Below are 101,079 nucleotides of genomic sequence, written 5' to 3'. Positions count from 1 at the left end.
ATCGGGCGTACCTTCTCCGGGTCGCCGTTGTACGGCACGTCCTCGACCAGCGTGCCGTCGCGGTCCAGCAGCACCGCATCGTACAGGACCGGCCCGGCGGCGACCCGGTCATTCGCCGGTTCCACCCGGCCTGACCTGCGCTGATCCGGCTCCCTCTGGTCCCGTCGCACGGGCGGCGGGTTCCCTGCGCCCCGGGGAGTAAACATCATCAACCCGGCGGTACGCCGCATCGCCGCCCGGGACCCGGAGCGACGTTACCCGTCGCCCCGGAGAAGCTAACGCGTCGTTAGCGCACGCACCGGCCGGGGTACTGAACGGCGGTGGCGATTGTGGAGAGAGTGATAGACGCGCCCCCGCAGCAGGTCTTCGACGTGCTCGCGGACGGGTGGACGTACAGCGACTGGGTGGTCGGCACGGTGCACGTGCGCGACGTGGACGAGCACTGGCCCGCCGTCGGCGCCCAACTGCACCACCGGGCCGGGCCGTGGCCGTTGTCGTTGCAGGACGCCTCGACCGTGCTGGCCTGCGAGCCGCCCCGCAAGCTGGTGCTGCGGGCCGGGCTCTGGCCGGCCGGCGAGGCGACCGTCGTGTTCACCCTGGAACCGGTGGGCGACGGCGCCACCCGGGTGCGGATCGGTGAGGACTTCGCCGCCGGCCCGCTGCGCTGGATCCGCAACAAGCTCAACGATCTGGTGCTGCACCAGCGCAACAAGGAGACGCTGAGCCGGCTCTCCGACATCGCCACCCGGCAGAAGGCGGCGGAGCGTACCGACGGGTGACGCTCCGGTTGCGGGGAGCCTCGGCAGGTCGCCGAGGGCCGCTGGCTACCCTTTGGGGGAACGCTGTCGGCAAACTAAGGATGACCGTCATGATCGAACCCGTGGAGCTGCCCTCGCCGTGGCGCGACGCGAACCTGACCGTCGTGGTCCCCACCTACAACGAGGCGGGCAACCTCCCGGTGCTGGTCGACCGGCTCCTCGCGCTGCCGCTGCCCGGCCTGAAGGTGCTGGTCGCCGACGACAACTCCCCCGACGGCACCGGTGACGTGGCGGACAAGCTCGCCATCGAGCACCCCGACCGGATCCAGGTCGTGCACCGCGCCGGCAAGGAGGGCCTGGGCCGGGCGTACGTCGACGGCATCAGCCGGGCGCTCGACGGCGGCGCCGACTACGTGGCGCAGATGGACGCCGACCTCTCCCACCCGCCGGAGGCGCTGCCCGGCATGCTCGGCGCGCTGCTCTCCACCCAGGCCGGCGTGGTGATCGGCTCCCGCTACGTGCCCGGCGGCCAGCTCGACGAGAACTGGCCGCTGTACCGCCGCGCGCTCAGCGGCTGGGCCAACCTCTACGTGCACACCCTGCTGCGGGTGCGGATCCGCGACCTCACCGCCGGCTTCAAGATCTGGCGGGCCGACGCGCTGCGTGACATCGGGTTGCAGCGGGTGCAGTCCAACGGCTACAGCTTCCAGGTCGAGATGCACTACCTCGCCACCAAGCTGGGGCACACCATCCTCGAGGTGCCGATCCGCTTCGAGGAGCGGCGCGACGGCACGTCGAAGATGACCACCGCCACCAAGGTGGAGAGCGCGCTGATGCCGTTCAAGCTGCGTACCCGGCACCGCAACCTGGAGCGCTGACCGCTCAGCGGTACACCGCCCGGTGGGCGAGGCCGATCGCCCGCGCGTACAGGGCGCCGGTCAGGGCCCGGTCGCGGCCCAGCGCGGCCTGCGCCGCGTTCGCGCCGGGCGCCCCGTGCACGCCGCCCCCCGGGTTGGCCGAGGCGCTGGCCAGGTAGAGCCGGTCGACCGGGGTGTCCGGCCGGCCCAGCCCCGGCACCGGACGCAGGAAGAGCTGCTGGTACGCGGCGGCGGTGCCACCGCCGACCGCCCCGCCGACGAGGCTGGGATTGCGCTCCTCCAGGTCGACCGGGCCGGCCACGAACCGGCCCCGGACGAGGCTCTTGAAGCCGGGGGCGTACCGCTCCAGCACCGCCTCGATCCGGTCCACGTGCGCGGCCACGTCGTCGGCGCGCCAGTCCCGGCGGAACGGCAGGTGGGTGTACGACCAGAGCGACTCGGTGCCGGCCGGTGACCGGGTCGAGTCGGCGGTGGTCATCTGCCCGACCAGCAGGAACGGGTCCTGCGGCACCTGCCCGCAGGCCAGGTCGGCGGCGTAGCGGGTCAGCCCGTCGACGTCGGTGGCCAGGTGCACGGTGCCGGCGCCGGCCACCTGCGGGTTGGTCCACGGCACCGGCCCGTCCAGCGCCCAGTCCACCTTGACCGTCGAGCCGTCCCAGCGGAAGTGGTCGAGGTCCTCGACCAGCCGGGGCGGCAGCCGGTCCGCGCCGACCAGGTCCAGGTAGAGCGTGGGCGCGGGCACGTCGGCCAGCACCGCCCGGCGGGCCCGCCACAGCGTGCCGCCGACGGTCCGCACCCCCACCGCCCGGCCCCGGGCGACCAGCACCCGGTCCACCGCGGCGCCGTAGTTGATCCGGCCGCCCTTGGCGGTGAGTCGGGCGACCAGCGCGTCGGTGATCCGCTGCGCCCCGCCGACCGGCACCGGCCAGCCGACCTCCTGGCCGAGCATCGCCAGCAGCCAGCCGTAGACGCCGGAGCCGGCGTCGTCCGGGGACAGGTCGGTGTGCAGGGCGCAGCTGGCCATCAGCGCCGGCGCGCCCTCGCCCCGGAACAGCTCCCGCCCGAGCTGCCGGCTCGGCAGCACCAGCCGGCGGGCCAGCCGCAGCGCGCCCGCGGTGCGCAGCCGGCGCAGCAGCTCCAGCCCGTTGCGCACCGGCGGGAAGGGGGTGAAGAGGGCGTCGACCAGCGGCCGGGAGATGGTCCGCCAGTCGTCGTACGTGTCGAGCCAGCGCTGCCCGTCGCCGGACGCGAACGCCTCCATCGACGCCGCGCTGCGGTCCGGGTCGCGGTGCAGCACCGCCGCCCGGCCGTCGGGCATGACGTGCGCCAGCACCTGCGGCGCGTGGGTCCAGTCCAGGCCGTACCGGTCGAGCCGGAGCCGGCGCAGCACCGGCGAGGCGTACCCGAGCGGGTAGAACGAGCTGTAGAGGTCGCTGAGGTAGCCGGGGGCGGTCACCTCGGCGGAGCGCACCGCCCCGCCGGGGGCGCCGGTGGCCTCCAGGACCAGCACGTCCCAGCCGGCGTCGGCGAGGAGGTTGGCGGCCACCAGTCCGTTGTGCCCGGCGCCGATGACTACGGCGTCCGCGGCTTCCGCGCCGGTCGGGATCACCCGATCCGCCTACCCCGCCAGCAACCGGGCGAAACGAGTTTGCCCCGGCGGGACCGGGGCATCCCCGTCCGCATGTACAGGGTTGAACAGCTCATCGGTGGAGTGTGGGGCGCGGGCGGCGCGGGCGGGGAGTTGACGGTGCACGACCCGGCCGACGGCTCGAAGGTCAGCGTGGTCCCGGTGGCCACGGCGGACGAGGTGGCCAAGGCGGTCGAGGCGGCGCGGGGCGTGGCCGCCGAGTGGGCGGCGACGCCCGCGGCGGAACGGGCGGCGGCGCTGCACCGGGCCGCGGACGCGCTCGCGGCGGCGGCCGACGAACTGGCCGCGGCGACGACCGCGGAGATGGGCAAGCCGCTCGCGGACGCGCGGGGCGGCGTGGAGGCGGGGATCGGCACGTTGCGACAGTACGCCGAGCTGGCTCCGGTCCGGGGTGGCCGGACGTTGCACGGCGGGGCGGCGGCGATCGACTTCATGGCGCCGGAGCCGCGCGGCGTGGTCGCCGCGATCACCCCGTGGAACGACCCGGTGGCGGTCTCCTGCGGCCTGCTCGGCGCGGCGCTGGTCACCGGCAACGTGGTGCTCTACAAGCCGAGTGAGCGGACCCCGGCCACCGGCTGGCTGCTGGCGAAGGTCCTCGACGGCGCGCTGCCGCCGGGGGTGCTGTCGCTGGTTACCGGCGGCGCCGAGGTGGGCGCGGCGCTGGCCGCGCAGCAGGTGGACGTGGTCGCCCACGTGGGCTCGACCGCGACCGGCCGAGCCATCGCGGCGGCCTGCGCCGGGACCGGCGCGAAGGCGCTGCTGGAGAACGGCGGCAGCGATCCGCTGATCGTCGACGCCGGGCTGGACCCGGTCTGGGCGGCCGGTCAGGCGGCCGTCGGCTCGTTCGCCAACGCGGGGCAGATCTGCGTCGCGGTGGAGCGGATCTACGTGCACCGGGACCTCGCCGAGGACTTCGTCGACGCGCTGGTGGAGCGGGCCGAGGCGCTGCGGGTGGGGCCCGGGCGGGACCCGGGGACGGAGCTGGGTCCGCTGGTGGACCGACGGCACCGGGACCACGTGCACGGGCAGGTGACCGCGGCGGTCGCCGAGGGGGCGACGCTGCGCGCCGGGGGGACGCTGCCGGAGGGGCCGGGCGCCTTCTACCCGGCGACCGTGGTCACCGATTGCCGCCAGGAGATGGCGTTGGTGCGGGAGGAGACCTTCGGGCCGGTCGCGGCGGTGGTCGTGGTGGACTCGTTCAGCGAGGCGCTGCGCTGCGCGGCCGACTCGCCGTACGGGCTGGCCGGCACGGTGCTCACCCCGTCGATGAGTCACGCGCAGCGGGCCTGGCGGGAGCTGCCGGTCGGCACGGTCAAGGTCAACGCGGTCTTCGGGGGCGCGCCGGGCGGTGCCGCACAGCCGCGCCGCGGCAGCGGCCAGGGCTTCGGGTACGGCCCGGAGCTGCTGGACGAGTTCAGCACGGTCAAGGCGGTGCACATCGAGGCCCCGGGCGGCGGCCACTGGTGACCGTACGCCGAGCCCGGGACCGTGCGGTCCCGGGCTCTCCGGCACGTCGTACCCCCGGCTCAGCGACCGCGGCGGGCCTTGGACTCCTCGCGGGTCTTCGTGGTCTGCCGGGTGTTCGCCTTCTCGATCGCCTTGACCAGTTCCGGCTTGGTCATCCGGGACCGGCCGGGGACGTCCAGTTTGCGGGCCACCTCCAGCAGGTGGTCCTTCTTGGCGTTGGCGTCCACCCCGCTGGCGGTGGGAGCGCGGCGCTCGGGACCGCCACCGGCGGCCTGCCGGTCGCTGGGGCCTTTGCGTCCCTTGGGCTCCCAGTGGTCGCCCACCTTCTCGAACTCGTGCTTGACGGCGGCGAACGCGGTGCGGTGCGCCCGCTCGCCCTCGCCGTAGGTGTCCACCGCCGAGTCGTGCGTCTTCTCCCAGGTGCGCTGCGCCTTGTCCGGAGAGCGTCGCAGCGTGCTGGGCAACACCTCGCGCCCGGGCATCTCGTCCTCCTCCGCGTCGGCTGCCTCTGCGTCGACGGTTCCCCGGACCGGTACCGGCAAACTCCGGCCTCGGGTTTGTCGATTTCCGGCAACGGGTACCGGCGGGGCCAGGCGAGAGCCGGCTGGTGCGGCCGGCGGCCGGGGCGACAGGAGCGGGCATGGCAGCGACGACGGAGTCGACCACGGCTGCGGGCGGACGGACGGAGCTGCCGATGCCCCGCCGGGTCCGCCAGCTGAGCTGGTCGACCTGGCGCGGCGCGCTGGTACGGAGCGGGCGGAACTTCATCAACGACAACTGCGCGGACTGGGCGGCGGCGCTGACCTACTACGGGGTGCTGGCCCTGTTCCCCTCGACCGTGGTGGTGGTCGCCCTGGTCGGCCTCGTCTCCGACGGGGAGCGGACCGTCGACACGGTGCTGGATCTGGCCCGCGACGTCGGCGCCGGCTCGGTGGTCGGCAACGAGGGCTTCGTCGACGTGGTGCGCACCGTGGTCGACCAGCAGAGCTCGGCGAAGGTGCTGCTCAGCTTCGGTCTGCTCGGCGCGCTCTGGTCGGCCTCCGGGTTCATCGGCGCGTTCACCCGGGCCTCGAACGCCGTCTACGGGGTGGTGGAGGGCCGGCCGTTCTACCGGCTGCGCCCGTTGCAGATCGGTCTGGCCGGGCTCTCGTTGATCCTGCTCGCCGTGGTGGCCACCGGCCTGATCGTGAGCGGCCCGGTCACCGACGCGGTGGGCGACCTGATCGGCGCCGGCGGGCTGGCCCGCACGGTGTGGGCGGTGGCGAAGTGGCCGGTGCTCGCGCTGGTGATGATGGTCCTGCTCTCCCTGCTGTTCTGGATCGCCCCCAACGTCCAGCAGCCGCGGTTCCGCTGGCTGACCCCGGGCGGGGCGGTGGCGCTGCTCTCCTGGATCGTCGCCTCCTTTGGCTTCGGCCTGTACGTCGCCAACTTCGGCTCGTACGACGTGACCTACGGCAGCCTGGGCGCGGTCATCGCCTTCCTGGTCTGGCTCTACCTGTCCAACTGCGCCCTGTTGTTCGGCGTGCAGATCAACGCCGAGCTGCAGCGGGGCCGGGTGCTCCAGGCCGGCGCGGCGGACCCGGGCGAGCCGGTGCTGCCGCCGAAGGCCCCCGCCGATTCGTGACCGGGTGCCGGGTTCGGCGTTTCCTCGGGGCCACCACGGGTAGCACAGAGGGCATGGAGCGTGGCAACAGCAAGCACGGACCGAGGCTCGACGAGCAGATGAGCCAGGAGGTGAGCGGCCTGTTGCAGGGGCCGGGCACCGGGGGCTCGCGCGTCGACGAGTTCCGCGAGGCCGAGCCGGCCGGCGAGGACCAGCCGGGCGCCACCACGGTCGCGGGCGGTGAAACGCGCAGCGGCGCCCCGAAGGGGATGAGCTCGCAGGACGTGGAGCAGCGCAGCCGGCTGGGCCGGTACCTCACGCTGTCGGCCCTGCCCGGCGACCGGGAGGGCCTGATCGCGAACGCCCGCGACAACGACGCGCCCGCCGACATCGTCGCGGAGCTGGAGCGGCTGCCCGACGGCACGCGCTACCAGACGGTTTCCGAGGTGTGGGCCGCGCTCGGGCACAAGAACGAGACGACGCGCTGGTGACCGGATCGGCCCGTGATCCGCAGCAGTGCCGGCGCGCAGAGGAGGAACCTTCATGAGCGGCGTGATTCAGCACGTGGACGTCAGCGTCCCGATCCGGACGGCGTACGACCAGTGGACCCAGTTCGAGGAGTTCCCCCACTTCATGGAAGGGGTGGAGGAGGTCCGCCAGGTGACGGACACGATGACCCACTGGACGGTGGAGATCGCCGGGGTCAAGCGTGAGTTCGACGCCGAGATCACCGAGCAGCTCCCCGACGAGCGGGTGGCCTGGAAGTCGACCGGCGGCAGCCACCACGCCGGCGTGGTCACCTTCCACCGGCTCGACGAGGGCCAGACCCGGGTCACCCTGCAGATGGACTTCGAGCCGCAGGGTGTGGTCGAGAAGGCCGGCGACAAGCTGGGCGTGGTCGACCGCCGGACCAAGGGGGACCTGGAGCGGTTCAAGCAGTTCATCGAGCGGCGCGGCCAGGAGACCGGGGCCTGGCGCGGCAAGGTGGACCGGCCCCAGCCCTGATCCCTCTCCCCCGGACCACACGTCCGTCGACGGCCGCCGGCTCCTGCCGGCGGCCGTCGCCGTCGCGGGCCGGATCGCCGCCGGCGGATGGCCGTTTGCGATCACCGGCCGGGGGTACCGCGATGGGATGACGGACAACGACGACAGGGTGTGGCGCGACGACCAGAAGACGCCGTTGGAGGAGCTGGACCGGGCGGTCGCCCGCTCGACCATCGACGGGCAGGCCGACGACGTCACGGGCAACGACGCCGGGCAGGAGGCCGCCTTCGGGCACGGCCCCGAGGCGGCCGACCGGGGCGCCGGGACGGCCGCGCGGCGCGAGATGACCGACCCGGATCGGGCTTACCGCCCGTCCACCACCGGGCGGACCGGCCCCGACAACATGTGATCGACCGCGCCCCGGGGCGGCCGTCCGGCCGTCCCGGGGCGACCACCGCCCGATGAGGCGGGCGGCGACGTCTGCGCCGATGCGCTGATCGCACCGCACCGTGAGCCCCTTTGCATTGCAGTCGCATTGTGAAGGGGCTACGGTGGGACGCGATGCGGACGTATTGCGAAGACGGGAGCCGCGGATGCGGGTGATCGCGCTGTCGGAGACGACCGCCGACCTGGTCGACCTGGTGGGCGGCAAGGCGGCCGGCCTGGGCGAGCTGATCCGGCGGGGGGAACGGGTTCCGGCGGGATTCTGCGTCACCACCGAGGCGTACCGGCTCGGCGTGCTCCCGCGCGAGGAGATCCTCGACGCGTACCAGCGGCTCGGCGCGGGGCCGGTGGCGGTGCGCTCCAGCGCCACCGCGGAGGACCTGCCGGACGCGAGCTTCGCCGGGCAGCAGGAGACCGTCCTCGACGTCACCGGCGCCGCCGACCTGCTCGCCGCGGTCACGAAGTGCTGGGACTCGCTGCACAACACCCGCGCGACCGCCTACCGCGACGCCCGGGGCGTCGACCACGCGGCGGTACGGATGGCCGTCGTCGTGCAACGGATGATCGCCCCCGACGTGGCGGGGGTGCTGTTCACCGCGAACCCGGTCACCGGCTGCCGTACCGAGATGCTGGTCGACGCCGCTCCCGGCCCCGGCACGACCGTGGTGGACGGCGCCGCCACCGTGGACCACTACCTCCTCGACGGTTCGCCGCGCGACGAGGCGGGCTGCGTGCCGCCGGCGCGGCTGGCCGAGCTACGGGCCGTGGGTGAGCGCCTCCAGCGCCACTTCGGCCGCCCGCAGGACGTGGAGTGGGCGATCGACCGGCAGGGCACCCTGTGGCTGCTCCAGTCCCGGCCGATCACCACGCTGTTCCCGGCCCCGCCGGCCACCGACAAGCCCCTCCCCCGGGTCTACCTCGAATTCGGCCACGTGCAGGGCATGCTCCAGCCGGTCACCCCGATGGGGATGTCCAGCCTGAAGTCACTGGTCTCGGCGATGCTCGCCCCGCTCGGGATCAGGGCGGAGATCGTGGACATCGGGGGGCGGCTCTACGGTGACCTGACCGACATGGCGCGCAGCCGGTCCGGCCGGCAGCAACTGGTCAGGCTGTTGGCGGTCGACTTCGGACCGCGGGCCCAGGCGGTCATGCGGCACGTCCTGGCCGACCCGCGGTTCGCCCCGACGCGCGACGCGGGCGGGGGCCGGGCGGGTGGACCGTCGGCGCGGACGGCCGGCCGGGCGGTGGCCGGCGTCGTACGGGCGCTGGCCCGGCCCGACGAGGCGCGGGGCCGGATGTTCGCCGCGATCGAGCGGCTGCGGCTCGACGCCGCCGCGCCCGAGCAGGTGCGGACGGCCGCCGACCGGCTGCGCTTCGTGCGGGCGCAGGACCCGGACGAGAGTCCCGACGATCTCATCTGGCCGATCGTGGCCGGCATGCTCGCCGCCGCGCTCCCCGCCCAGCTCCTCAAGGGCATCGCCGGCCCGGACGAGATCCACACCGTCCTGGGTGGAATGCCGCACAACGTCACCATCGAGATGAACCTGGCGCTCTGGCGGCTCGCCCGGGACGCCGGGGAACACCGCCGGTTGCTGCTCGACACACCACCGCAGGAGCTGGCCGCCCGCTACCGGCACGGCACGCTCCCCGACATCGGGTTGGCGGCGTTCCTCGCCGCGTACGGTCACCGCGGGGCGGCCGAGGTCGACCTGGGGGTGCCACGCTGGGACGAGGACCCGGCACCGGTCTTCGCCGTGCTCGCCAACTACCTGCGGGTCACCGACCCGCGGCAGGCGCCCGACCGGCGCTTCGCGCAGGCCGCCGCCACGGCCGAGGCCACCCTGCGCGAACTCGTCGCACGGGCCCGCCGCCGCCGGCCGGTACGCGGCCGGCTCGCCGGGTTCCTCCTGCGCCGGGCGCGGTCGCTGGCCGGCCTGCGGGAGGCGGGCAAGTTCGCCGGCCTGTACCAGCTCCGGGAGATGCGCCGACAACTGCTGCTCATCGGCGTCGAACTCGCCGGAGCCGGGCTGCTCGACCAGCCCGACGACATCATGTTCCTCACCCTCGACGAGGTGCACACCGCCGTGCACGAGGGCGCCGACCACCGGGACACGGTGGCCGAGCGGCGGGCAACGCACCGGCGGGAGCTGCGCCGTCGGGCCGTGCCGGTGGCGCTGCTGTCCGACGGGACCGACGTCGAGGCCGTCCTGCCGGCGACGACCGCCGCGGACGGCACCCTGACCGGTGTCGGCGCGGCGGCGGGCCGGGTGACCGGGCCCGCCCGGGTCGTCCACGACCCCGGCACCGCCCACCTCGAACCCGGGGAGATCCTGGTCGCCCCGACCACGGATCCCGGTTGGACCCCGCTGTTCCTCACCGCCGGCGCGCTGGTCACCGAGACGGGCGCGATCATGGCGCACGGTCCTACCGTGGCCCGTGAGTACGGCATCCCCGCCGTCATCTGCGTGCCCGACGCCACCCGGCGGATCTCCACCGGGCAGATCGTCACGGTGGACGGCGCGGCCGGGACCGTCACCGTCACCGATGCGATCGCACTGTGAAAGCATCGGTGCCATGCCCAAGAAGGTCGACCGCCAGGAGCGCCGCACGCTCATCGCCGACGCGTTGATGCGGGTGGCGGCGGCGCAGGGCCTCGAGGCGGTCAGCCTGCGCCACGTCGCGGCCGAGGCCGGCGTCTCGGCAGGGATGGTGCAGCACTACTTCCGCACCAAGGACGAGATGATGGCGTTCGCGCTGGACGTGGTACGCGAACGCGGTCAGGCGCGGGTCACCGCCGCGGTCTCCCGGCTGGGCGACGACCCGGCCCCCCGGCTGCTGCTGCGGACGATGATCGCGGCCCTGCTGCCGCTGGACGAGCAGACGCGCGCCGACGGACGGGTGGCCCTGGCCTTCCTCGCCTACACCGCGGTACGACCGGCCGCCGCCACCGGCCTGCGTGCGGAGACCGCGCAGCTGAGCGCCTTCGTCTCCGGCGTCCTGCCGGTCCCGGACCCGGACGACGCCGCCGCCGGCCTGCTGGCGCTCATGGAGGGGCTCGGTCTCTACCTGCTCGGCGGGCAGTACACCGCCGAGCAGGCGCTGCGCGCGCTGGACACCCACCTCGACCTGCTCTTCGGCCCGCCGACGCCCGCCTGAGGCGGCCGCACCGTCCGCGCCGCTCAGGCGGCGGGCGACCGCCGCGACAGGGCGTGCAGGGCCAGCAGCACCACCGCGAGGACGGTCAGCGCCGCACCGAGCAGGTTCAGCGAGGTGTTGCCGAGCAGCACGCCGAGCCCGGCCGGGATCAGCGCGCCGCCGATCGCGGAGGCCCCGATCTGGAGACCGATGGCCCGGTCGGCGTGCGCCGCCCCGACCCGCTCCGCCGTGGTCAGGGTGAGCAGCGGGAAGACCGGTGCCGCGGCGAAGCCCAGCAGGAACAGGCCGGCGACGGCCAGCCAGCCCGAGGCGGGCAACGCGATGAGCAGGGCGCCGGCCGCCATCCCGAGCAGACTGGCGGTCAGCACCCGCCCGGTCCCCAGCCGCTCGGCCACCAGCCCCTGCACCACCCGGCCGACGAAGAGGCTGCCCCAGTAGCCGGAGACGCAGAGGCCGGCGGTCGCGGCCGGCAACCCGCGCCCCTCGGTGAGCAGCAGGAACGCCCAGAGCCCGGCGCTGATCTCGATGGCGACGTAGACGGCGAAGGCGAGGGCGCCGAGCCAGACGGCCGGCAGCCGCAGCGTCTCGCGTACCCGCACGGGCTGGTCCGCCAGCGCCACCGCCGCTCCGGTGACCGGCCCGCCCGCCGCCAGCGCGGCCGACGCCGGGCCACCGGCCGGCGGCCCGGCGGTGACCGGCGCGGCAGTCGCCGCCGACCGGTCCCGCCAGGCGCGGACGGTGAGCGCGAAGGCACCGGCCAGCACCAGCTGGGCCGCCGCGGTGACGCCGTACCCCCAGCGCCAGCTGAGCCCGGCGCCGATCGTGGCGGTCATGATCAGCGGGCCGATCGCCACGCCGAGGCCGAAGAAGGCGTGCATCCAGTTCATGTGGCGCGGGCCGAAGGCGCCCGCCGCGTACGCGTTGAGCCCGGAGTCGATCGCGCCGGAGCCGAGCCCGAGGACCAGCGCGCAGCCGACCAGCACGGTCAGGGCGGGCGCCGAGGCGTACCCGGTGAGCGCCAGGCTGGCCAGCAGGGTGCTGCCGGCGAGCAGCCAGCCCACCCCGAGCCGGGCCAGGGTGAAGCCGGCCAGGACGCTGGAGGTGAGGTAGCCGACGGTGCCGGCGGTGATCAGCAGCCCGACCGCCTCGGTCGGTACGCCGAGGTCGACGCGGATCGACGGCCAGCCGACCCCGAGCAGCCCGTCGGGCAGGCCGAGGCTGACGAAGGCGAGGTAGGCCAGCAGGAGCAGCGAGGCGCGGGGTGGTGCGGAGGACATGGTCGCCCATCCTGCCGCATCCGCCGAGAACGACTCCCGTCGGTGGCCGCCTCCCCCGAACCGGCAAGATGGAACGCCCGGACGGGCAGCAATCCGGACAGGCCATCCAGAATCCGCCGTTCGGCTGACGGCAAGCCGGGGTCGTCGCGCGAGACTTTCGGGATGCAACAGGGCTCCGGCTTTCTCACCCCTCGTCAGCGTCGCCTCGCCTGGCTCGGCTTCCTGCTCGCCGCGCTCCAGGCTCCGGTCTCCGCCCGGTTCGCCTCGGACGACTCGTGGCTGTTCAGCCTCTGCGTCGCGCTCATGGTGGCGACCGTGATCATCGCCGACGACGCCAGCCGGCGCCGGCCGGCCGACGCGCCGACCGTCGACTAGCCGCCGCTGCCGGGGCGGGCCTCGTGCCCCGGCCGGCCCCGGGTCCGCCGCCGCTCCTTCATCTCCGCCTCGTACAGGTGGCGGCGTCCGCCGACCAGCCCGTCCCGGGCGTCACGGTCCAGTTCGCGGAAGACTGCGTGGTAGTTGTCGTCGAAGTCCTCGACGATCTGGAAGGTCCAGCGCCCGGCGATCACGTTGCGGCCGAGCAGCTCGGTGGAGATCCGTTCCGCGATCGCGTCGTGGCCGGCGGACCGGAACAGCTCCACCGCGTCGTCGAGCATCAGGTCGGCGTGCCCGATCAGCTGGTGCAGGGAGTACAGGTGCCCACGGGCCCGCTCGACCGTCTCCAGCGCCTCGCTCAGCTTGCCCAGCGCGGCCACCGTCTCGTCGCTCACCCCGTCGGGTCGGCGGTGTCGCTGGTCCGGGCCGTCCTCGTGCTGTCCCATCCGTCCCTCCACGGTGCCGGCTACGCCCGATCGCGCGCCGTACTCCCTCTGCCCCGGCTACGCCGGGTCAATCCCCGCGGGGGAGGCCGGGCGACCGGAAGAGGGACCGGTACCGCCCGAGCGGCCGAGGCCGCCGGGCTGACCGGTGACTAGCCTCGGGTCCCATGCGTGTGCCGTACTCCCAGGTCGCGACCCGGACCGCCGCCGCCTCGGCGCGGACCGCCCTCGCCCTGCTCTCCGCCTCGGTCGGGGCCGCCGGCCTCGCCGCGGCAGCCACCCGCCCGGGCCTGCTCGCGCTGGTCGACCAGCACGCCGCCGCGATCCGCGACAGCCTGGACGGCGACCGTCGCCCGCTGACCCCGGCCGCCCTCGCCGGGTACGCCGAGGGCGTGCGCGCGGCGGCAGTGGAGCACGGCTGGACCCCTCCGGTCGGGTCGACCGACTGGACGGAGCCGGACTGGCTGCTCACCCGCCTGCTGGCGGTCTGCGCCCTGGCCCGCACGCTCGACCCCCGGCACCTCGAAGCGGCGTAGCCGCCCCGGGAGGGCGCCCGCGTCCGCGCGGACACCCTCCCCCGGTACGGTCCCCTCAGCTGCCCGGACGGCGGAACTGCTGGGTCTGCTCGCCCGCGGCGCCGGCCATCGGCCGGACCTCCTCGACGGGCGCCGTGGCGCGGGTCTTGGCGGCCCGGTCGGCCATCTGCCGGTCGACGTCGCCCCGCCCGGCGTTCTGCGCCCGACGGTGCTCCTGGATCGCCCGCGACTCCTCGGCCAGCCGGTCCAGCCAGCCGTCCAGGCGCCTCTGCATCGGCCGCACCAGACCACCACCGACGCCGACGATCAGGATGCCGGCGACCGTGGCCAGGACGGCGACCAGCACCGGCGTGGTCACCGCGGTGGCGATGCCCACCTGGTTGAGCGCGGCGATGACGCCGAGCCCCAGGATGAAGACGGCGACCACGTCGGCCAGGATCCTGCCGTACGGGAGCCCGCCCAGCGCGCCGGTGACCAGATCGCGGACCGCGTTGGCGATGGCGGCCGCGATGACCACGATGATGATCGCCACGAAGGCGCGGGGCAGCCACGCCACCACGCCGCGGATCAGGTCACTGATCGCGTTGGGACCCCACACCCCGAAGGCGAACTGCAGGGTGAACAGCAGGACCGCGTAGTACGCGAGCTTCGCCAGGATGTCACTGGCGTCGTACTTGGTGCGTTCCAGCGCCCGTTTGACGCCGCCCCGTTCGACCGCCTTGTCGAAGCCCACCCGTTCCAGCACCGCGTCCACGATCTTGAGGACCGCTCGGGCGATGAGCCAACCCACCACGAGGATGGCGATGAACGCGATGGCCCTCGGGATGAAGAGCAGCACTGACCGCCACGTGTCGGTCAGGGCGTCACCGATGTCGGCCTGCCCGGCCGCGAGGGTTTTCGTCATGATGTCCCTCCTGTCCTATGGACTGCGCCGCCCGCTTACCCCCTCGCCCCCGCAGCACGCCGCGAAGGTGGCCCCCAATTTCCCGACACGACCGGGTAAAGCGCCCTTGAGCTGCCCTAACGTCCCACCGGGCGGGCCCGCGGGGGCATGATCGGGCCTCTTCCGCCGCCGTTGGCTAGGCTGCGGACATGCCAGGCACGGTCGGGCGGGTTCCCCCCACGCCACCAGCCGCCACCCCGGAACCCACCGCGGTCTCCCCGGTGGCGGCCGCTGTGCTCGCCCACCCGTGGGTGGACACCCCGCTCGGCGCGCCGCAGGAGTGGGACCCGGCGGTCCGCGCCCTGGTGGACGTGCTCCTCGCCACGCCGGTGCCGATGGCGCTCTACCACGGCGACGAGTTCGTGATGCTCTACAACCAGGGCTACTCCGAGCTGATTGGCGACCGGCACCCCGCCGCCCTCGGCCGTCCCGCCGCCGAGGTCTTCGCCGACGTCTGGCACCACCCGGGCGTCGGCGACGTCGTCGAGCGCGCCTACCGGCACGGCGAGTCCTACCTGCAGAAGGAGTCGGTGCTGCCGTTCGAGCAGCACCTGGGGGCGGCCGGGGACCATCCGGTGTTCACCCGTGGCCACTCGCCGGTGCGCGACAGCACCGGCCGGATCGTCGGCGTGCTCACCGTCGCCGCGCAGACCACCCAGCTGACCCAGCAGCTGCAGAGCCTCAGCGACTTCGCCGCGGCCCTGTCCGGCACGCTCACCCTGGACGACGTGGCCCGGGTCACCCTGCGGTACGCGCTGCACGCCTTCGACGCCGACCGGGTCAGCTTCGCCGTGGACGACGGCCCGGCCTGGCGGCTCGTCCGTCGCCTGCGGGGCGAGCTGCTGGACGAGGCCGACGAGCGGCTCCCGCCGCTGTGGCGGCCCACCCCGGCCGACTCCCCGGCGCCGGTGGTGACGACCGCCCGCAGCGGCGTGCCCTTCTTCGTCGGTGACGGCCAGCCGCTGCGGAACAGCGCGGTGGACCGGCACGACCAGAAGATCCGCGCGCTGGCCGCGCTGCCGCTGCGCTCGGCGGTGATCCGGGGCGGGTTGGCCGTCGGCCACCAGGCGCCGCACGGCTGGACCGCGGCGGAGCGCGCCCTGCTGGCCGCCTCGGCGGAGCTGGTCGGCCAGGCGGCCGAGCGGGCCCGTCGGTTCGAGACCCAGCACGGCACCGCCCAGCTGTTGCAGCGCAGCATGCTGCCGGAGCGGCTGCCGGCCCTGCCCCGGCTGCGCATCGCCGCCCGCTACGACCCGGGAGTCGACGGCAACGCCGCCGGCGGCGACTTCTACGACGCGTTCCTGCTGCCCACCGGCGGACTGGGCGTGGTGCTCGGCGACGTGGCCGGGCACGACGTGCAGGCCGCCGCCCGGATGGGACAGGTCCGCGCGGCGCTGCGCGCCCTCGCGCTGGCCGACTCGCGCCCCGACGCCGTGCTGACCGGGCTGGACCGGCTGGTGGCCAGCCTGGGCACCGAGACCGGGACGCAGGAGCTCTTCGTGACCGTGGTCTTCGGGGTGGTCGACGCCGACCGGGGTGAGGTCACCCTGGCCAGCGCCGGGCACCCGCCGCCGCTGATCCGTCGCGGCCGTCCCGACGGCACGGCCACCGCCGGGTACGTCGACGTGCCCACGGGCGCGCCGCTGGGCCTGGGCTGCCGGCCGCGGACCGTCACGGTGCCCTTCGCGCCGGGGGACACCCTGCTGCTGTACAGCGACGGGGTGGTGGAGCGCCGCTGGCAGGACCTCTCCGCCGGGTTGGACGGGCTCGCCGAGGCGGTCGCCGGGGCGGCCAGCGGGGACCCGCGGGCGCTCTGCGCGGTCGCCACCGGTGCGGTCGCCGGCGCCACCGAGGACGACGTGGCGGTGCTGGCGGTGGAGCACGCGCTGAAGCCGAGCCGCTCGGCCAGCATGGAGATGCCGGCCGAGCCGACCGCGCCGAGCCGGGTGCGACACTGGCTGACCGCGCAGCTCACCGAGTGGCGGGTGCCGGAGGCGGTGATCGGCGCGGCGGTGCTCTGCACCAGCGAGCTGACCACCAACGCGCTGCTGCACGCCGGCACCGCGGCCCGGGTGGAGATCGACCTGAGCGCGGAGCGGCTGCTGGTCTCGGTGGCCGACTCGGGCACCCGGGGGACGGTGACCCGTGCCCAGACCGACACGCTGAGCAGCCGGGGCCGGGGGCTCGGGCTGATCGAGCAGCTCAGCGACGCGTGGGGCACCGACCCGACGGTGCGCGGTTCGACGGTCTGGTTCGAGATCCTGGTGCCGAACGGGTGAGCCGGGGGGTCAGCGCGCCCCGATCCGGGTAGGAGACCCCCATGAGCGGCGAGAATCCCACCGGTGTCCTCTTCGACGTCGACGGCACCCTGGTCGACACCACCTATCTGCACACGGTCAGCTGGTGGGAGGCGCTACGCCAGGCCGACCACCCGGTGTCGATGGCGCTGATCCACCGGTCCATCGGGATGGGATCGGACAAGCTCCTCGACCACCTGCTCGGCCCGGAGCGGGATCGGGGCGGGGACGGCAAGCTCCGCGACGCCCACGACAGCCTCTTCGCCGAGTACTGGGAGCGGCTCACGCCGCTGCCCGGCGCGGCCGACCTGCTGCGCGCCTGCGCGGCCCGGGGGCTGCGGGTGGTCCTGGCCACCTCCGCCGCCGAGCACGAGGTGACCGCACTGCGGGCCGCCCTGGACGCGGACGACGTGATCGACACGGTCACCTCGTCCGCCGACGCCGAGGAGAGCAAGCCGGCACCGGACATCCTCGTCGCCGCCCTGGAGCAGTCCGGCCTGGACCCCCGGCGGGTGGTCTTCGTCGGCGACTCGGTCTGGGACGTCGCCGCCGCCGGCAAGCTCGACATCCCCTGCGTGGGGCTGACCTGCGGCGGCACCAGCCGGGGCGAGCTGGCCGGGGCGGGCGCGGTCGCCGTGTACGACGACCCGGCCGCCCTGCTCGCCGCGCTGGCCGACTCCCCGCTCGCCGCTCCGCGCCCGGCGTCAGGGCAGGACAAGCCGGACAGCGAGGCTTAGGCGCCCGGAGCACGGGGCACAGTCCCCCCATCTCGCCCCGACTGGTGGGCGAGATGGGAGGGGTGGTGCCGTGGAGCCGGTCGATGTCGCGTTCGCGCTGGTGGGTGTGGGGGCCCTGCTGGCCGGGATCCTCCCCCGCGTGCTGGAGCGCCGGCCGCTGTCCATGCCGATCGCGTTCCTCGGCCTCGGGATGCTGGTCTTCCTGCTGCCCATCGGGCTGCCGTCGCCGGATCCGCTGGCCCACCGCGAACTCACCACCCACCTCACCGAGATCGGCGTGATCGTCGCCCTGATGGGTGCCGGCCTCAAGATCGACCGCCCGCTGAGCTGGCGGCGCTGGTCGTCCACCTGGCGGCTGCTGGCGATCACCATGCCGCTGTGCATCGCGGCGGTGGCGCTGCTGGGCTGGTGGTGGGCGGGCCTGGTGCCGGCCGCCGCGCTGCTGCTGGGCGCGGCGCTCGCCCCGACCGACCCGGTGCTCGCCGCCGACGTGCAGGTGGGCGAGCCGACCGACGCGGAGGACTCCGAGGACGAGGTGCGGTTCGCGCTTACCTCCGAGGCGGGCCTGAACGACGGGTTGGCGTTCCCGTTCGTCTACGCCGCCATCGCGATCGCCGGCACCAGCCTCGCCCCGGCGCAGTGGTTCGCCGACTGGTTCGCCATCGACGTGCTGTGGAAGATCGCGGCGGGCGTCGGCGGGGGCCTGCTGGTCGGCTGGCTGCTCGGCAAGCTCTTCTTCCGCGCCCCCAGCGACCTGCGGCTGGCCCGGCACGCCGAGGGTTTCCTCGCGCTGGCCGCGACCTTCCTGGCGTACGGGCTGGTCGAGGTGATCGGCGGGTACGGCTTCCTGGCCGTCTTCGTCGCCGCGCGGGCGATCCGGGCCGCGGAGCGGACCCACGAGTTCCACTCGGTGCTGCACGACTTCGCCGAGCAGATCGAGCGGCTGCTGACCGTGCTGCTGCTGCTGCTCTTCGGCGGCGCGGTCATCGGCGGCCTGCTGGCCCCGCTGACCTGGCCGGCGGCGGCGGTCGGGCTGGCGCTGGTCTTCGTGCTCCGGCCGCTGTTCGGCTGGCTGTCGCTGCGGGGCGCGCCCGGCCGGCCGGCGGAGCACTGGGTGATCTCGGCGTTCGGCATCCGCGGCGTGGGCTCGTTCTACTACCTGGCGTACGCCACCACCGCGACGGACTTCCCGCAGGCGGAGCTGCTCTGGGCCACCGTCGGCCTGGTGGTGGTCGTCTCGGTGGTGGTGCACGGGGTTGCCGCCACCCCGGTCATGCAGCTGCTGGACCGGGCGGGCGAGCGCACCTCCGACCCCTCAGAGCGGGAAGCCGCCCGGGGCGAACCCGCGCTCGGTGGCGCCCGCGGGTGACCGGGGCGCGGGTATCGCCACCGGCGGCAGCGCCAGGTGGACCCGGACGGTGGTGGTCCCGCCGGCGCTGCCGACGTCGACCAGGTCGCAGAGCTGGTGCACCAGCAGCAGCCCCCGGCCGCGCTCGGCGGTGGCCGCTGCGGGGATCCGGCCGGCGAGTGGATCGGCCGGCCCACCGGCCGCGCTGACCTCGCAGGCCAGCGCACCGGCGGTCACCCACCACCGGGCGGTCGCCGGCTCGCCGGCGTGGCTGATCGCGTTGGTCGCCAACTCGGTGACCACGATCCGCAGGTCGTCGGTGCGGTCGGCGGGCAGCCCGGCGGCGTGGGCGTCGGCGGCGACGGCCGCCCGCAGCGCGCCGAGCCCGGCCGCCGTGACCGGCATGGTGGCGGCGTGGCCCGGTGGCGGCGACAGCGGGGCGGCGCGCCCGGCGAGCACCAGCTCCGGGGGCTGGTAGTCGACGCTCGGACGGCTCCCCCCGCCGCCGCGTACGACGGGGTGGGTGCGTCGGGCGTCGGCGAGGGCCTCGGCCGGCAGGCGGTCCCGGTCGAAGAGGCAGAGCACGGTGAGCGGGTACGACCCCAACGCCAGATTGATCATGGCCTCGTGCTCGACGCAGTGCCGGTACGTCACGGCGGGCCGGCCGGGCCAGAGCGACTCCCCCACGATCCACAACCGCCGGCCGGCATGCCGGTGCACGAAGTCGCGCAGCACCGCCGGGATGATCGCCGCCGGGTTACGCCCGAGGGCACTCATGTCGGCCAGGGTGACCCCGTCGGCGGCGCCGAGCGTCGGGCCGACCCGGGCCAGTCGGTCGGCGGGCACCGCGACCAGCACCGGCTCACCCGCGGCCCGCCCCTGCGCCACGAAACCGGTGATCGCGTCGAGGTAGCCGCGGTCGTCGTCGTAGAACAACGCGTCGTGCCGCAGGCCGTCAGGAACGGTCATGCCGTCCTTCGCCCCCGTCCGGCAGCTTCCACTCGCGCACCTCCCGCAGGGAACGGTACGCCCCGCCTGCGCCGGCCGGCACGCGGACCGGCAGCGGTCAAGCACCGACCGTGAGCAGCCGCTCGGCCAGGGCCCGGCCGAGGTCCCGCCCGGACCGCCACGCGCTCTGCACCCGGGGCTTGCCGAACGCGTCCCCGGCCAGCCCGACTCCCTCGTCGTCGAGGTGGTACGTCCCGACCCCGCCGGCCGCCGGCTTGGCGTACGTCCACCGGTGCACGTGCACCAGCTCGGCCGGCTCGGGCAGGCCGAGCAGGTCGCGGACCGCCTGCTCGACGGGCGGGCCGGCCGCGCCGGGCTGGGCCAGGTGCCCGGCGGCGAACTCCGGCGTGGTGTGCGCGACCAGCACCGGGGCGTCGTCCCCCCGGCGGTCGCCGTCGTCGCAGACCAGCGCGAGCACGGGGTGGTCGTTGACGAAGGCTCCCCGGAAGTCCGCCCACCGGCGGCTCGGGAAGCGCAGCACCGTGGCGAGCGAGGGCGACCAGCGCTGCTCCCCGACGGCCCGGGTGGCCGCGGTGAGCGCCGGGTCGAGCAGCGGCGCCGCCTGCGGGCCGGGCACGCAGAGCGCCACCGCCGCGCACGACCGACCGTCCACCACCGGACCCGGTCGCACCGACGTGACCGGGCGGTCGACCGTCACGGGCAGCTCCCGGGCCAGCTCCTCGACCAGCGAGCGCAGGCCGCGCGGGGCCGCCCAGCGTCGCGGCCCGGGCACCTCCCGGTGACCGTCGGCGCCGTACGCGACGAAGGTGTCGGTCCACTCCCGGACCAACCCGGCGGCGCGCCACCCCTCGACGACCTCGGCGAAGTCGGGATCGTCGGCGGTGAGGTACGCCGCGCCCGTGTCGGTGGGGCGCCCGTCGAACCGTTTGCTGGCCATCCGTCCGCCGGGCACCCGGCCGCGCTCCCGGACCTCCACCGGAACGCCGGCCCGCACGAGCTCGCCGGCGCAGGCCACCCCGGCGATGCCGGCGCCCACCACGATCACACCCGAGTCCACCCGATGATCGTATGTGCCGGGATCGACGTCGGCATGAAGGACGGGATTCGGGGGTAGTGGTACACCTGTTCGAGGAAAGGGTGACCATCATGACGGACCGCAACAGTCAGCAGCCCGATCCGCGGGGCGCGATCAAGGACCCGGACGAGTGGGTGACCGGCGCGGAGCCGCCGACCGCCGCGCAGGAGTCGTACCTGCACACGCTGGCCCGGGAGGCCGGCGAGGAGGTGCCGGACGACCTGACCAAGGCCGAGGCGTCCCGCCGGATCGACGAGCTCCAGGAGGAGACCGGCCGGGGCCGGTAGGTCTTCAGCGCGGGGGCAGGCGGTGCAGTTCGACCTCGTCGAGCCGCCCCGCCGCCACCCGCGCGGTGAGGTAGGTGGCGTACGGCTGGGCCCGCCGGTCGGTGGGGGAACCCGGGTTGAGCAGCCGCAGCCCGTTCGGGGCGACGCTGTCCCACGGGATGTGCGAGTGGCCGAAGACGAGCAGGTCGCACTCCGGGAAGCGGGCGGCGCAGCGCTCCTCCCGCCGGGTCTTCGGCCCGGTCTCGTGCACCATCGCCACCCGCAGGCCGTCCAGCTCGACCCGGGCCACCTCGGGCAGGCGGGCCCGCAGCTCGGGGCCGTCGTTGTTGCCGTACACCCCGATCGACCGGCGCGCGCGGGCCTCGATCGCGTCCAGCAGCGCCACGTCCACCCAGTCCCCCGCGTGCAGCACCACGTCGGCGGCGTCGATCGCCGCCCAGAGCGGCGCCGGCAGGTCCCGGGCCCGCTTCGGGACGTGGGTGTCGGCCGTGATCACCAGACGCATGCCCTCATTCTCGGGCAACCCGCCTTGGACCGCAGGGGCCCCCGGCACCGGAATCCCGATGCCGGGAGCCCCGCCTACCCGGTGGTCAGGGCAGGGTCCAGCGCTGCGCGCCGCTGCCGTTGCAGTCGTAGAGCTGCAACTGGTTGCCGTCGGCGGCGTTCGAGCCGGGGATGTCCAGGCAGCGCCCGGACTGCGGGTTCTTCAGGCTCCCGTCGGGTTGGGCGGCCCACTGCTGGGCACCGGTGCCGTTGCAGTCGTACAGCTGGATCGGGGTGCCGTTGGTGGTGCCGCTGCTCTTGACGTCCAGGCACTTGCCGAGCCCGCGGACCGTCCCGTCGCCGGGCAGCGTCCAGCGCTGGGCGCCGGTGCCGTTGCAGGTCCAGATCTGCACCCGGGTGCCGTTGGCGGTGTTGCTGGAGGCGATGTCGACGCACTTGCCGAGGCCCTTGATCTCACCGGTGCGCGCCCCGGTGCCGACCCCGGGGCCGGTGAAGGTGTAGCTGTCCACGTCGAGCAGCGCACCGCTGCCACCGGTGAAGACCAGGTACAGGTCGTGGGTGCCGTCGTCGGGTCGGGTCACCGGCGCGCTGAGCTCGGTGTAGTTGTCCCAGCCACCGGTGTTCGGCACCGCGATCCGGGCGACCTCCGGGCCGGTGGGCGAGTCGTACCGGAAGGAGACGGTGCCGCCCGGCCCGCCGGAGGAGACCCGGGCCTTGACCCCGGTGATGCCCTTCAGGCTCACCGCGTGGTGTCGGACGTTCTCCCCGTTCTGGATGTCGCCGAGCCGCTTGCCGCCCTCGGCGGCGGACTGGTCGATCACCTTCGGCCCGTTGAGCGTGACGTGGTGCTCGGCCTGCCACTGCTTGGGGTAGAGGCTGATCTCCTTCTCCCCGGTCAGCGCCACCGAGCCGGTCGCGCCCTTGTCGGTGTAGCTGCCCCGCAGGACGAAGAAGAGCACCGAGTCCGGGCCGGCGTGCACGGGTCCGGTGTTGAAGGTGGCCCCGCAGCCGGTCCCCTGCCCCTCCTCGTGGGCGTGCTCCTGGTGCCCGAGCGCGGCCCGGACCACCACCGCCGAGCAGGCCGGGGCGCCGTCCTGCGGGTCGCTGGCCGAGGCGGAGACCGTCAGGTCCTGACCCCAGTCGAAGAGGCCGCCGGCCGGCAGCCCGCTCAGGGTGACCGTCGGCCGGTTGTTGCCGACCACGATCGGCACCGTGGTGGTGCCGCTGCGTCCGGTGCCGTCGCTGACCGTCAGCCGGGCGTTGAAGCTGCCGTTGGAGGGGTACGTGAACGACGGGTTGGCCGAGGTCGAGTCGACGCTGCCGTTGTCGGTGAAGTCCCAGGCGTACGTCAGCGGGTTGCCGTCGGGGTCGGAGCTGCCGGCGCTGGAGAAGGTGACGGCCAGCGGCGCCAGCCCGTTGTCCTTGTCCACCGTGGCCCTGGCCACCGGCGACCGGCCGCCCTGCACGTAGTTGATTTTGTAGAGCCCGGCGTCGGCGGCGCCGGAGAACCAGCCGCTGCCGTACTCCAGCAGGTAGAGCGCGCCGTCCGGGCCGAACTCCGCGTCGATCGGATGCACGAAGGACATCCCCGACAGCACCGGCTCGATCACGGTCGGCGCGCCGGTGGCCGGGTTGCCGTTGTCGAACTGGACCTCCTTGATCCAGTTACGGCAGTACTCGGTGATCAGCCACTTGTTGTCGTAGTACGCCGGCCACTTGACCTCGGAGTTCAGGTTCGGGTCGTAGTGGTAGACCTCGGTGTGGGCCGGCGAGCCGCAGCCGCCCGGGTTGTCCAGCGCCGGCCAGTCCTCGCTGCCGCCGTGCTGCTCCCAGACCAGCGCCGGCTTGGTCGGCGGGAGCTGGTTCAGGCCGGTGTTGCGGGGCGAGTCGTTGACCGGGCCGGTCGAGCCGCCACAGGGGAACCAGCCGCGCGGCGCGTTGGCGGCGAAGTCCCAGTCGTTGTAGGCCACGTTCGGCCCACCGCAGTACGGCCAGCCGTAGTTGCCGGGGCCGGTGGCCCGGTTGAACTCGTCGTACGCGGCCGGGCCCCGGTTGGCGACGTCGGCGCCGGCGTCGGGGCCGACCTCGCCCCAGTAGAGGGTGTTGCCGGCCTTGCGGTCGACCCAGATCCGGTACGGGTTGCGTACCCCCATCACGTAGATCTCGGGCCGGGTCTTCGCGGTGCCGACGGCGAAGAGGTTGCCCGACGGGATGGTGTAGCTGCCGTCGTTCTCCGGGTGGATCCGGTTGATCTTGCCGCGCAGGTCGTTGGTGTTACCGGAGGTGCGCTGCGCGTCGTACTGCGGGTTGCGGCTGGTGCGTTCGTCGATCGGCGCCATCCCGGCGGAGTCGCCACCGGAGTTGGTGTTGTCGCCCACGGCGAAGTAGAGGTTGCCGGCGGAGTCCCAGCTCATCGAGCCGGCGGAGTGGCAGCAGAGGTCCCGTTCGGTGGGCCACTCGATGAGCGGGTCCTCGCTGGCCGGGTCGAGCACCAGCGTGGTCGCGTTGAAGGTGAACCGGGAGATCCGGTTGACCAGCGGGGTGACCTTGGGCGAGTAGAACAGGTACACCCAGCGGTTGGTGGCGAAGCCGGGGTGCAGGGTGATGCCGATCAGGCCGTCCTCGTACCGGGCGTCGAGGGCGAGGGTGAGCGCCACGGTGGTGGACTTCGTCGCCGGGTTGTAGAGCCGGACCTGGCCGCCGCCGTTGCTGGTGCCGCGGTTGATGTAGAGAACCTTGCCGTCGGGCAGCACGGCGAGTTCGATCGGCTCGCCCATGGTGAGTCCGCCGTCGAGGGCGACCTTCTCGAAGCCGCTGGTCGCCGGGGGCGCCAGCGCCGCGGCTGCCCGACCGGCGACCGGCGCCACCGCGGCCCGGTCGGCGGGATGGCCACCGGGGTGGCCGGGGTGGGCGAGAGCGGCGGGGGGCCGGACGGCGACGGTGGTCAGGAGGGTGAGCAGGGCGGTGACGACGAGGAGTCGTCGGCGGGTGCGTGGCACGGGTCCTCCAGGGGGTGAGGCGACTCGTTGCCCCTCCCGCCGACAGGGGCACGCGTTGCGAAGACATTAACGTCTTTAACTCCCGTTGAACAGAAGTCCGCACACTGGTGACGAAAGTTGTCGATGACTCGTGGAAAGTCCCGGCCACGACGCCGCCCGGCCCCCCGCGAACCGCGGGGGGCCGGGCCGCCGGGCGCAACGCCCGGCTCAGGCGCCCTGACCCTGGTTCTGCATCAGGCCACCGTCCATGAAGTACGTCGAACCGGTCACGTAGTCGGCGTCGTCGCTGGCCAGGAAGACCGCCAGCTTCGCGATCTCGACCGGCTCGGCGGCCCGCTTCCACGGGATGCTCTGCACCTGCTCCTCCAGGTACGCCGGGTCGTCGATGGCCCGCTGGTTGAACGGGGTGAGCACCATCCCGGGCCCGATGTTGTTGACGTTCATGCGCATCGGGGCCACCTCCAGGGCGAGGCTGTTGGCGAACTCCAGCATGCCCCCCTTGCTGGTGTCGTAGTCCGCGCCGCCGGCCCGCGCGACCTCCTGGTGGATCGAGGTGATGTTGATGATCCTCCCGCGTCCACCCTGGTCGCGACGGTGCCGCACGAACCGCCGGGAGCAGAAGAACGTGCCGTAGAGGTTGGTCCGGATCGCCCGGTCCCAGGTCTCGGTGTCCAGGTCGGCGACCGGAATGCCGGCGGCGTCCACACCCGCGTTGTTCATCAGGATGTCCAGCGTGCCGAACGCGCCGATGGCCTCGTCGAACATCGCCTCCACCTGGTGCTCGACGCTGATGTCGCCCTGCACCACCACGGCCCGCCGACCGGCGCGCTCCACCTCCGCCTTTGTGTGCTTCGCCCCCGCGTGGTCGTGCAGGTAGTGCACCACCACGTCGGCGCCCTCCCGGCCGAACTCGATCGCGGTGGCCTGCCCGATCCCCGAGTCCGAGCCGGTGATCAGGGCGGTCATGCCCTCCAGGCGTCCGGTCATCAGCGTGCTCCCTCCGTGGATCCCGTGCCGACCGGCACGGGCTGTCGGTCGCTGGCCCGCCGCATCCGCTCGGCGGCGTCGGTGATCCGGCCGGCAGTGGTGATCAGGCCGATGTGCGAGAAGGCCTGCGGGAAGTTGCCCAGCTGCTCCCCGGTGGCCTGGTCGATCTGCTCGGCATAGAGCCCGAGGTCGTTGACCCGGGCGGCGAGCTGCTCGAAGAGTTGGTCGGCCCGATCCAGCTCGCCGGCCTCGGCCAGGCAGGCCGCCAACCAGAACGAACAGATGACGAAGCCCGCCGGGTCCTCGTCCCACCGACGCAGCAGGCCATCGTGGGAGAGCTCGCGCTCCACCACCCGGATGGTGGAGCGCATCCTCGCATCGTCGGCGGGCAGGAAGCCCACCAGCGGCATGAGCAGCACCGAGGCGTCGAGCCGGTCGGAGTCGAAGGCCCCGGTGTACGCCCCGAGCCGCTCGTTCCAGCCCCGGCTCAGTACCGCCGCCCGGACCTCGTCCCGGGCCCTCGCCCAGCGGGCGATCTCGGCCCGGTCGCCGATCCGCGGGCCGAAGCGCACCGCCCGGTCCAGCGCCGTCCAGCACTGCACCTTGGACGAGACGTAGTGCCGCTCGGCGTCCCGGGCCTCCCACATCCCGGCGTCGGGCCGGCGCCAGTCCAGCACCGCCTTCTCGGCCAGGGCGTGCAGCAGGTGCCGGACGTCCGGCGTCATCGGATCCAGGTAGTGCCGCATCAGCCAGGCCGCGTCGAGGATCTCGCCGAGCACGTCTGTCTGCCGCTGGTTCCAGGCGTCGTTGCCGACGAGGACCGGCCGGCTGTCGGCGTAGCCGGCGAGGTGTTCGAGGGCGTGTTCGGTGAGGTCCCGCTCGCCCTCGACGCCGTACATGATCGGCACCGGGGCGTCGCCGATCCGGCCCATCGCCCGCGACACCCAGGTGAACTGCCGGTTCGCCTCGTCGGGACAGGCGGCCAGCCAGAGCGCCTGGAGGGTGAGGCTGAAGTCGCGGACCCAGACGAAGCGGTAGTCGTAGTTGCGGTCGCCGCCCAACTGCTCCGGCAGCGAGGTGGTCGCCGCCGCGACGACCGCCCCGCTGGGCTGGTACGTCATGCCCTGCACCACCATCGCACTGCGCCGCACCTGCTCCCGGTAGCGGCCCCGGTAGTCGTGCAGGTTGGCCCAGGAGCGCCAACCGGCGACCGCGTCGGCGACCACCTGGTCGGCGTCGGGCAGCGCCGGCTCGTCCTCCTCGTGGTAGGCGGGGGCGTAGCCGAGGGTGAAGCGGTAGGTCTCGCCGGCCCGCACGGTGACCCGGCCGGTGGCGTCGCCGTCCCCGAGCGTCAACGGCACCTCGGAGCGCAGGCTGAGCCGGCAGGCCCCGGCGTTCGCCTCGATCACCCCACCGGTGTCCATGAGGTACGCGGTGACCAGGCCGTACGCGAACCGGGGCCGGTACTCCACCCGCATGGGCACCTCGCCGGAGAGACCCTCGACCACCCGGCAGAGCACCCCGGGTGAGCGCCGTCCGATGTCGTGCCCCCGCGCCCCCGGCTCCAGCGCCAGCGCGTCGGTGACCGCCACCGTTCCGCGCGCGCCGGTGAAGACGGTCCGCAGCACCAGCGTGTCCTCCAGGTAGGACCGTTCGGTGGTGAAGTCCCCCTCGGGCCGGATCGACCAGTGGCCTGCGCGGTCGTCGAGCAGCCGCCCGAAGACCGAGGGACCGTCGAACCGGGCCGGGCACCACCAGTTGACCGAGCCGTTCCGGTCCACCAGCACGGCGCTGCGTCCGTCCGCGAGGAAGCCGTGATCGCTGATCCGTCCGCTGTCCACGCGGGTGGCTACCCGGGCCGGCGTGGTGGCATTCCTCGCCACCCGCGGCGTTACCGCGCGCACTGGGCGGGAACCCGGACCGTTGACGAAGGAGGAGCCATGAGCAGACCCTCGACCCCGACCGCCGGCTGGCGACCCGGGATGCCGGGCGGCGAGAACCTCCCGTCCGGTCCGGCCGGCCGGCCGGCGACGCCCGGCGGGGACGGGCACGGTCCCGAGACCGGCCCGCCCACCGTGACGATCGGCTCGTACCCGGATTATCCGTCCGCGCAGCGGGTGGTGGACTATCTGGCGGACAACCGGTTCCCGGTGGAGCACACCGCCATCGTGGGGACCAACCTGACTCTGGTGGAGACGGTGCTCGGCCGGCTCACCACGGCGCGCGCCGCCCTGCTCGGCGCGGGCACCGGTGCCTGGTTCGGCCTCTTCATCGGCCTGCTGTTCGGCATCTTCACCGTCGGCAACTGGGTCGCGGTGATCCTGGTCGGCCTGGTCATCGGCGCGATCTGGGGTGCGGTCTTCGGCGCGGTGGCGCACGCCATGTCCGGCGGCCAGCGCGACTTCACCTCGGCGAGCTCGCTGCGCGCCGGCCAGTACGCGGTCATCGTGGACGCGGACCTGGCCGACCAGGCGCGGCAACTGCTCGGTCGGATGCACCTGACCCCGACCGGCGCGACCGCCCGCTGAGCCACCGGCGGACGCCCCGGCACGCTACGCGCCGGGGCGTCAGCCCGTGTCGACGCCCGGTCAGTGCCGGTACGTCAGCTCTCCGGCGCGCAGCGGGACCTCCACCCGGTTCTCCGGCGGGGCGAGGGGGCAGGCCCACCGGTCGTCGTACGCGCAGCTGGGGTTGTAGAGGTAGTTGGCGTCCAGGCGTACCCGCCGGTCGGGCAGCACGGTCAGGCCACGGCCGAAGCTGCCCTTGACCGTGTCGGTCAGGTACCGGCCGCCGCCGTAGGTCTCCGCCCCGCAGGTGCCGTCGCGCAGCGGCACGAAGAGCCCGCCCCCGTACGCCTCGATCCACCACAGGGTGAGCGGGCCCCACGGGGTCTCCGCGACCGCGACCCGCCGGTAGTCGACCACGCCGTCGGGCCCACCGGTGTCGATGCTCATCGTCCCGGAGGCGGGCCGCAGCGGCGCCTCCACGACGGCGTCCGGGTTCGGCGGGAACCAGCCCAGCCCGGTGAAGGCGGCCCGGTCCGCCGCTGGCAGGGGGCTCTGCGGATGCCGGGCGAACAACTCGTCGCGGGCCGCCCGGAACCCGCCGAGGTCCAGGTCGGAGAGGTAGAGCCGGGCCACGCGCTCGCGCCAGTCGAGCAGTTCGAGGTCGTCCACCCTCCGACCCTAAGCCAGTGCCCGCCTCAGGCGTCGGTGACCAACCGGGCGTGCAGGTGCTCGTCGTAGCGTCGACCGTCGCCGTAGCGGTACGACTCACGCAGCGTCCCCTCGACGGGATACCCGGCCCGAACGGCGACCCGACAGGACGCCGGGTTGGCGACGGCGTGGCAGAGCTCGATCCGGTGCAGCGCGAGCCGGCCGAACGCGAAGGCGGTCAGCGCGGTGACGGCGGTGGAGGCCACGCCCCTCCCCCGGGCCGCGGGAACCGTCCAGTAGCCGATCGAGGCGTCACCGTCGTGGATCCGGTTCAGCGAGACCGAGCCCAGCAGGTCGTCGTCGTCCGGCCCGACCACGGCCAGGCTGACGTGGTCGCCGGCGGAGGTGTCGGCGCGACGCCGGAGCCACTCCCGGGCCCCGTCCAGGTCGGTACCGCTCGGCGACGGGTTCCACTGGGCCACGGCCGGGTCCCGGAGGGCGGCGAGGACGGCCGGGGCGTCCTCCTGCCGCCAGGGGCGCAACCGCAGGCCGGGGGCGGGGATCTCGATGTGCTTCACGAGGCGGCAGTGTGGCACCGCCGGCCCGCCAGGCGCACGGAATTTTCGAACCCGATAGTTGTTTCAAAGTGCAAGTACCGGCGCAGCCGATCCCCGGCGTTACCGTGCTCACATGGGGTTCCGAGGCTTTGTTGAAATTTGAAATAGTGGTACCGTCGGCGTCATGACGGAGGGCCTGGACAGCGAGCGGATGGCCTGCTGGCGCGCGTACATCGAGGCGAGCCAGCGGTTCTTCACCAGGCTGGAGGACGACCTGCGTACGGAGAGCGAGCTGAGCCTCGCCGACTACCACGTGCTGGTCCTGCTCTCCGAGGCGCCCGGGCAGCGACTACGGATGGGGGAGTTGGCCGGCCGACTGGTCTTCTCACCCAGCCGGCTGACCTACCAGATCTCCGCCATGCAGAAGCGGGGCCTGGTCGCCAAGGAGTCCTGTCCGCAGGACCGCCGGGGCAGCGAGGCGGTGCTCACCGCCGCCGGGCTGCTCGCCCTGCGCGAGGCCGCGCCGCACCACCTGACCTCGGCGCGCCGGCACCTGATGGACGACCTCGACGACGCCGAGGTCGCCTGCCTCACCCGGGTCTTCGAACGGCTCGGCCGGCGCCTTCGCGCCGACCGCGACGTTGCGTCCCCCCCCAGCGACTAAGGAGTTCGCGATGCCCGCCATCACCGTCGACGACGTCCTCGTCCTGCCGCGCCTGCCGCGGCTCGACGAGACCACCCGCTACCGCCTGGTCCGCCGCGTGATCACCGCGCCGCGGGGCTTCGAGGGCGAGGGTTTCCCGGTGCGCCGGGCCTTCGCCGGGGTCCCGATGACCGAGCTGGACCCGTTCATCCACCTGGACCAGATGGGCGAGGTCGACTACGCGCCGGGTGAGCCCAAGGGCACCTCGTGGCACCCGCACCGCGGCTTCGAGACGGTGACCTACATGATCGACGGGATCATGGACCACCAGGACTCGCACGGCGGTGGCGGCACCATCACCAACGGCGACACGCAGTGGATGACGGCCGGTCGTGGCCTGTTGCACATCGAGGCGCCGCCGGAGAAGCTGGTGCGCAGCGGTGGGCTCTTCCACGGCCTGCAGCTCTGGGTCAACCTGCCCGCCGCGGACAAGATGATGACGCCGCGCTACCAGGACATCCGCGGCCGGCAGGCCGCGCTGCTCACCACGCCCGACGGCGGTGCGCTGATCCGGGTGATCGCCGGCGAGGTCGCCGGGCACCAGGGGCCGGGGTCGACCCACACCCCGATCACCATCGCGCACGTCACGCTCCAGCCCGGCGCCGAACTGAGCCTGCCCTGGCGGTCGGACTTCAACGCGCTGGTCTACGTGCTGGGCGGGCGGGGCACGGTCGGCACCGACCGCCGGCCGTTCGGCAGCGGGCAGCTGGCCGTGCACGGGCAGGGCGACGCGTTGCGGGTCACCGCCGACGCCCGGCAGGACGCCAACACCCCGGCGATGGACCTCTACATCATGGGCGGCCAGCCGATCCGGGAGCCGGTGGCGCACTACGGGCCGTTCGTGATGAACACCCGCGCCGAGCTGGTGCAGGCGTTCGAGGACTACCAGGCCGGCAAGCTCGGCGTCATCCCGGCCAAGCGGTTGCCGCACACCGGGGGTCAGGGCAAGCGCCCGCAGACCGGGGGTCAGGGCAAGCGCCCGCAGAACCGCGGTCGGAGCAAGCGGCGCTGACGTCGGATCGACCTGACCGGGCGCCCCGCTGAGCGGGGCGCCCGGTCGGCGTTCAGGAGACGGCGAAGATCCCGGCCACGCCGAGGATGACCATGAGCAACACCGCCAGGACCGCGCCCCGTTCGCTCTCCACCGCCTGCGGGCGGTACTCGGACACGGAGTCGGTGGTCTCGGCGGGCATGGTGGGGCCTCCTCGGTGTTCGCTGCGTCTGGGGTGCGGTGGCCCCCCACCGGGGCATGTCCGGCTCACCCGACATGCGAGCCCTGAGCTGGGGGCCTACCGTGAGGACGTTGTCGATCGACCTCGGGGGGCTGGAACGTGGCAGTGCAGGACTGGTTCCTGACCGCTGAGGAACGTGCCAACCCGGTCTCGGAATTACCCGTCTGGGCGACCGGAAACCTCGCCGAGCCACTAATTCACGGCGCCGCGTATTTCGACCGACTGGTCACCGAGGTGGAGGCGCTGAAGGCCGGCGACCACCTCTTCTTCACCGACTGGCGGGGCGACCCGGACGAGCGGATGCGCCCGGACGGCCCCACCGTGGTCCAGCTCTTCGCCCGGGCCGCGCAGCGCGGGGTGGTCGTCAAGGGTCTGCTCTGGCGCTCCCACCTCGACGCGCTCTCCTACAGCGAGGAGGAGAACCGCGACCTCAGCGAGGCGATCTGCGCCGCCGGCGGCGAGGTGCTGCTCGACCAGCGGGTCCGCCGCGGCGGGTCGCACCACCAGAAGCTGGTGGTGCTGCGGCACCCGGACGCGCCGGACCGCGACATCGCCTTCGCCGGCGGGATCGACCTGTGCCACAGCCGCCGGGACGACGCCGGGCACGCCGGCGACCCGCAGGCGGTGGCCATGTCACCGCGGTACGGCCCGCGCCCGCCCTGGCACGACGTGCAGCTCGCGCTCCGCGGGCCGGTGGTCGGCGCGCTGGACACCACGTTCCGCGAGCGGTGGACCGACCCGATGCCGCTGGACTCGGAGAACCCGATGGCCTACCTGCGGGACCGGCTGCGCGGCTCCGACCTGCGCCCCGACCCGTTGCCGGAGCAGCCGGCCGACCCGCCGCCGTGCGGTCCGCACGCGGTTCAGGTGCTGCGTACCTATCCGGCGGTCCGTCCCCGGTACTCCTTCGCCCCCGACGGCGAGCGCACCGTGGCCCGTGGGTACACCAAGGCGGTCCGGCGGGCCCGCCGGCTGATCTACCTGGAGGACCAGTACCTCTGGTCGACCGAGGTGGCCGAGCTCTTCGCCCAGGCGCTGCGGGACAACCCGGACCTGCACCTGGTGGCGGTGGTCCCCCGGTACCCGGACGTCGACGGCCGGCTCGCCCTGCCGCCGAACATGGTGGGCCGGGAGCAGGCGCTCTCGCTCTGCCAGCGGGCGGCGGCCGACCGGGTGCACGTCTTCGACGTGGAGAACCAGCGGTCGGAACCGGTCTACGTGCACGCGAAGGTCTGCGTGGTCGACGACGTCTGGGCGAGCGTGGGCAGCGACAACTTCAACCGCCGGTCCTGGACGCACGACAGCGAGCTCTCCTGCGCGGTGCTCGACGAGACCCGGGACGAGCGCGCCCCGGCGGACCCGGCCGGGCAGGGTGACGGGGCCCGGGCCTTCGCCCGGGAGCTGCGGCTGCGCCTGTGGCGTGAGCACCTCGACCGCGACCCGGACGGCGGCGAGGACGCCGACCTGCTCGACCCGGCCACCGCGGTGCGGGCGATCGTCTCGGCGGCCGACGCGCTTCAGCGGTGGCACGACTCGGGTCGCCGGGGCCCTCGGCCACCGGGGCGGTTGCGCCCGCACCGCGCGGAGCGCCTGCGCTGGCACACCCGGCTCTGGGCGGTACCGGCGTACCGGCTGGTCTACGACCCGGATGGCAGGCCGCTGCGGGACCGGCGCGCCGGCACCTGGTGAGTCTGCCGTCCCGGCTCCGGGCTGCCCGGGTACCGGGTCAACCCGCCCGGGTACGCGAAGGACGTGCGCGGCGCGTAGAAGCCCCACGCGATCATCAGCGGGTTCTCCGGCCGGAGCGCGTAGGTCGGGTGGCCCGGCTCCAGGAACTCCACCGACTCGATCTCGAACGGGGTGACCGGCTCGGCGACGAACGGGTAGACGGCGCTGAAGAGCTGGCCGTCGCTCAGGGTGAAGTACCGGTTGTGCCCCGTCCGCACGGTGCGCCCGGTGTCACCGATCCGGGCCCGGGCGCGGATCAGCGGGACGCCGTCCGCCTCGGTCTCGGCGACCAGGAGGTCGCCGCGGACGTCGATGGTGGTCCGGCCGAGCACCGCCGGCGCGCCCCGGGCGGCCGCGTACCCCCGCACCAGGGGACTCGAGGTGACGTAGTGGGTCCACCATCCCCCCGGCGTGACACCGTCCGGCGCGTCCGCGCCGGTGAGCGCGACCCCCAGGTACGTCAGTGAGTAGGCGCCGAACCCGGAGGTCTGGGTGTCGTCGTCCACCACGTACTGGTTCATGAAGACCTGACGGTCCGGGCGGGCCCGCAGGCCGGCGGGGACCAGGGCGGCGACCGCGTCGGGGTCCGCCGGCAGCCAGCTGAAGTGCAGGGTGCGGCTGTCGACGACGATGTGCGGGTCCGCGGGGTCGAGCACGACGCCTCCGGGTCAGGGGGATGTACACGCGACGCTACGGCCAGTCCCGTCGGCGGGACAACGACGGAAAGCCGACACTGCCGGCCTCCTGTCGGGTTTCTCGTTGACCGCTCAGGGTCACCCACGGGCCGCCCGGTCGGACACCGGTGGCCGCCCGAGGATCGGCGTCAGCCGATCGGACCGGTAACAGTGATCACAAAACGCCGGAGGATACGGACACAAAGTCCGCTTCGCACCAGTAAGTAACGTAAGTACATCGTCCTTTCGGCTAGATTTCGTCGGACCGATCAGGCTAAGGTGACTCTCGAACGGCCTATCTGAAGCTAAACCGAAGCGTCACCACTTTTTTGTCCGCGGACGAGGTGCAGGGAGGACCACCAATGACCGCGTCAACGATCAGTGAGCAGGCGGCCACAACGCCGTCCACCACCGAGAAGCTGGACCCGCGCGCCCTCACCGACAGCGCCGCCGACCTGCTCAACGCGATGGCCGCGCTGCCCGCCAACCACCCTTCCCGCGCCGCCATGCGCGACCGGGCGATCGAGGCCTGGCTCCCCCTGGCCAACCACCTCGCCCACCGCTACAGCGGCCGCGGCGAGCCGACCGACGACCTGGCCCAGACCGCCGCCGTCGGCCTGATCAAGGCGATCGACAAGTTCGACCCGTCGCGCGGCGTCGACTTCGCCGGCTACGCCATCCCCACCATCATCGGCGAGCTCAAGCGGCACTTCCGCGACCGCACCTGGGACATCCGGGTGCCGCGTCGCCTCCAGGAGCTGCGGCTGGCCATCTCCGACGCCAACAGCTCGCTGCTGCAGACCCTCGGCCGCTCGCCGACGGTCGCCGACATCGCCGCCCACCTCAAGCTCACCGAGGAGGAGGTGCTGGAGGGCCTGGAGGGCGCCCGCGCGTACAACGCGGTGTCGCTGTCCACCCCGACCGGCGACGGCGACCGGGCGACCGAGCTGGGCGACATGCTCGGCGGCGAGGACAACGAGTTCGAGCTCGCCGAGCTGCGGGTCGCTCTCGGCCCGGCGCTGGCCACCCTGGACGAGCGCGAGCAGAAGATCCTCACCCTGCGCTTCTACGGCAACCTGACCCAGTCGCAGATCGCCGAGCAGATCGGCGTGTCGCAGATGCACGTCTCGCGGCTGCTGGCCCGGGCGCTGACCAAGCTGCGGGGTCAACTGGACGGCACGTACTGAGGGACGACGACGGTGGCCGGGGTCGGCGGGCCCGGCCACCTCGCGTCCCCGGGGCCCGGTCGGCGGTTCGCCGGCCGGGCCTCCTCGTGCCCGCCGCCGAACCGGCGCCGACGGCGGGTGGTCGGTCAGCGACGCGAGACGGGACCCCGGCGAGTTCGCCGGGGTCCCGTCCGTACGGCTCAGACCGTGGGGTTGCGCCACATCGGCCAGAAGGGGGTGCCGTCGGGCAGCCGGAACGGCTCCCGCACCTGGTAGCCGTGCCGCGCGTAGAGGTCGCGGCTGCCCTCGCTGCTGGCCTCCAGGTAGCCCGGCATGCCGTTGGCGTCCAGCCAGGCGTGGTGGTGCCGCAGCAGCGCGGTGCCGATGCCCTGTCCCTGACGGTCCGGGGCGATCGCCAGGAACGCCAGGTGGTGGTGCTCGGCGTGCGGGTGGTTCGCCTCGAACAGCTCGTCGAGGTGCTGGAACCGGGGGGTCCACTCGCCGCAGGCCGCCGCGAGCCGGGCGTCGTACTCCGGCGGCGCCGGGGCCGGCTCGCCGACCTGCGGGAACCAGACCGCCACCCCGGAGGCGTCCGCGGTGCCGTGGACCAGGCCGTGGCGCATGGCGTGGTCCACCAGGATCTCGAAGTTGTCGGCCAGCACGGCCTCCCGCTTCGCCTCGTCGGGCACCAGCCAGGCGGTCACCGCCAACGGCGTGAACGCGGTGGCGATCAGCTCGGCGACGGCCCGGGTCCGGTCCGCGCCGAGCCGCTCGATCGCACCGGTCACCGCAGCGCCTCGGCGCCGCTCCGCGGGGACGTGGGCGCGGAGAGGACACCGGCAGCGGCGCTCTCCGCGCCGAGTCCGATCCGGGCATACACGTCGGGACGGCTGCCGCGCAGCATCAGGCCCCAGAGGACGCCGAGCAGCGCGGCGACCGGGTAGACGGCCGGGATGATCCAGCGCAGCGGGTCGTCCGGCGCCACCCCGAGCAGGGTGGCGAAGTTCGCCACCGCCACCGCGACGATGGAGAGCAGCGCGACCGCCGCGACGCCCGGTGCGACGGCGCGCCGCCAGAGGGTCTCCGTCGCGCCGGTACGGGCGAAGTAGACGATCACCGCGATCGAGGTGGCGGCGATCAGCAGCAGTACGCCGAAGCCGCCCCCGGTGCCGCCCCAGAAGAAGAGCTGCACCAGCGGGTCCCAGCCGGCCAGGGCGTACAGGACGATCACCACCAGACCGAGGGCGCTCTGCGCCAGCGACGCCACCCGGGGCGAGCCGGTGCGCGGGGAGGTCTGCCCGAACGCGGCCGGCAGCACCCGCTCCCGCCCGAGCGCGAAGGCGTACCGGGCGGTGGTGTTGTGGAAGGAGATCATCGCGGCGAGCAGCGAGGTGAGGAAGAGCGCCTGGCCGATGCTGACCGCGGTGTCCCCGAGGTGCTCGCCGGCCAGGTTGAAGATGAGTCCGGTGCTCTGCTCCCGGGACGCTTCGACGATCTTGTCCGGTCCGGTCGCCACCGTCATCGTCCAGGCCGAGAAGGCGTAGAGCCCGGCGATGATGGCCACGGAGAGATAGGTGGCCATCGGCACGGTCCGCTTCGGGTCCTTGCTCTCCTCGCTGAACACCACGGCGGACTCGAACCCGGTGAACCCGGTGGTGGCGAGCACCAGAATGGCGCCGACGCCCGGCACGAACAGGTTCTCCGGCGAGAGCGTCGTGAAGCTGACCGAGTCGCCCGCGGGGTGGGTCACCTGCGCCAGGTCGAAGACGACGATGACCGCGATCTCGGCGAGCAGCAGCACCGCGAGGACCAACCCGTTGATGTCCACCCGGAGCAGCCCCAGCACGGCGACCAGCGCCCAGGCGACCAGGGCGATCACCCACCACGCCGGACTTTCGCCGACCAACTGGACCAGCACCGGCTCGGCCGCCGCGCCGACCGCGCCGTAGAGCCCGATCTGAAGGGCGTTGTACGCGATCAGCGCCACCCAGGCCGCGCCCACGCCGGCCGGGCGGCCCAGCCCGCGGGAGATGTAGGCGTAGAACGCCCCCGCGTTGGCGACCCGCCGGGCCATCGCGACGTAGCCGACCGAGAAGAGCGCGAGTACCGCCGCCACCACCAGGAAGGCCAGCGGGATGCCGGTCACGCCGGTGACCGCGTACCCGGTGGTGACCACGCCGGCCACCACCGTCAGCGGTGCGGCAGCGGAGAGGACGAAGAAGATCACCGAGGGGACGCCGAGCCGGCCACGGGCCAGGGCGTCGGAGACGTTGCTGGGTCGTTCCAGCGTCGAGGTCGGGGGCATGGGGGTGCTCCGGTTCGTCAGGGAGGGGTTGTGGGGGGCGGGATCAGGGGGCGCCGCGCAGCACGGCGGCGCCGACGGCCGCCTCGGTGTGCGAGACGAGTTCCTTCAGGGGGGCGGGCAGCGACTGGAGCAGCAGGCCGAGGCGGTGGTGGGCGCGGGGGCCGGCGCTCCAGAGCACCTCGCGGGTCAGGCCGGCGGCGGCGACCAGCCCGAGCAGGGTGGCGTCCGGCACCGACGGCGGTTCGGCCCGTTCCAGCAGGGCGGCCAGCCGGGTGGCCGGCCAGGCGACGGCGTTGAGGTCGATCGGCACGTAGTTGACGCTCGACCGCAGCAACGACCGCTTCTCCTGCCGGCGCAGCACCCCGGCCCGGGCCAACCGCTCCCCCACCGACGTGGTCGCGGACTGGGCGAGGAAGGCCAGCCAGGTGCGCAGCTCCCGGTGCTGCGACTCACCGATCAGCTGGTCCAGCACGGTGTGCGACAGCGCGTCGGCCGGTGGGCGCCGGTCCACGACGGTCAGTTGGCCGGAGGCGACGGTGATCTGACCGAAGAGGATCAACTCCCCGAGGAGGCCGCCGGCGAGGCCGAGCCCGGTCGCGGTCGGGTGGAGCTTCGCCTTGCCCCGGCTGTCGTTGTGGGCGATCAGGAAGAACTCGTCGGCGATGAGCAAACGAGCCTCCAACGCGGGTTGTCCACAAGTGATCGACGCCGGGTGACAGGATGCATGCACCGTCCCACCAATGCAACTCCCAGATTTGGTAGTTGCACTCCGTGCTCGCGCGACCTGCGGATCTTGTCGTGACAGACTCGGAGGGTGACCGCCAGTCCCACCGTTCGCCGCCGTCGTATCGCCCGGGAACTGCGCCACCTGCGCGAGCGCGCCGGCATGACGCTCGACGTGGCGGCCCGCCAGCTCGACATGTCCAAGAGCAACCTGTCCCGGATCGAGAACGCCCAGATCGGCGTCAAGCCCCGGGACGTACGGGCCGCGCTGGCGCTCTACGCGGTCACCGGCGCCGACGCCGAGGCGCTGATCGAGATCGCCCGCAGCGCCCAGCAGCGCGGCTGGTGGCAGAACTACAGCGACGTGCTGCCCGAGTGGTTCGAGTTCTACGTCGGGTTGGAGGCGGAGGCGGCGACGCTGCGCACGTACGAGGCGGAGGCGGTGCCCGGGCTGCTCCAGACCGAGGCGTACGCCCGGGAGATCTACCGGCGTACCGCCGGGGAAGAGGGCCTCGAACGCAAGGTCGCCGCCCGGCTGCGCCGCCAGGAGGTGCTGCACCGGGAGTCTCCGGTGCAGTTGTCGGTGGTCCTGAACGAGGCGGTGCTGCGGCGACCGGTGGGTGGCCCCGCCGTGATGGCCGGTCAGCTCGCCCACATGGCCCGGGCCGCTCAGTCACCCAACGTGACAATCCATGTGCTCCCGTTCAGCGCCGGCGCCCACCCGGCGATGAGCACCCCGTACGTCATCCTCAACTTCGCCGACGCGGCCGACGCGGCCGTGGTCTACCTGGACAATCTCACGATGGGACTGGCTCTGGAGGAGGCCGCGCACGTGCGCGGGTATAGCCTGGTGCACGAGGAGCTGTGCCGGATGGCACTGGATCCGGCGGACTCCGTGGCCCGCCTGGAGGCGGCTGCTCGTGACTTAGCGTGACCGCCTCGCGGCACGCCACAGGGGACGTGAGGTACCGGATGACCGCGCTCGACCTGTCCGGGACGGACTGGCGCACCAGCACCCGCAGCAGCGGCAACGGCAACTGCGTCGAGGTCGCCGTCGGCGCGGGTCGGGTCGCCGTCCGGGACAGCAAGGACCGCGGCGGGCCGGTGCTGCTCTTCCCGGCGGGGACCTGGGCCGCCTTCGTCGCCGGCGTCGACGCGGTACGCCCCGGCTGACCGCCGGGTGCCAGAGTGGGAGCCGTGCTCTCCGACGTCTCCCTCGACCTGCCGGTCCGCCCGGCGCTGCCGGCGGTGCTGGCGGCGCTGACCGGGAGCGGCAGCGCCGTCCTGGTGGCCCCGCCGGGCACCGGCAAGACCACCCTCGCTCCCCTGGCGGTGGCCGACGCGGTCGACGGCCGGGTGGTGATCGCCCAGCCTCGGCGGGTCGCCGCCCGCGCCGCGGCCCGCCGGATGGCCGCGCTCCTCGGCGAGCCGGTCGGCGGGCGCGTCGGGTACGCCGTGCGCGGCGAACGCCGCAGCGGTCCGCGGACCCGGGTCGAGGTGGTCACCACCGGCCTGCTGCTGCGCCGCCTGCACCACGACCCGGAGCTGCCCGGCGTCGGCGCGGTGCTGCTCGACGAGTGCCACGAGCGGCAGCTCGACGCCGACCTGGCGCTCGCCTTCGCGGTGGAGGCCCGGGCCACGCTCCGCCCGGACCTGTGGTTGCTGGCGATGTCCGCGACGCCGGAGGCGGACCGGTTCGCCGCGCTGCTGGCCGGCGACGGGGAGCCGGCGCCGATCGTCCGGGCCGAGGCGGCGCTGCACCCGGTCACCCGGATCTGGGCGCCGCCGCCCCGGCCGGTGGCGCCGCCGGGCGCCGGCCGGGTCGACCCCGCCCTGCTCGACCACGTCGCGGCCACCGTGCGGCGGGCGTTGCGCGAGCGCGAGGGCGACCTGTTGGTCTTCCTGCCCGGCGCGGGGGAGATCGGCGCGGTGGCGCGGCGGCTGGCCGACCTCGACCGGGAGGTCGCCCTCCTGCCGCTGCACGGACGCCTGCCCGGGGCCGCGCAGGACGCCGCGCTACGCCCCGCCGACCGGCGCCGGGTGGTGCTCGCCACCGCGGTCGCGGAGAGCAGCCTGACCGTGCCCGGGGTGCGGGTGGTGGTGGACGCCGGGCTGAGCCGGGTCGCCCGCACCGACCTGTCCCGGGGACTGGGGGCGCTGGTCACCGTCCCGGTCTCCCGCGCCGCGGCGACCCAGCGGGCCGGCCGGGCCGGCCGGGAGGCCCCCGGGTACGTCTACCGGTGCTGGTCCGAGGCCACCCACGAGCGGCTCGCCGCCCAGCCGCAGCCGGAGATCGCCACCGCCGACCTGACCGGGTTCGCGCTGGACCTGGCGGCCTGGGGCAGCCCGGACGGCGCCGGCCTGGCGCTGCCCGACCCGCCGCCGCCCGCCGCGCTGACCGTCGCCCGGGAGACGCTGGCCACCCTCGGCGCGGTGGACGCCGACGGCCGGATCACCGCCCGGGGGCGGGCGATCACGGCGGCCGGCGCGCACCCCCGGCTGGCCCGGGCGCTGCTCGACGGCGCCGAGCGGGTCGGCGCGCAGCGGGCCGCCGAGGTGGTCGCGCTGCTCGCCGAGGAGAGCCTGACCGGACGGGACCACGACCTCACCGCGGCGTGGCGACGGCTGCGCGGCAACGTCGACCCGGGCGCCACGGCACGCTGGCGCACCGAGGTACGCCGGCTGCGCGCCGCCCTGCCCGCCGACGCCGGCGGCGGCGAGCGACTCCCCGACGACCTGGCCGCCGGGCTGCTGGCCGGCCTGGCGTACCCGGAGCGGCTGGCCCGGGTGCGCCGGGCCGGCGGGACGTCGTACCTGATGGCGGGCGGGACCGCGGCGGAGCTGGCGCCCGGGTCGGCGCTGGCGGGCGTCGACTGGCTGGCGGTCGCCGTGGCGGACCGCTCCCCCGGCGCGCCGACGGCGCGGATCCGGCTCGCCGCCGCCCTGGACGAGGCGACCGCGCGGGAGGCCGGCGGGCCGCTGCTGCGCACCGAGCGCGAGGTGCGCTGGGCCGACGGGGACGTGGTGGCCCGGGAGGCGGTCCGGCTCGGCGCGATCGACCTGGTGGTCCGGCCGCTGGCCCGGCCGGCGCCGGAGCTGCTGGCGGGGGCGCTGCGCGAGGGCCTGCGCCAGGAGGGGTTGGCGCTGCTGAGCTGGTCGCCGGCGGCCCGGTCGCTGCGGGACCGGATGGCCTTCTGCCGGCACGCCCTCGGCGAGAGCTGGCCGGACGTCACGGACGAGGCGCTGCTCGCCACCGCGCCGGGCTGGCTCGGCCCGGAGCTGGGCGGCGCCCGCCGCCGCGCCGACCTGGCCCGCATCGACGTCGCCACCGCCCTGCGCCGGCTGCTGCCCTGGCCGCTGGCGGCCCGCCTGGACGAGCTGGCCCCGGAGCGGATCGAGGTGCCCAGCGGTTCGAAGATCCGCCTGGACTACGCCGACCCGGCGGCGCCGGTGCTGGCGGTGAAGCTCCAGGAGACCTTCGGTTGGCGGGACGCGCCACGGATCGCCGACGGCCGGGTGCCGGTGCTGCTGCACCTGCTCTCCCCGGCCGGTCGCCCGGTGGCGGTCACCGCCGACCTGGCGTCCTTCTGGCGCACCGGGTACGCCCAGGTACGCGGGGAGCTGCGCGGCCGCTACCCGCGTCATCCCTGGCCGGAGGACCCGACCACCGCGGCGCCCACCCGGCGGGCCGCTCCCCGGCGGCGCTGACTACTCGTCGACGACGTCGGCGATGAGCACGGTGACGTTGTCCGGGCCGCCCGCCCGCAGCGCCAGGTCGATCAGGCGCCGGGCGCACAGCTCCCGGTCGGGGGTCTCGCCGAGCACCTCGGCAAGGGTGTCCGGCCGGACGACGTTGGAGAGGCCGTCGCTGCAGAGCAGCCAGCGGTCGCCGGCCCAGGGCACCATCGTCGCGTACGACGGGGAGACCTCGTCGCCCTGGAGGGCCTGGGTCACCACGGCCCGGCGGGGGTGGCTGGCCGCCTCCTCCGGGCGGATCACGCCCTGGTCGACGAGCATCTGCACGAAGGTGTCGTCCCGGGTGACCTGCTTGAGGGTGCCCTCCCGGAACAGGTAGGCGCGGGAGTCGCCGACGTGGGCCAGGGCGAGGCAGCTACCGGTCCGGGCGAAGAGCAGGGCGGTCAGTGTGGTGCCCATGCCCTGCCGTTCCGGGTCCTCGTCGACCGCCTGCCGGATCCGTGCGGTGGCCAGCTCGATGCCGCTCTGGAGCGCGGCCACCAGGGCGTCCTCGGGGGTCTCGACGTCCAGGGGAGCGACCGCGTCGATGGCGATCCGGCTGGCCAGGTCGCCGGCCGCCATCCCGCCCATGCCGTCGGCGACGGCGACGAGCCAGGCACCGGCGTGCAGGGCGTCCTGGTTTCCGCTGCGGATCAGCCCACGGTCGCTCGTCCCGACGGAACGAAGCTTCAGGGTCATGGGTGGCAGCCTGCCAGGCGAAGGGCGCTGTTGTCTTCATGAGATCAGCACGACGGCGCGTCGCGCGGCGAATCTCACTGTCGGTAGGGCGCCGGAAGCAGATTTTCCGGGTGGCGGGTCATCGGGATGGATCGATTGACAGCGGCGTGTCGCGCTGGAAACATCGACTCACATTGGGAGCGCTCCCAATACGTCCGCTCCCCACCACCCCCGTCCGGAAGGAATCCCCCGTGATCCTGAACCGACGCCGTCGACCCCAGCTGGCGCTGCTGGCGGCGACCACCCTGGTCCTCACCGGCGCCGGCGCCGGCGTGGCCCACGCCGAGGTACCGCCGGACGCCCCCGAGCAGCTCAGCAACGGCGACTTCAGCGAGGGCGTCTCCCCCTGGTTCTCCTACGGCACGGGCGCACCGGACGCCGCCGACGGCCGGCTCTGCGCCACCGTCCCGGGCGGCCTGGCCAACCCGTGGGACGCCGGCATCGGCCAGGACGGCGTCCGGCTCACCGCGGGCGCGGAGTACCGGCTCGGCTTCGACGTCTCCGCCACACCGGGCACCGCCGTCAAGGCCGTCCTCCAGCTCGGCAGCGCCCCCTACACCACGTACGCCAGCGTCGACGCCACCGCCGGGACGCAGACCCAACGGGTCGAGCGGACCTTCACCGTGCCGGACGACAACAGCAACGCCCAACTGGTCTTCCAGGTCGGCGGGGCCCCCGCCGAGCAGCGACTCTGCCTGGACGACGTCTCCCTGCGCGGCGGCGAGGCCGCCCCGCCGTACGTGCCGGACACCGGCCCGCGGGTGCGGGTCAACCAGGTCGGCTACCTGCCCGGCGGGCCGAAGAACGCCACCGTGGTGACCGAGGCGGCCGACCCGCTGGCCTGGCAGTTGAGATCGGCCGGCGGCGCGGTGGTGGCCAGCGGCGAGAGCACGCCGCGCGGGGTGGACGCCGCCTCCGGGCAGCGGGTGCAGAGCATCGACTTCTCCTCCCACCGCACCCCCGGCACCGGGTACACCCTGGTCGCCGACGGCGAGACCAGCCACCCGTTCGACATCTCCGGCGCCCTCTACGACCGGCTGCGCGCCGACTCGCTCCAGTTCTTCTACGCCCAGCGCAGCGGCATCGCCATCGACGGCGACCTGATCGGCGCGGAGTACGCGCGCCCGGCCGGCCACCTCGGCGTGGCGCCCAACCAGGGCGACACCGAGGTGCCCTGCGTCCCCGGGACGTGCGACTACTCCCTCGACGTGCGCGGCGGCTGGTACGACGCCGGCGACCACGGCAAGTACGTGGTCAACGGCGGCATCGCCGCGTACCAGTTGTTGAGCACCTTCGAGCGGACGAAGACCGCGGAGAGCGCCGACGGCGGCGCGGCCCTCGGCGACGCCACGCTGCGGCTGCCCGAACGGGGCAACCGGGTGCCCGACGTGCTCGACGAGGCCCGGTGGGAGATCGAGTTCCTGCTCCGCATGCAGGTCCCCGCCGGCAGACCGCTCGCCGGGATGGTCCACCACAAGATCCACGACCGGGCCTGGACCGGCCTGCCGCTCGCCCCGCAGGACGACCCCCAGCCGCGCGAGCTGCACCCGCCCTCGACCGCGGCCACCCTCAACCTGGCCGCCGTCGCCGCCCAGTGCGCCCGCCTCTTCGCCCCCTACGACGCGGCGTTCGCGGCCCGCTGCGGCAGCGCCGCGAAGACCGCCTACGCGGCCGCCCGGGCCCATCCCGCGGTGTACGCCCCGGCCGGCGGCGCCGGCGGCGGCCCGTACGACGACACCGACGTCACCGACGAGTTCTACTGGGCGGCGGTCGAGCTGTACCTGACCTTCGGCGAGCAGCGCCACCGGGACGACCTGACCGCCTCGCCGCACCACACCGGCGACGTCTTCGCCCCCGGCGGCGCCTTCGGCTGGCAGGCCGTGGCCGCGCTCGGCCGGCTCGACCTGGCCACCGTGCCGAACGGCCTGCCCGCCGCCGACCGGGCCCGGGTCCGCGCCTCGGTGACCGCCGCCGCGGACGCGTACCTGGCGGCGCTGCGCGCCCAGGCGTACGGGCTGCCCTTCCCCGGTGACGCCGCCAGCTACGTCTGGGGCAGCAACAGCAACGTCGTCAACAACGCCATCGTGCTGGCCACCGCGTTCGACCTGACCCGGGACGCGAGGTACCGGGACGGGGCGGTGCAGGCGATGGACTACCTGTTCGGCCGCAACGCGCTGAACATGTCGTACGTGACCGGCTGGGGCGAGCGGCACGCCCGCAACCAGCACAGCCGGATCTTCGCCCACCAGCTCGACCCGGCGTCGCCGAACCCGCCGGCCGGATCGCTGGCCGGCGGCCCGAACGCCGCCCTCCAGGACCCGTACGCCGCGCAGCTGCTCAAGGGCTGCCGGCCGATGTTCTGCTACGTCGACGACATCAACTCGTACGCGACCAACGAGGTGGCGATCAACTGGAACTCGGCGCTGGCGTGGATGGCCTCGTTCCTCGCCGACCAGGGTGCGGCCGGGGCGGTGCCGGCGCGCGGCTGCGCCGCCACGTACGACGTCCACGGCAGCTGGCCGGGCGGCTTCAACACCCAGGTCACCGTCCGCAACACCAGCAGCTCGGCGGTGAACGGCTGGGAAGTGCGGTTCGCCTTCACCGGCGACCAGCGGGTCACCCGGTCGTGGTCGGCGCAGCTGGGCCAGTCCGGCGCCACGGTGACCGCCCGCAACCCGTCGTACGAGGCGAGGATCGCGCCGGGCGGGAGCGTGACCTTCGGCCTGATCGGGGCGGCCGGCGCGCTCGCCAACCCGTCCCCCGACCTGATCACCCTCAACGGCGCCGCCTGCACCGTGTCCTGACCGACACCCGCGCCCCGGGCGGCCACCGCCCGGGGCCCCCTGGGCACCGCCCCGGGCCCGGGCGTCCGGGTCCCGGGCGGCAGCGCAAGATCGCACTACTTCCCGGAAGTTGTGGTCTCCCCCCGCCGGGAGGCCACTACTTCCGGGAAGTTGTCGCCAGAGTCGGCGGCATCGTCGGCGGCGGCGGGCGGGCTCGTGGGAGCGGTCGCCGAGCCGGCAGTCACCGCCGGGGCATGCCGCCGTGCGGGCTGTTGAGGATCACCGGCACCGACCCCTCGGCCAGGTACCAGTGGTCCGGGTGGTACTCGACGTGCAGGTGACCACCGTCGTCGAGGTCGGCCACGTCGCGCACGATCTCCGCCAGCCTCGCGAGCTTCGCCGGGCCGCCGGTGATCCGGAGCCGCCCGGCGTCCACCTCGATCAGCACGGCTCGCCCCGGCACGGTCGTCACCTCCACCCCGGCCAACGCCACGTCCCCGGCGACGCACGGTGCCGACGGGTCGGCCGGGCACCCCCCTGCGCCGGCGGCGACGACCGAGGCGAGCAGCTCGTACTCCACCCTGGAGGCGGAGAGGTCGACCTCCCCGGACACCGGGTCGTGAAGGATCTCCATCTGCCCCCCATGGCGCGTACGGGTCACGATCGCACAGGCGACGACCGTACGGCAGCGGGGTCAGACCGGGCGGCGCAGGGCGACCCGGTCGGCGGGGTCCAGCCCCATCGCCGCCTCGGCCGCCAGCACCTGCGCCAGGGCCGGGCCGACCTGCGCCGGGGACAGCGGCACGAACCCGCAGCGGGCGTAGTAGGGCGCGTTCCACGGCACGCCGCGAAAGGTGGTCAGCGTCAACGCCGGTACTCCCCGCTCAGCGGCCCAGTCCGCGACGTGGTCGAGCAGCCGCCGGCCGACGCCCCGACGGGCGTGGTCGGGGTGCACGCTGACCTGTTGGACGTGGGCGCAGCCGTCGACGAGACCCACCGCGGCGAAGGCGATCGGACGGTCGGCGGCGTCCACCGCCACCCAGACCCGTCCGGCCCGCTGGCAGTCCGTCAGCACGTCGAGGCCCAACGGTGGGGCGTCGGCGATGGCGGCCATGCCGACCTCCCGGAAGGGCGCCCCGGAGGCCACCTCGATCCGTTGCAGGTCACCGAGTTCGTCCGCCGTCGCCGTCCTGATCCGCTCCATGGTCCCGGAGCCAACCACCCGGCGCGGGCCGCCGCCCACTGGTTTTCGCCGGCTTCCCCGGCTCCGGGACCGCCGTGACGTCGGCGGGGCCGGGGCCGGACACCGGGTGGGGCGCCCGCGCCTTGTTGCGGGAGGGACGGACGCCCCGGTGTGCGGGTGAGGCTCAGGCGGGCAGGCCACCCACCTGGGTGTTGATCCAGGAGCGGATCGAGGGCAGGTCACCGTAGATGGACGGGCCGGTGGCGCAGGTGGAGTTGTTGTTGCCGGCCCGGCTGGTGGCGCCGATGAGGTGCCACACCCCGTTGATCTGGCGCACCTGCGGGCCGCCGGAGTCGCCGTAGCAGGCGCCCGAGTTGCCGTTGGTGTTGTTGGTGCAGATCTCGTACGTCGCGTTGATGCCGGAGCACCGGGTGTCCGAGACGATCGAGGTGTCGAGTTCGTGCGCGACCGTGGGCGCCGGGCCGCAGCCCCGCCGCGGGCAGGTCTGCCCCCAGCCGATGATCCGGGTCGCCGTGCCCACGGCGCCCGAGGCGGTGGGGATCGGCGCGGGGGCGTGACCGACCGAGCTGGCCAGTTGCAGCAGCTTGACGTCGATGGTGGGGTGGCTGACCGCCCTGGTCACCCGGACCACCGTCCCGCCGCTGGTGCGGTCGTTGCTGCCCACCCGCACCGAGGTCGGGGTGGAGCAGTGCCGGGCGGTGACCGCCCAGTTCGCCTTGATCAGGGTGCCGGTGCAGCCGGAGACGTAGACCATCCACGGGTAGTTCTCCGTGGCCGGTCGGCCGCCGACCACCGTCGGGCCGACGTCGTCGCCGGTCCAGGTGTGGCTGGTACCGGCGGCGGACGCGGCGAGGCTGCCGCCGAAGAGCGAGTTGACCCGGGACGCCTCGGCCGCGCTCGGGTAGGCGTTGCGGCAGGAGACCGGCGCGCTGCTGCCGGACATCAGGTCCGAGCAGAGCCCGGTGCGCCGGTCCGGCAGGCCGAGGATGTGGCCCAGTTCGTGGCTGGCGATGCGGGTCCGGTCGTACCCCTGGTTGACGGCCTGCCGTCCCATCCAGATCCGGCCGGAGCCCAGCCCGGTCACCTGCGCCCGGGGCCAGCCGTCGTCGACGTAGATGGTGACGTTGCCGGGGGTACGGGGCGCCAGCCGGACGTTGCTGACCGAGTTGTTCCAGATGGTGGCCGCCTGGTCGAAGTTGGTGCGGAACTCCCCGGCCCGGCTGGCGTCGTAGTAGACGGTCCGCGCGGCGGCCGAGACGGCCGTGCCCGAACCGGCCACCACGCCCGCCGCGGCCAGCACCAGCACGACCAGGATTCCGGCCGTACGCGAGAGCTGTCGTCGTAGGGTCATCCACCCTCCCTCATCGAAGTTCATAGATGTTAAACATATCGACCTTCATCAGTCGAATATCGGATTCGTCATACGGCGGACCGATCGACGTGACGCGGCTCGCGCCGGACGGGGCCACCGCGCCGCGCGACCGGGCCGGGACCCCCGGATGGATCGGGCCGGCCGTCCTCTTCGGCGCCGTCGGGCCGCTCGTGCCCCCGCCGGCCCGCCGGGCCGCCGCCACCGCGGACCACTCGACCGCACCGGCCGGCGGCGGACGACGCGCGCCGCTGTAGCAGCATGTCGGCCATGACCGGTCCGCAGACCCTCACCATCCGGCCCGGCGGCCCGGCCGACGCCGCCGCCGTGCTCCGGCTGCTCGACACCGCCACCGCCTGGCTGGTCGCCCAGGGCCGCACCGGGCAGTGGGGCACCGAGCCGGCCTCGAGCGATCCGCGGCGGATCGCCCAGGCAGACCGCTGGGCGGCCGGCGGCGGACTCCATCTGGCCCTGCTCGGCGACGTCGCGGTGGGCGCGCTGGTGGTCGGCACGGCGACCGAGCACGTCCCCGCGCCCACCGAGCCGGAGCTGTACGTCAACCTGCTGGTCACCGACCGGGCGCACGCCGGTCGGGGGATCGGGGCGCGGCTGCTGGAGCACGCGGCGCGGCTGGCCCGCGAACGCGGCCTGGGCCTGCTGCGGGTGGACTGCTACGCCGGCGGCGACGGGGCGCTGGTCCGCTTCTACGAGAGCTGCGGCTTCACCGCCACCGACCCGTTCACGGCGCCGCGCCCCGGCCGTGAGCCGTGGCCCGGCCAGGTGCTCGCCCGCCGGCTGCCCTGAGCCCGGCGGTCAGCCGATTCCCCGGCTCAGCCGATCTCCTCGTCGACGAAGCACCAGCGCCAGGTCTCCCCCGGCTGGATGGAGCGCATCACCGGATGCCCCGTCGACTCGAAGTGCCTCGTCGCGTGCTGGTACGGCGAGGAGTCGCAGCAGCCGACGTGCCCGCAGGTCAGGCAGGCGCGCAGGTGCACCCAGTCGTCGTCGCCGATGGCGACGCAGTCCGGGCACTCCCGCGTGGTCAGCGGCTCGGCGTCGCCCGCCTCACTCAGGTGCTGGCAACTCACTCGTCGGCCTCCCGTCGCAACAACGACTCCTCCAGGTCCAGGTCACGATAGGCCCGCACCAGCACTTCCTCGGGGATCCGGCCGGCGTCCCGCGCCGCCCGGAACACCTCCCGCTCGGCGTCGATCATTTCCTGCCGCAGCCGACCGTACGCCTGGGAGGGGGTTTCCCGCGCGGCGCCGCCCAACCGTTCCCAGGCGAGGTTGGTGCGGTTCTCCAACACCTGGCGGGCCCGCTCGACGACCGTGGCGGGGACGGTGTCGGCCAGCGCGTCGAGCCGCTCCCGCGCCGCCCTGCTGGCCTGCTGCTGCACGGCCGCGGCGGTGAGGGCGTCCTGCACCGGGTCGTCGGCCGGCAGCTTCAGCCGGCGGGCCACCGCCGGCAGGGTGGCACCCTGCACCACCAGGGTCGCCACGATCACCGCGAACGCCAGCCAGATGAAGAGGGCCCGCGGGTAGGTCCGGTCCCCGGCGAGGGTCAGCGGCAGGGCCAGCGCGGCGGCGAGGGTGACCACCCCGCGCATCCCGGCCCAGCCGATGACGAGCGGGACCTGCACCGGCGGGGCGGGGTCCCGGCGCCGGACCCGGGGCACCAGCCGGGCCAGGTAGGTGGCGGGGAAGAGCCAGACGAAGCGGGTCAGGAAGACCGCCAGCAGCACCGCCGCGGTGATCCCGACCAGCCGGCCGAGCGGCTCGTCCAGGTCGCGCAGCACCTCGGGCAGTTGGAGGCCGACCAGCAGGAAGACCAGCCCCTCCAGCAGGAACCGGGCCAGCCGCCAGAACGCGCCGACCTGGAGCCGGGAGGCGGCCGACATCAGCAGCGGCATCCGGTGGCCGATGCCCAGGCCGGTCACCACCACCGCGACCACCCCGGATGCGTGGATCTCCTCGGCGGCGAAGACCACCGCGAACGGCACGATCAGCGACAACGCGTTGTCCAGCAGCGGATCCCTGGTCCGCTGGTGCAGGAAACCGAAGACGAGCACGCCGAGCAGCCCGACCAGTACCCCACCGCCGGTGGCGACGACCACCTCCCCGGCGACGTACCCGAAGCCGACGGTGCCGCCGGCCGCGCCCGCCGCGGCGATCGCCACCCGCAGCAGCACCAGCGCCGTCGCGTCGTTGACCAGGCTCTCCCCCTCCAGGATGGTCACGATCCGGCGGGGCAGCCCGACCTTGCGGGCCACCGCGGTGGCGGCGACCGCGTCGGGCGGCGCCACCACCGCGCCGAGCGCCAGGCAGATCGCGTACGGCACGTCGGGCATGAGCAGGTGCACGACCGTGCCCACCACGAAGGCGGTGAAGAGCACCAGCCCCACCGCGAGCAGCAGGATCGGCCGCAGGTTGAGCCGGAACGCCGGCACCGAGGTCTCCAGGGCCGCCACGTAGAGCAGTGGCGGCAGGATGCCCACCAGCACCAGGTTCGGGTCCAGCCGCACGTCGGGGAAGAAGGGCAGGTAGGACAGCCCGAGGCCGAGCACCACCAGCAGGATCGGCGCGAGCAGACCGAGACGCCGGGCCAGCGCCGCGCCGAAGGTGGCGATGGCGAGGAAGACCACCACCTCGAACAGGGTCTCCATGGGATCCGAGCCTAGGCCCCCCGGCCGCCCGGCGAGATCACTCCGCCGGGCGCAGTTTCGGCAGGACCTCCGCGCCGAACGCGTCGAGGAAGGCCCGCTGCTCCTGCCCGACGTGGTGCAGGGCGATCTGGTCGAAGCCCAGCTCGACGTACTCCTCGAGCCAGCCGACGTGCCGGCCCAGGTCGGCGGAGACGTTGACGACCCCGGTCACCTTCGCCAGCGGCACGTCCTCGGAGACCACGTCGAAGTGCTCGGCGGTCTCCAGGTCCCAGCAGATCGGCGGGGCGAAGACGTTGCTGCGCCACTGGTCGTACGCGACCGCCTCGGCCTCGGCCTGCTCGGGCGCCCAACTGACGTGCACCTGGAGGTGCAGCGGTCCGCGACCGCCGGCGTCCCGGTACGCGTCGATCATCTGCCGCAGGTGGTCCGCCGGGGCGTTGACGGTGATCAGGCCGTCGGCCCACTCGGCGCACCAGCGCGCGGTGGCCACGCTGACCGCCGCGCCGACCAGCGCCGGGGGCTCCTCGGGCCGGGTCCACAACCGGGCCCGGTCCACCCGGACCAGACCGTCGTGGCTGACCTCCTCGCCGGCCAGCAGGGCCCGGATGACGTCGACGCACTCGCGCAGCCGGGCGCTGCGGAGGTCCTTGCGCGGCCACCCGTCCCCGGTGATGTGCTCGTTGCTCGCCTCGCCGGTGCCGAGCGCCGCCCAGAACCGGCCCGGGTACATGGCGCCGAGGGTGCCGATGGCCTGCGCGATGATCGCCGGGTGGTAGCGCTGCCCGGGCGCGTTGACCACGCCGAAGGGCAGGTTGGTGGCCTGGAGGGCGGCGCCGAGCCAGGACCAGGCGAAGCCGGACTGCCCCTGCCGGGCGCTCCACGGCGAGAAGTGGTCCGAGCACATGGCGGCGCCGAAGCCGACCCGCTCGGCGTGGACCACCGCCTCCAGCAGCTTGCGGGGATGGATCTGCTCGTGGGAGGCGTGAAAGCCGAACACCGTCATGGGCACGACTCCTACCCATGACGGCCCGGATGTAAGCAGGGCCCCCGCGCCATGCCGGCGGTCAGGCAGGGGCCCCGGCGACGCGGCGGGCTACTCAGCGTGCGCCCCGGCGCCGGCCGAGGCGGCGCCCTGACCCACCCAGACGGTCTTGATGTTGCAGAACTCGCGCATGCCCAGCGCGGAGAGCTCGCGGCCGTAGCCGGAGTTCTTCACCCCGCCGAAGGGCAGCTCCGGGTGGGACGTGGTCATCCCGTTGATGAAGACGCTGCCGGCGTCCAGGTCGGCGGCGAAGCGCTCCTGCTCCTGCGGGTCCCGGGTCCAGGCGTTGGAGCCGAGGCCGAAGGTGGTGCCGTTGGCCACCTCGATGGCCTCGGCGTACGACGAGACCCGGTAGAGCCCGGCGACCGGTCCGAACACCTCCTCGGCCCACATCCGCATCTCCGGCGTCAGGTCGGTGACCACGGTCGGCGGATAGAACCAGCCGTCGCCCTCCGGCAGCTCGCCGCCGCAGAGCACGGTGGCGCCCTTGTCCACCGCGTCGCGCACCTGGGCGTGCACCTCCGCGCGGCCACGCTCGCTGGCCAGGGGCCCGACGTCGGTGCCGGAGTCCATCGGGTCACCGACCCGCAGCGCCGCCATGTTCGCCGCGAACTTCCCGGCGAACTCGTCGAAGACGTCGGTGTGCACGATGAACCGCTTCGCGGCGATGCAGGACTGGCCGTTGTTCTGGCACCGGGCGGTGGTGGCGACCTCGGCGGCCCGGTCCAGGTCCGCGGAGGGCATCACCACGAACGGGTCGCTGCCCCCGAGCTCCAGCACGGTCTTCTTCAACTCCCGGCCGGCGATCTGGCCGATGGAGCGGCCCGCCGGCTCGCTGCCGGTCAGGGTGGCCGCGCGGACCCGCGGGTCGCTGAGGATCCGGTCCACGGCCTCGGAACCGACCAGCAGGGTGGTGAACGCGCCCTCCGGGAAGCCGGCCCGGCGGAACAGGTCCGCGAGGTAGAGGGCGGTCTGGGGCACGTTGGAGGCGTGCTTGAGCAGGCCGGTGTTGCCGGCCGCCAGCGCCGGCGCGGCGAACCGCATCACCTGCCAGAGCGGGAAGTTCCACGGCATCACCGCGAGCACCGGGCCGATCGGCTGGTAGCGGACGAACGCCCGGGTGGCCTTGACCGCGCCGGCGTCGGCGGGTTCGTCGGCGAGCATCCGCTCGGCGTTGGTGGCGTAGAAGCGGCAGGCGGTGGCGCTCTTGCCGACCTCGGCCTGCGCCGCGGCGTACGTCTTGCCCATCTCGGTGGTCATCAGCCGGGCGGTCTCGTCGCGCTCGGCGTCGAGCAGGTCGGCCGCGGCGGTGAGCCAGCCCGCCCGCTGGGCGACCGTGGTGTCGTGCAGTTGGCGGAACGCCAGGTGGGCCCGCCCGATCGCCGCGTCGACCTGCTCGTCCGACATCGGGTCGTACGACTTGAGCACCTGTCCGGTGGCGGGGTTGGTGGTGGCGATGGACATCTCGTACTCCTGTCACTCGAAGAGTGAGTGCCGCACGCCGGGTTCCTCACGACGGCGGGCGGCGCGGCGCCGCTGGATGACGACCAGGTCGATGACGGCGACCACGGCGAGGAGCGCGCAGGCGACGCCCAGCAGCACCAGGTCGTCGCGGAACGCCAGGATCGCGAAGACGGTCATGGTGACCAGCCCGAACAGGGCCAGCGCGAGCCGGAGGTTCAACGCGCTGTACGCGTGTCCCACCGTGCCACGGGCACGCCGGGGCTGCGATCTCGTCATTCTCTCGGGCTACCCCCCAGACACCCCCGCTAACCGACGGCCGGCCCGGGCGGCCGCCGCCCCCCGTCCCGAAGCCCGCAGGGCCGGTCCGGTGATCCCGACCACCCAGCGGGTACGCCACGGATTCGACCCCCGGTGGGTTGCGTTACACCGGTGCGTCACGACCGGGCCGACACCGGTCGCGGCGGGGAGGATGAGGACATGACCACCACCCACGCGGTACCGGTGACCGTCGCCATCGCCCGGCGGGCCGACCCGTCCCGGGCCAGCGAGATGGTCGCCTGGATGCGGGCCGGCACGGCGCTGGCCGAGGCGTTCCCCGGCTTCCTCGGCGCCGGGTGGGTGCAGAGCGCGCCCGGTTCCCCGGAGTGGCACATGCTCTACCGGTTCGCCGACGCCGAGACGCTGCGCCGGTGGGAGGAGTCCCCGCAGCGGCACTGGTGGTTGACCTCGGCGCAGGGCATCGTCGAGCACACCCGCGTCGAGCGGCGCACCGGCATCGAGGGCTGGTTCGACCCACCGGTCGACCAGGTCGTCGAGTTGGCCGCGCCGGCCGGCGAACCGGCCGTGCCCGGGTCCCCGCCCCGGTGGAAGCAGGCGGTGACGATCTGGCTGGCGTTCTTCCCGTTGAGCCTCACCGCCACCCTGCTCACCGCCCGGTTCATCGGCGGGGTGCCGCTGGCGGCGCGCACGCTGATCATCACGCTGGTGCTGACGCCGCTGATGACGTACCTGGTGCTGCCCCGGATCACCCGCGCGTTGCACTGGTGGCTGCACGGGCAGCGGGCGCCGTGGCGGCTGTTCCGCTGAGCCCGCCTAGCAGATCCGTGTTTCTCGATGTCAGCTCCGCCGGAAAGCCGACACGAACCGCTCCGGACACCCCACCGCGCGCGTAAGGTTACCGCGCTGTCGCTCTGCGCCGCCGGACCGGGGGAAGACATGCCTCGACGCTGGGTCGCCGCCGTCGCCTGCCTGGCCGCCCTGGCCGCCCTGGCCTGCGAGCAGGGCGACGGGCCCGCACCCCGCCCGTCGGGCGGCCAGACCCCGCCCGGCCTGCCCGACACCATGGCCGCCCTCGGCGACTCGATCACCACCGGCTTCGGCTCCTGCCTGGTGCTGACCTCGTGCGCGCGCAACTCCTGGTCCACCGGGGACGGCATCCGGGTGGACAGCCACTACCGCCGGCTGCTCGACCGGGGCGCGGCGCTGCGCGGCCGGGGCCACAACCACGCCGCGCCGGGCGCCCGCGCGGCCGCGCTCGCCGGGCAGGCCCGGGCCGCGGTCCGCGACCGGGCCGACTACGTCACGATCCTGATCGGCGCGAACGACGCCTGCCGCGAGGACGTCGACCGGATGACCCCGGTGGCGACGTTCCGCGGCCAGGTCGACCGCGCGCTGCGGGTGCTGCGGGAGGGGCGGCCGGCGGCGCGGGTGCTCGTGGTCAGCGTGCCGGACCTGTACCGGCTCTGGGAGGTGGGCCACACCGACTCCCGGGCCGTCCGGGCCTGGCGGGCCGGGATCTGCCCCGCGCTGCTGGCCGCCCCCACCTCCACCGCGCCGGCGGACCGGGCCCGGCGCGCCGCGTTCCGGCAGCGGGTGCGGGCCTACAACGCCGAACTCGTGGCGGCCTGCCGGGCGTACGGGTCGCGGTGCCGGCACGACGGCGGGGCGGTGCACCGGGCGCGCTTCACGCTGGACGACCTGAACCGGCTGGACTGGTTCCATCCGAACGTCGCCGGGCAGAACCGGATCGCCGACGCCACCTTCTCCGCCGCCGGCTGGAAGCTCTGAACCACCGCCCGGACGCGCTTCCGCCGCGCCCGGCGACCGGACGCGGCGGAAGGGAGTGGCGGGTGGGGTCAGGCGCCGCGCTGCTGCGGGAGACCACCCCGGTTGGCGCGGTACAGCGCCCGGGCCCGTTCGGCGAGGTCCTTGGTGGCCGACGAGTTGGCCCAGGTGCCGAGGACGATCGCCGCGCCCGGCACGACCTTGGCGACCATCCGTTTCGCCGCGCGGACCCCGGCCATCTGGGCCAGCCGTACGCCCAACCGGAGCATCACCCGGCCGAGGGGCTGCTGCGCGCCGTGGCCGAAGAGCGCGCCGGCGCGTTCCCGACCGGCGGCCACCCCGAGGGCGAGCCGGGCGGTCTCGGTGACCTTGTGCACCTTCTGCAGCACCAGCAGGTCGGTGGCCCGGTCCGGGTGCACGGGGTCGACCCCGTACGCGGCGGCGACGTGCAGCACCAGGCGCGCCTGGGTCCAGGCCAGCACGCCCACGTCGATCACCGCACCGGGCAGCCCGGCCGCGCCGGAGACCGCCCCGGAGAGGCGGGCCCGGTTGACGAACCGGCGTACCGCCTGTTCGGCGAGGTCCTCGGCGGAGAGGTCGGGCCGCTCGGCGCGGGCCCGGACGACCCACTGGGCCGCCTCCGGCCCGAGCCGGCGGACGGCCTCCAGGGCGAGATGCTCCGGGGCGTACTGCGGGTCGTCCCGCATCCGGTCCCAGAGCGTGGCCGGCGGCGCCTCGGGGGCGTCCGCGCCCCCGGCCGGTGGGGCCGAGGGCGGAGCGGTCGGGGTGGCCTGCGGCGTGGGGACGGTCGGTTCGTCGTCGACGGGGGCGGCGTCGGTCACGGGGGCTCCCGCTGGGGTCGTGGGACGGGGGTTCAGCGGCGACGGCCGGAGAGCCGGTCGGCCACCTGCTTGAGCTTGGTCTTGTTCTCGGGCTTGGCCAGCTCGCGCCGACCCCGGTCGACCAGTTGCTGGCCCTTCGGGGACCGCAGGAACGCGCTGATCCGTTGCATCAGTGCCGACATGTCTTCCTCCGTGGAGTTGTCCTGCCTCATGTGTACCCCGGAACGACAAGCGGCAAGCCGACATCACGGACTATCACGCCAGGATGGCCTCGACCACCTCGGTGGCCGCCCACTCGTGCTGGGCGTAGGCGTCGGGGAAGGCGGAGACCTGGACGGCCTGGGCGGCTACGGAGAGCGGCAGGTCCTGCCAGCCCGGGATCTCCAGCAGCACGGAGAGGAACGCCCGGGTGGCGTACGCCGGGTCCATCAGCTCCCGCACCTCGCCCCACCCGCTGCTGGGACGCTGCTGGAACAGTCCGACGGAGTCGTGGTCCCAGCCGATGGCCTGGTGCGGGTACCGCTGCGACTCCGGGAGCACCCCGCTGGCGTAGTTGTAGAGGCGACTCTCCTGCATCGCGGTGGCCACCGCGATGACCAGCGCCCGCCGGGGCGCGCCCATCCGGCGACCGGCCTTGACGATCGCCACGGCGTTGTCCATCTGTGCCCGGTCGAGCCCGGCGACCGGGGCGATCCGCTTCGGCCGGGGCTTCGGGCGGGGCCGGGGCTTCGCCTTCCTGGTGGCGGACGGCCGGGGGGAGTCGGCGGTGGGGCCGCCGCGGGTGGGGGACGCGGTGCCCGGGGTGCGGTCGTGGCTGCGGGAGGCGGCGGCCTCCTCGGCCCGCTCGGCGAGCGCCGGCTGGGCGCCCACGGGTTCGAGCCGGTCGGCGGGGAGAGCCTGGACGCCGGCGAAGGCGGCCACGCCGAGGCAGCAGGCCACGCCGGTGGCGAGCGCCACCCGGACCCGGGAGGGGCCACCGGACCGGGCGTTAACGAGGGCGCCGAGGCGGGTACGGAGGGAGGGGGTCGCCGCGGTGTCACGGAGCACGCCGACCTGATCGGACGAGGGGGTGTCGTCCGAACGGCCAGTCGTGTCCTCTGGGGGGTACTGGTCGTCGAGGGTGTCGTGGTCACGCATCCGACGAGGCTAAGCAGGCGAAACGGCCTTCACCCGGTGCCGTGGTGTGGCCCTGCCCACACTTCGCGCCCCGGAACGGGACGTCGTCGGCCGGGCGCGGGTGCCCCCGGACAGAGGTGCCGGGTCGGGCAATCCGGGCAGACGCCACGGCGCCGGCGGCGGCGGGGACGAACCACTCCCGATCATGACGTCGCACATCATGATCCGTAATATCCACCGTTCGGCTGACACAATGGGGTACGGAAATCCAGTCCGCTGACGGATGATCAGCGAATTGCCGCCTTCGTCGGTCTTCACCCACCCCGCCGTGACGAATCTCCCCCTGCTGGAATGGATTACGCGGGCGGGTACGTTCCCCGAACCGGGTGCCGTGTCGCGGACGGGCGCCCGCACGCGCGTTCTTCTCAGGAGGTCCCCACCGGTGCTCGACCCACACGAGCTCTACCAGCTCACCGACGACCTGCCCGACCTCGGTCAGCCGGTGCTGATCCAGGCGCTGACCGGCTTCGTCGACGCCGGCAGCGCCAGCCGCCTGGCCCGGGAGCAGCTGCTCACCTCGCTGGAGTCCCGTCCGATCGCCACCTTCGACGTGGACCAGCTCTTCGACTACCGGTCCCGGCGTCCGGTGATGACCTTCGTCGAGGACCACTGGGAGCACTACGACGCACCCGAACTGGAGCTGCACCTCCTGCACGACGACGACGAGACCCCCTTCCTGCTGCTCACCGGCCCCGAGCCGGACCTGCAGTGGGAGCGGTTCGTGGCGGCGGTCGCCGGGCTGGCCGCCCGACTCGACGTCCGACTCACCGTCGGGCTGAACTCCATCCCGATGGCGGTGCCGCACACCCGCGCCACCGGCGTCACCGCGCACGCCACCCGGCGCGAGCTGATCGCCGGCTACGAGCCGTGGCTGCAGCGGGTGCAGGTCCCCGCAAGCGTCGGCCACCTGCTGGAGTACCGGCTGGGCGAGCTGGGCCGGGACGCGATCGGCTTCGCCGCCCACGTGCCGCACTACGTCGCGCAGACCGAGTACCCGGCCGCCGCCGAGGTGCTGCTCTCCTCGATCTCCCGCAGCACCGGGCTGCTGCTGCCCAGCGACGCCCTGCGCACCGCCGCCGAGGTGGTCCGGGTCGAGATCGACCGCCAGGTCGCGCAGACCGACGAGGCCGCGACCCTGGTCCGTGCCCTGGAGGAGCAGTACGACGCGTTCGCCCGTGGACGCGGCGAGAAGAACCTGCTCGCCGCCGAGAGCGGCCCGCTGCCCACCGCCGACGAGCTCGGCGCCGAGCTGGAACGCTTCCTCGCCGAGCAGACCCGCCCGGGCGACACCCCGGGCAGCTGACGCGGCGCACCGGGGCGGGATGCGGCAGGCTGGAGACATGCGCCTGGCCACCTGGAACGTGAACTCCGTCAAGGCCCGCCTGCCCCGGCTGCTCGACTGGCTGGCCACCACCGCCCCGGACGTGGTCTGCCTCCAGGAGACCAAGTGCCCCGACGGCGCCTTCCCCACCGAGGTTGGCGAGCTGGGCTACGAGGTGGCCAGCCACAGCGACGGCCGGTGGAACGGGGTGGCGATCCTGTCCCGGGTCGGGCTGGCCGACGTGACCGTCGGCTTCCCCGACGAACCGGGCTTCCCCGACCCCGAGGCGCGGGCCATCGCCGCCAGCTGCGCCGGGGTCCGGGTCTGGTCGGTGTACGTCCCGAACGGCCGCGCCCCGGACGACCCGCACTACGCGTACAAGCTGGCCTGGTTCGCGGCGCTGCGGGACGCCCTCGAACCGGAGCTGGCCGGCGGCGGGCCGGTGGCCGTCTGCGGTGACTTCAACGTCGCCCCGACCGACGCCGACGTCTGGGACCCGGCGCTCTTCGCCACCTCCACCCACGTCACGCCGGCCGAGCGGGCGGCCCTGGCGGCGCTGCGCGACCTCGGGCTCAGCGACGTGGTGCCGACCCCGATGAAGGGCCCGCACCCCTACACCTACTGGGACTACCGGGCCGGGATGTTCCACCAGAACAAGGGCATGCGGATCGACCTGGTGTACGCCTCCGCGCCGTTCGCCCGCGCGGTCCGCTCGGCGTACGTGGACCGGGAGGCCCGCAAGGGCAAGGGGCCCTCCGATCACGCCCCGATCGTGGTCGACGCCGACCTGGTCCCGGCCGTCGAGTCGTTCTGACCCGACCCGCGCCGCAGGGAGGCACTCGCCCCGCCCGGCGCCCGCCCGGTCGTTAGGGTGGAGCCATGGCAGTCGTGAAGATCAACGCGATCGACGTCCCGCCCGGCGCCGGCGAGGAACTGGAGAAGCGGTTCGCCGCCCGGGCCGGCGCGGTGGAGAACTCCCCCGGCTTCCTCGGCTTCGAACTGCTCCGCCCGGTCGCCGGCGAGAACCGCTACTTCGTGTACACCCGCTGGGAGACCGAGGAGGCGTACCAGGCCTGGGCCGCCGGGCCGTCCCGGGCCGCGCACGCCGGCGCCGAGGGCGGCGAGCAGCGCCGGCCGGTCGCCTCCGGCGCGACGCTCTTGGAGTTCGAGGTGGTGCAGCAGGTGACCGGCAAGGGCTGACCCACGCCCGGCCCACCGCACCGCCCGCCCAGCGGCCCGCGGTCAGGGCTCGCGGATCTCGGCGAGCGTGGCGAAGGCGATGACGTTGTCGGCGTAGCCGGTCCGGCCGCCCACCCACTCGCCGCCGCAGGTGATCAACCGCAGGGCGGGGGTGCCCTCGTCGCCGTAGACCCGGTCGGCGGGCAGGTTCGACTTGTCGAAGTGCTCCACCGACTCGACGGTGAAGACGACCACCTTCCGGTCGTCGCGGGTCACCTCGATCCGGTCGCCCGCCTTGAGCCGGTGCAGGTCGTGGAAGACCGACGGGCCGCTCTTGGAGTCGACGTGCCCGACGATCACCGCCCGGCCGGGCTCCCCCGGGGTGGGGCCGCGGTCGTACCAGCCGGTCTCGTGGTGCCGGCTCAACGGCGGGACGTCGATCGACCCGTCCGGCGCCTGGCCCACCGGGTTGACCGCGGCGGACACCTCGATCGTCGGCACCGCCAGGCGCACCGGCCGGCTGGCCGACAGGCCCGCCCGCTGCTCCGCCGCCCGCTGGGAGTGCGCCGGACCCGCCGCCCAGTCCAACGGCCCGACGGTACGACCCAGTCCCGCGCCGGTGGCGAAGACGCCGACCAGCACCAGCAGCACCGCCAGCGGCACCGACCACGGACTGCGCGCCGGGGCCCGGTCACGCCGGGCGACCGGGGCGGAGGCGGGTGAGGTGGCCATGGTCAGCGTCGGGCGACGCCACGGGGACGGCGGGCCGCGATGATGCCGACGATCGCCCCGGCGATGGTCAACGCCAGCCCACCGGGGACCAGCAGGCCACCCGGGCCCAGCCCGGCGCCACCGCCGAACCCGGTCTGCGGGCCGGGGCTCGGGCGCATCCGCTCCACCACCTGGAGCATGGTGGCGGCGGTCGCGCCGTCCGGGCACTCCAGCTTGACCCGGTAGTTGCCGGGCCGGGTCCGCTCCCGGACCATCGCCGACGAGGTCAGCTCCCCGCGCTGCGGCTGCACCTGCACCCGGCCGAAGGCGTCGGAGACGACGATCGCCGGTACGGCGTTGTTCCGGCAACTGGCCCGCAGGCCGACCAGGAAGCCGGGCTGCACCATGCTGGGGCGCACCTCGACGAAGACGACGCCGGGGGGCGGCTGCGGATTGCCGTTCTGATCCGGAAAGCTCTGGCCGTCGTCGGACGGGGTGGGAGCCGCCACGGCCAGGGCCGGAGCCGCCACCGGCGGCGCCCCGGCGCGGGCCACGCCCACCCCGAGGAGCACCGGACCGAGGGCACCGACCGCGACCGCCACGGCGGCCCGCTGGAGCGAGACCGACATCCTGCCCCCTTCCGGCGCCCACCGGCAGCGCCGCGGCGGAGCCGCCGGCCTGCCGTACGGGATGAATCGTCTCACCTCCGGGCGTACATCACATCCGATACGCCGGAACCGTCGCGTACGCTCGGGTCGCTGTGACCTCCACCGACCTGAACCCCGCCGTCCCGGTGGCCGCGCCGGCCGTCGGGATCCGCACCTTCCATCCCCGCCGTGGCCGGATGAGCGGCCGCCAGACCGACGCGCTGGAGCGGCTCTGGCCCACGTACGGCATCGACATCGCCGCCCTCGACGGGCCGGTCGATCCGGCCGCGCCGTTCGGACGCGGCGCCCCGGTGGTGCTGGAGATCGGCTCCGGGATGGGTGACGCCACGGCCGCGATGGCCGCCGCCGACCCGGATCGAGATTATCTGGCGGTCGAGGTGCACACCCCGGGAATCGCCAACCTGCTCGACCTGGTGCAGCGGCACGGGCTGCGCAACGTCCGGGTGGCGCAGGGCGACGCGTTGGACCTGGTCCGGGCGATGCCGGAGGGCTGCCTCGACGCGGTGCACGTCTTCTTCCCCGACCCGTGGCCCAAGTCCCGGCACCACAAGCGGCGGCTGATCCAGCCGGGCCACGTGGCGCTGCTGCGCTCCCGGCTGACCGACGGCGGGACGCTGCACTGCGCCACCGACTGGGCCGAGTACGCCGAGGCGATGCGGGAGACCCTGGCGGCCGACCCGGAGCTCGCCAACGCGTACGACGGTTACGCCCCCCGCCCGGCGCACCGGCCGGTGACGAAGTTCGAACGGCGCGCGCTCACCGCCGGCCGCCCGGTCTTCGACCTGATCCACCGGCGGGTCGCCCCCGCCGCCGCGACCGCCCGGGGCTGAGCCGCGGGCGTACCCCGCGGGGTGCCCGGCGAAGGGCACGGACCGGGACGCGCGGGACGGCGCGCGCGCCCGGCGGGCGCCGCGGCCGACCCGGTTGGCGCGACCGACCATGATCCGGGCACCATGGGGGGCGCTATGACGCTCACCGCCGCGCTTCCGGAAAGCGCCGACCCCGACACCCTCTACGACGCGTTCGCCGGCTGGGCGAAGGAGCGCGGCCTCGACCTCTACCCCCACCAGGAGGAGGCGGTCATCGAGATCGTCTCCGGCGCGAACGTGATCATGAACACGCCGACCGGCTCGGGCAAGAGCCTGGTCGCGATCGCCGCGCACTTCGCCGCCCTCGCCGACGACCGGACCACCTTCTACACCGCGCCGATCAAGGCCCTGGTGTCGGAGAAGTTCTTCGCGCTCTGCGAGGTCTTCGGCGCGGAGAACGTCGGCATGCTCACCGGCGACGCCAGCGTCAACGCCGACGCCCCGATCATCTGCTGCACCGCCGAGATCCTCGCCAACCTCGCGCTGCGCGAGGGCGCCCGGGCCGACGTCGGCCAGGTGGTCATGGACGAGTTCCACTTCTACGCCGAGCCCGACCGGGGCTGGGCGTGGCAGGTGCCGATCATCGAACTGCCCCAGGCGCAGTTCGTCCTGATGTCCGCCACGCTGGGCGACACCACCCGCTTCGTCGACGACCTGACCCGGCGCACCGGTCGGCCGACCGCCACCGTGCGCTCGGCCGAGCGGCCGGTCCCGCTCCTCTTCTCGTACGCGATGACGCCGATGCACGAGACCCTCGAGGAGCTGCTGGCCACCAAGCAGGCCCCGGTCTACGTCGTGCACTTCACCCAGGCCGCCGCCCTGGAACGCGCCCAGGCGCTGATGAGCGTCAACGTCTGCACCCGGGCCGAGAAGGACATGATCGCCACCGCGATCGGGAACTTCCGGTTCACCTCCGGCTTCGGCAAGACGCTGTCCAGGCTGGTCCGGCACGGCATCGGGGTGCACCACGCCGGCATGCTGCCCAAGTACCGGCGCCTGGTGGAGACCCTCGCCCAGGCCGGGCTGCTCAAGGTCATCTGCGGCACGGACACCCTCGGCGTCGGCATCAACGTGCCCATCCGCACCGTGCTCTTCACCGGCCTGTCCAAGTACGACGGGGTCCGCACCCGACTGCTCAAGGCCCGCGAGTTCCACCAGATCGCCGGGCGGGCCGGCCGGGCCGGCTTCGACACCCTGGGCCGGGTGGTGGTGCAGGCACCCGAGCACGTCATCGAGAACGAGAAGGCGCTCGCCAAGGCCGGCGACGACCCGAAGAAGCGCCGCAAGGTGGTGAAGAAGAAGCCGCCGGAGGGCTCGATCGGCTGGGGTGAGCCGACCTTCCAGCGCCTGGTGGAGGCCGAGCCGGAGCCGCTGACCTCCAGCTTCCAGGTCAGCCACTCCATGCTGCTCAACGTGATCGGCCGCCCCGGCGACGCGTTCGCCTCGATGCGGCACCTGCTCACCGACAACCACGAGGACCGCGCCGCCCAGCGCCGGCACATCCGCCGGGCCATCGCCATCTACCGGGCACTGCGCGCCGGCGGGGTGGTGGAGCAGCTCGACCAGCCCGACGAGGCCGGCCGGCGGGTCCGGCTCACCGTCGACCTCCAGCTCGACTTCGCGCTCAACCAGCCGCTGTCGCCGCTGGCCCTGGCCGCCATCGAACTGCTCGACGTCGAGTCCCCGTCGTACGCCCTGGACGTGCTCTCGGTGATCGAGTCGATCCTCGACAACCCGCGCCAGGTGCTCTCCGCGCAGCAGTTCAAGGCCCGCGGCGAGGCGGTCGCCGCGATGAAGGCCGAGGGCATCGAGTACGAGGCCCGCCTGGAACTGCTCGACGAGGTGACCTGGCCCAAGCCCCTCGCCGAGCTGCTCGACTCGGCGTACGAGATGTACCGGCAGGGCCACCCCTGGGTCGCCGACCACGAGCTCTCCCCCAAGTCCGTCGTGCGGGACATGTACGAGCGGGCGATGACCTTCACCGAGTACGTGCAGTTCTACGGGCTGTCCCGGTCGGAGGGCCTGGTGCTGCGGTACCTCGCCGACGCGTACAAGACGCTGCGGCAGACCGTCCCCGAGGACGCCAAGACCGAGGAGCTGGTCGACCTCATCGAGTGGCTTGGCGAGCTGGTCCGCCAGGTCGACTCGAGCCTGATCGACGAGTGGGAGCGGCTGCGCAACCCGTCCGACGTGGCCGAGGTCGCCTCCGCCCTGGAGGACCGGCCACCGGCGGTCACCCGCAACGCGCGGGCGTTCCGGGTGCTGGTGCGCAACGCGTTGTTCCGCCGGGTCGAGCTGGCCGCGCTGCGCCGCTGGTACGACCTCGGCGAGCTGGACTCCGCCACGGGCTGGGACGCCGACGCCTGGGCCGACGCGCTGGAGCCGTACTTCGAGGCGTACGACTCGATCGGGGTGGGGCCGGACGCGCGCGGGCCGGCGCTGCTGATGATCGAGCAGGGGCGGGAGCGCTGGACCGTACGGCAGATCTTCGACGACCCGGAGGGTGACCACGACTGGGGCATCAGCGCCGAGGTCGACCTGGCCGCCTCCGACGAGGCGGGGGCGGCGGTCGTCCGGATCACCTCGGTGGGCCAGCTCTGACCCTGTTTCAGAAGGGGCCGTCCGGGACGTCCGGACGGCCCCTTTTCTGCCCTGGGCGATGTCACCTCCGTCGATTAGAATGTATGTACTAATCGAGTTCCTGACCTGGGAGGACGCTCGTGACCGCGCCCATCGCCACCCCCCTCACGCCGTACGCCACCCTCCTCGGTTTCACCCGGTACGTCGACCGCACCGGCCCCACCAAGGCCACCTTCGTCGGCGGCCTGCGCAAGCAGCGGGCCAGCCGCTCCGGCTTCAACCCGCACGGCCAGTTCGTCAAGGCGCTCAAGGCCGACATCGCCTTCCACACCGGCGGCACCCACCTGGCGCAGGTGGCCGACCTGGTCAAGCCGCGCTGGCGCCCGCTCTACCAGGCGCTCGTCCCCGGGGCGACGGCCTGGCTGGAGTCCCTCGGCGAGCCGGCCGGCGTCGACCTCGCCCAGACCCGCGACGCCCTCGCCATGCTCGGCGACCTGCCCGTCAAGATCAACCCCCACTTCGGCGTCCGGTACGCCGACGGTCGCGCCGAGGCGATCCGGCTGCACTTCGACGAGGCGCCGCCGAGCGAGGAGGCGGCGCTCGCGACGCTGCACCTGATGGCCCGGCACATGGACGCGGTGCTCCCGCACGCCGAGCCGGTCCTGGTCGACGTCCGCCGCGGCGCGGCCCTGCGCATGCCGGAGACCGTCAAGCCCCAACAGGTCGAGCAGTGGCTGGCCGGCGAGGCCGCCGCCTTCCGCGCCATCTGGTCCACCGCCGCCTGACCCACCCCCACCCCTTCGCGTCGCCGCCGCCCCTCGCGCCCCCCGCACCCCCGCAAGATCGCGCTCGATCCAGGAAGTAGTGGCCTCCTCGGCGCGGGGAGGCCACTACTTCCATGTTCGAGCGTGACCATGGCGGGACGGCCGAGGAGGCCCCCGGGGTTATCCACAGGGGATGGCGCGGGGCGGCGGGATCGGGAACCGTTGGAGCATGCCGAAGGCCCCTCGCCGACCTCCGCAGCTACGCGGCCGGATCTTCCGCGGATCCACCGCCGTCTCCCGTGGCCTGCTCACCCGCAACGACCTCCGCAGCTCGGCGTGGCGTTCCCTGTTCCGGGACGTCTACGCCGACTCCCACCTCAGAGTCAGCCATCCCGATCGATGTCGCGCCGTCACGCGGTGGCTGGTACCGCCCGGCACAGCCGTGGCCGGTCGGGCCGCCGCGGCGTTGTACGGCGCCGGTCGGGTCGCCCCCGACGAGCCGATCGACGTGCTGATGTCGACGTCGCCCGCCGCGCCGCAGCCCACCGACGCCACCACGACGGACACCACAGGCACGAACGCGGTCGACGTCGGAACGACCGTCATGGAAGGGAGGCCCGTCGCCCGGACCCGACCGCGACGCGGCCCGGCGACCGGGCTACGGGTGCATCGGGCCGAGGTGGATCCCGGCGACGTCGTGGACCGGGCGGGTATCCTGGTCACCACGCCGGCGCGTACCTGCTGGGATCTGGCCCGTTGGCTGGACGTCGTCGACGCGGTCGTCGTCATCGACAGCCTGCTGGCCCGCCGGCTCACCGACGTGCCGGCCCTGCGCGAGTACGCCCTGGCGCGGGCCGGCCGGCGAGGTTGGCGATCGCTGCTGCGCGCCGTCGACCTGGCCGACCCGGGCGCCGAGTCGCCACCGGAGTCCCGCACCCGGGTCCAGCTCGTACTGGCCGGACTGCCCCGGCCGCGGACCCAGTGGGTCGTCTCCGACCACGGCCGGTTCGTCGCGCGGCTGGATCTGGCCTGGCCGGAGTTCAAGGTGGCGGTGGAGTACGACGGTCTGTGGCACGACGACCCCGAGCAGTTTCACCGCGACCGCCGCCGACTCAACCAGCTGCTCGGTGGCGACTGGATCGTCCTGCACGTGACGGCCAAGCGCCTCCGGGAAGACTTCCCGGGCTTCGTCGCCGAGGTCCGGGCCGCCCTCCGCTCCCGCGGACACCGCCCGGGACGCTGACACCGGAGCGCTGCGCGGGGCGGAGCGCGGGGCGGAGCGCGGGGCGCGGAGCGCGGGGCGCGGAGCGCGGGGCGCGGAGCGCGGGGCGCGGAGCGCGGGGCGCGGAGCGCGGGGCGCGGAGCGCGGGGCGCGGAGCGCGGGGCGCGGAGCGCGGGGCGCGGAGCGCGGGGCGCGGACGGCATAGAGGCGCGTAGGGCACGCCTGGGCGCAGTGCGCACGTGGGCAGAGCCGTGAAGATCACGCTCGAACATGGAAGTAGTGGCCTCCCATCGTCGGCGAGGCCACTACTTCCTGAAACGAGCACGATCTTGCGGGTGCCCGGGCGCCTGGGCGCCTGGGCGCCTGGGCGCCTGGGCCCGGATGCTCGCCCTGTATCTGACGCGCAGCGGCAGCGCGGGATGGGCAGGGCGGCGCGGCGGGACGCGGGGCGTGCGTCCGAGGCGCACGGCGCGGCGGGACGCGGGGCGGGAAGATCACGCTCGAACATGGAAATAGTGGCCTCCCATCGTCGGCGAGGCCACTACTTCCTGGAACGAGCACGATCTTGCGGGGGTGCCCGGGTGCCCGGGTGCCCGGGTGCCCGGGTGCGCGCGACGCGAGCGCGCGCGACGCGGGCCGGTCAGGCGGCGGTGAGGTACTTCTCGAGGTCGTCGAGGATCTTGTTGGCGGCGCCGACGCCGATGCCGGTCATCCAGACCTCGTCGGAGACGACGTGGGCCTTGCCGGCCTTGACCGCGGCGAGACCCTGCCACAGGGTGCCGGCGGTGACCTTGGCCTGCTCGGCGGCGGCCTTCTCGCCGTACGCGGTAACGAAGATGACGTCGCCGTCCACCTCGTTGACCCGCTCGGCGCTGACCAGGTCGAAGCGCTTGTCCTCCTTGCCGTCGAGGCGCTGCCGCTCGGGGCGGCCCAGCCCGGTGTCGCCGACGACGATGCCGGAGAACGAGTCCGGGCCGTACACCCGGATGTTGCCGGGGATGAAGCGCACGATGGAGATCTTGCGCGACGCCGCGTCGCCGAGCTTGGCGCCGAAGTCCTTCGCCCGCTTCTCGTACGTGGCGAGCAGCTCCTTGGCCTGCTGCTCCTTGCCGAGGGCCCGACCGTCGAGGAGGAGGTTCTCCTTCCAGGTGATGCCGACCTTCTCGGTGAAGACGGTCGGCGCGATGGCGGCCAGCTCGTCGTAGAACTTCTCCTGGCGGAACTTGCTGCCCAGGATCAGGTCCGGCTTGAGGGCGGTGATCGCCTCCAGGTCGGGCTCGGTGAGCACGCCGACCTCCTTGATGGCGGCCAGCTTCTCCGCGCCGAAGTAGGTGGGCCAGCTCTTCGCCTCGCCGGCGGTGGCGGCGCCGACCGGCGTGACGCCGAGCGAGAGCGCGGTGTCGATCTTGTCGGTGTCGAGCACCACGACGCGCTTCGGGTCGGCGGGCACCTTGCTGGTGCCCATGGCGTGGGTGATCTCCCGGGTCTCCCCGGTGGCGGTGCCGGCGACCGGGTCGCTCTCACCACACGCGGTGAGACCGACGCCGAGGGCGAGCGCCGCGGTGAAAGCGGCGGCGAGACGACGCATCAGAGTCCTTTCGAGGGGTACGAGCCGACGACCGGACCATCCGCGTCGTCGGTGTGGGTGCGGGCCGCCGGAGCGGGGCCCGCCGGCGGGGAGGCCCCGCCGGGGCCGGCAGCCCCGGCCGGCGTTGGGAGGGAGGACGGGGCGGCAGCCCCGGTCGGCGATGCGAGGGAGGACGGGGCGGCCGCCCCGGGCAGCGGCGCGAGGGAGGGGGTGCTGAGCCCGGGCACCACCAGCGGCGCCCCGGTCACCGGGCAGGGCACGACCACGCAGTCGAGCCCGAAGACGTCGCGGACCAGCTCCACGGTGAGGATCTCCCGGGGTGGCCCGGCGGCCACCACCGCGCCGGCCCGCATCGCGATCAGGTGGTCGGCGTAGCGGGCGGCCTGGTTGAGGTCGTGCAGCACGGCGACCACGGTCCGGCCCCGCTCGACGCGCAGCCGGTGCAGCAGGTCGAGCACCTCCACCTGGTGGGCCAGGTCGAGGAAGGTGGTCGGCTCGTCGAGCAGCAGCGCCTCGGTGTCCTGGGCGAGGGTCATCGCGATCCAGACCCGCTGCCGCTGCCCACCGGAGAGGGTGTCCACCGGCCGCTCGGCGAGCCCGGCCACGTCGGCGAGGACCATCGCCCGCTCCACGGCCGCGCCGTCCTGCTCCGACCACTGCCGCCACCACCGCTGGTACGGCTGTCGCCCCCGCCCGACGAGGTCGGCCACGGTGACGCCCTCGGGCACCAGGGGGCTCTGCGGGAGCACGCCGAGCCGGCGGGCCACCTCCCGGGTGGGCAGGTCCCGGATCGCGGTGCCGTCGAGCAGCACCGTTCCCCGCCGGGGCTGGAGCAGCCGGGCCAGCGTGCGCAGCAGGGTGGACTTGCCGCAGGCGTTCGGGCCGACGATCACGGTGAACGCGTCGGCGGGCAGCTCCAGGTCGAGCCCGTCCAGCACGGTCCGCTCGTCGTAGCCGGCAACCAGGTCGCGGGTGGAGAGCAGCGCGCCTGCCCGGTCAGGGATGGACCTCACGACGACCTCCGGCGACCACGGATGAGCAGGAACATCAGGTAGGGCCCGCCGATGGCGGCGGTGAGCACGCCCGCCGGCAGTTGGGTGGGGGCGAACAACCGCCGCCCGGCCAGGTCGGCCAGCACCAGCAGCAGCGCGCCGACCAACGCCGCGCAGACCAGCGGGGGCCGCTCGGCGCGGACCAGCCGGCGGGCCACCTGCGGGGCGACCAGCGCGACGAAGTCCACGGCGCCGACCTGCGCGGTGACGCTGGCGGCCACCGCGACCCCGGTCACCGCCAGGCCGATCCGGCGGGCGACCGGGCGCAGCCCGATGCCCCGCGCGGTGTCGTCGTCCAGTGCGGTGCTGTTGAGCGCCCAGCCGGCCCAGGCGAGCACCGGCAGCAGCACGGCCAGGGTGAGCGCGATCCAGGCCGTCTCCGTCCAGCCCTTCCCGGCCAGGGTGCCGATCAGCCAGATCTGCGCGCGCAGCCCGTCGATCGGGTCGGCGGTGAGCATGACCACCTCGGTCAGCGCCCGCAGGGCGAACGCGACGGCGACGCCGGCGAGGACGAAGCGCTGCGCCGCCAGGCCGTGCCGGGCCCCGAGCGCGAAGAGCAGCAGCGCGGCCGCCAGCCCGCCGAGCAGCGCAGCCGGTGCTACCAGGACGGCAGCCGCGCCGGTGGTGATCGCCACGGTGGCGGCCAGCCCGGCACCCTGGGTGATGCCGACGACGTCGGGGCTGGCCAGGGGATTGCGGGCCACGCTCTGGATCAGCGTGCCGGCGATGCCGAACGCGGCGCCGGCGGTGGCGGCGAGCACGACCCGGGGCAGCCGCAGGTCGAGCACCACCAGGTCGTACGGGGTGCCGGCGCCGGAGAGCGCGCGGAGCACGTCGCGCGGCGCGACGTACGGGGTGCCGAGGCAGAGGCTGAGCAGCACGGCGACGGCGAGCAGCGCGGTCGTCGCGGCGGCGACCAGCACGGCGCGGCGGCGGATCTGGACGCGGACCGGCCCGACGCGCAGCAGCGACCGGCCGGGCGGCGCGGTGCGGGGTGGCCGGGAGGCGGCGACCGGGGCGGTGCCCGCCGGGGCCCCGGCCTGGTCGGCGAGGACGCGGGGGCTCACGCGGTCACCACCTTGGCGCGGCGGACCAGGAACGCCAGCAGCGGGGCGCCGATGAGGGCGGTGACGATCCCGGCCGGCACCTCTCCGGGCGGGGCGACCAGCCGGCCGACGATGTCCGCGCCGAGCAGCAGCGCCGGCCCGAGCAGGGCGGAGACGGCGAGGGTCCACCGGTGGTCGGCGCCGACCAGGGCCCGGGCCAGGTGCGGCACGGCGAGGCCGACGAAGGCGATCGGGCCGGCCGCGGCGACGGCGGCGCCGGTCAGCAGCACGGCCGCCAGGCCGCCGCCGAGGCGGACCAGGCCGATCCGGTGGCCCAGGCCGCGGGCGACGTCGTCACCGAGGGCGAGCGCGTCGAGGCCGCGGGCCACCAGCACGGCCAGCGTCAGCCCGGCGAGGACGAACGGCAGCACCTGGCCGGCGACGGTGAGGTCCCGGCCGGTGAGCCCGCCGACCACCCAGAACCGGTACTCCTCGAAGGTGCGCGCGTCGATGCTGAGCAGCGCGTACACGACGGAGGCGAGGCTGGCGTCGAGCGCCGCGCCGATCAGCGCGAGGGTGACCGGGCTGGCGCCCTCGCGGGTGCGGTTGGCGACGGCGAAGACGAGCAGCCCGGCGCCGAGCGCGCCGGCGATGCCGAACCAGACGTACCCGGCGAGGGTGCCGATGCCGAACACCGCGATGGCGAGCACCACGCCGAAGGAGGCGCCGGCGCTGATGCCGAGGATGCGGGGCTCGGCGAGCGGGTTGCGGGTGAGCGCCTGGAAGAGCACCCCGGCGACGGCGAGGGCGAGGCCGACCAGCAGGCCGAGGGCGGTACGCGGCATGCGCAGCTCGCGCACGATGGTGCTGGCGGTGCCGCCGTCCGGAGCGACCAGCGCGTGGAAGACCTGGCCCGGGCCGAGCGGCCGGCTGCCGAGCGCGAGGCTGGCCACCACCGTGAGCGCCAGCACGGCGGCGGCGGTGACGGCGACCGCGGTACGGCGGCCGGGACGGCCGCGGGACCGGCGGGCGGCGCCGGCCGGGCTGGCGGCGAGGGTGGTCACGTTGCTCCCGGGCTTGGAATAAGGTTCGCCTTACCTTATCCGAGAGGCTTAGGGTGGCCTAACCGACGGTCCTCGATCGGTCCCCGCGCCGCTGTCGGCCGCGAGCGGGACAGCGCGGCGGCAATCGCCCCTACGCTGGTCAGATGCGATTCGACCAGCACACCCTCGTTCTGCTGATCCGCCCGGAGGGCACCCCGGAGCTGCCACGGGACGCGGCCGACCTGCTGCGCGACGCCCACCTGGCCCACCAGGCGGGGCTGGTGGAGCAGGGGCTCGTGCTCGCCGCCGGCCCGTTCCTGGACCCGGACGACACGACGCTGCGCGGCCTGGTGGTCCTTCCGGTCGACCCGGCCGCGGCCCGCGAGCTCTACGCCAACGACCCGGCGGTTCGCGCGGGCCAGCTCGCCGTCCGGGTGACGAGTTGGATGGTGCGGGAGGGCAACGTGCGGTACGGGGACGTCGGCGTGCCCCGGTCGATGCTGGAGGCGGCTGCCGGGGACTGACCGGTCACGCCTCCGAGGCCGGCCGGCTGCCCGGCACGGTCGGCAGCGGCCACTGCCCGGTCCGCACCACCGCCGACGGTTCGAGCTGCTGGTCCGCCCAGACGTGCGTCTCCGGCAGCAGGTCGGTCACCGGCACCTTCCGTAGGGCGTTCATCGGCCCGACGATCACCTCGACGGAGGGAAAGTAGTCCAGCAGCACCTGCCGGCACCGCCCGCACGGCGGGATCACGGTGCGCCCCCGGTCGCCCACGGCGACGATGGTCTCCAGGGTGCCCGCGCCCTGGGTCGCCGCGGCGCCGATCGCGACCACCTCGGCGCACGGGCCCCCGGTGAAGTGGTGGACGTTGACCCCGGTGAAGAGCCGGCCGTCGACGGTCCGCGCCGCCGCCGCCACGGTGTGGTTGTCGCTGCGGCAGCGGAGCTTGGCGACGGCCGTGGCCGCCTGCACGAGCGCGCGGTCGGTGTCCAGCATCGTCATCTGGGGGCCCCCGTGGTAGCCAGTGGGTCGGCGGCAACTCTAGCCCGCCGCACCCCTGTTTCCCCGGGAGCGACTCCGCCACCGGCGCGCGAGCCACCTCGGCGACCAGCGCGTCGACCCCGGGCGGCGGCACCGGGCCGACGGGCGGTGGGCGGTAACCCGGGGGCGGCCCCGCGCCGGTCTGCCTATCCTTGTCGGCGACATGCAGAATCCAGCCGCACCCGCCGACGCCGTCACCGCCCGTGAGCTGCACCGCCGCCTCGCCCCGCTGATGTTCCGCGACCAGCGCCGTCTGCAACGGCGGCTGGACGGCGTCCGACGGCTGAAGGACCCGCAGCGGCGGGACGACGCGCTGGCCGAGATCGCCGCGGACGTGGCGCGGGCCGAGGCGCGGCTGGAGAGCCGGCGAGCCGCCGTGCCGGTGGTGACCTATCCGGCGCAGTTGCCGGTCAGCGAACGCCGGGACGACATCGCCGCCGCGATCCGCGACCACCAGGTGGTGATCGTGGCCGGCGAGACCGGCTCCGGCAAGACCACCCAGTTGCCGAAGATCTGCCTGGAGCTGGGTCGCGGGATCAACGGGCTGATCGGGCACACCCAGCCGAGGCGGCTGGCCGCCCGGACGGTGGCCGACCGGATCGCCGAGGAGCTCGGCACCGAGCTGGGCGACGTGGTCGGCTACAAGGTGCGCTTCACCGACCAGGTGAGCGACCGCAGCCTGGTCAAGCTGATGACCGACGGCATCCTGCTGGCCGAGTTGCAGACCGACCGGATGCTGCGCCAGTACGACACGCTGATCATCGACGAGGCGCACGAGCGCAGCCTCAACATCGATTTCATCCTGGGCTACCTGCGGCAGCTCCTCCCCCGTCGCCCCGACCTCAAGGTGGTCATCACCTCGGCGACCATCGAGACCGACCGGTTCGCCCGGCACTTCGCCGACGCGGACGGGAAGCCGGCGCCGGTCGTGGAGGTCTCCGGGCGGACCTACCCGGTCGAGGTGCGGTACCGGCCGCTGGTCGAGGTCACCGAGGCCGAGGAGGACGAGGGCGACGACGAGGAGACCATCCGGGACCAGATCCAGGCGATCGGCGACGCGGTCGAGGAGCTGGCCGCCGAGGGGCCCGGCGACATCCTGGTCTTCCTCAGCGGCGAGCGGGAGATCCGGGACACCGCCGACGCGCTGGGCAAGCTGGTGGAGAAGAAGCGGTCGCTGCTCGGCACCGAGATCCTGCCGCTCTACGCCCGACTCTCCGCCGCCGAGCAGCACCGGGTCTTCGCCCCGCATCCCGGGCGCCGGGTGGTGCTCGCCACCAACGTCGCGGAGACCTCGCTGACCGTGCCCGGCATCAAGTACGTGGTGGACCCGGGCACGGCCCGAATCTCCCGCTACAGCAGCCGGCTCAAGGTGCAGCGGCTGCCCATCGAGCCGGTCTCCCAGGCCTCGGCCAACCAGCGCAAGGGCCGCTGCGGGCGGACCTCCGACGGCATCTGCATCCGCCTCTACGACGAGCAGGACTTTCTCTCCCGGCCGGAGTTCACCGACCCGGAGATCCTGCGCACCAACCTGGCCTCGGTCATCCTCCAGATGACCTCGATCGGGCTGGGCGACATCGCCGCGTTCCCGTTCATCGACCCGCCGGACCGGCGCAACGTCACCGACGGCGTCAACCTGCTGCACGAGCTGGGCGCGCTCGACCCGACCGAGACGGACCCGGCGAAGCGGTTGACCGCGCTGGGGCGGCGGCTGGCCCAGCTCCCGGTCGACCCGCGGCTGGCCCGGATGGTGCTGGAGGGCGAGCGCAACGGCTGCGCCACCGAGGTGATGGTGATCGCCGCCGCGCTGTCGATCCAGGACCCGCGGGAGCGGCCGGCGGAGAAGCAGGCCCAGGCCGACCAGGCGCACGCCCGGTTCGCCGACACGGAATCCGACTTCGTGGCCTTCCTCAACCTCTGGCGTTACCTGCGGGAGCAGCAGCGGGCGCTGTCGTCCAGCGCGTTCCGCCGGATGTGCAAGGCGGAATACCTCAACTACCTGCGGGTCCGCGAGTGGCAGGACATCGTCAGCCAGTTGCGCCAGGTGCTGCGTACCCCCGAGCAGGGGCGACCGGCGCGCGACGGCGACGGCCGGCGCGGCCCGACGGCGGACCTGCCGGAGGAGATCGACACCCCGAAGGTGCACCAGTCGTTGCTGCCCGGCCTGCTCTCGCACGTCGGGCTCAAGGACGCGCAGAAGCACGAGTACCTGGGTGCCCGGGGCGCGAAGTTCGCGCTCTTCCCCGGCTCGGCGCTGTTCAAGAAGCCGCCGCGCTGGGTGATGGCCGCGGAGCTGGTGGAGACCTCCCGGCTCTGGGGCCGGGTGGCCGGCCGGGTCGAGCCGGAGTGGGTGGAGCCGCTGGCCCAGCACCTGGTCAAGCGCAGCTACAGCGAGCCGCACTGGGAGAAGAAGCAGGCCGCGGTGATGGCCTTCGAGAAGGTCACCCTGTACGGCATCCCGCTGGTCACCTCCCGCAAGGTCAACTTCGGGCGGATCGACCCGGCGCTGAGCCGGGAGCTGTTCATCCGGCACGCCCTGGTCGAGGGCGACTGGCAGACCCACCACCAGTTCTGGCAGGACAACCAGCGGCTGCTGGCCGAGATCGAGGAGCTGGAGAGCCGGGCCCGGCGCCGGGACATCCTGGTCGACGACGAAACGATCTTCGCCTTCTACGACCAGCGGATCCCCGCCGACGTGGTCTCCGGCCGGCACTTCGACGCCTGGTGGAAGAAGACTCGCCGGGAGCAGCCCCAGCTGCTCACCTTCACCCGGGACCTGCTGGTCAACGCCGGCCGGGGCGGGGTGGACGAGGCGGACTACCCGGACGAGTGGCGCTCCGGCGAGGTGACCCTGCCGCTGACCTACCGGTTCGAGCCGGGCACCCCGACCGACGGCGTGACCGTGGACATCCCGCTGCCGCTGCTCAACCAGGTTCCGGCGGAGAGCTTCGACTGGCAGGTGCCGGGGCTGCGCGAGGAGCTGGTGGTCGCGCTGATCCGGTCGCTGCCCAAGGCGATCCGGCGCAACTTCGTCCCGGTGCCCGACTACGCCCGGGCCGCGCTCGCCGCGATCACCCCGGGCGAGGAGCCACTGCTCGACGCGCTCACCCGGCAGCTGCGCCGGATGACCGGGGTCACCGTCCCCCGCGACGCCTGGGACACCGAGCGGCTCCCGGCCCACCTGCGGGTCAGTTTCCGGGTCCTCGACGAGGAGAACAAGCCGGTCGCCGAGGGCAAGGACCTGCCGACCCTGCAACGCCAGCTCCGCCAGGAGGTACGCCAGGTCGTGGCCGCCGCCGCGCCGGACGTCGCCCGGACGGGCCTCCGGGATTGGAGCATCGACGATCTTCCTCGCACCATCGAGCAGGTCCGCGCCGGCTACGCGGTGACCGCGTACCCGGCGCTGGTGGACGAGGGCGCGACGGTCGGGGTGAAGGTCTTCGACTCCGAGGCCGAGCAGGCCGCCGCGCACTGGGCGGGCACCCGGCGGCTGCTCCGGCTGACCGTGCCGTCGCCGGCGAAGTTCCTCCAGGGGCGGCTCTCCAACGAGGCGAAGCTGGCGTTGAGCCGCAACCCGCACGGCAGCGTGCAGGAGTTGATCTCCGACGCCGCCGGTGCGGCGATCGACAAGCTGATCGCCGAGGCCGGTGGCCCGGCCTGGGACGCGGAGGGCTTCGCCGCGCTGCGCGAGAAGGTCCGCGCGGACCTGGTGGACACCGTGGTCGACGTGATGGACCGGGTCCGCAAGGTGCTCGCCGCCGCGTACGCGGTGGAGCAGCGGCTCGGCAAGACCCAGAACCTGGCGGTGGTGTCCGCCCTGGCCGACATCCGGGCCCAGCTCTCCGGGCTGGTCCACAAGGGCTTCGTCACCGAGACCGGGTACGCCCGCCTCACCGACGTGCTGCGCTACCTGACCGCGATCGAGCGGCGGCTGGACCGGCTGCCGGGCAACCCGCAGCGGGACCGGCAGCAGCAGGACCGGATCGCGGCGGTGCAGAAGGAGTACGCCGACCTGCTCGCGGCGCTGCCGCCGGGTCGCCGCGGGTCCGCGGCGGTGCGGCAGATCCGCTGGATGATCGAGGAGTTGCGGGTGAACGTCTTCGCCCAGGCGCTGGGTACGCCGTACCCGGTGTCGGAGCAGCGGATCTACCGGGCGATGGACGACGCCGAGGGTCGGTGACCGCGGCGAGGTCTGCTGCAACAGACCATTGACTGTTTGCAGTGGACGGGGCTAGCGTCTTCGCCTAGGAAAGCCCTTTCCTCAGGCGAAAGGCGGTTCCCCGGATGCCTTCCACCTCCCCTTCGGACGGCCCTCACCGCGCCGTTCTCGACCGGCTCCCCCCGCACCGCTGCTCCTGCGGCACCACCCGCCGCGCCTTCGTGGAGGAGTCGGCCGGCGCGGTGAGCGTGCACCTGCTCCAGGTGCGGCAGGCCACCACTCACTTCCACAAGGTCGCCACCGAGGTCTACGTGATCCTCGACGGCACCGGCGAGGTGGAGCTGAACGGCGTACGTCACGAGGCGAGACCCATGTCGGCCTTCCTGATCCCGCCGGGCACCCGGCACCGGGCCATCGGCGACCTCACCGCGCTGGTGGTCTGCCTGCCCGCGGCGGACGACACCGATGAGTACTTCGACTGAGCCGAGCACCGTCGCGCTGCCCGGCGGCGTCGGTGTCTCCCGGCTCCGGGTCTACGACACGGCCGCCCCGGACGGCCTGCCCGGCGGCACGCCGCACCTGCACCTGGCCTGCACCGAGGGGTACGTGGTGACCGGCGGCGCGGGGCTGGTGCAGACGTTGACCCTCGCCGGCTACCGGGAGGTGGCGCTGCGTCCGGGGGCGGTGGTGTGGTTCTCCCCCGGGACCATCCACCGGCTGGTCAACCACGGGGGCCTGGAGATCACCGTGCTGATGCAGAACGGCGGGCTGCCCGAGGCCGGCGACGCGGTGCTGACCCTGCCGCCGGAGCTGCTGGCCGACCCCGAGCGGTACGCCGCCGCCGCGCGGCTGCCCGACGGTGGCGCGCCCGGTGGCGACCTGGCCGCCGCGTACGCCCGGCGGGACCTGGCGGTCCACGGCTACCTGCGGCTGCGGGACGCCCTCGCGGCGGGCGACCCGGCTCCGCTGCGGGAGTTCCACGCGGCGGCGGTCCGGCTGGTGCGGCCGGGGCTGGACCGGTGGCGGCGACGCTGGCGCTCGGGCGCGCTGGGCGCCGCCGAGGAGACCGGCCGGCACCTCGACGCGCTCGACCGCGGTCGGGGCGACCACCTGGCGGACGCACGGGTCAGGTGGCGCGACCGGCCGCTGGAGCACGGCCGGCACGGCATGTGCGGCCTGCTCGACACCTATCCCGCCGGCTGACCCACCCCCGTTCCGGGCTTCCGGGCCCGGACCCGACCGTAGTGAGAAAGCGCTTACCCGCTGGCCGGAACCGCCGTCGGCGCACACCGGACCACCGAACCGAGGAGGAGTGCCGTGCCCGACCAAGCCGTCAACCAGGGCGTCGAGCTGGCCGCGCCGACACCCGACAGCCCCCCGCCGCCCGTACCGGCGCACACGCCCGACCCGGCACCGGAGGGGGCGCCCGACCCGGCGGCGGGACGGGGCGGCACCCGGGGGTACGAGGCCGCGCCGACGGTCCGGTCCGGCCTGGCACGTCGCCTGGCCGGCCTCGCCGACGCGCTCTGGCGGCCGGCGCTGCTGCTCGCGGCCGTGCTCGCCGGCTGGTGGTTCGTGGCCGCCCGCGAGTACGTGCCGAACTACCTGGTCCCCACCCCCGGGCAGGTCTGGACGACCACCGTCGAACAGTGGCCGTTCCTGCTGCGCAACACCTACGTCACGCTCTACGAGACGGTGGTCGGGTTCGTGCTCGCCGCGCTGCTCGGGCTGGGCACCGCGATCCTGATCGCCTACTCCCGCACCATGGAGCGGGCGATCTATCCGATCGTGCTCTTCGCCCAGGTGATCCCCAAGATCGCCATCGCCCCGCTGCTGGTCGTCTGGTTCGGGGTGGGCTTCGCGCCGAAGGTCATCCTGGCCGTGCTGATCGCGTTCTTCCCGGTGGTCATCTCCGGCGTGGCCGGGCTGCGCTCGACCGACCCCGAGCTGATCGACCTGGCGTCCACCATGGGCGCCGGCCCGTGGCGGACGTTCCGCAAAATCCGCTTCCCGAACGCGCTGCCGCACCTGATGAGCGGCCTGAAGGTCGCCGTCACCCTCGCCGTGGTCGGCGCGGTGGTGGGCGAGTTCGTCGGGGCCGACGAGGGCCTCGGCTACGTCCTGCTGCTCGCCAACGGCAACCTCGACGCCGCGCTGCTCTTCGCCGACCTCTTCCTGATGTCCCTGATCGGCATCGCGCTCTTCGTGGTGGTCGAGGTCGCCGAGGCGCTGCTCATCCCCTGGCACGCCAGCCGGCGCGGCGGCGTACCGCTGACCACCTCCTGACGCACCACCACCTGACCCCGTTCCGAAACGCTGCTGGAGGCACCCATGAAACGTCTCGCGTACGCCGGCGCCGCACTGCTGCTGCTCGTCCCGATCGCCGGGTGCGCCGGGTCCGACGGCCCGGCCACGACCGCCGACGGAAAGAAGAAGGTCACCCTCACCCTCAACTGGGTGCCCTACGGCGAGCACGCCCCGTTCTACTACGGGCTGAAGAAGGGCTTCTACGCCGAGGAGGGCATCGAGCTGGAGATCAAGGCCGGGGGCGGCTCCGGCAAGACCATCCAGGCCGTGGCCCAGAAGCAGACCGACTTCGGCTGGGCCGACACCCCGCCGCTGCTCAAGGCCATCGGCACCGGGATGAAGGTGAAGAGCGTCGGGGTCTTCCTCCAGAAGGGACCGACGTCGATCGAGTTCCTCGCCGACAAGGGGATCAGCAAGCCGGCCGACCTGAAGGGCAAGACCGTCGGCGGCACCCCCGGCGACGCCATCTACGCCACCTTCCCCGGCTGGCTGAAGGCCAACGGCCTCTCCCCCACCGACGTCAAGGTGGTCAACCTGGACGCCGCCGGCAAGATCGCCGCGCTGTCGGAGGGGCGGGTCGACGCCATCCAGGGCTTCTTCCACGACCAGGCGCCCACCATCGAGGCGAAGACCGGCAAGAAGGTCAACTACCTGCTCTACGCCGACTGGGGCATGAACATGCTCGGCACCGGGCTGGTGGTCAACGAGGCGACCCTGAGCGGGGACGCCGCCCTGGTCCGGTCGTTCGTCAAGGCCACCCAGCGGTCCTGGACCGAGGCGGCGAAGGACATTCCCGCCGCCACCGACGCGATGGCCGAGCTGGCCGAGAACGAGCCGGCCAAGGAGGTGCTGGTCAAGCAGCTCACGCTGGCCGTGCCGCTGCTGGACACCGGGGCCGGCGGGGTGCCGGGGGTCAACCCGGAGGCGAAGTGGACCGAGACGATCGACCTGATGAGCAGGTACGCCGAGCTGAAGGGCGCCGGCGCCCCGGCGACCTACTGGGACGCTTCCTACGCCGGACAGGGGTGAGACGGCGATGGCCAGCTCCGCGACGCTGACCGGCACGGCGGTCGACCTGACCGACCTGACCGTGCGCTTCGCCTCGAAGCGCTCCCGCACCACCGCCGTCGACGACGTCACGCTGCGCGCCGCGCCCGGTGAGTTCGTCACCATCGTCGGCCCGTCCGGGTGCGGGAAGTCCACCCTGCTCAAGGTGGTCGCCGGCCTGGTCCGGCCCAGCTCCGGGTCGGTGTCGTTGCTCGGCCGCCCGGTCACCGGCCCGCAGAAGGAGATCGGGTACGTCTTCCAGCGCGCCGCCCTGCTTGAGTGGCGGGGGGCGCGGAAGAACATCCTGCTCCAGGCGGAGATGCGGGGGCTGGACCGGGCCTTCGCCGCCCGCCGGGCCGACGAGCTGATCGAGCTGACCGGGTTGAAGGGATTCGAGGACGCCCTGCCGCACGAGCTCTCCGGCGGCATGCAGCAGCGGGTGGCGCTCTGCCGGGCCCTGCTGCACCAGCCGCGGGTGCTGCTCATGGACGAGCCGTTCGGCGCCCTGGACGCGCTCACCCGGGAGCAGCTCAACACCGAGCTGAACCGGATCTGGCGGGAGACCGGGACGACGATCCTGCTGGTCACCCACTCGATCGCCGAGGCGGTCTTCCTCGGCACCCGGGTCGAGGTGATGAGCCCCCGGCCCGGCCGGATCATCCGCACCCTGCCGGTGGAGCTGCCACCGGACCGCCGCTACGCGGAGGTGATGAGCGACGGGAGGTTCGACCGGCTGGCCACCGAGATCCGCACCCTGCTCGGCGCCGACGCCAACCACTGACCGGGCCGCCCGGCGGCGCCCGGCACCCACCACCCGCGTCCGGCGTCCCGCCGGCGCACCGACACCGGACCGCCCGGTCGCCGACCTGCCCGGCGACCGGCGGCGCCGGGGCCGCCACCGTCCGTCCGTACCGCTGGTCGGCGCCGCCCGCGCGGCGCCGGCGGCAGGACCCTGCGTGCCCCACCCCGCTCGTCCCCCACCGGGAGCGCCCGCCATGAGACGACGTCACCCCGTACCGCTGGCCCTGCTCAGCATCCTCGCGCTGCTGATCGGCCTCACCCCGACCCCGGCGCAGGCCGCGCCCCGCTTCAACGTGCTGGTCTTCTCCAAGGTCACGAACTTCTACCACGACTCGATCCCGGCCGGCATCGCCGCGATCCAGCAGCTCGGCGTCGACCACAACTTCACCGTCGAGGCGACCACCGACGCGACCGCCTTCACCGACGCCAACCTGGCCCGGTTCGACGCGCTGGTCTTCAACAACACCAACTCCACCCCGACCTCGGGCGACCTGCTCAACGCCAGCCAGCGCACCGCCCTGCAGAACTACGTCCGGGGCGGCGGCGGCTGGGTCGGGCTGCACGCGGCGACCGCCAGCGAACGCGACTGGACCTGGTACGAGGGCCTGGTCGGCACGATCTTCGACTACCACCCGGACTTCTCCGCCACCGGCGGGACCTTCCCCGGCCGGATCAAGGTGCTCGACCGCGTCCACCCCTCCACGCAGGGGCTGCCGGAGCTGTGGGAACGCTCCGAGGAGTGGTACAACTGGCGCACCAACCCGACCGGCAAGGTGCACACCCTCGCCCAGATCAAGGTCCGCGACGGGATCAACGGCCTGGACGAGGGCGTCGACCACGCCTACTCCTGGTGCCAGAACTACGACGGCGGCCGGTCCTGGTACACCGCCGGCGGGCACTCGTCGTCGTCCTTCGGCGAGCCGGCCTTCCTGGCCCACCTGCGCGGTGGCATCGAGTGGGCGGCCGGCGCGGTGCCCGGCGACTGCGGGGCCACCAGGACCACCAACTTCCAGCGGGTGCCGCTGGTCACCGCCGACCTGGCCGACCCCTTCGAGCTGGCCGTCGCCCCGGACCGGCGGGTCTTCTACATCCAGCGCACCGGCGCGGTGAAGGTGATCAACCAGGCCACCCTCGGGGTCACCACGCTGATCGACTTCGCGTACACCGCGGAGCAGACCAGCCAGTCCGACGGGCTGATCGGGATGACCCTGGACAACAACTTCGCCACCAACAACTGGCTCTACCTGCTCTGGTCCGACAAGACCCTCAAACAGCTCAACCTCTCCCGCTTCACGGTGGCGAACAACGCCATCAGCCTCGCCTCCGAGAAGCGGCTGCTGACCATCCCGACGCTGCGCGGGGAGGCGCGGGCCAACTCGCACATGGGCGGCTCCCTGACGATGGACCGGGCCGGCAACCTCTACGCCGCCATCGGCGACAACATCGACCCCTTCGAGTCCAGCGGCTTCACCCCGATCGACGAGCGCGCCGGGCGGCGGGCCTTCGACGCGCAGGGCACCTCCGGCAACACCAACGACCTGCGCGGCAAGATCCTGCGGATCCGGCCGCAGGCCGACGGGACGTACACCGTCCCGAGCGGCAACCTCTTCGCGCCGGGCACCGCGAAGACCCGGCCCGAGGTGTACGCCATGGGCATGCGCAACCCGTTCCGGATCAGCGTCGACCCGGTGAGCAACGCGCTGCTGGTCGCCGACTACGGCCCGGACGCCCGGGCCGCCGACCCGAACCGGGGCCCCGAGGGGACGGTCGAGTTCAACCGGATCACCAGCGCCGGCAACTACGGCTGGCCGTACTGCGTGGGCAACAACATCCCGTTCAACGACTACAACTTCGCCACCTCCACCTCGGGGGCGAAGTTCAGCTGCTCCGCGCCGGTGAACAACTCGCCGAACAACACCGGCCTGACCAACCTGCCGGCCGCCCGCTCCGCGCTGGTCTGGTACGCCTACTCCGCCTCCAGCCAGTTCCCCGAGCTGGGCACCGGCGGTGGCGGGCCGATGAGCGGCCCGGTCTACGACCACGACCCGGCCAACCCGAGGGTGACCAAGTTCCCGGCGTACTTCGAGGGGAAGTGGATCGTCTACGAGCTGACCCGCAAGTGGTTCAAGACGCTGTCGACGCACACCACCGCACAGACCTTCAGCAACGCCCGGTTCGGGCCGACGAAGGTCGGTGACCTCCAGTCGATCAACGGCATCTTCGGCGACATGTCCTGGGTGCAGCCCTTCGAGGCGGAGTTCGGCCCGGACGGCTCGCTCTACGTCATCGACTTCGGCGCGGGCAGCGGCAGCGGCCGGGGCGGCAGCAACGAGGGCGCCGGCATCTACCGGATCGACTACGTGGCCAACGGCCGGCCGCCGGTGGCGAAGGCGGCCGCGAGCCGGGACAACGGGCCGGCGCCGCTGGCCGTCACCTTCTCCAGCGCCGGCTCGGCCTCCGGCGACGGCGGGCCGATCACGTACGCCTGGGACTTCGACGGCAACGGCACGACCGACTCCACGGCGGCGAACCCGAGCTTCACGTACACCACGAAGGGACGGTTCACCGCCCGACTGACGGTGACCGGTACCGGTGGGGCGACCGCGGTGGCCACCACCGAGATCACGGTGGGCAACACCCGGCCGGTGGTGACGCTCAGCGTGCCCGACGGCGGCTTCTTCGACTTCGGCGACCGGATCCCGTACACGGTGACGGTCAGCGACCCGGAGGACGCCACCATCGACTGCTCCCGGGTGGTGGTGCAGAGCCAGCTCGGCCACGACTCGCACACCCACCCGCTGGACAACTACACCGGCTGCTCCGGGGTGGTCCTCACCGACGGCGGGGCCGGCGACGGGCACGGGCCGGGGCAGAACCTCTACACCGTGCTGACCGCGCAGTACACCGACGGCGGGGCGACCGGGGTGCCGGCGCTGGTCGGGTCGACGAAGTCCGAGCTCCAGGTCAAGAGCAAGGAGGCGGAGCACTTCGACGCCCAGAGCGGGGTGAGCGTGCTGGACCGGGCCACCGCCCGCGCCGGCAAGCGGATCGGCGACGTCGACAACGGTGACTGGATCAACTTCGGGCCGGTGAACCTGCGCGGCATCGGCTCGGTGACCGTGGGCGCCAGCTCCGGAGGTCTCGGCGGCGACGTGGAGTTCCGGGCCGGCTCGCCGACCGGGACGCTGCTCGGCAAGGCCACCATCGGCAGCACCGGCGGCTGGGACAACGTGGTCTCGCCGACGGTCCCGCTGACCAACCCGGGCGGCACGACGACGCTCTACCTGCGCTTCGTCAACGCCGCGCAGACCGGCGGCACGCCGGACCTGCTCTCGGTGGACTGGCTGCGCTTCAACGGGGCGGGGGTCAAGCAGGAGACCGGTGGGACGCTCAGCGCCACCGCCACGCCGAGCACCGGCACCGCGCCGCTGGCGGTCGCCTTCACCAGCACGGCCACCGCGCCGGCGGGGCGTACGGTCGCCGACCGGGAGTGGGACTTCGGGGACGGCTCGGCGGTGGTGCACGGCGCGACGGCGAACCACACGTACAGCCGCAAGGGCACGTACACCGCGCGGCTGACGATGACCGACAGCGCGGGTAGCCCGATGTCGACCTCGGTGACCATCACGGTCGGCTGAGCGGTCCGGCGGTGGTGTGCCCGGTTCCGTGCCGGGCGCGCCACCGCCGGCCCTACAGCGGCTCGACGCCCGGCGGCAGCTCGTCGGCGGCGGTGGCGTCGTGCACGTACTCCAACAGGATCCGGCGCAGCTCCCGTCCGGCGTGGGTGGGCACCACGTCGCGGCGGCGGGCCACCGCGATGGTCCGCCGCACGCCGGGCGGGGCGAGCCGGGTGACCCGGACGCCGGGCCGGCGGGCGACCACGATGCCGGGCACCAGCGCGATGCCCAGCCCGGCCTCGACGAAGCTGAGCACGGCGTCCATCTCACCGCCGTCGACGGAGAAGGTGGGCTCGAAGCCCGCCTCCCGGCAGGCCTGGATGGTGGCGTCGCGCAGGTCGTAGCCCTCGCGGAACATCACCAGGGGCTGGTCGCGCAGGTCGGTGATCCGCAGCTCGCCGGTCTCCCGCGCCGCGGGCAGCTCCTCGACCGAGGCGACCACCAGGCTCTCCCGCAGGATCGGGTCGACGCGCAGCCCCGGGTCGGCGCCCTGGGCCGGCATGATGATCAGCGCCAGGTCCAGGTCGCCGCGGAGCAGGTCGCGGACGAGGTCCTGGGAGCCACCCTCCTCCACCCGCAGGTCGACGGTGGGGTGGGCGTCGCGGAACCGGCGCAGCACCGGCGGGGCGAGTGAGGTGGCCAGGCTGGGGGTGGCCCCGAGCCGGACCCGACCCCGCCGCAGCCCGACCAGCTCCTGCACCTCGCGGGTGGCGGTGTCCACGTCGGCGAGGATCCGCTTGGCCAACGGCAGCAGCACCTCGCCCGCGGCGGTGAGCGTGATGTTTCCCCTTACCCGTTCGAAGAGCGGAGCCCCGAGGTCGGTCTCCAGGGCGTGAATTTGCTTACTCAACGAGGGCTGCGTGATGCCCACCAGGTCGGCGGCTTGGGTGAAATGTCGTACTTCGGCTACCGCTACGAAGTACTTGAGCTGATGGAGCTGCATCCAGATAGCTTATGGCTATCAAGACTGCGAGGTCGATGCATTGGACGACTGATCGAAGTGCTCCTAGCGTCGGTCAGGTGGTAGTCACGAAAACTCGGTCGCCCCTCCGCTCCAGCGTCGGCCTCAAGGCCGTCATGGCGGTGACGGGCATCTTCCTGGTGCTGTACCTCGTCGCGCACATGGTCGGCAACCTCAAGGTCTTCACGGGCGCGACGTCGTTCGACCACTACGCGCACTGGCTGCGCGACATCGGCAAGCCGCTCCTGCCGGGCGTGTGGTTCCTGTGGATCCTGCGGGGGGCGCTGCTGGTGGCGGTGCTCGGCCACATCTGGGCCGCCACCACGCTCGCCCTGCGCGCCCGCGCCGCCCGGCCGGTCCGGTACGCCCACCGCAAGAAGGTCCAGGGCAGCTACGCCGCCCGCACGATGCGCTGGGGTGGGGTGATCATCCTGCTCTTCGTGATCTACCACCTCCTGGACCTGACCACCGGTCACCTGAACCCGGTCGGCGACCCCAGCAAGCCGTACGCCAACGTGGTCGCCGACTTCGCGCCGGAGCGCTGGTACGTCACGCTCTTCTACGCCCTGGCGGTCGTCACCCTCGGCTTCCACCTGCGGCACGGCATCTTCAGCGGCCTGCGCAGCCTCGGCCAGCAGACGCCGAAGGGTGAGCGCCGCAACCGCGCGATCGCGCTGGTCGTCGCCGTCGGCATCTGCGGCGGCTTCCTGCTGGTCCCGTTCGCCGTACTCACCGGATTGGTGTCCTGACCATGGATCTCTTCACTGAGGGCGACCCGATCGCCGACACGAAGGCACCCGCGGGCCCCGTCGAGAAGCGCTGGGAGACCCGCCGCTTCGAGGCCAAGCTGGTCAACCCGGCCAACCGCCGCAAGATGACGGTGATCGTGGTGGGCACCGGCCTGGCCGGGGGCTCGGCCGCCGCCACGCTCGCCGAGCAGGGCTACCGGGTCAAGTCCTACTGCTACCAGGACAGCCCGCGCCGGGCCCACTCGATCGCCGCGCAGGGTGGCATCAACGCCGCCAAGAACTACCGCAACGACGGCGACTCGGTGCACCGGCTCTTCTACGACACCGTCAAGGGTGGCGACTTCCGTTCGCGGGAGTCGAACGTGCACCGGCTGGCCGAGGTGTCGGTCAACATCATCGACCAGTGCGTCGCCCAGGGCGTCCCGTTCGCCCGCGAGTACGGCGGCCTGCTGGACACCCGCTCCTTCGGCGGCGCGCAGGTGCAGCGCACCTTCTACGCCCGGGGCCAGACGGGCCAGCAGCTGCTGCTCGGCGCGTACCAGGCGCTGGAGCGGCAGATCGGCCTGGGCAACGTGGAGATGAACGCCCGGCACGAGATGCTGGAGCTGGTCGTCGTCGACGGCAAGGCCCGGGGCATCGTCGTCCGGGACCTGGTCACCGGCGAGATCAGCACCGAGATGGCCGACGCGGTCGTGCTCGCCTCCGGCGGCTACGGCAACGTCTTCTACCTCTCCACCAACGCCAAGGGCTGCAACGTCACGGCCACCTGGCGGGCGCACCGCAAGGGCGCCTACTTCGCCAACCCCTGCTACACGCAGATCCACCCGACCTGCATCCCGGTCTCCGGCGACCACCAGTCGAAGCTGACCCTGATGAGCGAGTCGCTGCGCAACGACGGCCGGGTGTGGGTGCCGAAGGCCAAGGGCGACGACCGCGCGCCGCGGGACATCCCCGAGGACGAGCGGGACTACTACCTGGAGCGGATCTACCCCTCCTTCGGCAACCTGGTCCCCCGGGACATCGCCTCCCGCGCCGCGAAGAACGTCTGCGACGAGGGCCGCGGCGTCGGCCCGACCAAGCTGGGCGTCTACCTCGACTTCGCCGACGCGATCAACCGGCTCGGCCGCAAGGCCATCGAGGCCAAGTACGGCAACCTGTTCGAGATGTACGAGCGGATCACCGGCGAGGACCCGTACGAGGTCCCGATGCGGATCTACCCCGCCGTGCACTACACGATGGGTGGCCTCTGGGTCGACTACGACCTCCAGTCGACCATCCCGGGCCTGTTCGTGATCGGTGAGGCCAACTTCTCCGACCACGGCGCCAACCGGCTCGGCGCCTCCGCGCTGATGCAGGGCCTGGCCGACGGCTACTTCGTGCTGCCCAGCACCATCGCCAACTACCTGGCCACCGGCCCGCTGGAGAAGGTCGACGCCAGCCACCCGGAGGCGGTCGCGGCCCGCACCGACGTCGAGGACCGGATCCAGCGGCTGCTGGCTGTCGACGGCGACCGGACGGTGGACTCGTTCCACCGGGAGCTGGGCCAGATCATGTGGGAGCACTGCGGCATGGAGCGCAGCGAGGCCGGGCTGCGCAAGGCGATCGACGAGATCCGGGCGCTGCGCGAGCAGTTCTGGCAGCGGGTGAAGGTGCCGGGCGACGGTGAGGGGCTCAACCAGTCGCTGGAGAAGGCCGGCCGGGTGGCCGACTTCTTCGAACTGGCCGAGCTGATGTGCATCGACGCCCTGCACCGCGAGGAGTCCTGCGGCGGCCACTTCCGGGCCGAGCACCAGACCCCGGACGGCGAGGCGCAGCGCGACGACGAGCGGTTCGCCTACGTGGCGGCCTGGGAGTACACCGGCACCGACGAGCCGGTCGTGCTGCACAAGGAAGACCTGAAGTTCGAATACGTCCACCCCACGCAGCGGAGCTACAAGTGAACCTGACCCTGCGCATCTGGCGCCAGAAGGGCCCTGAGGACAAGGGTCGGATGGTGACCTACCAGGTCGACGACGTCTCTCCCGACATGTCGTTCCTGGAGATGCTCGACGTGCTCAACGAGCGACTCATCCTTCAGGGCGAGGAGCCGGTGGCGTTCGACCACGACTGCCGCGAGGGCATCTGCGGCATGTGCGGTCTCATGATCAACGGCGACGCGCACGGGCCGCAGCGCGGCACCACCGCCTGCCAGCTGCACATGCGGCAGTTCTCCGACGGCGAGACGATCGACATCGAGCCGTGGCGGGCCCGGGCCTTCCCGGTCATCAAGGACCTGGTGGTCAACCGGGGCGCCTTCGACAAGATCATCGCCGCAGGTGGCTACATCACCGCCCCGACCGGCAGCGCCCCCGAGGCGCACTCCACGCCGGTGGCCAAGGCCAACGCGGACGCGGCGTTCGAGTCGGCCGCCTGCATCGGCTGCGGCGCCTGCGTGGCGGCCTGCCCGAACGGCTCCGGCATGCTCTTCACCGCCGCCAAGCTCACCCAGCTCTCGCTGCTGCCGCAGGGCCAGCCGGAGCGCTACACCCGGGTGATCGGCATGGTCGACGCGCACGACGAGGCCGGCTTCGGCGGCTGCACCAACACCGGTGAGTGCACCGCGGTCTGCCCGAAGGGCATCCCGCTGAACACCATTGGCCGGCTCAACCGGGACTACCTCAAGGCGACCGCCACGCGCGGCGACACCCCCGGATCCTGACCGCCCGCGGCGACCCGCCGCGCGCAGCATCGACCGCCGTACCCCCGCCGGGGTGCGGCGGTCGGCGTTTTCCCCCGGGTACGACGGGAAGTCGCCCCGTGGCCGCTCCGGCGACCGCTCCACCCGCCGGTTCAAGCCGTCCGCTCCGGGTAGCAGTCCCATGGACGGCACCGAGAGGGGACATCAGGCATGAAGGCACTGACCTGGCACGGCAAGCGTGACGTCCGGGTGGAGGAGGTACCGGACCCACGGATCGAGGAGCCGACGGACGCGATCGTCCGGATCACCTCCACCGCCATCTGCGGCTCGGACCTGCACCTGTACGAGGTGCTCGGGCCGTTCCTGAAGCCGGGCGACATCCTCGGACACGAGCCGATGGGCATCGTCGAGGAGGTCGGCTCCGGGGTGACCCGGCTCAAGCCCGGCGACCGCGTGGTCGTGCCGTTCAACATCGCCTGCGGCGACTGCTGGATGTGCCGGCGGCAGCTCTACGCCCAGTGCGAGACCACCCAGGTCACCGCCGAGGGCAAGGGCGCCGCGCTGTTCGGCTACACCTCGCTCTACGGCTCGGTCCCCGGCGGCCAGGCCGAGTACCTGCGCGTCCCGCACGCCCAGTTCGGCCCGGTGAAGATCCCGGAGACCGGCGCGGACGAGCGCTACCTCTACCTCAGCGACATCCTCCCCACCGCCTGGCAGGCGGTGAAGTACGCGGACACCCCGCCCGGCGGTACCCTGGCCGTCCTCGGCCTCGGCCCGGTGGGGCAGTTCTGCGCCCGGATCGGCCGCCACCTCGGCGCCGACCGGGTCATCGGGCTGGACCTGGTGCCGGAGCGGCTGGCGATGGCCCGCCGGCACGGCATCGAGACGCTCGACATCAGCGAACTCGACGACGTGGCGGGCGCCCTGATCGACCTGGTCGACGGGCGCGGCCCGGACGCCGTGATCGACGCGGTGGGCATGGAGGCGCACGGCTCCACCTCCGGGAAGCTGGCCCAGACCGCCGCCGGGCTGCTGCCGGACAAGCTGGCCCGGACGATGACCGACAAGGTCGGCGTGGACCGGCTCGTCGTGCTCAAGACCGCGCTCAAGGCGGTCCGCCGCGGCGGCACGGTCTCGATCTCCGGGGTGTACGGCGGCGAGGTGGACCCGCTGCCGCTGATGGAGATGTTCGACCGGGGCGTCCAGCTGCGGATGGGCCAGTGCCACGTGCGCCGCTGGACCGACGAGATCCTGCCGCTGCTCTCCGGCGACGACGACCCGCTGGCCGTGGAGGACCTGCGGACCCACCGGGTGCCGCTCACCGAGGCGCCGCGCATGTACGAGATGTTCCAGAAGAAGGAGGACGGCTGCGTGAAGGTCGTGCTCGCGCCGTGACCCGGGTGGTCGTGATCACCGGGGCGACCAGCGGCATCGGCCGCGCGGCCGCGCTGGAGTTCGCCGGGCGCGGGGACCGGCTGGTCCTCGCCGCCCGCTCCACCGAGACCCTGGAGCAGGTGCGCCGGGACTGCCGGGAGGCCGGCGCCGCCGACGTGCGGGACGTGGCCTGCGACATCACCGGGCCCGGCGCGCTCGACGCGCTGACCGCCACGGCGGTCGAGGAGTTCGGCCGGATCGACGTCTGGGTGCACACCGCCGCGGTGATGGCGTACGGGCGCTTCGAGGAGGTGCCGGCGGAGGTCTTCGACCACGTGGTGCGGACCGACCTGCTGGCCGCCGCCGGCGCCGCCCGGGTCGCGCTGCGGCACTTCAAGGCGGTCGGTGGCGGCACGCTGATCCTCACCGGGTCGGTGCTCGGGCACATCACCGCCCCGTACATGAGCGGCTACGTGACCAGCAAGTGGGGGTTGCAGGGGCTGACCCGGACGTTGCAGCAGGAGTCCCACGACCTGCCCGGGGTGAACATCTGCCTGGTCACCCCGGGCAGCGTGGACACCCCGGTCTACCAGCAGGCGGCGAACTACCTGGGCCGGGTCGGGCGGCCACCGCTGCCGATCGCCGGTCCGCAACGGGTGGCCCGGGCCATCGTCGACTGCGCCGACCGGCCCCGCCGGGAGGTCTCGGTGGGTCGGCTCAACCTGATCATGCGGGTCGGCTTCATCGTCGCGCCCGGCCTCTACGACCACCTCGTCGGGCCGCTGATGCGCCTCGGCGGGCTCACCGACCGGCCGGTGGCGCCGCACGAGGGCGTGGTGTTCCGACCGAACCCGGCCGGCGAGGCGATCCGCGGCGGCTGGCTGCCCGACCTGCCCCGGCTGGCCCGGGCGGTCGGCGGCCAGGCCGCCTCGGTCGGCGGGGCGGTGCTGCGCCGACTGCGCTGAGCCCCGGGGCTGGGGCCCCGTTTGCGGCGGGTCGCGGTGTCCCCGGTCAGGGAAACCCCCACCCCCCGCAAACGGGGCGGCCGGCAACCGGATGCCGGGCCGGGACGGCCGCGGGCGGGGGCGGGCGGCGGATTGCGTCCGGGGCGCTCGCGCGCGCACCGGCTTCGCGTGGGCGGGCGGGTGCGGCGGTGACTACCGTGTATCCCGGGACACGGCGGAGGGACGAGGCGATGCGGGCACCAACGGACCGGGAACTGGACCGGGCGGTCGGCGGACGGCTCTGGCGGATGACGGGGCTGGCCGCGGTCGCGGGCCTGGCCTGGGCGGCGCGGGACGTACCGGCGGCGCTGGGCGGGCGGCTCACCGGGGCCCGGGCGGAGCGGGCGGCCCGCTCCCCGCAGTTCCGCGACGGCACCTTCCACAACCGCACCCCCATTCGCACGATGCCCGGCGGCGAGTCGGGCCGGAACCTCTTCCGAGAACTGATCTTCGGCAAGCAGCGCCGCCGCCCCACCGCCCCCGTGCCGATGGTCCGTCCCGATCCCGCCCCGCAGAGCGCCGTCGAGCGCGAGCTGAGCATCGTCTGGTACGGCCACGCCTCCGCCCTGGTCGAGATCGAGGGGCACCGGGTGCTGATCGACCCGGTCTGGAGCGAGCGTTGCTCCCCGTCCGCGACGGTGGGCCCGAGGCGGCTGCACGAACCGCCGGTCCGCCTCGACCAGCTGCCACCGGTCCAGGCGATCCTGATCTCCCACGACCACTACGACCACCTCGACATGCCCACCGTCCAGGCACTGGTACGCGGGCAGTCGGCGCCGTTCCTGGTCCCGCTGGGCGTCGGCGCGCACCTCGACCGGTGGGGGGTGCCGGCGGACCGGATCGTCGAGCTGGACTGGTCGGAGAGCCACCGGGTGGGCGGCTTGGAGATCACCGCCACGGCCGCGCAGCACTTCTCCGGCCGGGGACTGCGCCGCGACGGCACGCTCTGGAGCTCGTGGGTGGTGGCCGGGGCGCACCGGCGGGTCTTCTACACCGGCGACTCGGGCTACTTCGACGGCTACGCGGAGATCGGCGCCGCGCACGGGCCGTTCGACGTCACGCTGATGCAGGTCGGCGCGTACGACCGGGCCTGGCCGGGCATCCACATGTTCCCCGAGGAGGCCGTCTCCGCCCACCTCGACCTGCGCGGCGGGCTCTTCATCCCGGTGCACTGGGCGACGTTCAACCTGGCCCTGCACGACTGGTCCGAGCCGGTGGACCGGATCTGGGCCGAGGCCAAGGCCCGCGACGTGCGGCTGGCCGTACCCCGCCCCGGGGAGCGGGTGGTGGTGGACGACCCGCCGCCGGTCGACGGCTGGTGGCAGGCGGTCGCCTGACGTACCCGCCGGCGCCCGCGCCCGACGGTGCGGGACCGGCGCCTCAGAGCACGAAGGCGTCGGTCCACAGCGCGCCGGACCGGCCCGAGAGGGCGTCCAGCATCGCGACCGCCTGGCCGTCGGTGAGCTGGGCGACGAAGTCGATGATCGCCCGCCCCCGGGCACGACCCACCCGGTCCGGGGTACGCGGGTGCAGCTCCGCCTCGGCCAGCTCCACCAGGTCGTGCAGCCGGCGCGGCAGCCGGGACTCCTCCTCCGGGTCGAGCAGCCACTCCCAGAGCGCCTCCACCAGGGTGCCCAGGAGCCGGGCCTGACCGCGCTGGTGCAGCGCCAGGTCGGGGCGGGCCAGCACGAACCGGTGGTGGACGAACTTCAACACCTGCACCTCGTGCCACTGCGCCTTCGCCAGCAGCACGTGCCCGGCGCGCACGTCCGGCTCGCCGGTCACCCGGATCGCGTCGACGAACCGGGTGGTCCAGCGGGCCGAGAAACGGGCCACGTACTGCTCGGCCTCGATCGACCCGTCGAACGGCAGGGCCAGCAGCCCCTCCACCAGTTCCTGCCGGACGTGCTCGACGGCGGCGGCGAACGCGTCGTCGTCGGCGATCCAGGCGTCCTTGCGGTGCAGCTGCCGGCGCAGCCGCTCGATCGCCGAGCCGGGCCGGCGGGCCGCCCCGGCCAGCGCCGCGTCGGTGACCGCCCGCAGGTGCCCGCCCTCGCGCTGCCAGGCCATCAGCTCGGCGGCCACCGCGCCCTGCTGGAGCACCCCCACCCGGTAGAAGTCCTCCACGTCGTGGATGGCGTACGCGATGTCGTCGGCGGTGTCCATCACCGACGCCTCGACGGTCTGCTGCCAGTCCGCGATCCGGCCGGCGAACGGCTCCCGGGCCTGCCGCAGGTCGGCCAGCTCGGTGCGGTACGCGCCGAACTTGGCCGAGCCGCTCTCCGGATCGTCCGGCGGGGCCGCCGCGCCCCGGGGCGCGGGGACGAGGTGACGCGGGTGCGGGTCCGGGTGGTCCAGCCGGGTCCACGGGTACTTCAGCATCGCCGCCCGAACCGCGGCGGTGAGGTCGAGCCCGGTGGTGGCCGCGCCGCGGATCTCGGTGCTGGTGACGATGCGGTACGACTGGGCGTTGCCCTCGAAGCCGTCGGTGAGCCCGAGCCGCTGCCGGGCCAGCCGGTCCAGCACCCGCTCCCCCAGATGCCCGAAGGGCGGGTGCCCGAGGTCGTGGGCGAGCGCGGCGGCCTCCACCACGTCGGGGTCGCAGCCGCCGAGCTTCTCCAGCAACGGCCGGTGCCGGTCTTCGGCGGTGAGCCGCTCCGCGATCGCCCGGGCCACCTGGGCGACCTTGAGGCTGTGGGTGAGCCGGTTGTGCACCAGCAGGCCGGAGCCGACCGGGCTGATCACCTGGGTCACCCCGCCCAGCCGGGCGAAGAAGGGCGACGCGACGATGCGGTCCCGGTCGGCCCGGAAGGGGCTGGCGGCGAGGTCGCCGAGCGCCCGGGCGCTGCCGCCGAAGAGCCGGCGTGCCCGCGGATCCGCAGCTTGTTCCATGATCGCCACGCTAGCGCAGGCCGGTTCGGCGGGTGTGGGGAGCGCCGTCGGAGGCGGCCGGCAGAATGCAGCACGGAACCCACAGCGAAGGCGGATCAAGATCGTGACCCAGTCTGTACATCAGCGGATCGCCGACGAGCTCGGCGTCGCGGAGCGTCAGGTGCGGGCGGCCGTGGAGCTGCTCGACGGCGGCGCGACCGTGCCGTTCATCGCCCGCTACCGCAAGGAGGCCACCGGCCTGCTCGACGACGCCCAGCTGCGCACCCTCGAGGAGCGGCTGCGCTACCTGCGTGAGCTGGACGAGCGGCGCACCGCGGTGCTGGAGTCCATCCGCAGCCAGGGCAAGCTCGACGAGGCCCTCGAGGCGCAGATCATGGCGGCCGACTCGAAGTCCCGGCTGGAGGACATCTACCTGCCGTACAAGCCGAAGCGGCGGACCAAGGCGCAGGTCGCCCGCGAGGCCGGGCTGGAGCCCCTCGCGGAGACGCTGCTGGCCGACCCGACGCGGGACCCGCGCGAGACGGCGGCCGGCTACGTCGACGCCGACCGGGGCGTGGCGGACGCCGCCGCCGCGCTGGAGGGGGCGCGGGCCATCCTGATCGAGCGCTTCGCCGAGGACGCCGACCTGATCGGCACGCTGCGCGAGCAGATGTGGTCGCGGGGCCGCCTGGTCTCCCGGGTACGCGACGGCCAGGAGGCCGCCGGCGCCAAGTTCGCCGACTACTTCGACTTCTCCGAGCCCTACCCGAAGCTCCCGTCGCACCGGATCCTGGCGATGTTCCGCGGCGAGAAGGAGGGCGTGCTCGACCTCAGCATGGACCCGGAGGCCGAGGGGGACTCCGACGCCGCGCCCACCGGCCCGAGCCGTTACGAGGCGGTGGTCGCCGGCCGGTTCGGCATCAGCGACGCCGGCCGCCCCGGCGACCGGTGGCTGGCCGACACGGTGCGCTGGGCCTGGCGTACCCGGATCCTCATCCACCTCGGGGCGGACCTGCGGATGCGGCTCTGGCAGGCGGCCGAGGAGGAGGCCGTCCGGGTCTTCGCCACCAACCTGCGCGACCTGCTGCTCGCCGCGCCCGCCGGCACCCGGCCCACGATGGGCCTCGACCCGGGCCTGCGCACCGGCGTGAAGGTGGCCGTGGTGGACGCCACCGGCAAGGTCGTCGCCACCGACACGATCTACCCGCACGAGCCGCGCCGGCAGTGGGACGCCTCCATCGAAACCCTGGCGAAGCTGGCCGGGGCGCACGGCGTGGAGCTGGTCGCCATCGGCAACGGCACCGCCAGCCGGGAGACCGACAAGCTCGCCGGTGAGCTGATCAAGCGACACCCGCAGCTCAACCTGACCAAGGTGGTGGTCTCCGAGGCCGGAGCGTCGGTCTACTCGGCCTCCGCGTACGCCTCCCAGGAGCTGCCCGGGCTGGACGTCTCGCTGCGGGGCGCGGTCTCCATCGCCCGCCGCCTCCAGGACCCCCTGGCGGAGCTGGTCAAGATCGATCCCCGGTCGATTGGCGTCGGCCAGTACCAGCACGACCTGTCCGAGGTGAAGCTCTCCCGCTCGCTGGACGCGGTCGTGGAGGACTGCGTCAACGCCGTCGGCGTCGACGTCAACACCGCCTCCGCGCCGCTGCTGACCCGGGTCTCCGGCATCGGCGCCGGGCTGGCCGAGAACATCGTGCTGCACCGGGACGCCAACGGCCCGTTCCGGTCCCGCTCCGAGCTGAAGAAGGTGGCCCGGCTCGGCCCGAAGGCGTTCGAGCAGTGCGCCGGCTTCCTGCGCATCCCCGGCGGCGACGACCCGCTGGACTCCTCCAGCGTGCACCCCGAGGCGTACCCGGTGGTGCGCCGGATCCTGGCCAGCACCGGGCAGGACCTGCGCTCCCTGATCGGTAGGTCGAACATCCTGCGCGGGCTGCGGGCGACCGACTTCGTCGACGACACCTTCGGCCTGCCCACGGTCTCCGACATCCTCGCCGAGCTGGAGAAGCCCGGGCGGGACCCGCGGCCGGAGTTCCGCACCGCCACCTTCGTCGAGGGGGTGGAGAAGATCGGCGACCTCACTCCCGGCATGGTGCTGGAGGGGGTGGTCACCAACGTGGCGGCGTTCGGCGCGTTCGTCGACGTCGGCGTGCACCAGGACGGTCTGGTGCACGTCTCGGCGATGTCGCACACCTTCGTCAAGGACCCGCGCGACGTGGTCAAGTCCGGTGACGTGGTCCGGGTCCGGGTGCTCGACGTCGACGTACCACGCAAGCGGATCTCCCTGACCCTGCGGCTGGAGGACGAGGCCCCGGCCGGGGCGGGTCGCCCGCCCGCCGAGGCTGGCCGTCGCGAGCGCGGAGGTCCGCGCGGTGACCAGGGCGGACGCGGCGACTCGCGCGGCGACCAGCCCGGCCGCGGCGCGGGCCGCGGCGACCAGCCCGGCCGCGGCGCGGGCCGCGGCGACCAGCCCGGCCGCGGCGCGGCGCGGGGGGACCAGGGCGGCCGCGGCGCCGCGCGCGGTGACTCGCGCGGGGACCGTGGGGCGCGGGGTGGGCCGCAGCCGCGGCAGGGCCGTGGGGGCGGCTCGCCGGCGCCGGTGAACGACGCCATGGCCGAGGCGCTGCGCCGCGCCGGACTGGCCTGACCTCACCCGACCCCGACCCCGACCCCGACCCCGGCCCCGGCCCCGGCCCCGGCCCCGACCCCGACCCCGGCCCCGGCCCCGGCCCCGGCCCCGGCCCCAAGATCGTGCTGGATCCAGGATGTAGTGGCCTCCTGCTCGGAGGGATGCCACTACATCCATGTTCCGGCGTGATCTTGCTCGGGCACGCAAGCCGAGCGCGCAAGTCGAGCACGGCAGCCGGACGCGGAGGTCGACTGCAGAAGCCGAGCGCGAAGGCCAAGCGTGGAAGCCGGGCGGCGGCGGGTAGACCCTCGGTCCACCGCCGTCCGGCGGCGGAACGTCGGCGTCGTCGGGTCGGACGGTCCGGGCGCGCGGGAGCCGTCGTGGACGGCGGCGCGGACGGCGTACCGTCTCGGCATGGGTGCGGACGACGGCCGTGAGTGGCGGGAGCGGCGGCGGGAGGCGGTACGGGCGCACGCGGCGGCCGACGAGCGGCAGCGGGCGGCCGAGCACGCGGCGGCCGCGGAGCTGGTGGCCTGGTTCGCCGCCGAGGCGACCCGGCGGGGCCTGCGGACCACCCGGCTGGTCGCCCGCGGGTACGACGGCCGCAGCCGCTACCGGACCCGGCTCTCCGGCTGGTACGTGGACCGCGCCCGCACCCGCGCGGTGGACACCGAGGGCCGCTTCCACCTGCTGACCGTGCCGCCCGGCCTGCGTGCCCGGCTGTTCGGCGTCGACCCGCGACCGGACCTGCCACCGTTGATCGTCGGCCGGGGCGGGCGGGACGGCGAGTCCATCCCGCTGCGGGACCTGCTCACCCGTCGATTGGAGGCTGGCGACGACTGGGAGTGACCGGCCGGCCGGCGGTCTGCCGCCGCTTCTCCCGACGTCCGACGTGCCGCCACCAGAGCTGCTGCACGCCGAGGGTGGCCAGCCCGGCGAGCACGATGGCACAGAGGTTGATCACGAGCTGGAGCGCCGAACCGGCCGCCTCGTACCAGACTCCGTAGGCCGCGGCGACGGCGACGTTGGCGGCGGCCGGCACCGTGGTGACCGAGATCAGCACGCCCACCAGGGATCCGGACTTCTTCGAGGTCAGGGAGAGCATCCCGGCCACACCGGCGAGCAGGCCGACCACCCAGGAGAGCGCGTCCGGGCGCCAGATGAAATCGGTCAGCGGCCGTTCCGCCAGCAGCATGTCCCGGCTGACCAGGTCGGCCGCGGTCAACGCCCAGGTGCTCAGCGCGGTGGCCACCATCGCGGCCAGGAAACCGACCACCAGAGCCTGCACCGATCGGCCGACGATCCGGCCCTGGCGGCGCAGCAGCGCCACGCAGAGGGCGGCGAGCGGGCCGAACTCGGGCCCGACCACCATCGCGCCGACGATCAGGATCGGCTGGTCGAGCAGCACCCCGATCCCGGCGATCATGGTGGCGACCATGAGCAGGACGAGGTACGTGGCGGAGAGCTCGGTCTGTTCACCGGTCTTGGCGGCGACCTCGTCCCAGATCACCGCGTCGGCTCCGCTGCCCGGCGCCTTCTCGGCGGCCCGGTCCGCCGCGTGGGAGAGGGTCAGTTCGACGTCGGCGGCGGCCACCGCACCGCGCGCCACCACCCCCAGTTGCTGGAGGCCGTGGAGCACGTTGTCGGCCCGCTCGCGGACCACGTCGCAGAGGATCAGGTCGCCCTCGGGCCGCCGGGCGGCCCCCGGCAGCACGACGAGGTGCGTGACACCGGGATCGGCGGTGAGCAGGTCGGCCACGGCCGACGACTGGTCGGGGGGCGCGATCACCCGGAGGTGCAGCACGGCTCTCCCCTCGCCCGATCGACCGCCGAGGACTCTACTGCCACTCGGTGACCTCACCCACCACGACGGCGTTTGTGTCCGCCTCAGCCCCCGACCTCGCGCACCCTCCCGATGTCGGCCCTCGTTGTCCACTACCGGACGAACAGGGATCCGGCCAGGACCCGTGGGCGGTCGAGCACTGACAAGATGCCGACACGGAGCCAGGCCGGGCGAGAACCCGGCATAGGTGCGTTTAGGGGATATAACCCCTAGGCACCGCATCTCCAGCTCGGGGCGGGACAATGACGCAGACAAGAAGCAGGCCGGAGGCCCCATCGCGGGCGTCCTTCCGGGGTGACATCGAGGGACTGCGTGCCCTGGCGGTCATCCTGGTGCTGGTCGGCCACGCCGGAAGTCAGTTCATCCCCGGCGGCTTCGTCGGCGTGGACGTCTTCTTCGTGATCTCGGGCTTCCTGATCACCGGACTGCTCGTCGAGGAACTCGACCGCACCGGACGGATCTCTCTGGTCGGCTTCTACGCCCGACGGGCGAAGCGGCTGCTGCCCGCCGCCGGCCTGGTGCTCGTGGCCACCCTGCCGCTCACGTACCTGCTCCTGCCGAAGGTCCGCTTCTCCACCACCGCCTGGGACGTGGTCAGCAGCGCGCTGTACGTGATGAACTGGCGGCTCGCCGAGCAGTCGGTGGACTACATGTTCGTCGACCAGGCACCCAGCGCCCTGCAGCACTACTGGTCGCTCAGCGTCGAGGAGCAGTTCTACCTGATCTGGCCGCTGCTGCTGCTCGGGTTGGCCGTCGTCAGTGGCCGGCGACGGCTGCGCCGAGGGGTGTTGCTGGCCGGGGTCGCCGTGGTGGCCCTGCCGTCCTTCGCCTGGTCGGTGTTCCTGACCTCGGCCGATCCGGCACCGGCGTACTTCGTGACCACCACCCGGATCTGGGAGCTCGCCCTGGGCGGTGCGGTGGCCATCGTCGGCGCTCGACTGCACCGCACCCCGCGTGCGCTGGCCGTCGTGCTCGCCTGGTCCGGGTTGACCACCGTGGCCGCCTCGGCCTTCCTGCTCGACTCCGCGTCCGCCTTCCCCGGGTACGTCGCCCTGCTGCCCACCGGTGGCACGGCGGTGGTGATCGCCTTCGCGGTGGCCGCCGGCCGGGCCGGACCGGCCGGGCTGCTCAGCCTGCCGCCAATGCGCGGCGTCGGAGCGGTGTCGTATTCGCTGTACCTGTGGCACTGGCCGCTGCTGATCGTCGCCGACTACCGGTTCGGCGAGCTGGGCGCGTCCGCGCGCCTGGCGGTGGTTGCGCTCTCCGCGGTGCCGGCGGTCCTCACCTACCACTTCGTCGAGAACCCCATCCGCCGATCCCAGACCTTGCACTGGCAGCCGATGCTGGCACTGCGCCTGGGTGCCGTCTGCACGGGTACAGCACTGGTCGCCGGCCTGCTCTTTCAGCTGACCGCCCTGTCGCCGGCCGGACCGCCGCTGCCCGCGTCCGCGGTGCCGCCACTTGGCGGAAGCAGCGCGTCGGCGAGCGCCCCCGCCCCGGCCGGACCGCCAGGAGCTGCCGTGCTGGGCAAGTCGCCCCGGGGCGACCAGGCCGGCAGGCCCGTCGACCGGGTCGACTCGATCACTCCCGACCCGCTGGTCGCGGCGAAGGACGTACCGGCGACGACCCGCACCGGCTGCCATGTCCAGCAGAACAGCAGCGAGCCACTGAACTGTGTGTACGGCGTCAAGGACGCCTCTCACACCGTCGTGCTCGCCGGCGACTCCCACGCCGCGCAGTGGCTGCCGGCGCTGGAGGCGGTCGCGGTGAAGCGGAAATGGCGCGTGGTGACGCACACCAAGTCCTCGTGTCCGTTCCTCGCGATGGAGGTGGCACTCGACCAGCGGCCGTACACCAGTTGCACCGAGTGGAACCAGCGGGTTCGCGGCCAACTGCGCGCCGACCCGCCGGACCTGCTGCTGGTGGGCAACTCCCATTACCTGATGGTGCGCGACGGCGAGTTGGTGACCAGGGACGCGCACGACATCCTGGCGCGCGGTCTCCGGGACACCTGGCGGGAGATGACCGGGATCGGAGTGCCGGTGGTGGTGCTCCGGGACACGCCCTACCACCGTCGGGACCCGGTCGAGTGCGTCTCTGCCAACCCGGACCGGCTCACCCGGTGCGCCCCGCGACGTGACGAGGTGCTGGCCGCCGGGGGTGGCATCGCCCAGGAGCGGGCCGCCGAGGGACAGTCGGGGGTCCATCTGATCAACCTCAACGACGCGATCTGTCCCAGCGACCGCTGTCCGGCGGTCATCGGTGGCGTACTGGTCTACCGGGACACCAACCACCTCACCGCCACCTACACGCGGACTCTCGCGCCGCGGCTCGACAGCGCCCTGGCCGCCGCGGCAACGCGCCAGAGCTGACCCGTGACCTGGCCGCGACTTGTGCGGTTGATCCGAGGGGTTACCTAGCGACTGTCTTATTGTTCGAACTGTGGGCGTTTCTGCGTGATAAAACCTGTACGTCAGTTTTTGCTCCTGCACAGCGGAGGTCGGAACGGTGCCGATGCCTGGAGTCCTCGTCAAGGCGCCCGCTCGCCCCGCACAGCAGGCCCGGGCGGACCGGGGCAAGCGGATCATCGACGTGACAGTGGCCACCGCACTGCTGGTGCTTCTCGCGCCGGTGATGGCGGTGGTGGCGGTCCTGGTCGCGGTGGGGCTCGGTCGGCCGGTGCTGTTCCGCCAGCGCCGGACCGGGCTGCACGGCCACATCTTCGAGGTGGCCAAGTTTCGCACCATGCGGTCACCCGACCCGGGTCGTGGCCTGGTCAGTGACGGCGACCGGCTCACCCCGCTGGGTCGCTGGTTGCGGTCCACCAGCCTCGACGAGCTGCCCACCCTCTGGAACGTG

The 101,079-nt window shown here is 73.7% G+C and carries 94 protein-coding genes (1 of these 94 running past the window's edge); 53 read left to right on the top strand and 41 right to left on the bottom strand.

Going from position 1 to position 101,079, the window contains the following annotated elements; genetic code table 11:
• On the bottom strand, positions 1–206 hold a 206-nt coding region (locus AC5L3Z_RS25725; RefSeq protein WP_494845637.1), incomplete at its 3' end, for a hypothetical protein.
• Positions 207–329: 123 nt separating this feature from the next.
• On the opposite strand from AC5L3Z_RS25725, the gene AC5L3Z_RS25720 reads away from it, so the two are divergent.
• Both AC5L3Z_RS25720 and AC5L3Z_RS25715 read left to right on the top strand, forming a co-directional pair.
• Entirely contained in the window at positions 330–779 is a 450-nt protein-coding gene (locus tag AC5L3Z_RS25720) for an SRPBCC family protein (protein ID WP_494845636.1), read from the top strand.
• 89 nt (positions 780–868) lie between these two features.
• Positions 869–1,636, top strand: coding sequence for a polyprenol monophosphomannose synthase (locus tag AC5L3Z_RS25715; RefSeq protein ID WP_494845634.1), 768 nt, complete (start codon positions 869–871; stop codon positions 1,634–1,636).
• A 4-nt stretch (positions 1,637–1,640) separates the two neighbouring features.
• Here AC5L3Z_RS25715 and AC5L3Z_RS25710 read toward each other — a convergent pair whose 3' ends face one another.
• Positions 1,641–3,245: a phytoene desaturase family protein gene (locus AC5L3Z_RS25710; protein WP_494845633.1), complete on the bottom strand. Its 1,605-nt coding sequence runs from the start codon at positions 3,243–3,245 to the stop codon at positions 1,641–1,643.
• Positions 3,246–3,317: 72 nt separating this feature from the next.
• On the opposite strand from AC5L3Z_RS25710, the gene AC5L3Z_RS25705 reads away from it, so the two are divergent.
• Positions 3,318–4,751 (top strand): aldehyde dehydrogenase family protein, encoded by a 1,434-nt coding sequence (locus AC5L3Z_RS25705; protein ID WP_494845631.1) that lies wholly within the window; start codon positions 3,318–3,320, stop codon positions 4,749–4,751.
• Positions 4,752–4,810: 59 nt separating this feature from the next.
• Here AC5L3Z_RS25705 and AC5L3Z_RS25700 read toward each other — a convergent pair whose 3' ends face one another.
• On the bottom strand, positions 4,811–5,233 hold the full coding sequence (locus AC5L3Z_RS25700; RefSeq protein WP_494845630.1) for a ChaB family protein: 423 nt from the start codon (positions 5,231–5,233) through the stop codon (positions 4,811–4,813).
• Positions 5,234–5,391: 158 nt separating this feature from the next.
• Between AC5L3Z_RS25700 and AC5L3Z_RS25695 the strand changes: the two genes are divergently transcribed.
• The 6 genes from AC5L3Z_RS25695 (at position 5,392) to AC5L3Z_RS25670 (ending at position 10,938) form a co-directional block, all read left to right on the top strand.
• Complete coding sequence (locus AC5L3Z_RS25695) at positions 5,392–6,375, top strand: YihY/virulence factor BrkB family protein (RefSeq protein ID WP_494845628.1); 984 nt, start codon at positions 5,392–5,394, stop codon at positions 6,373–6,375.
• A gap of 53 nt (positions 6,376–6,428) precedes the next feature.
• Positions 6,429–6,845, top strand: a complete 417-nt coding sequence (locus tag AC5L3Z_RS25690) for a DUF2795 domain-containing protein (RefSeq protein WP_494845627.1) — start codon at positions 6,429–6,431, stop codon at positions 6,843–6,845.
• A 52-nt stretch (positions 6,846–6,897) separates the two neighbouring features.
• On the top strand, positions 6,898–7,359 hold the full coding sequence (locus tag AC5L3Z_RS25685; RefSeq protein ID WP_494845625.1) for an SRPBCC family protein: 462 nt from the start codon (positions 6,898–6,900) through the stop codon (positions 7,357–7,359).
• A gap of 127 nt (positions 7,360–7,486) precedes the next feature.
• Positions 7,487–7,747 (top strand): hypothetical protein, encoded by a 261-nt coding sequence (locus AC5L3Z_RS25680; protein ID WP_494845624.1) that lies wholly within the window; start codon positions 7,487–7,489, stop codon positions 7,745–7,747.
• 184 nt (positions 7,748–7,931) lie between these two features.
• Positions 7,932–10,343: a PEP/pyruvate-binding domain-containing protein gene (locus tag AC5L3Z_RS25675; RefSeq protein ID WP_494845623.1), complete on the top strand. Its 2,412-nt coding sequence runs from the start codon at positions 7,932–7,934 to the stop codon at positions 10,341–10,343.
• A gap of 13 nt (positions 10,344–10,356) precedes the next feature.
• Entirely contained in the window at positions 10,357–10,938 is a 582-nt protein-coding gene (locus AC5L3Z_RS25670) for a TetR/AcrR family transcriptional regulator (RefSeq protein ID WP_494845622.1), read from the top strand.
• A 23-nt stretch (positions 10,939–10,961) separates the two neighbouring features.
• Here the strand turns inward: AC5L3Z_RS25670 and AC5L3Z_RS25665 are convergent, their stop codons facing one another.
• On the bottom strand, positions 10,962–12,215 hold the full coding sequence (locus tag AC5L3Z_RS25665) for an MFS transporter (RefSeq protein WP_494845620.1): 1,254 nt from the start codon (positions 12,213–12,215) through the stop codon (positions 10,962–10,964).
• 162 nt (positions 12,216–12,377) lie between these two features.
• Here AC5L3Z_RS25665 and AC5L3Z_RS25660 point away from each other — a divergent pair, with 162 nt between their 5' ends.
• Positions 12,378–12,590, top strand: coding sequence for a hypothetical protein (locus tag AC5L3Z_RS25660; RefSeq protein WP_334528204.1), 213 nt, complete (start codon positions 12,378–12,380; stop codon positions 12,588–12,590).
• Here AC5L3Z_RS25660 and AC5L3Z_RS25655 read toward each other — a convergent pair.
• Positions 12,587–13,036: a hypothetical protein gene (locus AC5L3Z_RS25655; protein ID WP_494845618.1), complete on the bottom strand. Its 450-nt coding sequence runs from the start codon at positions 13,034–13,036 to the stop codon at positions 12,587–12,589. The genes AC5L3Z_RS25660 and AC5L3Z_RS25655 overlap by 4 nt on opposite strands.
• A 164-nt stretch (positions 13,037–13,200) precedes the next feature.
• On the opposite strand from AC5L3Z_RS25655, the gene AC5L3Z_RS25650 reads away from it, so the two are divergent.
• Positions 13,201–13,569, top strand: a complete 369-nt coding sequence (locus AC5L3Z_RS25650; RefSeq protein WP_494845617.1) for a DUF6401 family natural product biosynthesis protein — start codon at positions 13,201–13,203, stop codon at positions 13,567–13,569.
• Between the two features lie 55 nt (positions 13,570–13,624).
• Here the strand turns inward: AC5L3Z_RS25650 and AC5L3Z_RS25645 are convergent, their stop codons facing one another.
• Positions 13,625–14,473 carry a mechanosensitive ion channel family protein gene (locus AC5L3Z_RS25645; protein ID WP_494845615.1) on the bottom strand — a complete coding sequence of 283 codons (849 nt, stop codon included), beginning with the start codon at positions 14,471–14,473 and terminating at the stop codon, positions 13,625–13,627.
• Between the two features lie 188 nt (positions 14,474–14,661).
• Between AC5L3Z_RS25645 and AC5L3Z_RS25640 the strand changes: the two genes are divergently transcribed.
• The 3 genes from AC5L3Z_RS25640 to AC5L3Z_RS25630 all read left to right on the top strand — a co-directional run bounded on the left by AC5L3Z_RS25640 (position 14,662) and on the right by AC5L3Z_RS25630 (position 18,915).
• Positions 14,662–16,791, top strand: a complete 2,130-nt coding sequence (locus AC5L3Z_RS25640; RefSeq protein ID WP_494845613.1) for an ATP-binding SpoIIE family protein phosphatase — start codon at positions 14,662–14,664, stop codon at positions 16,789–16,791.
• A gap of 41 nt (positions 16,792–16,832) precedes the next feature.
• A complete protein-coding gene (locus tag AC5L3Z_RS25635) occupies positions 16,833–17,546 on the top strand; it encodes an HAD family hydrolase (protein ID WP_494845611.1) in 714 nt (237 codons plus the stop codon).
• A 70-nt stretch (positions 17,547–17,616) separates the two neighbouring features.
• On the top strand, positions 17,617–18,915 hold the full coding sequence (locus tag AC5L3Z_RS25630) for a cation:proton antiporter (RefSeq protein WP_494845610.1): 1,299 nt from the start codon (positions 17,617–17,619) through the stop codon (positions 18,913–18,915).
• Here AC5L3Z_RS25630 and AC5L3Z_RS25625 read toward each other — a convergent pair.
• Positions 18,862–19,863, bottom strand: a complete 1,002-nt coding sequence (locus AC5L3Z_RS25625; protein ID WP_494845608.1) for an anti-sigma factor RsbA family regulatory protein — start codon at positions 19,861–19,863, stop codon at positions 18,862–18,864. The genes AC5L3Z_RS25630 and AC5L3Z_RS25625 overlap by 54 nt on opposite strands.
• Before the next feature lie 97 nt (positions 19,864–19,960).
• Complete coding sequence (locus tag AC5L3Z_RS25620; RefSeq protein WP_494845649.1) at positions 19,961–20,908, bottom strand: NAD(P)/FAD-dependent oxidoreductase; 948 nt, start codon at positions 20,906–20,908, stop codon at positions 19,961–19,963.
• Between the two features lie 101 nt (positions 20,909–21,009).
• Between AC5L3Z_RS25620 and AC5L3Z_RS25615 the strand changes: the two genes are divergently transcribed.
• Positions 21,010–21,225 (top strand): DUF3072 domain-containing protein, encoded by a 216-nt coding sequence (locus tag AC5L3Z_RS25615; RefSeq protein WP_334528221.1) that lies wholly within the window; start codon positions 21,010–21,012, stop codon positions 21,223–21,225.
• 4 nt (positions 21,226–21,229) lie between these two features.
• On the opposite strand, the gene AC5L3Z_RS25610 is transcribed toward AC5L3Z_RS25615, so the two are convergent.
• The 4 genes from AC5L3Z_RS25610 to AC5L3Z_RS25595 all read right to left on the bottom strand — a co-directional run bounded on the left by AC5L3Z_RS25610 (position 21,230) and on the right by AC5L3Z_RS25595 (position 27,556).
• Positions 21,230–21,730 carry a metallophosphoesterase family protein gene (locus AC5L3Z_RS25610; protein WP_494845607.1) on the bottom strand — a complete coding sequence of 167 codons (501 nt, stop codon included), beginning with the start codon at positions 21,728–21,730 and terminating at the stop codon, positions 21,230–21,232.
• A gap of 85 nt (positions 21,731–21,815) precedes the next feature.
• Positions 21,816–24,728 (bottom strand): ricin-type beta-trefoil lectin domain protein, encoded by a 2,913-nt coding sequence (locus tag AC5L3Z_RS25605; RefSeq protein WP_494845606.1) that lies wholly within the window; start codon positions 24,726–24,728, stop codon positions 21,816–21,818.
• A 207-nt stretch (positions 24,729–24,935) separates the two neighbouring features.
• On the bottom strand, positions 24,936–25,715 hold the full coding sequence (locus AC5L3Z_RS25600; RefSeq protein ID WP_494845605.1) for an SDR family oxidoreductase: 780 nt from the start codon (positions 25,713–25,715) through the stop codon (positions 24,936–24,938).
• Positions 25,715–27,556 carry a glycoside hydrolase family 15 protein gene (locus AC5L3Z_RS25595; RefSeq protein WP_494845603.1) on the bottom strand — a complete coding sequence of 614 codons (1,842 nt, stop codon included), beginning with the start codon at positions 27,554–27,556 and terminating at the stop codon, positions 25,715–25,717. The genes AC5L3Z_RS25600 and AC5L3Z_RS25595 overlap by 1 nt, the downstream gene beginning before the upstream one ends.
• 99 nt (positions 27,557–27,655) lie before the next feature.
• On the opposite strand from AC5L3Z_RS25595, the gene AC5L3Z_RS25590 reads away from it, so the two are divergent.
• Entirely contained in the window at positions 27,656–28,243 is a 588-nt protein-coding gene (locus AC5L3Z_RS25590) for a general stress protein (protein ID WP_494845601.1), read from the top strand.
• A 60-nt stretch (positions 28,244–28,303) separates the two neighbouring features.
• On the opposite strand, the gene AC5L3Z_RS25585 is transcribed toward AC5L3Z_RS25590, so the two are convergent.
• Both AC5L3Z_RS25585 and AC5L3Z_RS25580 read right to left on the bottom strand, forming a co-directional pair.
• On the bottom strand, positions 28,304–28,891 hold the full coding sequence (locus AC5L3Z_RS25585) for a DUF1684 domain-containing protein (protein ID WP_494845600.1): 588 nt from the start codon (positions 28,889–28,891) through the stop codon (positions 28,304–28,306).
• A 26-nt stretch (positions 28,892–28,917) separates the two neighbouring features.
• The gene (locus tag AC5L3Z_RS25580; RefSeq protein ID WP_494845599.1) at positions 28,918–29,448 is read right to left on the bottom strand and encodes a GNAT family N-acetyltransferase; all 531 of its coding nucleotides are present in this window, start codon (positions 29,446–29,448) and stop codon (positions 28,918–28,920) included.
• A gap of 163 nt (positions 29,449–29,611) precedes the next feature.
• Between AC5L3Z_RS25580 and AC5L3Z_RS25575 the strand changes: the two genes are divergently transcribed.
• Both AC5L3Z_RS25575 and AC5L3Z_RS25570 read left to right on the top strand, forming a co-directional pair.
• Positions 29,612–30,091, top strand: coding sequence for a MarR family winged helix-turn-helix transcriptional regulator (locus AC5L3Z_RS25575; RefSeq protein WP_494845597.1), 480 nt, complete (start codon positions 29,612–29,614; stop codon positions 30,089–30,091).
• A gap of 10 nt (positions 30,092–30,101) precedes the next feature.
• On the top strand, positions 30,102–31,142 hold the full coding sequence (locus tag AC5L3Z_RS25570) for a pirin family protein (protein WP_494845596.1): 1,041 nt from the start codon (positions 30,102–30,104) through the stop codon (positions 31,140–31,142).
• A gap of 52 nt (positions 31,143–31,194) precedes the next feature.
• On the opposite strand, the gene AC5L3Z_RS25565 is transcribed toward AC5L3Z_RS25570, so the two are convergent.
• Positions 31,195–31,323 (bottom strand): hypothetical protein, encoded by a 129-nt coding sequence (locus AC5L3Z_RS25565; protein WP_494845595.1) that lies wholly within the window; start codon positions 31,321–31,323, stop codon positions 31,195–31,197.
• A 138-nt stretch (positions 31,324–31,461) separates the two neighbouring features.
• Between AC5L3Z_RS25565 and AC5L3Z_RS25560 the strand changes: the two genes are divergently transcribed.
• Positions 31,462–33,051 carry a phospholipase D family protein gene (locus AC5L3Z_RS25560; protein ID WP_494845594.1) on the top strand — a complete coding sequence of 530 codons (1,590 nt, stop codon included), beginning with the start codon at positions 31,462–31,464 and terminating at the stop codon, positions 33,049–33,051.
• Here the strand turns inward: AC5L3Z_RS25560 and AC5L3Z_RS25555 are convergent.
• Positions 33,000–33,746 carry a hypothetical protein gene (locus tag AC5L3Z_RS25555; protein ID WP_494845592.1) on the bottom strand — a complete coding sequence of 249 codons (747 nt, stop codon included), beginning with the start codon at positions 33,744–33,746 and terminating at the stop codon, positions 33,000–33,002. The two genes, AC5L3Z_RS25560 and AC5L3Z_RS25555, sit on opposite strands and share 52 nt — an antisense overlap.
• A 380-nt stretch (positions 33,747–34,126) precedes the next feature.
• Here AC5L3Z_RS25555 and AC5L3Z_RS25550 point away from each other — a divergent pair, with 380 nt between their 5' ends.
• Positions 34,127–34,951, top strand: a complete 825-nt coding sequence (locus AC5L3Z_RS25550) for a SigB/SigF/SigG family RNA polymerase sigma factor (protein WP_334614919.1) — start codon at positions 34,127–34,129, stop codon at positions 34,949–34,951.
• A gap of 179 nt (positions 34,952–35,130) precedes the next feature.
• Here the strand turns inward: AC5L3Z_RS25550 and AC5L3Z_RS25545 are convergent, their stop codons facing one another.
• The 3 genes from AC5L3Z_RS25545 to AC5L3Z_RS25535 are packed head-to-tail and all read right to left on the bottom strand — an operon-like array spanning position 35,131 to position 37,905.
• Positions 35,131–35,718, bottom strand: coding sequence for a GNAT family N-acetyltransferase (locus AC5L3Z_RS25545; protein ID WP_494845591.1), 588 nt, complete (start codon positions 35,716–35,718; stop codon positions 35,131–35,133).
• Positions 35,715–37,235, bottom strand: coding sequence for an APC family permease (locus tag AC5L3Z_RS25540; RefSeq protein ID WP_494845590.1), 1,521 nt, complete (start codon positions 37,233–37,235; stop codon positions 35,715–35,717). Before AC5L3Z_RS25540 ends, AC5L3Z_RS25545 begins: the two co-directional genes overlap by 4 nt.
• Positions 37,236–37,278: 43 nt before the next feature.
• Positions 37,279–37,905, bottom strand: a complete 627-nt coding sequence (locus AC5L3Z_RS25535; RefSeq protein WP_494845647.1) for a GOLPH3/VPS74 family protein — start codon at positions 37,903–37,905, stop codon at positions 37,279–37,281.
• 144 nt (positions 37,906–38,049) lie between these two features.
• Between AC5L3Z_RS25535 and AC5L3Z_RS25530 the strand changes: the two genes are divergently transcribed.
• The 3 genes from AC5L3Z_RS25530 to hrpB are packed head-to-tail and all read left to right on the top strand — an operon-like array spanning position 38,050 to position 41,666.
• Positions 38,050–38,892, top strand: coding sequence for a helix-turn-helix domain-containing protein (locus AC5L3Z_RS25530; protein WP_494845587.1), 843 nt, complete (start codon positions 38,050–38,052; stop codon positions 38,890–38,892).
• A gap of 38 nt (positions 38,893–38,930) precedes the next feature.
• On the top strand, positions 38,931–39,131 hold the full coding sequence (locus tag AC5L3Z_RS25525; RefSeq protein ID WP_494845586.1) for a DUF397 domain-containing protein: 201 nt from the start codon (positions 38,931–38,933) through the stop codon (positions 39,129–39,131).
• Positions 39,132–39,155: 24 nt separating this feature from the next.
• Positions 39,156–41,666: an ATP-dependent helicase HrpB gene (gene hrpB / locus AC5L3Z_RS25520; protein WP_494845585.1), complete on the top strand. Its 2,511-nt coding sequence runs from the start codon at positions 39,156–39,158 to the stop codon at positions 41,664–41,666.
• Here the strand turns inward: hrpB and AC5L3Z_RS25515 are convergent, their stop codons facing one another.
• Entirely contained in the window at positions 41,667–42,392 is a 726-nt protein-coding gene (locus AC5L3Z_RS25515; RefSeq protein ID WP_494845584.1) for a PP2C family protein-serine/threonine phosphatase, read from the bottom strand.
• A gap of 230 nt (positions 42,393–42,622) precedes the next feature.
• Here AC5L3Z_RS25515 and AC5L3Z_RS25510 point away from each other — a divergent pair, with 230 nt between their 5' ends.
• A complete protein-coding gene (locus tag AC5L3Z_RS25510) occupies positions 42,623–45,235 on the top strand; it encodes a glycoside hydrolase family 9 protein (RefSeq protein ID WP_494845582.1) in 2,613 nt (870 codons plus the stop codon).
• 220 nt (positions 45,236–45,455) lie between these two features.
• Here the strand turns inward: AC5L3Z_RS25510 and AC5L3Z_RS25505 are convergent, their stop codons facing one another.
• The 3 genes from AC5L3Z_RS25505 to AC5L3Z_RS25495 form a co-directional block, all read right to left on the bottom strand.
• The gene (locus AC5L3Z_RS25505; protein WP_494845581.1) at positions 45,456–45,848 is read right to left on the bottom strand and encodes an Imm32 family immunity protein; all 393 of its coding nucleotides are present in this window, start codon (positions 45,846–45,848) and stop codon (positions 45,456–45,458) included.
• A 60-nt stretch (positions 45,849–45,908) separates the two neighbouring features.
• Positions 45,909–46,418, bottom strand: a complete 510-nt coding sequence (locus AC5L3Z_RS25500) for a GNAT family N-acetyltransferase (protein ID WP_494845579.1) — start codon at positions 46,416–46,418, stop codon at positions 45,909–45,911.
• A 163-nt stretch (positions 46,419–46,581) separates the two neighbouring features.
• Positions 46,582–47,769 carry a snapalysin family zinc-dependent metalloprotease gene (locus AC5L3Z_RS25495; protein ID WP_494845577.1) on the bottom strand — a complete coding sequence of 396 codons (1,188 nt, stop codon included), beginning with the start codon at positions 47,767–47,769 and terminating at the stop codon, positions 46,582–46,584.
• An 89-nt stretch (positions 47,770–47,858) separates the two neighbouring features.
• Here AC5L3Z_RS25495 and AC5L3Z_RS25490 point away from each other — a divergent pair, with 89 nt between their 5' ends.
• Together AC5L3Z_RS25490 and AC5L3Z_RS25485 are read left to right on the top strand one after the other, a co-directional pair.
• A complete protein-coding gene (locus tag AC5L3Z_RS25490; RefSeq protein WP_494845576.1) occupies positions 47,859–48,044 on the top strand; it encodes a hypothetical protein in 186 nt (61 codons plus the stop codon).
• A gap of 13 nt (positions 48,045–48,057) precedes the next feature.
• Positions 48,058–48,591 (top strand): GNAT family N-acetyltransferase, encoded by a 534-nt coding sequence (locus tag AC5L3Z_RS25485; protein WP_494845575.1) that lies wholly within the window; start codon positions 48,058–48,060, stop codon positions 48,589–48,591.
• Positions 48,592–48,617: 26 nt separating this feature from the next.
• On the opposite strand, the gene AC5L3Z_RS25480 is transcribed toward AC5L3Z_RS25485, so the two are convergent.
• The 5 genes from AC5L3Z_RS25480 to AC5L3Z_RS25460 all read right to left on the bottom strand — a co-directional run bounded on the left by AC5L3Z_RS25480 (position 48,618) and on the right by AC5L3Z_RS25460 (position 53,234).
• A complete protein-coding gene (locus AC5L3Z_RS25480) occupies positions 48,618–48,875 on the bottom strand; it encodes a UBP-type zinc finger domain-containing protein (RefSeq protein WP_494845573.1) in 258 nt (85 codons plus the stop codon).
• Positions 48,872–50,452: a Na+/H+ antiporter gene (locus tag AC5L3Z_RS25475; protein WP_494845571.1), complete on the bottom strand. Its 1,581-nt coding sequence runs from the start codon at positions 50,450–50,452 to the stop codon at positions 48,872–48,874. The genes AC5L3Z_RS25480 and AC5L3Z_RS25475 overlap by 4 nt, the downstream gene beginning before the upstream one ends.
• A gap of 37 nt (positions 50,453–50,489) precedes the next feature.
• The gene (locus AC5L3Z_RS25470; protein WP_494845570.1) at positions 50,490–51,455 is read right to left on the bottom strand and encodes a TIGR03885 family FMN-dependent LLM class oxidoreductase; all 966 of its coding nucleotides are present in this window, start codon (positions 51,453–51,455) and stop codon (positions 50,490–50,492) included.
• A 90-nt stretch (positions 51,456–51,545) separates the two neighbouring features.
• Positions 51,546–52,958: an NADP-dependent succinic semialdehyde dehydrogenase gene (locus tag AC5L3Z_RS25465; protein WP_494845568.1), complete on the bottom strand. Its 1,413-nt coding sequence runs from the start codon at positions 52,956–52,958 to the stop codon at positions 51,546–51,548.
• A gap of 12 nt (positions 52,959–52,970) precedes the next feature.
• Entirely contained in the window at positions 52,971–53,234 is a 264-nt protein-coding gene (locus AC5L3Z_RS25460; RefSeq protein ID WP_334528303.1) for a DUF6343 family protein, read from the bottom strand.
• 201 nt (positions 53,235–53,435) lie between these two features.
• Here AC5L3Z_RS25460 and AC5L3Z_RS25455 point away from each other — a divergent pair, with 201 nt between their 5' ends.
• Together AC5L3Z_RS25455 and AC5L3Z_RS25450 are read left to right on the top strand one after the other, a co-directional pair.
• On the top strand, positions 53,436–54,044 hold the full coding sequence (locus AC5L3Z_RS25455) for an antibiotic biosynthesis monooxygenase (RefSeq protein WP_494845566.1): 609 nt from the start codon (positions 53,436–53,438) through the stop codon (positions 54,042–54,044).
• Positions 54,045–54,173: 129 nt separating this feature from the next.
• Complete coding sequence (locus AC5L3Z_RS25450; protein ID WP_494845565.1) at positions 54,174–55,025, top strand: GDSL-type esterase/lipase family protein; 852 nt, start codon at positions 54,174–54,176, stop codon at positions 55,023–55,025.
• Positions 55,026–55,093: 68 nt separating this feature from the next.
• Here the strand turns inward: AC5L3Z_RS25450 and AC5L3Z_RS25445 are convergent, their stop codons facing one another.
• From AC5L3Z_RS25445 to AC5L3Z_RS25435, 3 genes are all read right to left on the bottom strand, one after another.
• Positions 55,094–55,864 (bottom strand): EcsC family protein, encoded by a 771-nt coding sequence (locus AC5L3Z_RS25445; protein ID WP_494845563.1) that lies wholly within the window; start codon positions 55,862–55,864, stop codon positions 55,094–55,096.
• Positions 55,865–55,896: 32 nt separating this feature from the next.
• Positions 55,897–56,046: a hypothetical protein gene (locus AC5L3Z_RS25440; RefSeq protein ID WP_494845562.1), complete on the bottom strand. Its 150-nt coding sequence runs from the start codon at positions 56,044–56,046 to the stop codon at positions 55,897–55,899.
• Between the two features lie 73 nt (positions 56,047–56,119).
• Positions 56,120–57,001: a peptidase M23 gene (locus AC5L3Z_RS25435; protein ID WP_494845560.1), complete on the bottom strand. Its 882-nt coding sequence runs from the start codon at positions 56,999–57,001 to the stop codon at positions 56,120–56,122.
• A gap of 421 nt (positions 57,002–57,422) precedes the next feature.
• Here AC5L3Z_RS25435 and AC5L3Z_RS25430 point away from each other — a divergent pair, with 421 nt between their 5' ends.
• The 3 genes from AC5L3Z_RS25430 to AC5L3Z_RS25420 all read left to right on the top strand — a co-directional run bounded on the left by AC5L3Z_RS25430 (position 57,423) and on the right by AC5L3Z_RS25420 (position 59,561).
• Entirely contained in the window at positions 57,423–58,343 is a 921-nt protein-coding gene (locus tag AC5L3Z_RS25430; protein WP_494845558.1) for a proteasome assembly chaperone family protein, read from the top strand.
• A gap of 37 nt (positions 58,344–58,380) precedes the next feature.
• Positions 58,381–59,175, top strand: coding sequence for an exodeoxyribonuclease III (locus AC5L3Z_RS25425; RefSeq protein WP_334528323.1), 795 nt, complete (start codon positions 58,381–58,383; stop codon positions 59,173–59,175).
• A 65-nt stretch (positions 59,176–59,240) separates the two neighbouring features.
• Positions 59,241–59,561, top strand: a complete 321-nt coding sequence (locus tag AC5L3Z_RS25420; protein WP_494845557.1) for an antibiotic biosynthesis monooxygenase family protein — start codon at positions 59,241–59,243, stop codon at positions 59,559–59,561.
• Between the two features lie 42 nt (positions 59,562–59,603).
• Here AC5L3Z_RS25420 and AC5L3Z_RS25415 read toward each other — a convergent pair whose 3' ends face one another.
• Both AC5L3Z_RS25415 and AC5L3Z_RS25410 read right to left on the bottom strand, forming a co-directional pair.
• A complete protein-coding gene (locus AC5L3Z_RS25415) occupies positions 59,604–60,272 on the bottom strand; it encodes a class F sortase (protein ID WP_494845556.1) in 669 nt (222 codons plus the stop codon).
• 2 nt (positions 60,273–60,274) lie between these two features.
• Positions 60,275–60,880, bottom strand: coding sequence for a hypothetical protein (locus AC5L3Z_RS25410; RefSeq protein ID WP_494845554.1), 606 nt, complete (start codon positions 60,878–60,880; stop codon positions 60,275–60,277).
• 131 nt (positions 60,881–61,011) lie between these two features.
• On the opposite strand from AC5L3Z_RS25410, the gene trmB reads away from it, so the two are divergent.
• From trmB to AC5L3Z_RS25390, 4 genes are all read left to right on the top strand, one after another.
• Positions 61,012–61,749: a tRNA (guanosine(46)-N7)-methyltransferase TrmB gene (gene trmB, locus AC5L3Z_RS25405; RefSeq protein WP_442933348.1), complete on the top strand. Its 738-nt coding sequence runs from the start codon at positions 61,012–61,014 to the stop codon at positions 61,747–61,749.
• A gap of 135 nt (positions 61,750–61,884) precedes the next feature.
• Entirely contained in the window at positions 61,885–64,389 is a 2,505-nt protein-coding gene (locus tag AC5L3Z_RS25400) for a DEAD/DEAH box helicase (RefSeq protein WP_334614933.1), read from the top strand.
• Between the two features lie 119 nt (positions 64,390–64,508).
• Positions 64,509–65,153 carry a hypothetical protein gene (locus AC5L3Z_RS25395; RefSeq protein ID WP_334528339.1) on the top strand — a complete coding sequence of 215 codons (645 nt, stop codon included), beginning with the start codon at positions 64,509–64,511 and terminating at the stop codon, positions 65,151–65,153.
• Between the two features lie 208 nt (positions 65,154–65,361).
• The gene (locus AC5L3Z_RS25390) at positions 65,362–66,375 is read left to right on the top strand and encodes an endonuclease domain-containing protein (protein WP_494845553.1); all 1,014 of its coding nucleotides are present in this window, start codon (positions 65,362–65,364) and stop codon (positions 66,373–66,375) included.
• 619 nt (positions 66,376–66,994) lie between these two features.
• Here the strand turns inward: AC5L3Z_RS25390 and AC5L3Z_RS25385 are convergent.
• From AC5L3Z_RS25385 to AC5L3Z_RS25370, 4 genes are read right to left on the bottom strand one after another with little or no spacing between them, the layout of a single operon-like run.
• Complete coding sequence (locus AC5L3Z_RS25385; protein WP_494845551.1) at positions 66,995–67,942, bottom strand: ABC transporter substrate-binding protein; 948 nt, start codon at positions 67,940–67,942, stop codon at positions 66,995–66,997.
• Positions 67,942–68,955, bottom strand: a complete 1,014-nt coding sequence (locus AC5L3Z_RS25380; protein WP_494845550.1) for an ABC transporter ATP-binding protein — start codon at positions 68,953–68,955, stop codon at positions 67,942–67,944. The genes AC5L3Z_RS25385 and AC5L3Z_RS25380 overlap by 1 nt, the downstream gene beginning before the upstream one ends.
• On the bottom strand, positions 68,952–70,061 hold the full coding sequence (locus tag AC5L3Z_RS25375; RefSeq protein ID WP_494845548.1) for a FecCD family ABC transporter permease: 1,110 nt from the start codon (positions 70,059–70,061) through the stop codon (positions 68,952–68,954). Before AC5L3Z_RS25375 ends, AC5L3Z_RS25380 begins: the two co-directional genes overlap by 4 nt.
• Positions 70,058–71,104: a FecCD family ABC transporter permease gene (locus tag AC5L3Z_RS25370; protein ID WP_494845547.1), complete on the bottom strand. Its 1,047-nt coding sequence runs from the start codon at positions 71,102–71,104 to the stop codon at positions 70,058–70,060. The genes AC5L3Z_RS25375 and AC5L3Z_RS25370 overlap by 4 nt, the downstream gene beginning before the upstream one ends.
• A gap of 143 nt (positions 71,105–71,247) precedes the next feature.
• On the opposite strand from AC5L3Z_RS25370, the gene AC5L3Z_RS25365 reads away from it, so the two are divergent.
• Complete coding sequence (locus AC5L3Z_RS25365) at positions 71,248–71,607, top strand: YciI family protein (RefSeq protein ID WP_494845546.1); 360 nt, start codon at positions 71,248–71,250, stop codon at positions 71,605–71,607.
• Positions 71,608–71,611: 4 nt separating this feature from the next.
• Here AC5L3Z_RS25365 and AC5L3Z_RS25360 read toward each other — a convergent pair whose 3' ends face one another.
• Complete coding sequence (locus AC5L3Z_RS25360; protein WP_494845544.1) at positions 71,612–72,085, bottom strand: cytidine deaminase family protein; 474 nt, start codon at positions 72,083–72,085, stop codon at positions 71,612–71,614.
• A 202-nt stretch (positions 72,086–72,287) separates the two neighbouring features.
• On the opposite strand from AC5L3Z_RS25360, the gene hrpA reads away from it, so the two are divergent.
• The 7 genes from hrpA (at position 72,288) to AC5L3Z_RS25325 (ending at position 84,073) form a co-directional block, all read left to right on the top strand.
• Positions 72,288–76,301 (top strand): ATP-dependent RNA helicase HrpA, encoded by a 4,014-nt coding sequence (gene hrpA, locus AC5L3Z_RS25355; protein WP_494845543.1) that lies wholly within the window; start codon positions 72,288–72,290, stop codon positions 76,299–76,301.
• A gap of 104 nt (positions 76,302–76,405) precedes the next feature.
• Positions 76,406–76,762: a cupin domain-containing protein gene (locus tag AC5L3Z_RS25350; RefSeq protein WP_494845542.1), complete on the top strand. Its 357-nt coding sequence runs from the start codon at positions 76,406–76,408 to the stop codon at positions 76,760–76,762.
• Complete coding sequence (locus AC5L3Z_RS25345; RefSeq protein ID WP_494845540.1) at positions 76,746–77,483, top strand: cupin domain-containing protein; 738 nt, start codon at positions 76,746–76,748, stop codon at positions 77,481–77,483. The genes AC5L3Z_RS25350 and AC5L3Z_RS25345 overlap by 17 nt, the downstream gene beginning before the upstream one ends.
• Positions 77,484–77,597: 114 nt before the next feature.
• Positions 77,598–78,566: an ABC transporter permease gene (locus AC5L3Z_RS25340; RefSeq protein WP_494845539.1), complete on the top strand. Its 969-nt coding sequence runs from the start codon at positions 77,598–77,600 to the stop codon at positions 78,564–78,566.
• Positions 78,567–78,611: 45 nt separating this feature from the next.
• The gene (locus tag AC5L3Z_RS25335) at positions 78,612–79,616 is read left to right on the top strand and encodes an ABC transporter substrate-binding protein (RefSeq protein ID WP_494845538.1); all 1,005 of its coding nucleotides are present in this window, start codon (positions 78,612–78,614) and stop codon (positions 79,614–79,616) included.
• Positions 79,617–79,623: 7 nt separating this feature from the next.
• Complete coding sequence (locus AC5L3Z_RS25330; RefSeq protein ID WP_334528371.1) at positions 79,624–80,415, top strand: ABC transporter ATP-binding protein; 792 nt, start codon at positions 79,624–79,626, stop codon at positions 80,413–80,415.
• A gap of 214 nt (positions 80,416–80,629) precedes the next feature.
• Positions 80,630–84,073 carry a ThuA domain-containing protein gene (locus AC5L3Z_RS25325; protein WP_494845536.1) on the top strand — a complete coding sequence of 1,148 codons (3,444 nt, stop codon included), beginning with the start codon at positions 80,630–80,632 and terminating at the stop codon, positions 84,071–84,073.
• 52 nt (positions 84,074–84,125) lie between these two features.
• Here AC5L3Z_RS25325 and AC5L3Z_RS25320 read toward each other — a convergent pair whose 3' ends face one another.
• Positions 84,126–85,055, bottom strand: coding sequence for a LysR family transcriptional regulator (locus tag AC5L3Z_RS25320; RefSeq protein WP_494845535.1), 930 nt, complete (start codon positions 85,053–85,055; stop codon positions 84,126–84,128).
• Positions 85,056–85,132: 77 nt separating this feature from the next.
• Here AC5L3Z_RS25320 and AC5L3Z_RS25315 point away from each other — a divergent pair, with 77 nt between their 5' ends.
• The 6 genes from AC5L3Z_RS25315 (at position 85,133) to AC5L3Z_RS25290 (ending at position 92,214) form a co-directional block, all read left to right on the top strand.
• Positions 85,133–85,822, top strand: a complete 690-nt coding sequence (locus AC5L3Z_RS25315) for a succinate dehydrogenase cytochrome b subunit (RefSeq protein WP_494845534.1) — start codon at positions 85,133–85,135, stop codon at positions 85,820–85,822.
• Positions 85,823–85,824: 2 nt separating this feature from the next.
• Positions 85,825–87,762 (top strand): fumarate reductase/succinate dehydrogenase flavoprotein subunit, encoded by a 1,938-nt coding sequence (locus AC5L3Z_RS25310; protein WP_494845532.1) that lies wholly within the window; start codon positions 85,825–85,827, stop codon positions 87,760–87,762.
• Positions 87,759–88,520: a succinate dehydrogenase/fumarate reductase iron-sulfur subunit gene (locus tag AC5L3Z_RS25305; RefSeq protein ID WP_334528383.1), complete on the top strand. Its 762-nt coding sequence runs from the start codon at positions 87,759–87,761 to the stop codon at positions 88,518–88,520. Before AC5L3Z_RS25310 ends, AC5L3Z_RS25305 begins: the two co-directional genes overlap by 4 nt.
• A 189-nt stretch (positions 88,521–88,709) precedes the next feature.
• Complete coding sequence (locus AC5L3Z_RS25300) at positions 88,710–89,894, top strand: zinc-dependent alcohol dehydrogenase (protein ID WP_494845531.1); 1,185 nt, start codon at positions 88,710–88,712, stop codon at positions 89,892–89,894.
• The gene (locus AC5L3Z_RS25295; RefSeq protein WP_494845530.1) at positions 89,891–90,838 is read left to right on the top strand and encodes an SDR family NAD(P)-dependent oxidoreductase; all 948 of its coding nucleotides are present in this window, start codon (positions 89,891–89,893) and stop codon (positions 90,836–90,838) included. Before AC5L3Z_RS25300 ends, AC5L3Z_RS25295 begins: the two co-directional genes overlap by 4 nt.
• Positions 90,839–91,068: 230 nt before the next feature.
• Positions 91,069–92,214 carry an MBL fold metallo-hydrolase gene (locus AC5L3Z_RS25290; protein WP_494845528.1) on the top strand — a complete coding sequence of 382 codons (1,146 nt, stop codon included), beginning with the start codon at positions 91,069–91,071 and terminating at the stop codon, positions 92,212–92,214.
• Positions 92,215–92,257: 43 nt separating this feature from the next.
• Here the strand turns inward: AC5L3Z_RS25290 and AC5L3Z_RS25285 are convergent, their stop codons facing one another.
• On the bottom strand, positions 92,258–93,769 hold the full coding sequence (locus AC5L3Z_RS25285; RefSeq protein ID WP_494845527.1) for a deoxyguanosinetriphosphate triphosphohydrolase family protein: 1,512 nt from the start codon (positions 93,767–93,769) through the stop codon (positions 92,258–92,260).
• 103 nt (positions 93,770–93,872) lie between these two features.
• Between AC5L3Z_RS25285 and AC5L3Z_RS25280 the strand changes: the two genes are divergently transcribed.
• The gene (locus tag AC5L3Z_RS25280; RefSeq protein ID WP_494845525.1) at positions 93,873–96,395 is read left to right on the top strand and encodes a Tex family protein; all 2,523 of its coding nucleotides are present in this window, start codon (positions 93,873–93,875) and stop codon (positions 96,393–96,395) included.
• A 396-nt stretch (positions 96,396–96,791) separates the two neighbouring features.
• Positions 96,792–97,226 carry a hypothetical protein gene (locus AC5L3Z_RS25275; RefSeq protein ID WP_494845524.1) on the top strand — a complete coding sequence of 145 codons (435 nt, stop codon included), beginning with the start codon at positions 96,792–96,794 and terminating at the stop codon, positions 97,224–97,226.
• Here AC5L3Z_RS25275 and AC5L3Z_RS25270 read toward each other — a convergent pair.
• The gene (locus AC5L3Z_RS25270) at positions 97,189–98,181 is read right to left on the bottom strand and encodes a DUF389 domain-containing protein (RefSeq protein WP_494845523.1); all 993 of its coding nucleotides are present in this window, start codon (positions 98,179–98,181) and stop codon (positions 97,189–97,191) included. The genes AC5L3Z_RS25275 and AC5L3Z_RS25270 overlap by 38 nt on opposite strands.
• 281 nt (positions 98,182–98,462) lie before the next feature.
• Between AC5L3Z_RS25270 and AC5L3Z_RS25265 the strand changes: the two genes are divergently transcribed.
• Positions 98,463–100,592, top strand: a complete 2,130-nt coding sequence (locus AC5L3Z_RS25265) for an acyltransferase family protein (RefSeq protein ID WP_494845522.1) — start codon at positions 98,463–98,465, stop codon at positions 100,590–100,592.
• Positions 100,593–100,734: 142 nt separating this feature from the next.
• Positions 100,735–101,079, top strand: the 5' portion of a protein-coding gene (locus tag AC5L3Z_RS25260; RefSeq protein ID WP_494845645.1) for a sugar transferase. 342 nt of this gene lie beyond the right edge of the window; only the first 345 of its 687 coding nucleotides appear in the window; it begins with the start codon at positions 100,735–100,737; the stop codon falls past the right edge of the window.

The sequence above is a fragment of the Micromonospora sp. LZ37 genome (assembly GCF_059359015.1).
The sequence above is the reverse complement of the archived record's forward strand: the minus strand, read 5'-3'. Positions and strand labels throughout refer to the sequence as shown.

Bases quoted from the DNA above. Each gene is read 5' to 3' on its own strand.
- AC5L3Z_RS25455 (WP_494845566.1), top strand. From the start codon at position 53,436: ATGACCACCACCCACGCGGTACCGGTGACCGTCGCCATCGCCCGGCGG.
- AC5L3Z_RS25575 (WP_494845597.1), top strand. From the start codon at position 29,612: ATGACGGAGGGCCTGGACAGCGAGCGGATGGCCTGCTGGCGCGCGTAC.
- AC5L3Z_RS25645 (WP_494845615.1), bottom strand. From the start codon at position 14,473: ATGACGAAAACCCTCGCGGCCGGGCAGGCCGACATCGGTGACGCCCTG.
- AC5L3Z_RS25700 (WP_494845630.1), bottom strand. From the start codon at position 5,233: ATGCCCGGGCGCGAGGTGTTGCCCAGCACGCTGCGACGCTCTCCGGAC.
- AC5L3Z_RS25450 (WP_494845565.1), top strand. From the start codon at position 54,174: ATGCCTCGACGCTGGGTCGCCGCCGTCGCCTGCCTGGCCGCCCTGGCC.
- AC5L3Z_RS25675 (WP_494845623.1), top strand. From the start codon at position 7,932: ATGCGGGTGATCGCGCTGTCGGAGACGACCGCCGACCTGGTCGACCTG.
- AC5L3Z_RS25475 (WP_494845571.1), bottom strand. From the start codon at position 50,452: ATGGAGACCCTGTTCGAGGTGGTGGTCTTCCTCGCCATCGCCACCTTC.
- AC5L3Z_RS25660 (WP_334528204.1), top strand. From the start codon at position 12,378: ATGCAACAGGGCTCCGGCTTTCTCACCCCTCGTCAGCGTCGCCTCGCC.
- AC5L3Z_RS25665 (WP_494845620.1), bottom strand. From the start codon at position 12,215: ATGTCCTCCGCACCACCCCGCGCCTCGCTGCTCCTGCTGGCCTACCTC.
- AC5L3Z_RS25435 (WP_494845560.1), bottom strand. From the start codon at position 57,001: ATGCGTGACCACGACACCCTCGACGACCAGTACCCCCCAGAGGACACG.
- AC5L3Z_RS25425 (WP_334528323.1), top strand. From the start codon at position 58,381: ATGCGCCTGGCCACCTGGAACGTGAACTCCGTCAAGGCCCGCCTGCCC.
- AC5L3Z_RS25610 (WP_494845607.1), bottom strand. From the start codon at position 21,730: ATGCGTCTGGTGATCACGGCCGACACCCACGTCCCGAAGCGGGCCCGG.
- AC5L3Z_RS25420 (WP_494845557.1), top strand. From the start codon at position 59,241: ATGGCAGTCGTGAAGATCAACGCGATCGACGTCCCGCCCGGCGCCGGC.
- AC5L3Z_RS25635 (WP_494845611.1), top strand. From the start codon at position 16,833: ATGAGCGGCGAGAATCCCACCGGTGTCCTCTTCGACGTCGACGGCACC.
- AC5L3Z_RS25655 (WP_494845618.1), bottom strand. From the start codon at position 13,036: ATGGGACAGCACGAGGACGGCCCGGACCAGCGACACCGCCGACCCGAC.
- AC5L3Z_RS25365 (WP_494845546.1), top strand. From the start codon at position 71,248: ATGCGATTCGACCAGCACACCCTCGTTCTGCTGATCCGCCCGGAGGGC.
- AC5L3Z_RS25500 (WP_494845579.1), bottom strand. From the start codon at position 46,418: ATGGAGCGGATCAGGACGGCGACGGCGGACGAACTCGGTGACCTGCAA.
- AC5L3Z_RS25565 (WP_494845595.1), bottom strand. From the start codon at position 31,323: ATGCCCGCCGAGACCACCGACTCCGTGTCCGAGTACCGCCCGCAGGCG.
- hrpA (WP_494845543.1), top strand. From the start codon at position 72,288: ATGCAGAATCCAGCCGCACCCGCCGACGCCGTCACCGCCCGTGAGCTG.
- AC5L3Z_RS25275 (WP_494845524.1), top strand. From the start codon at position 96,792: ATGGGTGCGGACGACGGCCGTGAGTGGCGGGAGCGGCGGCGGGAGGCG.
- AC5L3Z_RS25695 (WP_494845628.1), top strand. From the start codon at position 5,392: ATGGCAGCGACGACGGAGTCGACCACGGCTGCGGGCGGACGGACGGAG.
- AC5L3Z_RS25495 (WP_494845577.1), bottom strand. From the start codon at position 47,769: ATGACCCTACGACGACAGCTCTCGCGTACGGCCGGAATCCTGGTCGTG.
- AC5L3Z_RS25415 (WP_494845556.1), bottom strand. From the start codon at position 60,272: ATGGCCACCTCACCCGCCTCCGCCCCGGTCGCCCGGCGTGACCGGGCC.
- AC5L3Z_RS25515 (WP_494845584.1), bottom strand. From the start codon at position 42,392: ATGACCCTGAAGCTTCGTTCCGTCGGGACGAGCGACCGTGGGCTGATC.
- AC5L3Z_RS25485 (WP_494845575.1), top strand. From the start codon at position 48,058: ATGACCGGTCCGCAGACCCTCACCATCCGGCCCGGCGGCCCGGCCGAC.
- AC5L3Z_RS25550 (WP_334614919.1), top strand. From the start codon at position 34,127: ATGACCGCGTCAACGATCAGTGAGCAGGCGGCCACAACGCCGTCCACC.
- AC5L3Z_RS25590 (WP_494845601.1), top strand. From the start codon at position 27,656: ATGAGCAGACCCTCGACCCCGACCGCCGGCTGGCGACCCGGGATGCCG.
- AC5L3Z_RS25715 (WP_494845634.1), top strand. From the start codon at position 869: ATGATCGAACCCGTGGAGCTGCCCTCGCCGTGGCGCGACGCGAACCTG.
- AC5L3Z_RS25390 (WP_494845553.1), top strand. From the start codon at position 65,362: ATGCCGAAGGCCCCTCGCCGACCTCCGCAGCTACGCGGCCGGATCTTC.
- AC5L3Z_RS25465 (WP_494845568.1), bottom strand. From the start codon at position 52,958: ATGTCCATCGCCACCACCAACCCCGCCACCGGACAGGTGCTCAAGTCG.
- AC5L3Z_RS25320 (WP_494845535.1), bottom strand. From the start codon at position 85,055: ATGCAGCTCCATCAGCTCAAGTACTTCGTAGCGGTAGCCGAAGTACGA.
- AC5L3Z_RS25400 (WP_334614933.1), top strand. From the start codon at position 61,885: ATGACGCTCACCGCCGCGCTTCCGGAAAGCGCCGACCCCGACACCCTC.
- AC5L3Z_RS25300 (WP_494845531.1), top strand. From the start codon at position 88,710: ATGAAGGCACTGACCTGGCACGGCAAGCGTGACGTCCGGGTGGAGGAG.
- AC5L3Z_RS25470 (WP_494845570.1), bottom strand. From the start codon at position 51,455: ATGACGGTGTTCGGCTTTCACGCCTCCCACGAGCAGATCCATCCCCGC.
- AC5L3Z_RS25360 (WP_494845544.1), bottom strand. From the start codon at position 72,085: ATGACGATGCTGGACACCGACCGCGCGCTCGTGCAGGCGGCCACGGCC.
- AC5L3Z_RS25525 (WP_494845586.1), top strand. From the start codon at position 38,931: ATGACCGCGCTCGACCTGTCCGGGACGGACTGGCGCACCAGCACCCGC.
- AC5L3Z_RS25310 (WP_494845532.1), top strand. From the start codon at position 85,825: ATGGATCTCTTCACTGAGGGCGACCCGATCGCCGACACGAAGGCACCC.
- AC5L3Z_RS25650 (WP_494845617.1), top strand. From the start codon at position 13,201: ATGCGTGTGCCGTACTCCCAGGTCGCGACCCGGACCGCCGCCGCCTCG.
- AC5L3Z_RS25625 (WP_494845608.1), bottom strand. From the start codon at position 19,863: ATGACCGTTCCTGACGGCCTGCGGCACGACGCGTTGTTCTACGACGAC.
- AC5L3Z_RS25640 (WP_494845613.1), top strand. From the start codon at position 14,662: ATGCCAGGCACGGTCGGGCGGGTTCCCCCCACGCCACCAGCCGCCACC.
- AC5L3Z_RS25335 (WP_494845538.1), top strand. From the start codon at position 78,612: ATGAAACGTCTCGCGTACGCCGGCGCCGCACTGCTGCTGCTCGTCCCG.
- AC5L3Z_RS25345 (WP_494845540.1), top strand. From the start codon at position 76,746: ATGAGTACTTCGACTGAGCCGAGCACCGTCGCGCTGCCCGGCGGCGTC.
- AC5L3Z_RS25410 (WP_494845554.1), bottom strand. From the start codon at position 60,880: ATGTCGGTCTCGCTCCAGCGGGCCGCCGTGGCGGTCGCGGTCGGTGCC.
- AC5L3Z_RS25690 (WP_494845627.1), top strand. From the start codon at position 6,429: ATGGAGCGTGGCAACAGCAAGCACGGACCGAGGCTCGACGAGCAGATG.
- AC5L3Z_RS25680 (WP_494845624.1), top strand. From the start codon at position 7,487: ATGACGGACAACGACGACAGGGTGTGGCGCGACGACCAGAAGACGCCG.
- AC5L3Z_RS25265 (WP_494845522.1), top strand. From the start codon at position 98,463: ATGACGCAGACAAGAAGCAGGCCGGAGGCCCCATCGCGGGCGTCCTTC.
- AC5L3Z_RS25325 (WP_494845536.1), top strand. From the start codon at position 80,630: ATGAGACGACGTCACCCCGTACCGCTGGCCCTGCTCAGCATCCTCGCG.
- AC5L3Z_RS25350 (WP_494845542.1), top strand. From the start codon at position 76,406: ATGCCTTCCACCTCCCCTTCGGACGGCCCTCACCGCGCCGTTCTCGAC.
- AC5L3Z_RS25505 (WP_494845581.1), bottom strand. From the start codon at position 45,848: ATGGAGATCCTTCACGACCCGGTGTCCGGGGAGGTCGACCTCTCCGCC.
- AC5L3Z_RS25290 (WP_494845528.1), top strand. From the start codon at position 91,069: ATGCGGGCACCAACGGACCGGGAACTGGACCGGGCGGTCGGCGGACGG.
- AC5L3Z_RS25330 (WP_334528371.1), top strand. From the start codon at position 79,624: ATGGCCAGCTCCGCGACGCTGACCGGCACGGCGGTCGACCTGACCGAC.
- AC5L3Z_RS25540 (WP_494845590.1), bottom strand. From the start codon at position 37,235: ATGCCCCCGACCTCGACGCTGGAACGACCCAGCAACGTCTCCGACGCC.
- AC5L3Z_RS25615 (WP_334528221.1), top strand. From the start codon at position 21,010: ATGACGGACCGCAACAGTCAGCAGCCCGATCCGCGGGGCGCGATCAAG.
- AC5L3Z_RS25460 (WP_334528303.1), bottom strand. From the start codon at position 53,234: ATGACGAGATCGCAGCCCCGGCGTGCCCGTGGCACGGTGGGACACGCG.
- AC5L3Z_RS25570 (WP_494845596.1), top strand. From the start codon at position 30,102: ATGCCCGCCATCACCGTCGACGACGTCCTCGTCCTGCCGCGCCTGCCG.
- AC5L3Z_RS25705 (WP_494845631.1), top strand. From the start codon at position 3,318: ATGTACAGGGTTGAACAGCTCATCGGTGGAGTGTGGGGCGCGGGCGGC.
- AC5L3Z_RS25285 (WP_494845527.1), bottom strand. From the start codon at position 93,769: ATGGAACAAGCTGCGGATCCGCGGGCACGCCGGCTCTTCGGCGGCAGC.
- AC5L3Z_RS25685 (WP_494845625.1), top strand. From the start codon at position 6,898: ATGAGCGGCGTGATTCAGCACGTGGACGTCAGCGTCCCGATCCGGACG.
- AC5L3Z_RS25385 (WP_494845551.1), bottom strand. From the start codon at position 67,942: ATGCGTCGTCTCGCCGCCGCTTTCACCGCGGCGCTCGCCCTCGGCGTC.
- AC5L3Z_RS25670 (WP_494845622.1), top strand. From the start codon at position 10,357: ATGCCCAAGAAGGTCGACCGCCAGGAGCGCCGCACGCTCATCGCCGAC.
- AC5L3Z_RS25440 (WP_494845562.1), bottom strand. From the start codon at position 56,046: ATGTCGGCACTGATGCAACGGATCAGCGCGTTCCTGCGGTCCCCGAAG.
- AC5L3Z_RS25600 (WP_494845605.1), bottom strand. From the start codon at position 25,715: ATGACCGGACGCCTGGAGGGCATGACCGCCCTGATCACCGGCTCGGAC.